This is a genomic window from Mycobacterium sp. 852014-52450_SCH5900713 (genome assembly GCF_001667075.1).
Lineage (GTDB): Bacteria > Actinomycetota > Actinomycetes > Mycobacteriales > Mycobacteriaceae > Mycobacterium.
The window spans coordinates 1-115,343 of the sequence record NZ_LZIL01000069.1; the positions used below are offsets into that span (position 1 = coordinate 1).

The window sequence follows — 115,343 nt, forward strand, 5'->3', positions numbered from 1 at the left end:
GGCACCAGGCAACTCAGCTCCGGGCGGGTGACCGTCGACGGCCACGACGTGCACGCCGAGCCGGCGTCCATGCGCACCCGCATTGGCATCGTCTCGTCCGAGGACCGCCTGCACCGCCAGCTCACCGTCGCCCAGGCCCTTAGATACGCCGCCGAAATTCGCCTGCCGCACGACATTTCACCCGAGCAACGCGACCGCGTGGTCAGCCAGGTTCTCGAGGAGCTCGAGCTGACACCATACGAATCCAGCCGGATCGGCAAGCTGTCGCCCCAGGTGCGCCGGTGCGCCGCGCTGGCGGTCGAGCTCATCGCCCGGCCGACACTGCTCGTCGTCGACGAGCCGAGCGCCGGTCTGGACGCGGAGCAGCAACGCCACGTGATGGCAATGCTGCGGCGCCAGGCCGACATCGGCTGCGTCGTCGTGGCGGCCGTGTCGTCGCAGACGTCGGTGACGAACCTCAACCTGTGCGACCAGGTGCTGGTTCTCACCTCAGCCGGGACGCCGGCCTTCCTGGGGCCGCCCCTGCAGATCGAGTCCGCGTTGGGCACCGCTGACTGGTCGGAGGTGCTCGAGCGGGTGAGCGCCGACCCCGAGGGGACCCACCGCGCCTTCCGCGACCGGCCCCCGGCATCGGCGTTGACGGCGCCGCCGGAGGTCACCGCCCCGTCGCCGCCCCCCGCCGAGCCCCGCATGGCGCGGCAGATCCGGCTGCTGGCCCGCCGCGATGCCCGGCTGATTTTCGCCGACCGTCTCTATCTCGTGCTCTTGGCGATCTTGCCGTTCGTGCTGGCGGGTTTGACCCTGCTGATACCGGGCGGTTCGGGGCTCGCCCGGCCCGGGCCGGGCAGCACTCACCCGCACGAGGCCATCGAGATCCTGGCCGCGCTCAACGTCGCCGCGGTGATCATCGGCACCGCGCTGAACATCCGGGTTGTGGCGCGCGAGCAGCGCATCTTCCGGCGCGAGCAGGCTCTCGGGCTGTCGACCGCGGCCTACCTGGCCGCCAAGATCCTGGTGTTCGGCCTGGCCGCGGCCGTCCTGACGGCCATCGTGTTCGCCATCGTCGTCGCCGACAGGGGCGGACCCGCGCGTGGCGCCGCTTTGCTGCACAACGCCACGGTCGAGCTGTATGCGAGCGTGGCGGTGACGGCCATCGTGTCCGCGCTGGTCGGGCTCGCGTTGTCGGCGCTGGGGACGTCGCTGCGTGAGGTGTTGCCCCTGCTGCTGCCGGTGGTCCTGGCGTCCGTGCTGTTCAACGGAAGCCTCGTTCAGCTGGTGAGCAAATGGGGCTTCCAGCAGGTCTCCTGGTTCGTCCCGGCCCAGTGGGGCTTCGCCGCGTCGGCGTCCACCGTTGACCTGCGCAGAGTCGACGCGCTGGCCGCCAACTCGCAGATGTGGACCCACTACAGCGGCTGGTGGGTGTTCGACATGACGATGCTGATGCTCTTCGGCGTCGCGGCCGCGGGCTTCGCCCTCTACCGGCTGAGGCCGGTCCTCCACGCGGCTCCTAAGCCGTCACATCGCGAACAACAGGAACTGAGTGACCTGACTCGGTGAGAAGTTGTTGTCGCTGACCAGCACCACCGACTGACGACCATCGGGCAGCTTCGGCCCCAGCGTGATGCCCTCGACATTATCGAGGGGGGACAGTGCGGGCGTGGCCGACAAGTCGACCGCCAAAGTCTTGCTCATCGGGGTCACGGCCGCGTCCTTCATCGATGGGGTGGCCAAAACGTCGGTCGCCGCGCCGATCTCGGCCCGGTAGATCCGCACGGTCGGCGGCATGGCGGAGGATCGTTCGATCATCAGAAACGTCGTGTCCGACAGCGCGACCAGGTCGGAGAGGCCGTTGACGTCCGCGGGCGGTGCGGGCGGCTCCATCGGGTAGGCGTACTGCGCGGTAGGCGCCCCGGAGGCGACGTCGAACTTGGTGACCCGGGTGAGTACGCGGTGGCCGTCGTCGCTGACCGGCCCGTCGTTGTATCCGGGGTCCTCCATCGCGGCGAACAGCGTTTGGCCGTCGGGCGTCAGCGCCAATCCCTCCAGCGCCTTGTTCCGGCGCGGGCCCGTGGGCTGCGCGGACATCGCCAAGTTGGCCGGCAGCGTGAACTGGCCGAGGTAGGCACCGTCGAGCCCGGCCGATCGAACCCACGGGTCGAGCAGCAACGGTCCCGCGGTGCGCCGCTCGCCTTCGGAGGACCAATACAGCCGTTGCCGGCCGGGATCGAAGGCGATGCCCTCGGGGTCGGGGGGAATAACGGGCGGCGTGGCGTCCGGCCTGAGCGGCGGGAACGGCTGGCCGGACCGGTCCAGCAGCGGGCGGGTGCCGGTGAAGGCGACGTTGTCGATTCCGCTGTCCGACAAGGACAATTGCACGCTGTAAAAGCGGGCCGGGTTCTTCTCGGAGCGATCGTCGCTGATGACGTAATACAGCTGACGGCCCGGGTCATAGCTGAGCGCCGACAGGCCGCCGATGACGGTGCCGTCGAAGGTGGCGTTGAACGGGACCCGAGACTGACCGAGGTAAGTGAGCATCGGACGCGGCGCGGGCGCCGGAGCGGGCGGGCGCGCGGGCGCGCATCCCCCCAGCAAGACGACGAGGCACACGAACGCCACCCGTAGACGGCACATACCGAGAACGTATCGCCGAGCGTGCACTCGGCGCGAGAATCAGGCCTCGACCTCGCCCTGGACGCACGCTCGGCGAAATCACCAATCGGCATCATGTCGTTATTCCCGCGGCGGGAACCGCAGGATACGGTCGGGTTATGGCGTCAGACACCGCAACCATTGCCGAGCAGCTGCGCAACGCCCTCGACGGGCGTTGGCGGGACACGAGAAACCAGCTGCGATCCACCATGAGCGAGGACCTGTTCCGGCCGCACTACACCCCGAACACGGTGATCGCGCGCACCAAGGTGGCCGAGCAGATGCGGATCATGGCCGCGTTCGGTGCCGCGGCCGACAACTTCCGCAAGGAGCATGGCGGCACCGGCGACATCGGCGCGGCGATCACGATGATCGAGATGCTCGCGATGTCGGACCTGTCGTTGATGGTGAAGGCCGGTGTCCAGTGGGGCCTATTCGGCGGCGCCGTGGAGAACCTGGGCACCGAGCGTCATCACGAGGCGTACGTGAAGAAGATCATCAGCCTCGAGTTGCGGGGCTGTTTCGCGATGACCGAGACCGGGCACGGCAGCGACGTCCAGTCGCTGGAGACCACTGCGACCTACGACCCCGAGACCGAAGAGTTCGTCATCGACTCCCCCACGCCGACGGCGCGCAAGGACTACATCGGCGGCGCGGCCGAAACAGCCACCATGGCAGCGGTATTCGCCCAACTGATCACGCACGAGGACGGCAAACCGCTGCACCACGGCGTGCACTGCCTGATGGTGCCGATCCGCGACGCGGACGGCAACGACCTGCCCGGGGTGACCACCTCGGACTGTGAATACAAGGGCGGCCTGCCCGGAGTCGACAACGGCCGCATCATGTTCGACCACGTACGCGTCCCGCGGGTGAACCTGTTGAACAAATACGGCGACGTGGCGCCGGACGGCACCTACAGCTCGCCGATCGAGAATCCGAACCGCCGATTCTTCACCATGCTGGGCACGTTGGTCCGCGGACGGATCACGGTGGGCGGCAGCGCGGGCGCCGCGGGTCGCGTCGCGCTGGACATCGCCACGCGATACGCGTTGCAGCGCAAGCAATTCAGCGCACCGGATGACGAGTCCGAGGTGCTGATCATGGACTATCTGGTGCATCAGCGCCGGTTGTTCCCTTTGATCGCAAAGTCATACGCGTTGCAGTTCGCCCAGAACGAGCTGGTCGGTAAATGCCACGACATCCAGACCGCGGACGCCGTCGACGCCGACGAGCAGCGCGAATTGGAGGCGCGCGCCGCCGGGCTGAAGGCGGCCAACACCTGGCATGCGTCCCGGGCGATTCAGGAGGCGCGGGAGGCTTGCGGTGGCGCGGGCTACATGGCCGAGAACCGGTTGATCGCGCTGCGCGGCGACACCGACGTCTTCACCACATTCGAGGGCGACAACCACGTGCTGACGCAATTGGTGGCCAAGGAGCTGCTGACCGCTTACGCCGACGACATCCGCAGCATGAGCCCGGTCGAATGGGTGCGGTTCGCCGCCAACACCGTCGGCGAGCGCGTCGTCAAACGCACTGCCGCCGAGACGATTATCCAAACCATCGTGGACTCCCGACAGGACAGCGAGGAAGAGGGCAGCCTTTTCAACCGCGGCACGCAGATCAAGATGTTCGAGGACCGGGAGGAATATCTGATCGCGTCCGTCGCTCGTCGGCTGCAGGCCAAATCCAAGGAGATGTCGGAGTTCGACGCCTTCAACGCGGTGCAGGATCACGTGTTGCACGCCGCTTCCGCGCACATCGACCGGGTGGTGCTCGAAGCGTTCGTCGCCGGCATCGATGCCTGCCCGCACGAGGAGGCCCGCGAACTCCTGGGCATCCTGTGTGATCTGTACGCGCTGTCGGTGATCGAGGACGACAAGGCCTGGTACATCGAGCATCGCTACCTGTCCACCGAGCGGGCCAAGGCCGTCACCCGGGGTATCAACGATCGGTGCCGCGCGCTGCGCCCGCACGCCGAAACGCTCGTCGACGGCTTCGGGATTCCGGAGCAACTGCGCTACGCCGAGATGCTGCACCCGGAAAACTTGGCGGACGCGATCACGAACTGACGGGCCACTTGATCGCGTTGTAACGCAACGCTATTGATTCGGGATTTTGCCGAGCGCCTTCAGCTTGCCGTCCGGGCCGATCTCGAACTTCACCGTGCCAACGCCGGTGGGACAGCACGGCTGATCGTTGCCCTTCAACCATTGGTACTGGACCGCGACGGCGTCATCGGATGGCGGCAGAACGGTGATGTACGGCTTGGGATTTGGGGTCGGTGTACCCAGCGGGGTGTTGTGATCGAAGAACAGCAGCTGCTGCCCGGTGGATTCACTGGCAATCGTCGGGATGATCTGCACCCAGTACAAGCGGCACTTCTTGGCATGTCCGCGAGCGATTTCCACCCAAGTCGTACCGGGGACGGTGATCGGAACCGAGGCGATGGCCCGCTGCACCGTGGCGGGTGTCGGTCCATCGGAATCCTTGCACTTATCGGCTGACACCGGCGGCGAACCGGCTTGCTTCCCGCCGCAACCGGAGGCCAGCAGGATCAGCAGGATCACAATCAGCCGACGCACTCGGTGAGCTTAGCGAAGGCTGTGAATGTCCCATTTGTTTGGTCGGAGACCCCGTTCTGACAGGTAAACCGCCCGGCCCCACCGGTAGCCTTGAGCGGAGTCGGCGGGTCGACGATGACCCACCCTGACCTCGGGGGATGCGGCTTTTCCAAGACATCACGCGGGCGCTTTCGCCGGTGAGAGGAAGCCGTAAAGCGGGGGAAACTCCGGATATCCGGTGCCGAAACATCCTCGTCGCACCATTCAACGTAAGCCCGTTGCGCTCAAAGGAGGAAGTGCGTGACCAGGGAGTCCATGGCGTCACAGCACGATGCCGTGAACACCATGTGCGCATACTGCGGCGTCGGCTGCGGGATGGTGTTGCAGGTCACAACCGATCCCGCGAGCGGTCGCCGTCACATCGCGAAGTCGATTGGAAACAAAGAACATCCAGCCAACTTCGGTCGGCTGTGCACCAAGGGTGCCACCACTTCCGACTTGCTCGGCGCGCCTGGGCGGATGGAATCCGCACACGTACGCACCGACCGCGGTGAGCCCGTCGAGCCCGTCGATATCGACCGGGCTATCGCCCAGTGCGCGAACCGGTTACGGGCGATCATCGACACGTACGGCCCGGATTCGTTCGCGATGTACGTGTCGGGCCAGATGTCCATCGAGGCGCAGTACCTGGCGAACAAGCTCACCAAGGGCTTCATCGGCACCAACCAGATCGAGTCGAACTCGCGGCTGTGCATGGCCAGCGCCGGTTCCGGCTACAAGCTCTCACTGGGTGCCGACGGACCACCCGGCTCTTACCAAGACTTCGAACACGCCGACGTCTTCTTCGTCATCGGCGCCAACATGGCCGACTGCCACCCCATCCTGTTCTTGCGGATGATGGACCGCGTCAAGGCCGGCGCAAAACTCATCGTCGTTGATCCGCGCCGCACCGCGACCGCCGACAAGGCCGACCTGTTCCTGCAGATCTCCCCCGGTTCCGATCTCGCACTGCTCAACGGGTTACTGCAGCAGATCATTGAAAACGGGCACACCGATCCCGACTTCATCGCCGAGTTCACCGAGGGGTGGGAGGCGATGCCCGGCTTCCTGGAGCAGTACACCCCCGACAAGGTCAGCGAGATCACCGGGATTCCCGAAGAACACATCCGCGCGGCGGCCCGGATGATCGGCGAGGCCGAGAATTTCGTGAGCTGCTGGACCATGGGCCTCAACCAGAGCACGCACGGCACCTGGAACACCAACGCACTGTGCAACCTGCACCTGGCCACCGGTGCGATCTGCAAACCCGGCAGCGGACCCTTCTCGCTCACCGGACAACCCAACGCGATGGGCGGCCGCGAAATGGGTTACATGGGGCCGGGACTGCCGGGGCAGCGCTCGGTCTTATCCGCGGAGGACCGCGCCTTCACCGAAGACCAGTGGGGTATCCCCCACGGAACACTCCGCACCGAGGTCGGCACCGGCACGATCGACATGTTCGCCCGGATGGCCAGCGGTGAAATCAAGTCGTGCTGGATCGTGTGCACCAATCCCGTTGCTTCCGTTGCTAATCGGAGGACCGTGCTGGCCGGTCTGGAGCGTGCCGAGTTGGTCATCACCCAGGACGCCTTTCTCGAAACGGAGACCAACGAATACGCCGATGTGCTGCTGCCGGCGGCCCTGTGGTCGGAGGCCGAGGGCGTGATGGTCAATTCCGAGCGCAACCTGACGCTGTTCCAGCCGGCCGTCACCGCACCGGGTGACGCGATGCCCGACTGGCAGATCATCGCCCGGATCGCCTGCGAGATGGGCTTTTCGGACGCTTTCAGCTACGGCTCCGCCGAAGAGATCTTCGAGGAGATCAAGCGATTCTCGAACCCGAAGACCGGCTACGATTTGCGCGGCGTCAGCTACGACCGGCTGCGTCAGGGCCCGCTGCAGTGGCCGTGCGCGCCCGAGAGCACGGGCGACCGCAGCCCCATTCGCTACCTCAACGACGGTGTCAGCCAGGCCCGGCTGGTCCGCGAGGATGGCAGCGCTCCCCGGTTGGCGTTCCCCACCGCGAACGGTCGTGCGGTGTTCTTCGCCCGCCCACACCTCCCGCCCGAGGAAATGCCGGACAACGACTACCCGTTCCTGCTGAACACCGGTCGCCTACCACACCAGTGGCACACGATGACCAAGACCGGCAAGGTCGCCAAGCTCAACAAGCTCAATCCCGGGCCGTTCGTGGAAATCCACCCGGACGACGCCGCCCTGCTGCAGATCACCGACGGCGACGCGATAGAAATCGCGTCCCGCCGCGGCCGCGCCGTGCTGCCCGCCGTGATCAGCGACCGGGTGCGCATCGGTAACTGCTTCGCCCCCTTCCATTGGAACGACGTGTTCGGCGAATACCTGGCGATCAACGCGGTCACCAACGACGCGGTGGACCCGATCTCGAACCAACCGGAATTCAAGGCGTGCGCGGTCACGTTGGCGAAAGTTTCCGTCGCCCCGGCAGATCCGAGCACCGATACACCAGAACTCGCTTCCACCGAGGTGCGGGAAATCAGCGCGTCACAGGTCGACGCCCTCGCCGACTTGCTCGGCGTCGCAACCAAACCCGCGCCGGCGTTCGACGAGCTCGGCCGCTCGTACCTTGCCGGGATGTTGACCGCACTTCGGTCGGATGCGGGCCGGCGCACCGCCGGGGTGCCGACCCTGCCGCAAAGCGCTCCGTTCGACCCCGGCACCCGGCTGTGGGTGGATGGCCTGCTCGCGGGCCTGTTCTCGCGCGAAGGAGCCACGCCGACGCCGGCGCCGGCGGTCAAGGAACCGACGATCCAGCCACCCGAGGCCAAGCCCGCCAAACGGGCACCCGTCGTGGTGCTGTGGGCATCGCAAACCGGGAACGCCGAAGAGCTCGCCGCCGATGTCGCCGCCCGACTGGGCAACGCCGACGTGCCGGTCTCGTTGCGCGCCATGGACGACTTCCCGGTGGGTGAACTGGCGACGACTCGGGAGTTGCTGCTGATCACCAGCACCACCGGTGACGGTGACCCACCGGACAATGGGGCTGGCTTCTGGCGCGCGCTGACAACCGACGGTGCAACGAAATTCACCGGCACCCGCTACGCCGTCCTCGCGCTCGGCGACTCCAACTACGACGACTTCTGCGGCCATGGCCGCAAACTCGACGAGCGTCTGGCTGAGTTGGGGGCGACCCGCATCGTCGACCGGGTCGACTGCGAACCGGACTACGACGACGCCGCGGGCAAGTGGCTGAGCGGTGTCCTGCAGGAGCTGTCGCGCGCCCCCGCGCCGGTGGGCCGGGATGGCGGTGCGGCGGCCACCGCCCCGATTGGCGCGCCGGTTCGACCGGCCAACGGGTCCGGAACGGTCGGGTACACCAAGAAACGCCCCCTGATCACCGGCATCGTCCGCAACACCGTGTTGAGTCAGCCGAAGTCGACAAAAGACGTGCGGCATTTGGTTTTCAGCCTGCCGGAAGAAACCGTGAGCTACGAGGCCGGTGACGCGCTCGGGGTGTGGCCCCGCAATAGCGACCGGTTGGTCGACGAGTGGCTCGCGGTTACCGGACTGGACGGGCAGACGCCCGTCGAGGTCGGCGAGCAGGGTCTGATGTCGCTGCGCTCCGCACTCACCGAGCGCATCGAGATCGCCCACATCAGCCGGGACCTGGTGCGGTTCGTGCAGGAGCGCACCGGCGACTCGACGCTCGCCGAGCTGCTGAAGCCCGAAAACAAGCGCGCACTGTCGGATTGGTCGTGGGGGCGCCAGTCCATCGACCTGCTGGCACAGCACCCGGTCTGGGCGTCGGCCCACGAGTGGCTGCGGGTGCTCAAACGCCTTCAGCCGCGGCTGTACTCGATCTCGTCGAGCCCCAAAGAATGCCCCGGGGAAGTTCACCTGACCGTCTCGCCGGTGCGTTACAACTTTCAGGGCATCCCGCGCCGTGGGGTGTGCTCGACCTACCTGGCCGACCGCTCACCCGGTGATCGCGTCGCCGTCTACCTGCAGCCGTCGAGCAACTTCCGGCCACCCAGCGAGTCGCACACGCCGATGATCATGATCGGTCCCGGCACCGGAATCGCGCCCTTCCGCGGGTTCCTGCAGGAGCGTCGCGCGCTCGGGCACACCGGACCCAACTGGCTGTTCTTCGGCGAGCAGCACGCCGCCACCGACTACTACTACCGCGACGAACTCGAAAAGATGCTTGCCGACGGGTTCCTCACCGAGTTGGACCTCGCGTTCTCGCGGGACCAGCAGCAGAAGGTCTACGTGCAGCATCTGATGCGCAAGCGTGGGGCCGAGCTGTGGCGCTGGCTGCAGGACGGCGCCCAGCTCTACGTCTGCGGTACCGCGGACCCCATGGCCAAGGACGTCGACCGTGCGCTCTGCGAAATCGCGGCCGAACACGGGAACCTCGATCCCGACGGGGCGAAGCAGTATGTCCGGTCGCTGAGCGCCGACAAGCGCTATCACCGCGACGTCTACTAAGCCTCCCGGGTTGCGCGACTCGTAATACGACGGAAACGTCGCGCGCCTGTCGCTGAAACAACCTCGCTGCAACATTCAGTCATTGGTTGCGTCGAGGAGGGACGTAGGCGTGGCTCTGGACTTTGACGGGCCCCTCAAGGACAACGTGCGGGCTGTCTGCCCGTTGCAGTGCCGGCTGAGGCGCGGCACCGTGGACGATGAGCAGCTCGACGACCGGGTCGACTGGGCCGGGCTGCCGATCAACTTGGACTTGGCCTTCTCGCCACAGCAGCGCGACAAGGTCTACACCCAGCACCTGATGCTCAAGCGCGGCACGCAACTTCGGCGAAGGTTGCAGGACAGGGGCCAGTGGTGCGCCTGCGAAGATTTCGTCGACGACGGAAGCGTCTAACTCCGGTAGTCATCGCGGATTCGCAATACATTTCACTTCAACAATTAAGTTCAACACGAGCGTAAAACTATTACCTGCGAAAGCAATTGCTGCCGGATAGGCTTGCTGCGTGGCTGATAATCCGTCCTCCTACCTGGTGCTGGCATCCCAGCGGAGCGGCAGCACACTGCTGGTCGAGTCGCTGCGCGCGACGGGGGTCGCCGGCGAACCACAGGAGTTCTTTCAGTACCTGCCGGCCACCAGCCAGGCGCCGCAGCCACGCGAGTGGTTCGCCGGCGTGGAGGACGAGTCGATCCTGCAACTGCTCGACCCGCTCGATGCCGGGACGCCGGACCTCGCGCCGCCCGAGATCTGGCGCGACTACATCCGCACGGTCGGCAGGACGCCGAACGGGATATGGGGCGGCAAGTTGATGTGGAACCAGACGCCGCTCTTGTTGAACCGCGCGAAGAATCTGCCGAATCGCAGCGGTGACGGGCTGCTGGCCGCGATCACCGACGTGGTGGGTGAAGAGCCGCTGTTCATCTATGTGTACCGCCCCGACGTGATTTCGCAGGCCGTGTCGTTCTGGCGGGCGGTGCAGACGCGGGTGTGGCGAGGACGACCCGACCCGACTCGCGATGCGCGCGCTACCTATCACGCCGGCGCGATCGCGCACGTCGTCACCATGCTGCGTGCCCAGAACGAGGGCTGGCGGAATTGGTTCGCCGAGGAAGACGTCAGGCCGATGGAGATTCCGTATCCGGTGTTGTGGCGCAACCTGACTCAGGTGGTGGCCGCCATCCTTGAGGGGTTGGGGCTCGACCCGCGGCTGGCGCCCGAGCCGGTCTTGGAACGTCAGGCCGACCAGCGCTCCGATGAGTGGGTGGATCGATACAGGGCCGACGCCGCGAAGCTCGGCCTCCCAACCTGACCCTGGGACTTGCTTGTGCCCGAAGAAGCCTTCGGCTCGATTGCGGCCCCGCCGGCGGGGTGAAACGGCCGCGGGTACTCAGCAAACGATGAGCTCAACCGGCGAAATTGTCGAATGTCCTATAGTGGGCGTTATGCAACAGGCCACCCAGCCGTGCCTTGTCCTTACGTGCCGCACCGCCGTGCACTGCTGTTGTCGTTGTTGTTGATTCTCTGACGCCGCAGAAACCCTCGCGTTTCCTCCAGGTTTGCGGGCCGCTCGCACAGGTAGCACCCAGTGGCCGCGTCTAAGCGTTAGTCAATCTCAGAAGGATCACCCCGCCGATGACCATATTGCCCATATGCACCCGCGTCGCGATCGAATTCGACATCGCCTGGTAGGCCGACGAAGCTTGAACCAACATGCCTGAGGAAGACAGATGAGCATCGCAGATAACGTCACACAACTTATTGGGAACACTCCGCTGGTCCGGCTGAACCGGGTCACCGACGGGGCGGCCGCCGACGTCGTAGCCAAGCTGGAGTTCTTCAACCCGGGAAACAGCGTCAAGGACCGCATCGGGGTCGCGATGATCGACGCGGCCGAGCAAGCGGGCCTGATCAAGCCCGACACGATCATCCTCGAACCGACGAGCGGTAACACCGGCATCGCCCTGGCGCTGGTGGCCGCCGCCCGTGGCTACCGCTGTGTGTTGGTCATGCCGGAGACCATGAGCATGGAGCGGCGGATGCTGCTGCGTGCCTTGGGCGCCGAGATCGTCCTGACGCCGGGCGCCGAGGGCATGCCGGGCGCCATCGCCAAAGCCGAGGAGCTGGCCAAGAGCGACCAACGGTATTGGGTGCCCCAACAGTTCGAAAACCCCGTGAATAGGGAGATCCACCGCAAGACCACCGCCGAAGAGGTGTGGCGCGACACCGATGGCAAGGTGGACATCTTCGTGGCCGGCGTGGGCACCGGCGGCACCATCACGGGGGTCGCCGAGGTCATCAAGGAACGCAAGCCGTCGGTGCAGTTCGTCGCCGTGGAGCCGGCAGCGTCGCCGGTGCTCTCGGGTGGACAGAAAGGTCCTCACCCCATCCAGGGTCTGGGCGCCGGATTCGTGCCCCCCGTGCTCGACATGGAGCTCGTCGACGAGGTCATCACCGTCGGCAACGAGGAGGCCATGGACGTGGCACGTCGGCTGGCACGAGAGGAAGGCTTGCTGGTCGGCATCTCGTCGGGTGCCGCGGTGGTCGGCGCCCTGCAGGTGGCCCGCCGACCGGAAAACGCCGGAAAGCTTGTCGTCGTCGTGCTACCTGATTTCGGCGAGCGGTATCTCAGCACGCCGTTGTTCGCCGACCTGGCGGGTTAACCATGCTCGACGCCGTACGCCGCGACATCCGGGCCGCCAGGGAGCGCGACCCCGCTGCCCCGACCACGCTGCAGGTGATCTTCGCCTACCCGGGTGTGCATGCCATCTGGGGCCACCGGATCAGCCACTGGCTGTGGAACCGCGGCGCCCGGCTGGCCGCGCGGATACTCAACGAGGTCACCCGCATCCTGACCGGGGTCGACATCCACCCCGGCGCCGTGCTCGGAGCGGGCCTCTTCATCGACCACGCCACCGGAGTGGTGATCGGCGAGACGGCCGAAGTCGGCGAGGACGTGACGATCTACCACGGCGTCACGCTCGGCGGCAGCGGACGGGACACCGGGAAGCGCCACCCGACCATCGGTGACCGGGTGACCATCGGCGCCGGCGCCAAGGTGCTCGGAGCGATCAAAATCGGCGATGACAGCCGGATCGGCGCCAACGCTGTCGTAGTCAAAGAGGTTCCGTCGAGCGCCGTGGTCATCGGGGTTCCCGGCCAGGTCATCAGTCGCCACGGCCGAAACAGCCCGGACGACTCGATGATGCCCGACCTCGTGGGCGTCAGCCTCCAGTCCCTCCTCACCCGGGTCGCCAAGCTCGAGGCTTCCAACGACGGGCAACAATCCGCAAGCGTCATCCGGCCACCCGAAGCCGGGGTGTGGCACGGCGAAGACTTTTCTATCTGAGGACCCAGTGAGCACTCTTGTGATCGCAGCGACGGCGCTGATCGCTGCGCTGGGGGCCGCCACTGCGGCAGGAGCGATGATCAATCGACGGTCCGGGGTACTTCGCGAGACGAGTCTCGGACCTACACAGGACGCGGCAGATCTCGGCTTGTCCGAGGCGGGTCCGACCGTCGTCCATTTCACCGCAGCATGGTGCGGTCCGTGCGCTTCGGTGCGTCGCGTGGTTCAGCAAGTGTGCGGCGATCTCCCCGACGTGACGCATCTCGAAATCGACATTGACGCCAATCCTGCCGCCGCCAAGCGACTTTCGGTGTTGTCACTGCCTACCACGTTCATCTTCGACGCCGACGGCCGGCAGCGGTACCGCACCGCGGGCGTCCCCAAGGCCACCGACCTGCGACAGGCACTGCAACCTCTGCTGGCTTGACCCGCGCGCCCGGCGCCGCGAATGCCGTTCAAGATGCGATCACCGCGATCGACGCTACGGTTGCCGTAAGGGACCGAGTCACGGACGGAGATTTGCGATGAGCGACCCGCACGCGCCGAAGATCCCGGCGGCGCTGTCCTCGCCGAGTCTGAACCGTGGAGTGGGCTTCACGCACGAGCAGCGGCGGCGGCTGGGCCTGACCGGGCGGCTCCCACCGGCGGTGCTCACGCTCGACGAGCAGGCCGACCGGGTGTGGCATCAATTGCAAAGCCTGGCAACGGATCTGGGCCGCAATTTGCTGTTGGAGCAGCTGCATTACCGCCACGAACTGCTCTACTACAAGGTGCTGGAGGATCATCTGCCGGAACTGATGCCGGTGGTCTACACGCCCACCGTCGGGGAGGCCATCCAACGGTTCTCCGACGAGTATCGCGGACAGCGCGGGCTTTTCCTGAGCATCGACGCCCCCGACGAGATCGAGCCCGCCTTCGCAACTTTCGGGCTGGAAGCGGGCGACGTCGACCTGATCGTGTGTACCGACGCCGAAGCGATCCTGGGCATCGGCGACTGGGGCGTGGGCGGCATCCAGATCGCGGTTGGCAAGCTGGCGCTGTATACCGCCGGGGCCGGCATCGATCCCCGCCGCTGCATCGCGGTTTCCCTCGACGTGGGCACCAATAACGAACAACTGCTTCAGGATCCGTTCTACTTGGGCAATCGTCACGCCCGCCGCCGCGGCGACGAATACGACGACTTCGTCAATCGCTACATCGAAACCGCTCACCGCCTGTTCCCGAAGGCGATCCTGCATTTCGAAGACTTCGGGCCCCTGAACGCACGGCGGATCCTGCACACGTACGGCGACAAGTACTGCGTGTTCAACGACGACGTCCAGGGAACGGGCGCGGTGGTCGTCGCGGCCGTGTACGGCGGATGCCACGTCACCGGCGTCCCGATGCGCGACCAGCGGGCCGTCGTCTTCGGGGCCGGCACCGCCGGGGTCGGGGTGGCCGATCAGATTCGCGACGCAATGGTGTCCGACGGCGCCACCATCGAGCAGGCCACCGCGCAGATCTGGCCGATCGACAAGCAGGGCCTGCTATTCGACGACATGGAGGACCTGCGAGATTTCCAGGTTCCCTACGCCAAGAACCGCGCCCAGCTCGGCTTGGAAGCCGCGGATCGGGTGGGATTGGTGGACACCATCAAGCTCGCCTCCCCCACCATCCTGCTCGGCTCCTCGGCCGTGTTCGGCGCCTTCACCGAGAAGGTCGTGCAGGCCATGACCGCATCGTGTGAGCGCCCGATGATCTTCCCGCTGTCCAACCCGACGTCGCGCATGGAAGCCATGCCGGCCGACGTGCTGCAGTGGTCCGACGGCAAGGCGCTGATCACCACCGGCACCCCCGTCGCGCCGATCGAATACGACGGCACCACCTACACCATCGGCCAGGCCAACAACGTGCTGGTGTTCCCCGGAATCGGACTGGGCATCATCGTCGCCGGGGCCCGGCTACTGACCAAGGAAATGCTGCAGGCCGCAGCGAAAGCCGTTGTGCAACAGGCTAGCCCGTCAAAGGCCGGCGATTCACTGCTCCCCGATGTCAGGGAATTGCGCGCCATCTCGACGTCGGTTGCCGAAGCCGTGTATCACGCCGCCGTCGCCGGCGGGGTGGCCACAGAAACGCACGCCGACCCACGGCAAGCCGTCCTCGACACCGTCTGGACGCCGGCCTACGACTAGCGCCTTTCGGATAGTTCGGCCCCGGGGTCATTCGGGTGCGGCGCCAGGGGCGTCACCGCATCGGTACGCCACACGCGCAGCGGCATCGAGGCCAGCACCTCCTCGAGCCGGTCCTGGTCCGCAGCGGCGAACAGACCGAGCGTGCGCCATTCACCCGGCCGCAGCGGCGGCCGCCACAAGCGCAGCAGATGCCCCTGCGCGGCGAGCTCGCGGGAATGCGCGGCCTCCCGGGCCCGAACCTCGTCGATTGCCTCCGGCGGGGTGCCGTCGGGGACATGCGTCGTCATCGTGACCAAGAACTCCACCGGCCCTCCTAATTGGTTGCGCTCACAGTAGATTCACGAAGGACGAGCACGCCAGCGCGATGGCGCGACGCGGCAACCAGACCACGCAAGGAGACCGCTATTGACCGCCGATCAGGCCTACCAGAAAGTCGCGATCGTCACCGGCGCCTCGCAGGGCATGGGGGCCGCCCTGGCCGAGGCCTACCGCGACCTCGGCTATGCCGTGGTGGCCAACTCGCGCTCGATCACCGCCGGCGATGACCCCGGCACGGCGGCCGTCGCCGGTGACGTCGCCGATCCCGCGACCGCCGACCGCATCGTGGCGACCGCGGTGGAGCGGTTCGGTCGAGTGGACACCCTGATCAATAACGCGGGCGTCTTCGTTCCCAAACCATTCACCGAGTACACGGCGGCGGACTACGCGTTCGTGACCGGGGTGAACCTCGCCGGCTTCTTCCACGTCACGCAGCGCGCCATCGCCCGGATGCTGACGCAAGGCGGGGGCGGCCACGTCGTCAACATGACCACGTCGCTGCTCGACCAGCCCAACTCCGCAGTGCCCGCGGGATTGACCGCCCTCACCAAGGGCGGCCTGGCGGCGGTGACCAAGTCGCTGGCCATCGAGTACGCGCATTGCGGGATCCGCGTCAACGCCATCTCCCCGGGCAACATCGCCACCCGATGCATGCCGACGACAACACGGCCGCGCTGGCCGCCATGCATCCGCTGGGCCGGATGGGCGCCATCGCCGACGTCATCGAGGGGATTCGGTACCTGGAGGGCGCCACCTTTGTGACCGGGGAGACCCTCCACATCGACGGCGGCCAGAGCGCCGGACACTGAGCCTCAACCTTGCTCCCCCGCCTGGACTCGAACCAGGAACCTATCGGTTAACAGCCGAACGCTCTGCCAATTGAGCTACAGGGGATCAACACGATCGCGGGACGACTCTAGCGTACTGGCATAACCGCACCCAACCGGACAGGACCGACTCGGTCTCGCCCCGGGGAGCGGATCGGGCGCGCACGCATAGGGGCGGGTGAGGCAGGATGGGAACGGTCGCTACTCGGGAGGAACGCTTTGATCCGGTATGTCGTGGTGCTGGGACTGGGTTACGTGCTGGGCTCGAAGGCCGGGCGTCGCCGATACGAGCAGATCGTCGGCACCTATCGCGCGCTGACCAGCAGCCCGGTCGCCAAGTCAGTAATCCAAGGGGGACGCCGCAAGATCGCGAATCGGATCTCCCCGGACGCCGGATTCGTGACCGTTGCCGAGATCGACGACCAAACGGCCATCTTGGAGCGCGGTGCCGAGCGACCGGCCGACGAGGCCCTCACATCGTCAGATCGTCGCCGCTAGCCTGCTCCAGCAGGCTGCGCCGGTAGGCCTCCATGGCTACCAGGTCACCGAATAACGCGTGGTACTCGTCGCCCTGTTCGATCGGCGACATGCGCTGCAGCTTGGACTTCACCTCGGCGATCTGCCGGCCCATCCACACTTCCTGCAGCCGGGCCAGCACGCCGGCGATGTAACGCACCAGCTTCTCGTCGTCGTCGACCTGGATGGCCTCCACCCCGAGCTCGCTGACCAGCCCGGCGGTGAGGTCTGAGCCGGCCCGTTGGCGCACCGCGTCGATCCACTGTCCCCCGGTGACGCCGCTCGACGTGCCACCCGCGGCCTCGATGGCGGCGCGCACGGCGGCGTAACCGGGATGGGTGAAGCTTTCGACGGGGAGCGTGTCGAATACCGGCCCGGCCAGCGCCGGATATTGCAACGCCGACTTGAGCGCCGCACGCTGCGGCCTGAGTGTCGGGTCACGAGGGTCGGGAAGTTTGGCGGTGGGGCGGCCCGGGGCCGCCGCACTGGGCTGCTGAGCGGCGCCGCGGGGGGCGTTGGGGCCGGAACGCGCCGGGGCCGGCGACTTCTTGGCCTGCGTGCGCACCCGGTCGATGACCTGCGCCACGTCGTCCCAGCCGACCCAGCCGGCGAGCTGGCGGGCGTACTCGTCGCGCAGCGTGGGGTCTTTGATCTGGCTCACCATCGGCACGCAGCGGCGCAGCGCCGCGACCCTGCCCTCCGCGCTGTCCAGGTCCATCTCGGCGATCGCCGTGCGAATCGCGAATTCGAACAAGGGGGTGCGCCGCGCCACCAGGTCGCGCAGCGCGCCGTCGCCGGACTTCAACCGCAAGTCGCAGGGATCCATGCCGTCCGGGGCCACCGCGACGAAGGATTGCCCCGCCAGATTCTGCTCGCCGCCGAAGGCCTTGAGCGCGGCAGCGCGCCCGGCCGCGTCACCGTCGAAGACGTAGATCAGCTCGCCGCGGAAGAAGCTGTCGTCCATCATCAGTCGGCGCAGCATCGATAGATGCTCGTCGCCGAATGCGGTGCCGCACGACGCCACGGCGGTGGTGACGCCGGCCAGATGCATCGCCATCACGTCGGTGTAGCCCTCGACGACGACCGCCTGGTGCCCCTTGGCGATGTCGCGTTTGGCCAGGTCGATGCCGAACATCACCGACGACTTCTTGTACAGCAGGGTCTCGGGGGTATTGATGTACTTGGCTTCCATCGGATCGTCGTCGAAGAGCCGGCGGGCGCCGAACCCGATCACCTCGCCGGCCGCGCTGCGGATGGGCCACAACAGTCGGCGGTGGAAGCGGTCGATCGGGCCGCGCCGCCCCTGCCGCGACAGGCCCGCCGCTTCCAGCTCCTTGAACTCGAAACCCTTGCGCACCAGATGTTTTGTCAATGAGTCCCACCCGGACGGCGCGAATCCGCAGCCGAATCGCCGGGCCGCCTCGGCGTCGAAATTCCGTTCCGTCAGGTACTGGCGGGCCGGCGCGGCCTCGTCGGATTCCAGCGCCGCCGCGTAGAACTCCGCCGCGGCCGCGTTGGCCGCGACCAGCCGGCTGCGGCTGCCGCGGTCGCGCTGCACGCTGGTCGCCGGGCCGGTGTAGCTGATGGTGTGGCCGATCCGGTCCGCGAGCAGTTCGACGGCCTCGACGAAGGTAACGTGTTCGATCTTCTGGATGAAGGCGTAGACGTCGCCACCCTCCCCGCAGCCGAAGCAGTGGAAGTGGCCGTGGTTGGGGCGAACGTGGAACGACGGCGACTTCTCGTCGTGAAACGGGCACAGGCCCTTGAGGGAATCGGCACCGGCGCGCCGCAATTGGACATAATCGCCGACGACTTCTTCGATGCGGACCCGCTCGCGGATGGCGGCGATATCGCGATCGGGAATCCGCCCCCGGCCCCGGGGCCGGGCGTCATCCTCCCCCGCGCGCGGGTGGTGCCCCCACGAACCTGCCGGGCTGGACATCGGCTCAGTCTAGAGCGCCGAGCCGGCCGGCTATCCGGTTCCGATGACGCCGCATGCCACCCGTTCCATCGCGTTGTCGGTGTCTTGGGCGCCGTGCAGCATCAAGGCAGTCTTGTTGCCGCCCAGCAGCTCGTCCCGGTTGAACGAATCCGTGGTGGTGACAAGGTAGGCCGAGCCGTCCGAACGCACCTCCAGCGACGTCAGGTCACCGCTCTCCGGCTTGCCGGTGTGTCCGGGCGCCTGGTAGTGGCCGCCGGCGGACAGGAAGTTTCCGGGCGGACCGCCGGTCGGGGCAACCGAGTTGGGCTCGCATTTGCCGATCTCGTGGACGTGCAGGCCGTGCAGGCCGGGTGACAGGATGCCGCCGGTCACCGTTTTGACGGTGACGGTCACGTATCCGCCGGTGAAGTCGAACGTAGCAGTGGCAGCCGACCGCCCGTCCGGCGTCTTCAGTTGCGCGGTGAGCGATTCGCCGTTGGGCGCGGGCGTCGTCGTCTCACCCGACGACGCCGGTGGGGCGCTCTTCACCGGCGGGGTGGTGCCGGGCTGGTTGCTCGCCTGTTGGGGTGAGCTGCATGCGGTCATGGCGACGACGGGAAGCCCCACCGCGAGGGTGGCGATACCGCTGAATTTGGTCATGTCGGGCAGCCTAGCCCGCGGTGACAACGGGACTGCCGTGGGATGACCTGCGGCCGAGCAGCGGCTAACCGGTGGCCTGGCGCGCGTCGATGCGTTCCAGCCGGCCCTCGGTATATGACGCGATCTGATCGACGATGACCCGTAGCCGGGCGCGGTCGTCGGCCGCGGTGGTGAACGCCGCGGCGAAGACCGGGTCGAGTGTCTGGGGTGCCCCGGCGTAGAGCCAACGCGCCACCCGGTGAATCCGTTCACGCTGCAGGCCCTGGGTGTTCAGATGCCTCGGATCGGACATGATGAATTGCAGCGCCAGGATTTTCAGCAGGGCGACCTCCGCGCGCACCAGGTCGGGCACCAGCAGGTCGGCCCGGTAGCGGACCAGCGGCCCGGGTCCGGCCGCGGCGCGGGTCGTGGCAATGGCGGCCGAGGCGAACCGGCCGACCAATTCGCTGGTGAGTCGCTTGAGCGCGACCGCCGCGGCCAGCGTCGCGTCGTACTTGCCGACGGCGGCGACCACCGGCAGCCCGGAAAGCCGCCGCGCGGCCGCCATGAAGTCGTCGGCGCTCACCCGGGAGAATTCGCTTTCACCCAGTTTCGCCAGGGCGGCCGCCTCGTCGTCGTCGGCGAGCACGCGCAGGTCGATGCGCTGGGAGACCACGCCGTCCTCGACGTCGTGTACCGAATAGGCGATATCGTCGGCCCAGTCCATCACCTGCGCTTCCAGGCACATCCGGCCCTCCGGCGCGCGCGCGCGAACCCAGGCCGCCTGCTCGCGGTCCTCGTCGTAGAACCCGAACTTCCTCCCCTGTTGACCCAGCCCTCTGCCGCGGTACCACGGATACTTGGTGACCGCGTCCAAGGAGGCGCGGGTCAGGTTGAGCCCAGCGCTATTGCCTTGCTCGTCAAGCACTTTGGGCTCGAGGCTGGTCAGGATGTGGAAGTTTTGCGCATTACCCTCGAAACCGCCGTAGTCGGCGGCGAACTCATCCAGGGCGCGCTCGCCGTTGTGGCCGTAGGGCGGGTGCCCGATGTCGTGGGCCAGACCGGCCAGCTCGACCAGGTCGAGGTCGCAACCCAAGCCGACCGCCATCCCCCGCCCGATCTGGGCGACCTCCAGCGAGTGCGTCAGCCGGGTGCGTGGTGTGTCGCCTTCGCGGGGCCCGACGACCTGGGTCTTATCGGCGAGCCGGCGCAGCGCGGCGCTGTGCAGCACCCGGGCCCGGTCTCGGGCGAAGTCGGTGCGGTGCTGACCTTCCGTACCCGGCAGACCGGCAGTCTTCGGCGCTTCGTGTACCCGCCGTTGACGGTCGAAGTCGTCGTAGGGGTCTTGCCGATTCATGTCCGCCTTCTTAGTCACCGCAGCACAGTCTGCCAGGGAACGCGGGACGGGGGACCGCTCCGCCGCACGGCTCTTTGCCCGCGTCGCCGCGGGGCTAGATTGACGTCATGCGCACTGCCCGGCTGCTAGGTGTCATCGCGACAATCCTCGCAATTGCTTTCAGCGGCGGGCTGCTCGTGGCACCCGGCGCCGGCGCGCAACCCCCGTTCCGGCTGGCGGATTACGTCACCGACAACGCGGGCGCCCTGTCGGAATCCGGTCGTGCGGCGGTCACCTCGGCGGTACGCAAGCTGTACACGGATCGCCACATCCGGCTGTGGGTGGTCTACGTCGACGACTTTTCCGACCAGAGCCCGGTGAACTGGGCGCAGCGCACGGTGCGTACCAGCGATCTGGGTGACTATGACGCCCTGCTCGCCGTCGCCACCGCCGGCCGTGCCTACGCCTTCCTGGTGCCGTCCACCGTCAAGAGCGTCAACGCTCGCCAGGTCGATGACTTGCGGCACAACAAGATCGAGCCCGCCTTGCACAACGGCGACTGGAGCGGCGCCGCGATCGCGGCGGCCAACGGGCTCAACACGTCACCGGGTTCGTCGGGCCGGGTGGCCCTGCTGGTCACGCTCGCGATCATTCTCGGCGCGGTGGCGGCCTTGCTGCTGGTCATGCGCTATCGCGGTCGGCGCCGGCGCGCGGCCGAATTGGCCGCGGCCCGACGGGTCGACCCCACCGACTCCCAAGCGCTGGCCGCCGTGCCGCTGCAGGCCCTCGACGACCTGTCGCGTGCACTCGTGGTGGACGTGGACAACGCCGTGCGAACCAGCTCCAACGAGCTCGACGTCGCGATCGCCGAGTTCGGCGAAGAGCGGACCCAACCCTTCACCCAAGCCCTGACCAACGCCAAAGCCGCTCTGGCCCAAGCGTTCACGGTACGACAGGAACTGGACGACAGCACACCGGAGACGCCCGACCAGCGCCGCGAGTTGCTCACCCGGGTCGTCCTTTCGGCGGCGCGCGCCGATCGGGAACTGGAGTCGCAGACCGGGGCGTTCGAGAACCTGCGCGATCTGGTGATCAACGCCCCGTCGCGGCTGGACGCGCTGACCCAGCAATACGTTGAGCTCACCACCCGGATAGCGCCCTCAGAGCAGCGGCTGGCCGAACTGCACGACCAATTCGACGCCACCGCACTGACTTCCGTGTCCGGAAATGTCTCGGCCGCCAAGGAGCGGCTGGCGTTCGCAGACCGCAACATCGGCACCGCCCGGGATTTGGCCGCCGAAGCCGTCAGCGGCCGGCAGGCCGGCTTGGTGGACGCGTTCCACGCCGCGGAGTCCGCGCTCGGGCAGGCGCGGGCGCTACTCGACTCGGTGGACAACGCGGCCACCGACATCCAGCACGCCATCGACCGGCTGCCGTCGGCCATGGCCGACATTCAGGTCGACATCAACCGGGCGGGCGATCTCCTGAAGCGAGCGGAGACGACCGCTCACACCGGCGATCTGCGCGCGGCGCGCGATGCGGCCACGCGGGCCGTCGACGGCGCGCGTGCCGGCGGCTCCACGGACCCGCTCGGCGCGTTCGCGCAGTTGGCCAAAGCGGATGCCGATCTCAACGGGCTGCTGGTCACCCTGGCGCAGGAGCAGGCCAGCGCCGAGCAGCTTAACCGGTCGTTGGAGCAGGCGTTGTTCACGGCCGAGTCGCGGGTACGCGCGGTCTCCGACTACATCGACACGCGTCGCGGCAGCATCGGCCCGGAGGCCCGCACCCGGCTGGCCGAAGCCACCCGGCACCTGCAAGCCGCGCGGGACAAGAGGGCGACGAATCCGAACGAGGCAATCTCCCACGCCAACGCGGCGTCGACGCTGGCCGCCCAGGCGCAGTCGTTGGCCAATGCCGATATGCAATCGATCCAGCGCGCCTACACGCGTCGCGGCGGCAGCGACATGGGGGCAATGCTGGGCGGCATCATCATCGGCGACCTGCTCAGTGGGGGTATGCGGGGCGGCTTCGGCGGCTGGAGTCCCACATCGTTCGGCGGGTCTTCGGGGGGATCGTCAGGGGGCGGCTTCATGGGCGGCGGCGGCCGATTCTGAGTCGCTCGCCCTAGCACGCGGCGGTCAACCGGCGGCCGGTGAATGCGGAATCACGCCTCCGCTGCGCGGTACGTCGAAGCGGGGTTCGGCTTCGCCTTCCCACCGCTGCCACTCGTTCCATTCTTTGGCGTCCGCGACCGCGGCCGGGGCGGGGACGTCAGTCGCCGGGTCGCCGGAATCGACGCTCACGTCCGGCTTCGGGGCCCAATGGTCGTAGTCATCCGGCGGAACGACCACACCCCAAACGAGTGGAACCGACAGGCCACCGAGCATCCCCGACTCACCCCGAACCGCCGACACCGAGTCATCTGGTAACGGCGGACCAAGAGGCAAAAGCATGTTGCCCCCTTCCACAGCCGACTTTCGGATGCTGTGGCCGAACCAATAACAGCAAGCAGGCACATCGTAAGCCAAACTTCAGACAAATACCCGAAAAACGTGGATTTGCTTCCGCAGGCATCCCGACGCCCGGGCCGGTGCGGGGCGAGGGGGCTCAGCGCTTGCGAACGGCGGTGGCCCCCCGCTCTCAACCCTTGGTCCGCGGCACCACCTTGGGCCGCGACTGCACCACGTGCGGGTTCTCCCCGCCGCGGCGGCCCCTCCGGTCGGTCTTGTCTTTGTCGGTGTCCCGCTCGTCCATCGCCATGGCCATGGCTGACGTGGAACCGGCGGGTGCGGACGACGCGGCGGACGATCCCCCCGTCGCGATCGGAGTCGGTAGTTGGGTGCCCAACGCCGGCACCGCGAGACTGGTCAGGACCGCCGGCACCGGCATCGACCCCTGCCAGGTCGGTGGCACCGTAATCGCTCCAACGAACCGCGCGGTGCCCAACCCGGCCGTGGCGACGCCCAGCCCACCCAGCGATTGCGGCGCGTGCAGGCCGCCGGTGGCGAGCGGGGTCTGCCCGGCCACGGTGGTGACACCGGCCATTGCGGGTGCCGCCGGCCCGACGTTGTGGGCCAGCACCATCATCGGGGACATCAGCGCGGTCGCGGGGTACATCCCGATCGGTGCCAGGGCGGTCATCGTCGTGACCGGCATGGACGAGAGTAACGACGTCACCGACGACAGGCCGGGGAAGAAGGCCCCGAGCACCGCCTGCAGCTGCGAAACAAAGCCGGCCCCCAGCGACGAGAACGCTCCGAAAGCCTGGGACACGAAGTCCAGCGGCGCCGTTACCAGCCCCGCCAGTCCACCCAGGGGTACCGGCGGGGCGCTGAACGCCGGCAGCGTCGCCGCCACCGTCTGCGCCCCGATGTGATAACCCACCATCGCGGCCACGTCCTGGGCCCACATCTCCATGTACTCGATTTCGGTCATCGCGATCGCCGGGGTGTTCTGACCCAAGAAGTTCGTGGCGATCAGCATCAGCAACCGGAGGCGATTCTCGATCACCTCCGGGGTGGGCACCGTCGCCATGAACGCCGCCTCATAGGCCCCCGCCGCCGCCGTCGCCTGGGCCGCCGCCAACTCGGCTTGCCCGGCGGCCGAGATCAGCCACTGCAGGTACGGCGTCGCCGCCGCCACCATCGCCACCGACGACGGGCCCATCCACGGGCCGGCGGCCACTCCCGTCACAACCGACTCGAACGACGCCGCCGCGGCCGCCAAGTCCGCCGCCAGCGCTTCCCAGGCCGAGGCCGCCGTCAACAGTGGTCCGGGGCCTGCGCCGCCATACATCAGGGCAGAGTTGATCTCGGGGGGGAACAGCATAAAAGCTGGAATCATCGCATCCCCAACCCACCGACTACCGAGTCAACGACACTTACACCCACACGAACCGACACCCACCCCCGGCGACTAGACACGTGAGCAACATTCGGATCGAGCCTAAGCCAATCGGCTATCCAAATGCGGTTTTTTACGAAACGTTTAATTACGTGGCGGCGGCGTGTCCATGCCGGTCAACAGGCAAGGTGGGACTACCGGGACCGGCGGTGCCAGCGCCGGTCAGCAACCCTTGAGCCGCGCCGCCAAGTAGTCGGCGACGGCGTTCATCGCGACGCGCTCCTGCGTCATGTCATCGCGACGGCGCACCGTGACGGCGTTGTCTTCGAGGGAGTCGAAATCCACCGTCACACAGAACGGCGTCCCCACCTCGTCCTGGCGCCGGTAGCGGCGCCCGATCGCGCCAGCGTCGTCGAAATCGATGTTCCAGCAGGTGCGCAGTTCGGCGGCCAGGTCGCGAGCCTTGGGACTCAGGTCGGCGTGCCGGGACAGCGGCAGCACCGCGGCCTTGACCGGGGCCAACCGCGGATCCAGCCGGAGCAACGTGCGCTTCTCCATCACGCCCTTGGCGTTGGGTGCCTGGTCCTCGGTGTAGGCGTCGATCAGAAACGCCATGAACGACCGCGTCAGCCCGGCCGCCGGTTCGATGACATACGGGATGTAGCGGGTATCGGTGCCCTGGTCGTAGTACGACAGGTCGGCGCCGGAATGTTTTGCGTGCGTTGACAAGTCGAAATCGGTCCGGTTGGCGACGCCCTCCAGTTCGCCCCACGGGTTGCCCGCGAAGCCGAACTTGTACTCGATGTCGACGGTCCGGTCGGAGTAGTGCGAAAGCTTCTCGGCGGGGTGCTCGTACAGCCGCAGATTCTCCGGGTCGATACCCAGGTCGAGATACCACTGCAGGCGGGTGTCGATCCAATACTGGTGCCATTCCTTCGCGGTCGACGGCTCCACGAAGAATTCCATTTCCATCTGCTCGAACTCGCGGGTTCGGAATATGAAGTTGCCGGGCGTGATCTCATTGCGAAAACTCTTGCCGATCTGGCCGATACCGAACGGCGGCTTCTTGCGCGCGGTGGTGACGATGTTGGCGAAGTTGACGAAGATGCCCTGCGCGGTCTCCGGACGCAGATAGTGCAAGCCCTCCTCGGTCTCGATCGGCCCGAGGTGGGTCTTGAGCATCATGTTGAACTCGCGCGGCTCCGTCCACTGGCCCTTGGTTCCGCAATCCGGGCAGACGATCTCGGTCATCGGCACCGAGTCGGGGTCGTCGATCCCCTTCTTCGCCGCGTAAGCCTCCTGCATGTGGTCCTGGCGATGCCGGTGATGACAGTTCAGGCACTCGACCAGTGGGTCGTGGAAGACCTCGACGTGGCCGGAGGCCACCCAGACCTGCCTCGGCAGGATGATCGACGAATCGATGCCCACGACGTCGTCGCGCCCGGTGACCACCGATCGCCACCACTGCCGCTTGATGTTCTCCTTGAGTTCCACTCCCAGCGGGCCGTAGTCCCACGCCGACCGGGTGCCGCCGTAGATCTCTCCCGAAGGAAAGACAAAGCCGCGCCGTTTGGCCAGGTTCACTACGGTGTCGATGACGGACGCCACGGGGTGGTGCACTCCCTTTCCGGGTTTGAACGGGCACGAACGGCGCTCGACCGCCGTGCGCAGAGCATTCGTCATCGTAACGATCGGCCCCGCGGTCTTTGACATGCGTCATCATGCATGTGACAGTGGAAGTCGACCGCCTCACGGCGCGCCCTCCCCGCTACCTGGCCCTTCTCGAGGTGATGACTCTCTCCATGGCGATGTCCCCATCCCCGCCTTCCTCGCTGCCGGCCGCCGCCGATGGTGACGTGGGACCGGCGATGAGCGTGGTTGCCCACGAGCACGGCGAAACCGGGTCCGCCGGACACCCGCCGGCCGATTACCCCGTCCCGCCGCCGCGCGAGATTCTCGACGCGGCCGGTGAGCTGCTGCGCGCGCTGGCCGCCCCGGTGCGGATCGCCATCGTGCTGCAGTTGCGTGAATCCCAGCGCTGCGTGCACGAGCTGGTCGACGCGCTCGGCGTGCCGCAGCCACTGGTCAGCCAGCACCTGAAGATCCTGAAGGCCGCCGGCGTCGTCGCCGGGGAGCGATCCGGCCGCGAGGTGCTGTACCGGCTTGCCGACCATCACCTGGCGCACATCGTGGTGGACGCGGTCGCCCACGCGAGCGAGGACACACAATGACACGCGCCGGCGACGATGCAGAACGAAGCGATGCTGAGGTGGGGCGCCAATGACAGGCGCGAGTATCCGATCGACCCGTCAGCGGGCGGCGATCTCCACGCTGATGGACACCCTCGACGACTTCCGCTCGGCGCAGGAGTTGCACGACGAGCTGCGCCGCCGCGGCGAGAACATCGGGCTGACCACCGTCTACCGGACGCTGCAGTCAATGGCGGCGGCGGGAATGGTGGACACGCTGCGCACCGACACCGGCGAGTCGGTCTACCGCAGGTGTTCCGAACACCACCATCACCATCTGGTCTGTCGCAGCTGCGGTTCCACCATCGAAGTCGGCGACCACGAGGTCGAACAGTGGGCGGCGCAAGTCGCCTCCAAACACGGCTACTCCGACGTCAGCCACACCATCGAGATCTTCGGCACGTGTTCACAGTGCGGGTCCTAGGCTGACCCGAGCCGGCCGAACGCGGCACGGTGGAAAAAAGTTCTGAAAAAAGTGTCCAACACGCGCGCCCCGCGTGCTCCTACCCATGAGTGGCCCACAGGCCGAGACAAGCAAGAACTCTAGGGAATTGAGAGCACCATGCGGCACCACGCATCACCCCATCTGCGGCCCGTACGCGACGTCGAGGCTCCGTCACTGCAATTTCGCACCATCCACGGCCACCGACGCGCCTTCCGGGTCGCCGGGTCGGGACCGGCTCTGTTGCTGATCCACGGCGTCGGCGACAAGTCCACGGCATGGGAGCCTGTGCACGCCAAACTTGCGCGACGGTTCACGGTCATCGCACCGGACCTGCTGGGCCACGGGGAATCGGACAAACCACGCGCCGACTACTCATTGGCGGCCTTCGCGAACGGCATGCGTGACCTGCTTGCCGCGCTTGACATTGACCGCGTCACCCTGGTCGGGCATTCGTTCGGTGGCGGTGTCGCAATGCAATTCGCCTATCAGTACCCGCAGCTGGTGGAGCGCATCGTGCTGGTCAGCAGCGGTGGCGTCGCCCAGGAAGTAAGCGTGGCCTTGCGATTGGCGGCGATGCCGTTGGGCAGCGAGGCCCTGGCCATGCTGCGCATGCCGGGCGTGATGCCGGCGGTCCGACTGTTCGGGCGGGCCATGGCTACCGTACTGGGCCCCACTAACCTCGGGCACGACGTCGCCGATGTGGTGAATCTGCTCGAAGGCTTCCGGGACCCGCGCGCATTGTCGGCGTTCGCACGCACCTTGCGGTCGGTGGTGGACAGGCGTGGCCAATTCGTCACAATGCTGGACCGAAGCTATCTCGCGCAACCCATTCCGGTGCAAGTGATCTGGGGTGAGCACGACTTGGTGATCCCGGTAGACCACGCCCGGATGGCCCACGATGCGGTGCCCGGGTCACGCTTAGAGATCTTCGAGAACTCCGGGCACATGCCGTTCAAGGACGACCCGGATCGCTTCGTCGAAGTCATCGAGCGCTTCGTCGAGTCGACCCGGCCGGCTCAGCACGACCAAGACCTCCTACGCTCGTTGCTGCAGACCCGCGTGCGCGAAAACGCCCGGGGATCGGTAGCCATCGCGGTGACCGAATCGGCGGTGTCCTAGCGCCCTAACCCGTCAATGCGCGACGTATCTCTATGCCGCTATCCAGCACCAACAGAACCAGGGTGCGCAGCGCGTCGTCGGTCAAGCCGCCGCCGGGAAAGTTGTAGCGCAGCATCACGTCGGCGGTCTTGGCCGCGCCTTTGCCCGAGTTGCGTTGCACGGCCTTCTCGTTGACCTTTTCGACCATCGTGACGCTGCCGAAATTGCTGGTGCGGGCCTGCTTGGCGACCTGATCACTGATCTTCTTGGTCAGCGGCAGGTCCCACGCCAAGACTTGGGTGAGCGACACCAGGTCGAGGTCGTCGGCGATGTTCACCACCCGCAACGACGCGATGGTCCCGGCATGGCGCACCGTCAGCGCCCCGTCGGACTCCTCCTCGACCGCAAGAACGACACCGAGTGCCGACGCCAGACGTTCCTGCAGTGACGGCATTGGATCCTCCCCGTGAGGACCCGTTGCGCCCGGCTCCGCCGCGCTTCCGGTCCCCACTATGCGCTCCCGAATCTTCTGTTGCGCGAAGCGTATTCCTCGCACGCCGCCCACAGGTCGCGGCGGTCGTAGTCGGGCCACAGCTTGTCCTGGAAGATGTACTCGGCGTAAGCGGCCTGCCACAGCATGAAGTTGCTGGACCGCTGCTCCCCCGAGGTCCTCAGGAAGAGGTCCACGTCGGGGATGTCGGGCCGTTGCAGGTGATGCGCCACCGTCGACTCCGTGACGCGTTCCGGGTTCAGCCTGCCGACGGCGGCTAAGCGCGCGATTTCCTTTGCAGCATCCGCGATTTCGGCGCGACCTCCGTAGTTGACGCAGTAGTTGACCGTGATGACGTCGTTGTCCTTCGTCATGTCCTCCGCAATCGCCAACTCATTGATCACGCTGCGCCACAGCCGTGGCCGCGAACCCACCCACCGGATTTTGACACCGATGGTCTTCAAGTTCACCCGGCGCATGCGGACCACGTCCCGGTTGAAGCCCATCAGGAAGCGGACCTCTTCGGGCGACCGCTTCCAGTTCTCGGTGGAAAACGCGTAAAGACTCAGCCACTTGACGCCGATTTCTATTGCCCCACAGACGACGTCAATGACTACCGCCTCGCCCGCCCGGTGACCATCGGTGCGGGTCAGTCCCTGCTCGGTGGCCCAGCGGCCATTGCCGTCCATGACGATGGCCACATGATTGGGCAATCGGTCCGCAGGAATACGCGGCGGGGTCGCTTTCGAGGTGTGCTGCGGCGGCCGGCTCGGGCCGCCGTCACGCGACGGCGGCAGCTCGGGGAAGACCACCGGCCATGTCGATTTGTCGGGGAAAACCGGGTAATCGTCGGGCGCCGGGGGCAGCTGCGGAAAGCCGGTCGACTTGAGCTTGCGCTCAGCTTTAGCCACAGTCCAACTGCTCCATCAGCGCTGCGCGCCGTTCGGCGATGGTGCGGTCGACGTGATACGGCCGTTCCACCAGTGGCAACGTCTTGAGCTGGCGTTCCAGATGCCATTGCAGGTGCGCGGCCACCAGTCCGCTGACGTAGCTGCGGTGCGATTGCGGGGCCTCTTCGGCGAACTCCCAATCGCCGTCGTGCAGCGCGGACATCAGATCCAGCACGCCCGGCGGCGGTGTAGTCGAACCGGCTGGACGGCAGTGCGTGCAGACGCTGCCCCCGGCGCCGACATGGAACGCGCGATGCGGCCCTGGTGTGGCGCACCGGGCGCACTCGGTCAGCGCCGGCGCCCACCCGGCGATGCCCATGGCGCGCAGCAGGTAGGCGTCCAGCAGCAGGTCCCGGGAGCGGCGGCCGTCGGCCACCGCCCGCAAGGCGCTGACCGTGAGCCGGTGCAGGGCCGGGGCGGGGGCCCGCTCCTCCCCGGCCAGGCGTTCGGCGGTTTCCAGCATCGCGCACCCGCAGGTGTAGCGGCCGTAATCGCTGACGATGTCGGTGGCGAACGCGTCGATCGAGACGACCTGGGTGACGATGTCGAGGTTGCGGCCGGGATGCAGTTGCGCGTCGATGTGCGCGAACGGTTCCAGCCTCGCGCCGAATTTGCTGCGGGTGCGACGAACGCCCTTCGCCACCGCCCGGACCAATCCGTGGTCGCGAGTGAGCAGCGTGACGATCCGGTCGGCTTCGCCGAGCTTGTGTTGGCGCAACACCACCGCCCGGTCTCGATACAGCCGCATCACCATAGTTTTGCACCCCGCCGCGACAATGCTGGTATCCGCGCCGGTTAGTCTCGTACCCCGTGATTGGCGCTTCCGAGTCAGGTCCTGGATCCATTTTCGGATCCGGTGGCCAGCGCCTGCCCACACTGACTGACCTGCTCTATCAGCTCGCCAACCGGTCCGTGACGTCGGTCACACTGGTGCGCCGGTCCCTGCACGCCATCCACGCGAGCCAGCCCACGCTGAACGCCTTCCGCGTGGTGCTCACCGAGTCGGCCCTGGCCGACGCGGCGGCGGCCGACCGGCGGCGGGCGGCCGGAGACACGGCGCCGTTGCTGGGCATCCCGATCGCGGTCAAGGACGACGTCGACGTTGCTGGAGTGCCGACCGCCTTCGGCACCGAGGGATACGTCCCACCCGCCACCCACGACGCCGAAGTGGTTCGCCGCCTGAAGGCCGCGGGAGCGGTGATCGTCGGCAAGACCAACACCTGCGAACTGGGCCAGTGGCCGTTCACCAGCGGACCCGGGTTCGGGCATACCCGCAACCCCTGGTCGCGCCGGCACACCCCGGGCGGCTCCTCGGGGGGCAGCGCGGCCGCGGTGGCCGCGGGACTCGTCACCGCGGCGATCGGCTCGGACGGCGCGGGCAGCGTCCGCATCCCCGCCGCGTGGACGCATCTGGTGGGCATCAAGCCGCAGCGCGGCCGCATCTCCACCTGGCCACTGCCCGAGGCGTTCAACGGCATCACGGTCAACGGTGTGCTGGCCCGCACGGTGGCCGATGCGGCGTTGGTGCTCGACGCGGCGTCGGGCAACGTCGAGGGCGACCGGCACAAGCCGCCCCCGATCACCGCCTCAGACTACGTCGGCATCGCGCCCGGCCCGCTGAACATCGCGCTGTCAACGCGGTTCCCGTACACCGGTTTTCGGTCCAAGCTGCATCCCGAGATCCTGGCGGCGACGCGATCCGTGGCCAGGCAGCTCGAGCTGCTCGGCCACACCGTGGTGCCGGGCAACCCCGACTACGGGCTGCGGCTGTCGTGGGATTTCCTTGCCCGGTCCACCGCCGGTCTGCGGGACTGGGAGGAGCGGCTGGGCGACGGGGTGATCCTCGACCCCCGCACGGTGTCCAACTTGCGTGTGGGCCATGTGCTGGGTCAGGCGATCCTGCGCACTGCGCGCCGGCACGAAACCGAGGCCCAGCGTCGGGTGGGTTCGATCTTCGACATCGTCGATGTCGTCGTGGCTCCGACCACCGCCCAGCCGCCGCCGCTGGCGCGCGCCTTCGACCGGTTGAGCGGCTTCGGCACCGATCGAGCGATGATCGCCGCCTGCCCACTGACCTTCCCGTGGAATGTGCTGGGCTGGCCGTCGATCAACGTGCCGGCGGGGTTCACCTCCGAGGGGCTGCCGATCGGAGTGCAGTTGATGGGGCCGCACAACAGCGAGGGCATGCTGATCTCGCTGGCCGCCGAACTGGAGGCCGTGTGCGGGTGGTCGACCAAGCAGCCGACGATGTGGTGGAACGCCGAAACGGGCACGCCGCCGGTGTCCGGGGCCTCGTCGCGGAAGTGAAACCCGTGCGGCGTATCACCGAAGTTGACTTCGATTGAGCGGCTTCGGGTTTGTCGATGCCCATACCGGGAATGGGCCCCCGGCACGGTGATCGGCGGCGACCGCGAGCGAGTCACGTCCTCTTCGGCGAATTCGGCTACCGGACAATCACTGCGGTGCACGCACACGGGTTGCGCGAGGTCGCGGAGGCGGTCGCATAGCCGGCAGCCACGTGGGTACACCGGAACAATGGACCAATCTGATGCCCCACTGTTAGATGCGCTGGTCGATTACCGGGAGAAGAACAGGTATGGGTTCACGCCGCCGGGCCACCGGCAGGGCCGCGGCACCGATGACCGGGTCCTGGCGGTCCTGGGCCGCGAGCCGTTTCACGACGACGTGCTGGCCAGCGGCGGGTTGGATGACCGCAGGACCAGCCACCAGTACCTCAAGCACGCCGAAGACCTGATGGCCGAGGCGGTGGGTGCCGACATCGCCTGGTTCTCCACCTGCGGCAGTTCCTTGTCGGTGAAAGCGGCGATGATGGCCGTGGCCGGCGGTGACGGCAGCCTGCTGGTCGGCCGGGACAGCCACAAGTCGATCGTCGCGGGCTTGATCTTCTCGGGCGTGCAACCCCGGTGGATCACCCCCCGCTGGGACGCCGAGCATCACTTCTCGCACCCCCCGTCGCCGCGGCAGGTGGAGGAGACCTGGGACAGGCACCCCGACGCCGCCGGTGCGCTCATCGTCAGCCCGAGCCCGTATGGCACCTGCGCCGACATCGCGGGGATCGCGGAGGTTTGCCACGCGCGCGGCAAGCCGTTGATCATCGACGAGGCGTGGGGGGCGCACCTGCCTTTCCACGAGAACCTGCCGACCTGGGCGATGGACGCCGGTGCGGACGTCTGCGTGGTCAGCGTCCACAAGATGGGCGCGGGTTTCGAACAGGGCTCCGTGTTCCACGTGCAGGGCGACCTGATCGATCAGGACCGCTTGTCGGCCTGCGCCGACCTGCTGATGACGACCAGTCCCAACGTCCTGGTGTATGCCGCCATGGACGGGTGGCGGCGCCAGATGGTGCAGCATGGCCACGAATTGCTCGGTGGTGCATTGGATCTCGCGGGCCAGCTGCGCCAGGACATCGAAGCCATCCCGGATGTGGAGGTGCTCGACGACGAATTGCTCGGCGTGCAGGCATCCCACGACCTGGACCGAATGCAAGTTCTGATGGACGTGTCCGCGACGGGCACCTCCGGTTATCAGGCTCATGACTGGCTGCGCGAGCACGCCCACGTCGACACGGGAATGAGCGATCACCGCCGCATCCTGGCGACCCTGTCCATGGCCGACGACAAAGACACCGCCGGCCGTCTCACCGAGGCACTGTGGGCGTGGCGCAAAGCCGCCGACGACTTCGACCCGCCACCACGCATCGACCTGCCGTCGCCCGAGCAGCTGCAGTTGGAAACGGTCTGCCTGCCGCGCGACGCGTTCTTCGGGCGCGTCGAAGCGGTAAGCACCGACCAAGCCGCGGGCCGCGTCGCAGCCGAGCAGTGCACGCCGTATCCACCGGGAATTCCCGCCGTCGTACCCGGCGAGCGCCTCAACGAGGCCGTGCTGGACTACCTGTGTTCCGGTGTGCGCGCGGGGATGAACGTTCCCGACGCGGCGGATCCGTCACTGCAGACAATCCGCGTGCTCGCCTAGCGCGGACGCGACATCACCCTATTGCCAACGGCTTTGACGCTGTCGGGCAGCACGCGGTTGGCGGCACCCATGGCCTTGACGAGCATCGATCCGGCGACGACCTTGTGATCACCGCGCATCAACGCCTCGAACCCTTGCCGGGCGACCTTGGCGGGATCGTCCTTGGGGCCCTTACCCATCAGGGACTCGACCATTTTGGCTCGGCCGAAGAAATTGGTGTCCGTCGGTCCGGGCATCAGCGCCGTGACAGTGATTGAGGTGTCGCGCAATTCATCCTGGAGCGCTTGGGCGAACGATTGGACGAACGACTTCGACGCGTTGTACACCGGCTGATACGAACCCGGCATCTGGGACGCGATGGACGAGGTGAACAACACCTTGCCGGCGTCACGATTGGCCATGTCGCGCAACACCAGCTTGGTCAGGTGAACCGTCGAGCGCACGTTGAGGTCAACGATGCTGAGGTCGTCGGCGAGTTCGCTCTTGAGGAACATCTCGCCGCGGCCGATGCCCGCGTTGAGGGCAGCGGCGCCCAGCACACGGTCGCCTTCGATCGTGCTCTGGTACAAGTGCTCCACCCCGTCAGGGGTGCGAAGGTCGACCTGAATCGGCTGAACGGCGGAGTCCCACCGGGAGAGTTTGTCCGGTACGTCTCTGATGGCGTCGTCTTCGGCCGCCACGACCAGATCGTAGCCGTGCCGGGCGAACTGCTTGGCCAGTTCGAGCCCAATACCGCTGGACGCGCCGGTCACTAAAGCCAACTGTGCTTGGGTCATACGCGACGGCTACCCGTCGCCGATGCCGCCAAACTTCAGAAGCCCAGCCGACCAAGCTGTTTGGGGTCGCTCTGCCAGTTCTTGGCGACCTTGACACGCAGGTCGAGGTAGACCTTGGTGCCGAGCAGTTTTTCGATCTGGCCGCGCGCCGCGGTGCCCACCTGCCGCAGTCGGGCGCCGCCTTTGCCGATGATGATCCCCTTCTGGCTGTCGCGCTCGACGAAGAGCAGCGCGTGCACGTCGATGAGGTCGTCGCGGTCCTCCCGGGGGTTGACCTCGTCGATGACCACCGCCAACGAATGCGGCAGCTCGTCGCGGATGCCCTCCAGGGCGGCCTCGCGGATGAGCTCCGCCATCAACACTTCCTCGGGCTCGTCGGTCAGCTCGCCATCGGGGTAGTACGCCGGGCCGGGGGGCAGCGCCGCGGCGAGCACGTCGATCAGCACGTCCACCTGCGCCCCCGTGGCCGCTGAGACCGGAACGATTTCCGCCGAGTCGCCGACCAGCTCGCTGACCGCGACCAGCTGCGCGGCCACCCGGTCCCTGGGCACCTTGTCGATCTTGGTGACGATGGCCACCAGTGCCGCCTTCGGTGCGTTCGAACGGATTTGGTCGACGATCCATCGGTCGCCCGGGCCGATCGCCTCGTCGGCCGGGATGCACAACCCGATCACGTCGACCTCGGCATAGGTATCACGGACCAGGTCGTTGAGCCGCTTGCCCAGCAGGGTGCGCGGCCGGTGCAGGCCCGGGGTGTCGACGAGGATGATCTGGAAGTCGTCCCGGTGCACGATGCCGCGAATGGTGTGCCGGGTGGTCTGCGGCCGCGTCGAGGTGATCGCCACCTTGGTGCCGACGAGAGCATTGGTCAGCGTCGACTTGCCGGTGTTCGGGCGGCCGACCAAACACACGAAGCCGGAATGGAATTCGCTCATTCGCCGACGTCCCGCCGCTCAGCCACGCTCTTCGGCCCGACGACCGGCGGAGCCGTTGGAATCTGGTTCGGCCGGGCTCAACAGGACGGTGCCGATCCGCACCCGCCCCCGGTGATCGGCCCCGCCCTCGGCTTGCAGCCGCAGGCCATGTGAGACCACCTCGGCCCCGGGCAGCGGAACCCGGCCCAGTTCCAGGGCGAGCAGGCCGCCGACGGTATCGACGTCGAGGTCATCGTCGAAGTCCACGTCGTAGAGCTCGCCGAGGTCCTCGATCGGCAACCGCGCCGAAACGCGGAAACGTCTGTCGCCCAAGTCTTCTACCGGTGCCGTCTCCGCCTGGTCGTACTCGTCGGCGATCTCGCCGACGATCTCCTCCAGCACGTCTTCGATGCTCACCAGTCCGGCTATCGCGCCGTACTCGTCGACGAGGAGCGCCATGTGGTTGCGATCGCGCTGCATTTCGCGCAGCAGCGTATCCAGCGGCTTGGAGTCAGGCACGAACACCGCCGGACGCATCACCTGCGCCACGGTAATGCCACGACCACCATCCCCCGACAGAAAGCTCTGCTGCACAAGGTCTTTGAGGTATACGACGCCGACGATGTCGTCCACATTCTCGCCGATCACCGGGATGCGGGAGTGCCCACTGCGCACCGCGAGGTTCAACGCTTGACTGGCAAGCTTGTCGCTTTCGATCCAGATCATCTCGGTGCGCGGCACCATCACCTCGCGGGCCGGGGTGTCGCCGAGCTCGAAGACCGACTCGATCATCCGGCGTTCGTCGGCGGCGACCACGCCGCGCTGCTGGGCCAGGTCCACGACTTCGCGAAGCTCGATCTCGGATGCGAACGGCCCGTTACGCAGGCCGCGGCCGGGTGTCAGCGCGTTACCCAGGACCACCAGCAACCGGCTGAGCGGCATCAACAACCACGAAATGAGCCGCAGCGGAACGGCCGTCGTCAACGAGATGGAATACGCGTGCTGGCGACCGAGGGTGCGCGGACCTACCCCGATGACGACGAAACTGATGACCACCATGGTCGCGGCGGCGCCGAACAAGCCCCAGCTCAGGCCGAAGTTGTCGTACAGGAACAGCACCAACAGCACCGTCGCCGTGATTTCGCAGGTGATGCGCAGCAGCACAACCAGGTTGATATAGCGCGGCCGCTCGTTCATCACCTCGGCCAGTGACACCGCGCCGGGACGCTCGTCGCGCACCAGCTCCTGGACCCGGGCCAGCGACACGGTGCTGATGGCGGCGTCGATCGCCGCGAAAAGCCCGCCGATAGCGATGAGCGCCATCGCGCCGAGCAGCCAAGAAAGACCGGTCAACTGCCGGAAGACCTCGACGTGGTGACGGGCTCCCCTACGTCGTCGTCGTCCCGTTTCCGACTGAGGGCCCAGGCGGTGAGGCACACCACTACCCCCAACACCCCGTAGCCCAGCGCCGAAGGCCACCACGGCTGGGCGGGCTGGGCGGGCTCCTCGTGCGGGCGAACCGCCAGCACCACCAGGAAGTTGCCGTCGTCGGTCGGCCCGGCGCCCGGCAGCGACTGGGTCTTGGTCAGCCTGATCTGGGCGCTGGCGCTGCTGGAGTCGTTGACCTGACCCCAGCCCAGGGTGGAGTCGTCGAGCAGGAAGATGGTGTCCCGGCTGCCCGCCGGCTGGCTATCGTCGAGGCCCACCACCGCCACCTGGGCGACCTCCACGGTCTGGCTGGCGGCCGGGACATTGACCAAGACGTTCTTGTACACCTTCGCCGGCTCCGGCGGCTTGTAGTCCGGCGGCGGCGGGCCGTTGAAGCCCTCCGGCGGTACCGAGCCCCCGCCGTAGAAGCTGCCCGACGCCACCCAGCCGTCGCCGACCGCGGCGAACGGGTACACGCCGACGGTCGCCGCATCGAGCACGATCCGGGCACCGGCCGGCACGTACGCCTCCCGGTAAGCGCCGCTGTAGAAGTAGCGGAACGTCATCGCCTGATTGAGCGGGTTGAACAGAGCCGGGCGGCGATAAGCGTCGTCATAGTCGACGTAATCCCAGTGGCGGGGGCGGATCAGCCGTTGATTGTCGATCTTGAGGACATCAACGTTTTCCCGGTGCGTGCTGACCACGTTCTGGACCCGCTGGTTGAAGTCCAGCTGCGTGGGCGGCTTCGGCGGGTCGGCGGGGTTGACCCGTGTTACCGGCGCGGCCTTGGCCGCCGCCACCGCCTGCGGCGGAACGTCCAGGCCCCTCGGCGGTGCCACCACCGGAACGTTTCTCGGTGCATCGGGGCCCGCCGCGTTGATCGTCGGGGCCGTGTTTGCGGGCGGCAGGTTCGGCGGGGTGAGCGGTGTGGCCTGCACCGGCACCGGGGCGGGCGGAACGTAAGGGGGAATCTCCGGAACCTGCACCGGGCTCGGCGACGGCTGAGCCCGCCGGGGCGGCGCGTCCTGGGAGCACACGTTGGAGGTGTGATACTGCGCCACCAGATACTGACACCAATTGCAGCTGGTCGGGTTCGACCCGCCGCCGGCGCATGGGGCCGCGTCTGCCACCCCGATCGTGTTGGCCACCAACGAGATCGGCGCGAAGGCGATGGCGGCCGCAGCCGCAGCCGCGATTCCGAGTGCTTTGCGTGGGCTCAATTGTCGAAATACCTTGACTTGTCCAGCAATTGGCGGTCGCGCTCCTGCTGGCGGTTCTGATGGTAGGCCTCGACTTGCTCGGCGACCCACTCTTCTAGCAACCGGTCCTGAAGGGTGAACATCTCTTTTTCCTCGTCCGGCTCGCCGTGGTCGTAGCCCAGCAGATGAAGCACGCCGTGAATTGTCAACAGCGCCAACTCGTGGCCGAGGCTGTGCCCCGCCGCATCCGCCTGCCCGGCCGCGAACTCCGGGCACAGCACGATGTCACCCAGCATCGACGGCCCCGGCTCCGGGGCGTCGGGCCGGCCACCCGGCTCGAGCTCGTCCATCGGGAAACTCATCACGTCCGTCGGCCCGGGCAGGTCCATCCACCGCATGTGCAGGTCGGCCATGGCGGCGGTGTCCAACAGCACCATGGACAGCTCGGCCGCCGGGTTGACGTCCATCTTGGCGATGACGAACCGTGCGACGCTGATCAACTCGGTTTCGGAGACGTCGATGCCCGACTCGTTGGACACTTCAATGCTCATGAGACGCCCATAAAACAATCACAGCCCTCATCACCGGCGCCCGCGAGAGACCGACGCGCGCCGAGCAGCCCGGTTCATCCCCAAGCCCGGCTCTTCGAACTTGGCGTAGGCGTCGACGATTTCGGAGACCAACCGGTGGCGCACCACGTCCACACTGGTCAGCTCAGCGATGTGGATGTCCTCGACGCTGTCCAGGATCTCGATCGCCGACCGCAGGCCCGACCTGGCGCCACCGGGCAGGTCCACCTGGGTGATGTCGCCGGTGATGACCATCTTCGATCCGAAGCCGAGCCGGGTCAGGAACATCTTCATCTGCTCGGCAGTGGTGTTCTGCGCCTCGTCGAGGACGATGAAGGCCGAATTCAATGTGCGGCCACGCATATACGCCAGCGGCGCGACCTCGATGACCCCGGCGGACATCAGCTTCGGGATCAGCTCGGGATCCATCATGTCGTACAGGGCGTCATACAGCGGCCGCAGATACGGGTCGATCTTCTCGCTCAGTGTGCCCGGCAAAAAGCCAAGGCGCTCACCGGCTTCCACCGCGGGCCGGGTCAGGATGATGCGGTTCACCTGCTTGGTCTGCAACGCGCTGACCGCCTTGGCCATCGCCAGGTACGTCTTGCCGGTGCCGGCCGGGCCGACCCCGAAAACGATGGTGTTGGCGTCGATCGCGTCGACGTAGCGCTTCTGGTTGAGCGTCTTGGGCCGGATCGTTTTGCCGCGCCGCGACAGGATGTCCAGGGTGAGCACTTCGGCCGGCGACTCGTTGTCGGTGCCGGCAAGCATGGCCACGCTGTGGCGGACCACCTCCGGCGTCAACGGCTGTCCGTTGGCGACGATCGCAACCAGTTCGGAAATGGCGCGCTCGGCCAGTGCGACGTCGGCCGGCTCGCCCGAGACGGTCACCGCATTGCCACGCACGTGCAGGTCGGCGCTGAGGCTGCGCTCCAGCGCGCGAAGGTTTTCGTCCGCCGAGCCCAACAAGCCGACGACCACGTCGGGCGGAACATCGATACTGCTGCGTACTTGGGCGTTGGCCTGGAGGCCTCCGGCTGCGTCAACAGCGCTGGTCTCGCGGGGCGTCACGTGGCTCTCGATGCCTGCTTTCTCGGCTTGTCGGTGGTTTGCTCGGCTGCCTAAGTCTACGCCGGGGCCCTAGATTGGTCAGCCTTCAGCCGCGTATTGGCGGGCGTCAGGTAGTCGCCGCGCGACGCGCCGATCCGCTCCTGCCCGCCCGGGACCAGCGACGACGCGGGGCGGTCGCCGGCGCCCTACAGGGTGGAGGCGTGGTCCCACCGCGGGGTGAGCACGCCGAGCGCCCCCAGCGCCACCGCCGCGGCGGTCGACGTGCGCAGCACCTGGGGTCCCAGCCGCACCGGCACCGCCCCCGCCTCGGTCAACGCGGCGATCTCGTCGGGCGCGATGCCACCTTCGGGCCCCACCACGAGCAGCAACGAAGTCGCGCGGGCGATATCGAGTTTGCTCAGCGGGTCGGTTGCCGACTCGTGCAACGCCAGCGCCGCGGCTCCGGCGGCCACGTCGTCGCGGATCCGCTGGGCCAATCCCGCGGTGGACAGCACGCCCTCGACGGGCGGGATGTACGCGCGTCGGGATTGCCGGGCCGCCGAACGCGCCACGGCGCGCCACCGGCGTAGGCCCTTGTCCACGCGGGCACCCTGCCAACTGGCCACACACCGGGCCGCCTGCCAGGCCAGGAACGCATCGGCGCCGGCTTCGGTGGCCAATTCGACGGCCAACTCCGAACGGTCCGATTTCGGCAGCGCCTGCACCACCGTGACCGGCGGCCGCGCGGCGGCAACGCCCCAGCGCTTCAGCACCCGGGCGCGCAATCCGTCGCGGCCGGCGTGCTCGACCTCGCAGTGCGCCAGGCCGCCGGCGCCGTCGCCGAGGACCAGTTGCTCGCCGGGTCGGATCCGCCGCACGGTGGCGGCGTGAAACCCCTCGTCGCCATCGACGACGGCAAGCGAGCCGATATCGGGCAGCGCGTCGACGTAGAAGAGGGTGGCGACCATGGGTTTCTCCTACGTCAGTTACCCGGAGTTCGTCCATAGACTCCACGCCCGGCGAGCTGAAACGTGGCGGCTAGCGCCCGGTGAACGTTTCGCGCAGCCGGCTGAACAGGCCGCCGCCGGCGTGCGTCGAGCGGACCTCGGGCACGTCACGGCTGCGCCGGGTCTTGAGCTCGCGCAGCAGTTCGGTGTCATGGTGGTCGAGCCGGCTGGGCACTACCACCTCAACGTGGACGTGCAGGTCGCCCCGGGTGCCCGACCGTAGGTGAGGCATCCCGTGGCCACGCAGTGTGATGACCGAATTCGGTTGCGTGCCAGGCGGAATGGTGACCTCGCTGATGCCGTCCAGAATCGCGTCGATGGTGACCGTGGCGCCCAGCGCCGCGTCGACCATGGGCACCGACACCGTGCAGTGCAGGTCGTCACCCTCGCGCACGAACACGTCGTGGGCCTGCTCGTGAACCTCGACGTACAGGTCGCCGGCCGGCCCTCCCCCGGGTCCAACCTCGCCTTGCGCGGCCAATCGCACCCGCATGCCGTCGCCGACCCCGGCGGGGATTTTGACACTGATCTCGCGGCGGGCACGGACCCGGCCGTCGCCCATGCACTGGTGGCACGGGTCGGGGATGACCGTTCCGACGCCGCGGCACGTGGGACACGGCCGAGAGGTCATCACCTGGCCCAGCAGCGACCGCTGCACCGTCTGCACCTCGCCGCGTCCGCCGCACGTGTCGCACGGGACCGGCACCGAGTCGCCGTTGGTGCCCTTGCCCTGGCAGCGGTCGCACAACACCGCGGTGTCCACGGTGACCTGCTTGGTCACGCCCGTCGCGCACTCTTCGAGGTCGAGCCGCATCCGCAGCAGCGAGTCGGAGCCCGGCCGCACCCGGCCGATGGGGCCGCGGGAGGTCGCGCCACCGCTGAAGCCGCCGCCGAAGAAGGCCTCGAACACGTCGCCGAGGCCCCCGAAACCGCCGCCGAAGCCGCCGCCCGCCGCGGCGGCGCCTTCCATCGGGTCGCCACCCAGGTCGACGATGCGGCGTTTCTCGGGGTCGCTCAGCACCTCGTAGGCGACGCTGATCTCCTTGAACTTCGCCTGCGCGCCCTCGTCCGGGTTGACGTCGGGATGCAGCTCGCGCGCCAACTTGCGGTACGCGCGCTTGATCTCCGCATCGCTGGCGTTTCTGCCCACCCCGAGCAACCCGTAATAGTCGCGTGCCACGCCTGACTCTCCTAAACCTGGTCCTTATCGCGCGCCTGCGCATGCCGCGGGTGCGCGTTCATCGAGCACCCAGGACTTCGCCGATATATAGGGCAACCGCGGCGACGCTGGCGATAGTTCCCGGATAGTCCATCCGGGTGGGCCCCAGCACACCCATTCCGCCGAAGACGGTGTCGGAGGTGCCGTAGGCGGTGGTCACCATCGAGGTGCCCGCCATTTGCTCGGCGGCAGTCTCATGGCCGATGCGCACCGTCACCTTACCGGCTTCCTGCTGGGCCGCCAGCAACCGCAGCACCACCACCTGCTCCTCCAGCGCTTCCAGGATGGAGCGCAGCGAGCCCCCGAAATCCGCGGCGTTGCGCGTCAGGTTGGCGGTCCCGCCCATCAGCAAGCGTTCTTCGGTGTGTTCCACCAACGACTCGAGCAACACCGTCGCCGAGCGGCCGACGGCGTCGCCCAGGCCGTCCGGGGCGCGGAGCTGTCCGGCCAGGTCCGCGACGGCGATCGAGGCCGCCGAGAGCTTCTTGCCGACCAACGCCTGTCCGAGCATCTCGCGGAGCTGGGACAGCTGGTGATCGTCGATGACGTCGCCGAGTTCGACGATGCGCTGATCCACGCGACCGGTGTCGGTGATGACCACCATCAGCAGGCGGGCCGGGGTCAGTGCGATCACTTCCAGATGACGCACGGTGGACGACGTCAGCGTCGGGTATTGGACCACCGCCACCTGACGGGTGAGCTGGGCCAGTAGGCGTACCGCCCGGCGCAGCACGTCGTCGAGGTCGACACCGGAGTCCAGAAAGCTCAGGATCGCGCTGCGCTCGGCCGAGGACAGCGGCTTGACGTCGTGGAGCCGGTCGACGAATTCTCGGTAGCCCTTCTCCGTGGGCACGCGTCCGGAGCTGGTGTGCGGCTGCGTGATGTAGCCCTCGGCCTCGAGCACCGCCATGTCGTTGCGGACGGTCGCGGACGAGACGCCCAAGTTATGACGCTCCACCAGACTCTTGGAACCGATGGGCTCCTTGGTGGCAACGAAATCGGCGACGATGGCACGCAGCACCTCGAAGCGACGATCGTCGGCACTTCCCACTCGTTGTCACCTCCCTGAGCCGCGCTGACCCGGGTCCATTTTACGGGTCGCAAGCCGTGCTAACCGTTACGGCGGCCGGTTGCCGGGGCCCGAGCGGCGGGCCCCGTGCGGCGGCCGTCGGAATGCGGTGGCGTCGAGGCTGGCGCCACGTCCTCCGGCTAGCCTGTCCAGCATGAACCGGTCGCGGCATAGGGCGTCGGGAGAGATCCGGCGATGATCTTCAAGGGCGTACGCGAAGGCAAGCCGTATCCCGAGCACGGGCTGTCCTACCGCGACTGGGCCCAGATTCCGCCGCAGCAGATCCGCCTCGACGAACTGGTCACCACGACCACGGTGCTCGCGCTGGACCGCCTGCTGTCGGAGGACTCCACCTTCTACGGCGACCTCTTCCCGCACGCGGTGCGGTGGAAGGGCGTCACTTATCTCGAGGACGGCCTGCACCGCGCGGTCCGCGCGGCGCTGCGCAACCGCACCGTGCTGCACGCGCGGGTGTTCGACATGGACCGGGCGCCGGGGCCGCCCGGCTAGGCCGGTCACATTTGCGCCGCGCCGGGTGTCGACTCAGTGAGGACGTTGGTTCACACCACAACTTGCTAGGAGGATCGCCATGTCCCGGTTGCCAGGGGTCTCAGACCGAGATGCCGGCCTGGGCGCCAAGATCGCCTTCTTCTTCACCAAGCGCAAGCTGGCGCAGATGACCGGCCTGGAGACGGCCGGGATGCTGGAACCGCTGCGGATGTATGCGCACATCCCCCGGTTGCTCAACGCCTACGGCAAGCTCGAGCAGGCCGAGTCGAAGCTGGACATCCTCAGCCCCCGCCACCGCGCGCTCGCGGAGCTCAAGTCGGCGACGACGGTGCGCTGCGAGTACTGCATCGACCTCGGTTCACAGATCGCCCGCCAGTGGGGCATCACCGACGAGGAACTGCTCGCCCTGGCGGACTATCGCAACGCCTCGTGCTTTTCCGACGTCGACAAGCTGATCCTCGAGTACGCGACCGCGATCAGCCGTACGCCCGTAGAGGTTAGCGATGAGCTTTTCGACGCGCTGCGCCGGCATTTCGACATCGCCCAACTCGTCGGGCTCACCCACGTCATCACGCTGGGCAACCTGCGCGCCCGCTTCAACCTGGCGCTCGGAATCGGCTCGTCCGGCTTCTCCGGAAACCGGGTCTGCGCCCTGCCCGAGGGCCGTGGGTGACCGTGGATGCGTCGGTGACGGCGCGTTTCGAAGCGGCGAGGCCCCAGCTGGGCGCCATCGCCTACCGCATGCTGGGCTCGATCGACGACGCCCAGGACGCCGTCCAGGAGGCGTGGCTCCGGCTGACCGGCACCGCCCGTGACGGCATCGCCAACCTGGACGCCTGGCTCACCACGGTGGTGGCCCGCATCTGTTTGAACATGCTCCGCGACCGCCGGACGCGCGACCTGAGCGTGGCGCTGCCGGACCCGATCGTGGAGGCCGAAGGCGAATTCGACCCCGAACACCGCGCGATGCTGGCCGACGCGGTCGGGCTGGCGTTGTTCGTGGTGTTGGACACCCTGCCGCCGGAGCAGCGCCTGGCGTTCGTGCTGCACGACGCCTTCGCCGTGCCGTTCGACCAGATCGCACCCATCGTCGGCCGGACGCCGGAGGCCACCCGCAAGCTGGCCAGCCGGGCGCGCCGACGCATCGCAGAGGCCGATCCGGACCCCGACGGCGACGCGGCCGCCCAGCGGGAGGCCGTCGACGCCTTCTTCGCGGCGGGCCGCAGCGGCGACTTCGACCGGCTGTTAGCCGTGCTGCATCCGAATGTGGTGCTGCGCGGCGACTTCGGCCACGGCACCCCCGGTTTCCGCGCCGAGGGTGCCGCCGCCGTGGCAAGGCTGGCCCGCGGCTACGCGGGCCCGGACCGCGAGGTACGCCCGGCGACCGTCAACGGCGCCGCCGGCGCGGTCATCTTCGTCGCCGGGCGGGCAACGGCCATCATGGGATTCGTGGTGCGCGGTGGCCTGGTCGTCTCGATAGATGTGCTGGCCGACCCCGCACGCGTCGCCAACTGCGCGCGGGGCGCAGATCACTGACCGGCGGCCTGCAGCAACTCCATCGCCGATGAGCGCGACAGCACCCAGCCGCCCTGGTTGACGAACGTGATGTTCTGGGTAACCGGCGACGCCAGCTTCGGACCGGAGACCGCGACGTCAGCGGTGGCCGAACCGGCCGCGGCCGGCTGGATGTTCGTGACGTTGAACGACAGGGGCAGGTCGCCGTTCTTGGCCGCCTTCTGCAGCTTCTTGTCGGCGACGTGCGCCTCGATGCCGCTGATGCCGCCTTGCACCAGGTTGCTCTTGCTGGAGAAGGAGACGCTCGGGTCGGCCAGGCTGTTCAGCACGCCGGTCAGCTGGTCGGCCGTCGGGACGTCGGCGGCGGCCGGGGCCGGCGCCGGATCCTGCGGAAGCGGCGCGCCCACCGCGGCCAGCCGCACCTGATCCACTGGCGCCGCGACCGAGGCCAGGCCTGCGGCCGCACCCCCGATGGCGGCGAAGGCTGCCACGCTGGTGGCGAGCAACTTAACGGTTTTCATGGTTCCCCCTTCGACGGGCACGAACTTTGACGGATCCACACATCTGGCGTGGTGTCAGCGCGCCTGCTACTCCTGTTGTTTCGCGACTCGGCACGGCTACGTTACGACCAGGCCATATGAAGAAAACATGCACAACCTGTGCGCAGGCTGTGTGGCCGCCCAGAATTCTAACCGCCTAGTTCGTCGCCGTCGCCGCCTGGATCAGCGCGATGGCGGCGTCGTGTTGCAGGATCCAGTTCCCGCCCTGATTGATGAAGACCAGGTGCTTTTCCACCGGCCCTGCGAACTTCGGACCCGTGATGGCCACGTCGGCCTGGGCCATGTTCGGACCGGCGGGCGCAATGTTGGTCACCGCGAACGTCTCAGGGAAGTTCCCGTTGCGGTAGGCCTTGCGCAGATCGTGATCGGCGACGTGCCCCTCGTTGGGGGCGATACCGTTTTCGACCAGGTTGTTCTTGGTCGTGTACGAAACGCCCGGATCGGTCGCCTGGGTGCACAGGTTCGACAACTGGTCGGCGGTCGGCAGGGCTCCCGGCGCCGGCGGCGGCGGGGGCGGATCCTGCGGAAGCGGCGCGCCGACGGCTGCCAGCTGCACCTGATCCATCGGTGCCGCGACGAAAGCGCCACCGGCGGCTCCCCCTACGACGGCGAACGCCGCCACGCCGGTGGCAAGAGTGGTCATGGTTTTCACGATCTTCACGGTTCCCCCTTCGATACGCACGAACCGTGGCGGGATCTCAGCGATCTTGTCCCCCAGCAGGTTCCGCGTCACCACGGTTTGGTTGGTGTAAGTGTGCCTTGTGTGACCGGCGATTGTGTCTCGGGCCGGTCACGTTACGGCGACGCTACGGCGGCGGCGCCTCCGCGTGTTATGAACGACGCTCGATCGATTCCTGCAGACTCTTGGGCCGGATGTCGGACCAGTTTTGCTCGACATACTCCAGGCACTCCGCGCGGCTTGCTTCGCCGAACACCACACGCCAGCCCGCCGGGGTGTCGGCGAAGCTCGGCCACAGGCTGTGCTGGTCCTCGCCATTGACGAGCACGAAGAATGTCCCGCTGTCGTCATCGAAGGGGTTGATGCTCATCGCGTCTCCTAGTCGTGTGCTTGGGCGGGCCCACTAAGCCCCCACTAGTTCCCAATACCCGGTCAGACAACAATCCCAGGCAGCTCAGGTTCGGAAATCCGGGGCCCTGCGTCAACCCGGACAGATTGGGCAGGAACAGCTTCGGCGTGACGTCCGCGACCGCCAGGTCATAGCCGATCGCTTCCTGCAGGCTGTCGGCGGTCAGCGGTCCGCCCAGGCCAAGCTCCAGCAAGTCCAGCACGTCCTGGCCGAACAACGACGTGAACCACAGCGGGTCGGCGCCGGAGCCGTCGATGACCAGGTCGAATCCGTGCACCGTCTCGAGGTTCTCGCTGCCCCGGTTGGTGGACAGGGTCAGCCGGATCTGACCATCCCGGCCCACCGCATGGGCCACCCGCCCACGCAAGTGGCGGATTCGGTCGTCGGCCAGCAGCGCCTCCTGCACGTTCGCCGAGAACACCCCGCGGTCGGTGCGGGCCAGCGCGTCGCGGCGTTCGGCCAGCGTCAGAGCGCTCCAGTCGGTCGGGTCGGAGAACAGCGAGTTCTCGAAGAAGCTCTCCCCGCGGGTGAACAGCGTCACTTGCGGAGAGATGACGGTGATGGTCGAAACCCGGTGCCGGAACAGTTCGTTGAGCATCGACGCGGCCGTCTCGCCACCGCCGATCACCGCCACCCGCTCGGCGCTGATCCGATCGTGGCCCGCGGCGCGATCCCAGAACTGGGCGATCGACAGCATGCGCGGATTGCCGGGCAGCAATGATTTCTCGGCCTGCCCCGGCCCCGTGATCATCAAAGCGTCGGCGTGCACGGTGGCCTCGTGGGTGTGCAGCGTCCACTGGTCGCCACTAACGGCCAGCCGTTCCACCTCACTGTGCACCACGTTGAGGCCGGTCTGCTCGGCCACCCAACCCAGGTATTGGCTCCACTTGCGATGAGTCGGCGCCGGTCGCCCGCGGTCGACCCATTCGGCGAAGGACGCCGTGGCGATCAGATAGGACTGCCAGCTGTAGCGGGTCATCCGTTCGTCGAGTTCGGCGTTGCGGCGGGGCACCAGCGCGGAGCGGTACGGGAACCCCACGTCCTTCTCCGGGCTGGTGCCCAGCCGGTGCGCCCCGTCGGTCCAACCGCCGCTGGCTTGCCAGTTGGCCGCGACGCCGATGCGTTCGACCGCGATCACCTCGGGGGCATCGACGCCCATCTCGCGCAGCACGGACGCCTTGGCCCCGACCGCAACCGCCTTGGCTCCCGCGCCCACGATCGCAAGCGTGCTCATGCCACCACCTCCCGCAGCGATTCGATCCAAAGACGTTGCAGCTCGGCCACGTCGGTGTCAGCCAGAATGTCCGGCAGCGTGCGCCACTGCGCGGCCAGCACGCGCTGTCCGTCGAACGTGAGCATGGCGGCCACAATGGTGAGCTCGTGGCGCACCGCCAGCTCCGGCTCCGGCTGCGGCGAAACCCCGGCGAGGAGCTCACGCTCGAGCGTCAGCAGCCGGGTCCCGCCGGCGGCATGGGCGGCACCGAGGTAGTTCAGCAACAACTGTGGGCCGGGCAACGGGGCGAGGCGTTCGGCGGTGTCGGCACGCAGATAACGCAGCAAGCCGTAATCCAGCCCGTCGCCGGGGATCGCCGCCAGCAGCTCCCCCACGTCTCGCGGATCGGCCGATGCCACCCGCACCGGGTAGATCGAGCTCAGCAGTCCGACGGTGTCGCCGGTGTCGATGGTGTGCGCGCCCGGCCCGTCGACGAGACCGTCTGCGCGGCCATGTGTTTCGAGCGCCAGCAGCGGCGGCGGCGTGGCCTGATTGCGCGACCGCCGCCACCGCGTCACCGTCGCCGCGGTGGCGGCGACCAGCAGGTGCGGCAACGGCACGCCCGAGTCCAGCAGTCGGCGCGTGGTATCCGCGTCGGCCGCGATCATGCGGACGTCCAGATCGCGGGCCCGGTCGCGACGCGGATCGACCCGTCGGGCGCCGAGTTCGGGATCGTCGCCGTCGGACTGGGCGGCCCAGAATTGCACGGTGTCCAGCCGGTGGGCGCGCTCGATGAGCGCGCCGGCCCAGCGTCGGTAGCTCGTATGCTCCCGGACCGGAGCCGGCGAGTGACCGGTGGCCAAAGCCTCTAAGGCGGCGTCCAATTCGCCGAGCACCACTCGCCACGACGCGGGATCCATCGCCAAGACATGGGCGGCCAGCAGCAGGACACTTTGCCCGGCCGGGGGGCGAAGCCACACCGCGGCCAGCAGCGCCCCCCGCTCCGGGTCGAGGCGATCGACGGCGCGTGCGACGTGATCGGGGACCGCGGCGTGCAGATCGGCGGCGACCTCTACTTCGATGAGGTGGATGTCGGCGGCCTGGGCCGGGACCAGGGTCATGGTCGCGCGGTCCAGGCGGGCGCGCAGCACCTCATGTCCGGCCACGATGCCGGCCAGCGCGGCGTCCAATTGTTCGCGGGTGACGTGGTCGGGCAGCCGGATGGCTTCGGTCTGCGCCAGCCGGCGCGGCTCCCCGTGTTCGTAGAGCCAGCGGCCGTTGGGCAGCACCGGCATGGGCTGGGCGCCATTCTCGACATCGCTTGTGGCGGAGATGGTTTCGGAATCGATGGCGTCGGCCAATTCGCGGACGTTCGCGCACTCGAGGATCAGCCTGGCGCGCAGGGCGATACCCCGCGCCCGCGCCGCCTGAACCACCGACAGGGCCATGATGCTGTCCAGACCCAGCTGCAGGAAATCCGCGGTGACGTCGATTCGCGGCTGATGCAGAAGTTCGGAAAGCAATTCCGCCAGTGCGGCTTCCGTGGCTGTTTCGGGTTCGGCTCCGGAAAACGCCTCGGCGGTGTCGAAGGCGCTCAGCGCGGCTTCGTCGAGCTTGCCGTTGGACGTCAGCGGAATTTCGTCGACCGTGACGATCCGCTGCGGAATCATGTAGCGCGGCAGACGGGAGCCGAGCATGCCGCGCAGTTCGCCCGTCGACGGCGGCCGGGGCGCCGCACCGGAAATCACCACGTAAGCGGTCAGCCGCGCTCCCGCCTTCGCGCGGCGCACCAGCACTCCGGCGTGCTGGACGGCGGGATGCGATTCGAGCGCTGCGGCGATCTCGCCGGGCTCGACGCGGTAGCCGCGGATCTTCACCTGCGCATCGGCGCGGCCGACATACTGCAGCGCCCCGTCGGAACCGCGCCGCACCAAATCGCCGGTGCGGTACATGCGTTCGCCGAGCGCGAATGGGTCGGCGACGAACCGCTGGCTGGTTTCCGCCGCGCGGCCGAGATAGCCGCGGGCCAGCTGGGCACCGGCCAGATAGAGCTCACCGGTGGCCCCGAACGGCACCAGACGCAGCGCCGAGTCCAGCACGTAGCCGCGGGTGTGCAGGGTCGGCCGCCCGATCGACGGCTCGTCGTGCTCGGTGATGGCGGCCACCACCGCCTCGACCGTGGTTTCGGTGGGGCCGTAGCAGTTGTAGGCCGCCATCCCGGTGCGTGCACACCCTTCGCGGATGAAGGTCCAGGCGGCCTTACCGAGCGCTTCTCCGCCCAGCGCCAGCACCGTCAGCGGAACCGCCGTCAGCAAACCGCACGCCGCGAGTTGGGCAAACATCGACGGAGTCGTGTCGATCATGTCGACGCCGTGCTCGGCGATGGCCGCGACCAGCGCCTCGGCGTCGGCCTGGGTGGGCTCGTCCACGACGTGCACACCGTGGCCGTCGAGCAGCGCGACCAACGGCTGCCAGGCGGCGTCGAATGCAAACGACCACGCGTGCGCGATGCGCAGCGGCCGGCCCAGCCGGGCGGCCGCCGGCCGCAACACGTTGTCCAGGTGATCGTCGGCGTAGGCAACCACCGCCGCGTGAGTTCCGATGACGCCCTTGGGTTCTCCGGTCGTGCCCGACGTGAAGACGACATACGCGGCCTGGCCGGGCGCCACCTCGACTGGGCGAAACTTCGTGGCGGAATGGTCACCAGCGACCAGCGACACCTCGTCGAGCACGATCGAGGCATTGGATTGACGCACGATCGATTCCACCCGTTCCGGGGGCGTTCCCGGCTCCATCGGCACGCAGACGCCGCCGGCCTTGAGCACCGCGAGCATCGCGACGACGTACTGCGGCCCCCGGGAAAGCCGGATGGCTACCGGGGTTTCGGGCCGCACCCCCCGCTCCGCCAGCCGGGCTGCCAGGCCGTCGGCCAGCGCGTCCAGTTCGCGGTAGCTGAGTTGGCCCCCCGCCCAGCTGATCGCGAGGTTTTCGGGGGTCCTCCCGGCGACCTCGTCGAATCGAGCGTGGATGCCGACCGCCGGGGCGGCGGGCGCGCCCGCGGGGCGCGGGGGAACCGCCTCGTCGTCGAAGAGGACACTGACCTGGCGCAGCGGGCGCTCCCAGTCCCGCAGCAGGCGCTCGGCGGTGCTGATCACCCGCCGCCCGAAGGCGGCGGCGGGGATGTCGCCGAGCGCCCCGTCGATCACTTCGACCAGCACCACGAGTTCGCCGCCCGCCATGTGGGCCGCGACGGTGATCGGGAAATGCGACAAGGTTTGCAGGGCGGACGGCCGGAATGTCGCACCCGCGGCGGTCAATTCGGTGCCGGCGGTCAGCCCGTCCAAGGGGAAGTTCTCGTAGACCAGTAGGGTGTCGAACAATTCGCCGACGCCGCCGAGCGCCCGCAGTTGGGCATGCCCGATGTGGCTGTGCTCACGCAGCAGGGCGGCGTTGCGCTGGACCGTGCGGCACTGCTCGCCCACCGTCGCGGCGGGGTCGAGCCGCACCCGCATGGGAACGGTGTTGATGAACAGACCGATCATGGTCTCGACGCCGGCGAGTTCGGGCGGCCGCCCGGACACCGTGACACCGAAAACCACATCGTGGGCGTCGGTCAGCCGGGACAACACCAGCGCCCATGCCATCTGCATCAGGGTGTTGACGGTGATACCACGGGCCCGGGTCTGCTCAACCAATCGCGCGGTGGCTTCGGCCGGCATCCGCAGTTCGGTGGTGCGGGGCAGCCCAGTTCGCCGGCCCTCCGTCGAGCCCAGCGCGGCCGACAGCAGGGTGGGTCCGGGAAGGCCCGCCAGGTGCCGGCGCCAGACCTGCTGGCTGGCTTCGGAATCGCGACTGGCCAGCCAGCCGATGTAGTCGCGGTACGGCCGGGGGCCGGCGGGCAACGCCGAGAGATCGCCACCGGCCCGGTACAGGATCATCATCTCGTTGACGAACACCGGCAACGACCAGCCGTCAATCACGATGTGGTGGGCGGTGAGCACCAAACGCCATCGCGCGCCAGGCAATTCGACGAGCAGGAAGCGGATGACCGGGCCGCGTTCCAGATCGAAGGGCCGGCGGCGTTCGTCGGCCTCCAGCGTCCGCACATCCTCGGGTGCGGCGGCGACGGTGCGCCATGGCAGGTCTACCCGGGATGGGACGATCTGCACCGGTCGCGCGATACCCCGGCTGAAGAAGCTGGCACGCAGGTTGGGGTGGCGCAACAACATCTTTGTCGCGCAATCACGTAACAGCGCGACATCAAGCGTGCCGGAGATGTCGGCGGCCATGCCGATCACGTACGGGTCGTCGGCATCGCCGTCGGTGAATTCGGCGAGGGCGGTCAGCGAATACAAGCCCTCTTGCAAAGGGCTCAGCGCCATCACGTCCTCGATGTCGGGCGCAACATCTTTGGTGGCCGTCATGGCGCTCCGTCCCGCGACGACGACCACAGCTGCGTCACGGCGGCAAGATCCTCGGCCGAAAGCCCGGACGCGCTCATGGGCTCGAACCGGGCGTCGGCGGGCTCGGCGCCGTTGGCCGCCAGAGCATCCACGGCGGCGGCCAGCTGTTGCACCGTCGGGTTCTCGAAGATCATCCGCGGGTTGACCGCCAGGCCGGCCGCCCGCGCCCGCGAGGCCAGCTGCACCGACAGGATGCTGTCGCCGCCCAGGGCGAAAAAGTCGTCGAAGCGGCCCACCTCGGACGTCGAGAGCAGTTCGGCGAACACCTTGGCCAGCGCCCGTTCGGTGTCGGTGCGCGACGGTTCAACGTGTCCGCTGGTGCTGACCGCCGGCGGCGGCAGCCCGGGCCGGTTCAGCTTGCCCGATTCGGTTTTGGGCAGCGCGTCGAGAACAGTCAACGACGAGGGCGTCATATAGCCGGGCAGCGTCGTTCCGATCGCGGCGCGCACCTGCGATGCGAACGCGGCCTTCTCGGTGTCATCGCCGATCGGCCGTTGTGGCACAACGTATCCGGCCAGCGAGGTGCCCCCGTGCACCTCCCAGGTGCGGGCCGCCGCGGCGGCGACGCCGTCGGCTTCCGCCAGCGCCGCCTCGACCTCGGCCAACTCCACCCGGAAGCCGCGCACCTGTACCTGGTGGTCGGACCGTCCGGCGAATTCCAGTCGCCCGTCCTCGGTCCAGCGGGCAAGGTCGCCGCTGCGGTAGAAGCGAGAACCGGGTTCGAGGGCATAGGGATTAGCCACGAACCGGGTGGCGGTCAATCCGGGCCGTTTCCAGTAGCCCCGGGCCAGTTGGTCGCCGGCATAGTACAGCTCGCCCACCACCCCGACCGGCACCGGCCGCAGGCCCTCGTCGAGCAGGTAGGCGTCCGATCCCGGGACCGGACTGCCCACCAAAGGATTCGGCAGCTCCAGTCGGCCGCGGGACACCGCACCGGAGGTCTCGGTGGAACCGATGTTGTTCAACAGCTCGGTGCCCGTGCCGGCGCACACCGACACCAGCCGCTGCAGCAGCGCGGTGCTCACCGGTTCTCCACCGCACACCAGCCGGGACAGGGCGCGCACCGCGTCGGGCCTGCTGTCGACCACGGCGGAGACAAGGCTGGGCACCGCGGTGACCTGGGCCACCGCGTGCCGGATCATCAACTCCCCGAGCGCTTCCGGGTCGCGGTGCTCGGCATCGTCGGCGAGGATCATGGTCGCCCCCGCCGCGAGCCCGGCCAGCATCTCCATGCCGCCCTCGAGAAACGTGATCGAGGCCTGTGCCAGTCGAATGTCGTCGGTTCTCGGTGGGTAGTGCCGTAGCTGCCAGTCCAGCCGGGCCGCCATGGACCGATGCGTGCCCAGGGCGCCTTTCGGCTTGCCCGTGGAACCGGACGTGAAGACCAGAAACATCGGGTCGTCGGGGTGCGGGAGGGGCAGTTCTCCCGGATCGGCTTCCCCGTTGTCCACCGCGGCGCGCACCTGCGGGTCGTCCAGCGAAATGACCGTGACGCCGGCAACTTCGGGCATGCTGCGGGCCGCGTCGGCCGTGGCGAGCACCACCGGTGGTTGCACGTCGTCGAGCATGAATTGCTTGCGCGCCGGCGGGTACGCGGGATCGATGGGGAAATAGCCACCGCCCGCCTTCATGATGGCCACCAGTGCCACCACCAGGTCGATGCTCCGCCGCGCCGACAGCCCCACCAACGAACCCGGTCCAACCCCCCGCGCTACCAGCAGCGCCGCAAGGTTGTCCGAACGACGATGCAGCGCAACGTAATCGATCCGCTCGTCACCGCAGCGCACCGCGACCCGGTCGGCGCCCCGGCTTCGGCTCGGCTGCAGCAGTTCTGGAATGATGCGCGGCCGGTCATGCGGCGGCCGCTCGCCCCGGCTCCAGAGCTCCAGCATCCGGAGCCGCTCGCCTGCGTCGGTCAGCTGCAGATCGCGCAAACTCTGGTCAGCATTGTCGGCAAACTCGGTGACCACGCGGGTCAGCCAGCCGGCCAACCGCTCGATGGTGGCTCGGCTGTACAGCTCGGTGCGGAAGATCAGGTTGCAGTTGTAGCCGACTCCCCCCGAACCGTCGGTGCCGAAGAAGTTGACACTGAGATCGGCGTGCGCCATGTCGAAGACGGGGTCCAGCGCGGTGCACACCGTGTCCTGGCCGCCGCCTTCGGCATCCTGCTCGATCACCCGCGCGGCGGGCAGGTGGTCGCGGACGTGCACGACGACCTGAAACAGCGGGTTTCGCGACAGCGAGCGCACCGGGCTGACGCTGTCGACAACCCGGTCGAACGGCAGGTCCTGGTGGGCGTAGGCGGCCAGCGCCGTCTCCCGGGCGCGGGTCAGCAGCTCACGCAGCGTCGGGTTGCCGGTCAGGTCGTTGCGCAGCACCAGGATGTTGACGAAAAACCCGATCAGCTGGTCCAATTCGGCCTCGGTGCGCCCGGCGACCGGGGTGCCCAGCGGGATGTCCCGGCCACCACCCGCCTTGTGCAGCACCACGGCGACCGCCGTTTGCAGCAGCATGAACTCGGTGATGCCCATCTCGCGCGACAACTCGGCGAGCTTGCCGCGGGTGGCCGCGTCGATGCGGAAGTCGACGGATCCGCCGGCACCGCTGGGCACCGGCTGGCGCGCGAAGTCCGGACGCAGCCCGGTGTCCTCCGGCAGCCCGGCCAACTGCCGGCTCCAGTACTCGCGTTGCTCGGCGGCGACGGCGGACTCCTGGCCGCCCGCATCACCGAGGAATGCCCCCTGCCACGCCGCGTAGTCGGCGTACTGCACCCGCAGTGGCGCCCAGGCCGGGGTTTCCCCGGCCCGCCGGGCCCGGTACGCGGTCATCACGTCCGCGAACAGCACCCCCGCCGACCAGTGGTCGGAGGCGATGTGGTGGACGACCAGCGACAGCACGTGTTCGGTGGGGTCATTGGCGGTGTGCAGCACCGCAACCCGAACCGGCAGCTCACGGTCCAGTTCGAAGCAGTGCCGGCGCTCGGCGTCCAGCTCCCGCTGCAGCCACGCGTCGTCGGGCCCGGTCGCCCGGCGCACGGCGACCTCCCCGGCCGGACCGACCACCTGGTAGGGCACCCCGTCCAACTCCACGTAGGAGGTGCGCAGGATCTCGTGCCGGGCGACGACGTCGCCGACGGCGGCGATCAGGGCGTCGATGTCCCATGGCCCGGTCAGCTTCGCGGCGAAGGGAATGTTGTTGACCCAGCTGGGCCCGTCGACGCGGTAGGCGAACCAGCTGCGCAGCTGTGAGGCCGATAGCGGCATCGGCTCGTCGTGGGCGGTCGCGATCAGCCTGGGCCGCGACTGTCTGCGTTCACCGGAACTCAGCTGGTCGACGCGTTCCGCCAGCAAGCCCACCGTCGCGAGCTCGAAGACGTCGCGGATGCCGATCTCCACCCCGCACTCCGAGCGGATCGCGGTCACCAGTTTGGTGGCCACCAGCGAGTGGCCGCCCAGGTCGAAGAATGAGTCGTCGACCCCCACCCGGTCGTGGCTGAGCAGCGCGGAAAACAGTGCGGCGATGCGGCGTTGAGTGGGGGTCGTCGGGTCGCGGTATGCGGCGGCCGCCGCGATCTGTGGTTGGGGCAGCGCGGCCCGGTCGATCTTGCCGTGCGCCGTGATCGGGATTTCGTCGAGCGCCACGTAGGCGGCCGGTGTCATGTAGTCCGGCAGCGCGGCGGCGACCCGGGCTCGGATGCGTTCGACCTCAACGGTTTCCGGGCCGCCACCCGAGGCCGGCGTGACGTATCCGACCAGGCTCTTGCCCAACCGGGGCAGGTCCATGGCCAGCACCACCGCCTGCCCGACGCTGGGGTCGACCGAGATGGCGGCGGCGATCTCGCCCAGCTCGATGCGGAAGCCGCGGATCTTCACCTGCTCGTCGGCGCGGCCGACGAACTCGATATCCCCGTCGGCGTTGCGGCGGGCCAGGTCGCCGGAGCGGTACAACCGGCCGCCCGGGGTGAACGGGTCGGCGACGAAACGTTCGGCCGTCAGCCCGGGCCGGCGGTGGTAGCCGTGCGCGACATGCGTTCCACCGATGTAGATCTCGCCGATCACGCCAACGGGAACCGGCCGCAACGCGTTGTCGAGCAGGTGTACCTGGGTGTTGATCTTGGGGCGGCCGATGGGCACCACCCGGGTGCCCTGGGCCCCTTCCACCGGGTAGCTGGTGCAGTTGACGACGGTCTCGGTCGGTCCGTAGAAGTTGTACAGCAGCGCGTCGAAGGTGGCGTGGAACTTGTCGGCGATCTCGCCCGGCAGGGCCTCCCCGCCGATCGGCACGCGCCGCAGCGTGCGCCACTGACTGACCCCGGGAAGCGACAGGAACAGCCCGAGCAGTGACGGCACGAAATGCATCGAGGTGATGCCCTCGCGGCTCAACAGATCCGTCAGGTAGCCGATGTCGCGCAGCCCGTCGGGCCGCGGAATCACCAGGCGGGCACCCATGGTCAACGTGCCGAAAATCTCGCCCATCGAGACGTCGAAGCTGGGCGACGCGACCTGCAGCAGCCGGTCGGTCTCGTCGACGCGGTACTCGTCACCGAACCAGACGAAGTATTCGGCGATCGGGGCGTGGGGAACCGGCACGCCCTTGGGCAGGCCGGTCGAGCCCGAGGTGTAGATCAAGTAGGCGGTGTTGTGCGGGCCCAGCGGCCGCACCAGCTCGGCGGGCGCGGTGACCGGGTATCGCGACAGCCCCGGAACCGCCTCGCGCAACACCAGTTTGGCGTCGGCGTCGCCCAGAATGAAGGCCAGCCGATCCTCGGGGTAGGTGGGATCCACCGGCAGGTAGACCGCTCCGGCCTTCAGCACTGCCAGCGCGGTGATGACCAGTTCGGGTGATCTGTCCAGCAACACCGCGACGCGGTCCTCGGTGCCGATGCCTTGCTCGATCAGCCAGTGTGCCAAGCGGTTCGACTCTTCGTCGATGTCCCGGTAGGTGTACTCACGCCCCTCATAGACCACGGCGACGGCATCGGGCGACAGCGCCGCTCGGCGGGTGACCAGTGCGGGCAGGGTGGCGGCCGGGGTCTCGAACTCGGCACCGGTCGAGGCCCAGCGCAACCACTCGGCATCGTCGCTGTCCATCAGCGCGCACGCCGACAGCGCCGCGTCGGGGTCCGCCAGTGCGTTGTCGAGCAGCACCGCGTAGTGCCGCAGCAGCTGGTCCACCAGTCGGTGATCCAGCACCTCAACCAGGTACTCGGCTTCGACCAGCCCGCCGTTCGCGCGATCCAGCTCGATCATGAAACTGAGTGGCAGCTGGTTGAAATGACCGCGTAGTTCCCCTCGTTCGCACCGCACCCCGGGCGGGCAGAACCCGGCGCCGTCGGGCTCGCGCTGCCCGAAGCTCACCCGGGTCATCCGGTCGGCGCCATGCCGGCGATCCGGATTGGACTCGCGCACCAGCCAGTCCAAGTCGGCACGCGAATGTGCGAACGCGCCAACCGCATTATCCCGGGTTTGGGCCAGTAGCTGCCGGAACGTCTGGTGCGGCTCCGGTCGCATCCGGATCACCACGGTATTGCCGTAGTAACCGATGGCCGACTCCGTCCCGACGCCGCGGTTGAGCACGGGCGCGGCGATCAGGAAGTCCGTTGACTGGGTGTAGCGATGCACCAGCGCGGCGAACGCGGCCATCAGCACCATGTACGGGGTGGCACCGGTCTCGCGCGCCAGCGCAGCGGCGCGACCGACGGTGGCCGCCGGCAACCGCGTCGTAGCACGTTGGGCCCGCCAGGTGCTTGGCACCACCGAACCGTTGGGGCCCGGAAGCTCGAGCGGCTCAGGCAGATTCGCCATCAGGGGCCGCCAGTATTCGAAGTCGGCGGCGTGATCCGCGGCTTCGTCCGGCGGAGGCGCCGTCATCGCGGGTTCGCCGCCGAATCCGACCGGATCGGTGTAAGCGCGAGTCAGGTCGGCGAAAAACGGTGTCCACGAAGCGTCGTCCCACGCGATGTGATGCGCGGTGACCAACAGCATCAGCTCGTCGGCGGACAAGCGGGCCGCGGTGACCCGCAGGGGCGAATCCTTTGCCAGGTCGAAGGGCCTGCGGAAGTCCCGCTGCGCCAGCACATCCAGCCGCAGCCGTCGAGCCTGATCGGTCAGTTCCGACAGGTCGTGTTCGGCCCACTCGGGCCGCAGCTCCTCGTGGATGACCGGATACGGGTCACCGTCCGGACCGGTGTCGTACGTCGTCTGCAGTACGGGGTGCCGCGCGGCCACGGCGTCGATCGCGCTCCGCAATCGGTCGATGTCGACCGTGCCGGTTAGGCGATAGGAGACGCAGACGTTGAGCAGCGCGCTGTCGGGGTCCACCGACTGCACGAACCACATCCGGTGCTGGCCGACGGACATCCGCGGCTCGTCGCAGGTGGCCACGGGTGCGGAGACGGCGGGCCTGGCCAGGCCACGTTCGGCCATCTTGCGGCGCAACAATTCCAGGCGTTCGTCGTCGAGACGGGCTCTGGCCCCGGTGGTGTCCGTCACGCTGGGAGTCCAACCTTTCTGGCTTCGCGATCGTCGAGTGTCGTGCCGTCCCGCGGGCCGGCGCGCAACGCATCGATCAATTCGCTGAGGGTGATCCCGCCGAGCATGCGAGCGACCGGGACCGAGCTTCCGACCGTCCGGCGCAGCCGCTTACGCAGATCGAGTGCGAGCAACGAGTCCACTCCCAGGTCGATGAGCGGTGCGCTCGGGTCGATCGATACCGAATCGTCCAGGTGCAATGTCGCGGCGAGTTCGGTGCGCACCACCTCGGCGAGCGGCTTGGCGGTAGGGGTGTCCGCTCCCCCGTCGCCGCCTCGCCGCGCACTGAACGGCATTGACATGCCCTGGCTTTCGAAGAACACCGCGAGCCGGTCGAGGTCGGCGTCGAAGACCAGTGGATCTGCGTCGTAGCGGCACAGGCCCGCCTCGATCGCCGGCTCCGGCGCCATCGCGACCAGGCCGGAGCGTTCGGTGCGGGTGATCTCGTCGCCCGTGACCACGCCGGCGGCCTGCCACAGCCCCCACCGGATCGCCATGCTGTCGCGGCCCGCGCCGCGCAACTGGGCGACCAGCACGTCGAGCATCCGGTTGGAGGCGGCGTAGGCCGCGTGGCCATAACCGCCCCACACGCCGAACACCGACGAGCAGGCCAGGATCCGGCAATCGGCCCGCAGCGGCCACGCCTCGGTCAGCAGCGCCAGACCGCGCACCTTCGCGGCGCATACCGCCGCCACGTCGGCGCCGGTCAGCTCGGAACGCGGCCGGGCCTCGGCGATGCCCGCCGTATGGATCAGCAATGACGCGCCGTTCCCCGCGTGCCGGGCGGCGACGGCCGCCAGGGCGGCCGGATCGGTGATATCGCACCGCGGGGCGCTCACCTCGGAGTCGTGGTTCGAGGTAAGCACGCGCAGCGCGCCTTCATCGATACCGTTGCGGCTCAACAGGGTGACGGTCCGTGCGCCGCGCTCGATGCAGTACCGCGCATACTGCAGGCCGATTGCTCCGCTGCCGCCGGTGATCACCACGTTGTCCAGCGCGTCGGCGCCCAGCGGCCGTTTGGTCGCCGAATCGCGGCATTCCCGGAAGGTCCGCACGTGGCGGCGCGGCGATTCGCTGCCCCGCAGCGCCACCTCCGCCGGCTCCCCGAGCAGCACCTCGACGGCGGCGCGGGCCGTGCCGGCACCGACGTCTCGGCCGGGCAGGTCGAGATGCCCGAAGGCCTGGTCGGTGAATTCGAAGCCGACGCTGCGGTGCATCGCGGCCAGCGCCGCCTGTGCCGGGAACGCGTCGGCGTCGTCCGGATCGATGGTTTCGGCGCGGGCGGTCAGCAGCCACACGGCCCGGCATCGCGGGCCGGTCAGGGCGGCGTAGTCGGGTAGACCTGCGTCCGGCCGCCCGGCGATCTGCTCGATCGCCGCGACGGCATCGAGCTCATGGAGATCCGGCGCGATGATCGCGAGGATCTCCGCGTCGTCCGGCGACACCGCCCGGCAATGGCCGTGCGCCGCAACGGCATCCATCAGTCGCCGGACTAATGCGCCGTCCGTGGAGTCGACGGCGACAATGGCGATGTCCGCCCCCGCCGCGCCCGGTCGCGTCTCGTGGCGCCAATCCTCAACCGCGACGGTGGGCGCCGGGCCCTCCCCCGTCCCGATCAGCGGTTCGGGCGCCGCCCACAGGTGCACCGCCCGCATCGGCGCGTTCGGGAATCCGCGCAACGGTGGCCGCACACCCCCGGGAATCGCGTTGGCCCATTGGCAGCCGGGATCGGCCGCCGCCACGCCGGCAATGTTCGCCGCCAGCGTGTCGGTGATGTCCCCTTCGCGATGCCCCGAGCCGACGGCCACGGTCGTCCGCTCGTCGACCAGGTCCGCGAGCGGGTACAGCAGCGCGGGATGCGCGGACAGCTCGACGAACGTCGTGGCCCCGAGCCTTCGGGCCGTCGCCACCGCCCGGTCGAAACGCACGGTGTTGCAAAGGTTGTCATACCAGTACCTGGAGAAGTCCACGTCGCCACGGACCTCCGCGCCGAAGGTCGAGCCGACGAATCGCACCGGACTGTCCCAGAACGCCGAGCGGGGGACCAGCTCGGCCAGCTGGTTGCGCAGCGGCCGCAGCACGCTGGTGTGGCCCGGATAGTCCACCGTCAGCTGGTGGGCGAAGACGCCGCGTTGCTGGGCGAGGCACACGGCGGCCGCCACGGCGTCATGGTCTCCGGACACCACGGTCGACGAGGGGCCGTTGACGGCCGAAACTTCAAGCCAGCCCGCCGTTTCACCGATCAGGGACTCGGCCTCGTCCACGCCGGCGCCAAGCACGGCCATGGCGTAGTGACCGGCCAATTGGCCGACGATCGTGGCGCGGGCTCCGACCAGCGCGACCGCGTCCGGCAGCGTTATCGTTCCGGCCACGTACGCCGCCGCGACCTCGCCGAGGCTGTGGCCGACGGCGATTGCGGGGAGCACGCCGTGGAATCGCCATTCGTGGGCCAGGCTGACCGCGTGGGTGAACTGCGCTCCCTGGATTTCGGTGCGCGACCATTTCTTGTCGAGTTCGCCGGTCAGGTAGGGCAACGGTGAAGGCAGCCCGGCGGCGCGGAACGCCTGGGCGCATCGGTCGGTCTCGGCCCGGTAAGCCGGAAGTCGTTGGTATGCCTCGGCGCCCATCGATTGCCATTGGTTGCCCTGGCCGGGGAACACGAAGGCGATGCACGGCGCAACGTTGCTGGAGGATCGGGTGACCAGCGGGTGCTCTTCACCGTCAACTAGCGCGGTCAGGCCGGAGACCAGCTCGCCGCGGTCGGCCGCCCGAACCACCGCGCGGTGCCGCCGCACCCGCCGAAGCCGCAGCAGGGTGGACGCCACGGCCGCGGTATCCGTGTCCGCGCCGGTCGCGCCCAGGTAGTCCAGGATCGCCCGGGCGTCCACGCCGATCAGATCTTCGTCGTGCGACGAGAGCAGCACCGGCACCCGGCCGTCGGGCAGTGGGGAGGTCAGCATCACGCGACCTCGGGGAGGGCGACGATCACGTGCGCGTTGGTCCCGGCGATGCCGAACGCCGATGTCGCCGCGATCCGTTGCCCGCCGGCCGCGGGCCAGGGGGTCAGCGTCTTCGCCAAGCGCAAACCCTGGCTTTCCCAGTCTATTTCCGGACTCGCCTGCGCGGCGTGCAGGGTCGGTGGGATGACCCCGTGCTCGGCGGCGACGATGACCTTCGCTAGCCCAAGTGCACCGCTGGCGGCCAGCGCGTGGCCGACATTGGATTTCACCGAGCCGAGCAACGCGCCGGCACCGGCCGCCGTCTCGCCGTAGGTTTGTGCCAGCGAGCGCAATTCGGTGCGGTCCCCTAGCCGCGTGCCCGTGCCGTGCCCCTCGACCATCCCGACCTCGTCGGGCCGGATCCCGGCCTGCGTCATGGCCCGCCGGAACAGGCGGACCTGCGCGTCGCCGCTGGGGGCGCTCAGCCCGGCGCTGCGGCCATCCTGGTTGACGGCGGTGGCGCGGACTTCGGCGACGACCTGGCGGCCCGCGCGCAGCGCGGCCGATTTGCGTTGCAGCACAAACATCGCCGCCCCTTCCGCCCACACCGTCCCGCTGGCCTGCGCACTGTAGGGGCGGCAGTGACCGTCGTCGGAAAGGGCGTGCTGCTTGGAGAATTCGACGAAGAACCCGGGCGAGCCCAGCACGTTCACCCCGCCGGCCAGCGCCAGGTCGCAGTCACCGCTCTGGATCGAGCGTACGGCGAGGTGAAACGCCGCCAGCGCGGACGCGCACGACGAGTCCACCGTCAGCGCCGGGCCGGCCAATCCCAATGTGTAGGAGACCCGCCCGGAGATCACGCTGAGCGCCGTCCCGGCGAGCAGGTGACCGCTGTGCTGGGAGAAGTTGGCCATCTGCGGCCCGTATCCGGTGGCCGAGGCGCCGACGAAGCACCCCACGTCGTGCCCGGCCAGGTCGTCGGGGTTGATGCCGCTGTTTTCCAGCGCGCGCCAGGACACCCGGAGCACGACGCGCTGCTGGGGGTCCATGGCGACGGCCTCGCGCGGCGAGATGCCGAAGAATTCCGGGTCGAACGTGGTTGCGCCGGAGAGGAATCCACCACGATCGTGGATCTCCTTGAAACCGCTGCGCCGCGATCCCGCGAGCAGTTCGCGGACCTGCCAACCTCGATCGGTGGGGAACGGCCCCAGCGCCTCACGGCCGTGGGACAACAGTTCCCAGTACTTGTCGGCGGTGTCGATGCCGCCGGGCGCTTCGACGGCCATGCCGACGATCGCGACCGGATCGGAGGCGCCGGTGAACCCGTTGTCAGACATCGGCATTCACCCGCCGCGCCACGGCATCGATGTGCTCGTCGAGATAGAAGTGCCCGCCGTCGTACAAGAACAACTCGAAGGCGCCGGTGGTGTGGTTCTCCCAGAGCCGCAATGCGGACGGATCGACGCGGTGGTCGTCGCACGCCCCCAGGACGCGGATGTCGGCGCGGATGCGGACGCCGGGAGCACACTCGTAGCGGTTGACCGCTTCGTAGTCGGCGCGCACCGCGGTGGTCAGCAGTTCGGCGAACTCCTCATCGGCGAGCAGTTCGGGGTCGGTGCCGCCGAGATCGGCGATGTCGGCGAGCAATCCGTCGTCGGTGGTGGGGAGCGCCGGCATGGCGGCAACGGCCGACGGCGCCGGGCCGGCCGAGACCCACAGGCGCCGCACGGCAACATCGTGGGATTCGGCGATCCTGGCGAACTCGAAAGCCACGACCGCACCCATGCTGTGGCCGAACAGCCGCAGCGGCGCCGCCCGGCTCCACGGCCCGGCGTCGAACAAACCCCGGGCCAGGTCGTGCACCGTGTCGGGGGCCGGGTGACTCAGCCGGTCCGCGCGCTGCGGGTACTGCACGATGTAGGTGTCGCCGCCCGCGGCCAGCGCGGTAGCCAGCACGCGATAGCTTGCCGCGGCCGCCCCCGCGTGCGGAAACACGACGGTCGCGCCGGTGCGCCGGCTCTGGTTGCTGCTGGGCACCCGCTTGATCCAGGATGCGAACTCGGTTGGCACACTCAGCACCCGGTCGGACGTCATCGGGTCCTCCCGGTTTCGCCGGCTTGCCCAGAAGCCGACAGGGCGTCGGCGTCCATGTGAATGACTTCCAGGTAGAGTTCGGCCACCTGATTCAGGCGCTCGCCGTCCTGCTCGCGGTCGGTAAGTAAACCGGCAAGTGCGGCAACGGTTCTGGTGGCGAAGATGTCGGCAACCATGATGTGGGGGGTGTCCAGCCAGGTCCGGATACGACCCACGGCCTGGGTGGCCAGCACGGAATCGCCGCCCAGGGCGAAGAAGTCGTCGTCGCGGCCGACCCGGCCCGCGCCGAGTAGATCCCCGAGTAGGGCGGCCAGGGCGGATTCCAGCGGGGTCGAGGGGGCGCGGTAGCGGGGCTGCTCGGACAGCGAAACCTTGGCGCCCAAGTCGCGGGCGACGGCACGACGGTCGATCTTGCCGGCGTCGGTGAACGGGATGCGCCCGACCAGCGTGACGTGACGCGGAACCATATGCGCCGGCACGAGTTCGCCCATCAGCTCCCGAATCCGCTCGGCCGTCAACCCGGCACCGCCGGAACTTTCCGGACAGACCGCGGCGGCCAGCACCTCCGAGCCACCCGATGCGGGGAGCAGCGCCGCGACCGCTATCGCCACCCTTGGCAGCCGTCGCAGCGCGGCCTCGATCTCGCCGAGTTCGACGCGATATCCGCTGATCTTGATCCGGTGATCGGCGCGGCCGACGAACTCGATCGTTCCGTCGGGCCAGTACCTGGCCAGGTCGCCGGTCCGGTACCACCTGCGTCCCGCGTGCTCGACGAAGCGCTCCGCGGTGAGGTCCGGACGCCCCCGATAGCCCCGGGCGATGCCACGACCGGAGACCCACAGTTCGCCGGCGACCCAGTCGGGGCAGTCGTCGCCCGCGTCGTTGACGACGCGGCAGTCGTTGTTCGTCAGCGGCACCCCGTAGGGCAGGGCGGTCCAGTCCGACGGCAGGGCGTCGGGATCGTCGACCTCGAAAATCGTGTTGTGAACCGGGGTTTCGGTCGCTCCCCCCAGACCGGCGAACCGCAAGCTGGGCGCCTCGGCCTTCAGGCGGCGCGCCACCTCCGGCCGCACCCAGTCCCCGCCGGTGGGGACGACCCGCACCGAGGATAGCCGTCCGTGTCCGACTTCGATCAGCATCTCCAGCCAGCCCGGCATGAAGTGCAACACGGTGACTTGGTGGGTGTCGATGAGCCGGGCCCAGGCGTCGGGGTCACGGCGCTGCGCTTCGTCGACCACCACGATCGACCCGCCGGTGCGCAAGGTGACGAAGATGTCCATCACCGAGATGTCGCCTTCGAGCGTGGATAGCGCCAGGCATCGATCCTCGGGACCGATCTCGAAGTGGCTCGCGATGAACTCCACGGTGTTCATCGCGGCGTCGTGCGTCACCTCGACGCCCTTGGGCTCGCCCGTCGATCCGGAGGTGAACAACACATAGGCGAGGTCGCCGGGATCGACTCTTGCCGAGGGAGTTTCGGTGACAACGGGCGGCTCTCGCAGCACGTCGGCGAGGATCAGCCCGGGCACCGGCAGTGCCAGCCGCTGCCCGCCGCAAACCAGGACCAAGCACACCTCGCCGGTTCCCAGGATGCGTTCCGCGCGGTCGCGCGGCTGGTCGGCGCCGATCGGCAGGTAAGCCGCGCCGACGCTCAGGATGCCCAACAGCGCCGGCACCTGCTCGGCGGTTTTGGGGCCCATCACCGCGACCGTGTTGCCCGCGCCGACGCCGGCCGCGCGCAACGCGGCGGCCACCGCGAGTGCCTGGTCGCGCAGCTGCCCGTAGCTGAGGTCACCGGAGCTGGCGAAGATCGCGGGCGCGTCGGGTCGCCGCTCGGCTTGCCGAAAGAACCCGTCGTGCAACGCTTCTCCGCTGGGCTCGGCGGTGCGGCCATTGACCGCGTCGCGCACCGCGCGCTGCGCGTCCGGCAGCGGCGACGGTCCCGGTGTGTCCCAGCCGTCGTCGGAGGAAGCCAGCCTGAGCAGTTCGTCGATGTGGTAGGCGAACATGGCGTCGATGACACCCGGGGCGAAGATGCTTTCGCGCACATCCCAATTCACCAATACGCCGCCGTCGAACTCGGTGACCTGAGCGTCGAGCAGCACCTGGGGACCCTGGGAGATGATCCACGCGGGTGTCCCGAATTGATCGGTGACCTCGGGGCTGAACAGTGCGCCGAGTCCCAGCGCGCTGGTGAAGACCACCGGCGCGAGCACCTGGGTGCCGCGGTGACGGCTGAGGTCCCGCAGCACCGACAGCCCGGGATAGGCGGAGTGGGCGGCGGCGGTCCGCATTGCCTCCTGCACCGCCTGCGCCCGCGCAGCCGCGGTCCGGGCGCCCGTGAGGTCGACGTCGAGCAGCAGCGAGGAGGTGAAGTCGCCGACCAGGGAGTCGACGTCGGGGTGCAGCGGCTGGCGCCCGAACAGCGGCACGTTCAGCAGGAAGCGCGAGGTGGTCGACCAGCGAGCCAAGGCGTTGGCGAAGGAGGCCGCCAGGGTCATCGCCGGGGTGACCCCGCGGGCCTGGGCGCGGGAGAACAGGGCGTCGCGGGTGTGCGGGTCCAGCCAGTGCCAGAGCCGGGTGCTCGTCCGCGAACTGCGGTCGCCGGTGGTGGGCAGCGCGGGCGGGTCCGGCAGCTGCGGGATGCGCCGCGCCCACCAATCGCGGGCGGCGTCGCGGGCAGGCTGCGGTCGCGCCTCTTGCGCCTGGATCGCGTGGCGGTACTGCCGGTAGGTGTACGTCAGCGCGGGCAGGTCGTGCCCGAGGTACAGGGCGGCCAGGTCGGCCATCAGGGTCCGGTAGCTCATCGCGTCGGCGGCCTGCATATCGAGATCGACGTGGAGGCGCGAACGTTCGCCCGGCAGTCGCGTCAGAGCCAGCTCGAACACCGCTCCATCGAGCTGCTGGTGCGATTTGGCGTCGCGGATGGCCGCGAGTCGCCGATCGGCTTCATCGCCGTCCAGGCGGCGCAGATCCTCGACGGCGACCGGGAAGTCGTCACCGGTTGCCGCGATCCGCTGCGTGCCGTCGGGCAGGAACCGCACCCGCAGCATCGGATGGCGCCGGGCCAGCGCCGTGGCCGCTTCGCGCAGGCGTTCCGGATCGATGGCGCCGCCGTCGAACTCGACATATAGGTGACCGGCCACCCCGCCGAGCTGTTGATGGTCCTGGCGGCCCACCCACATCGCGTGCTGCATCGGGGCCATCGGGAACGGCTCACCCGCGTCACCCGGCGGTGGCACGGGGTTGTGCTGCTCCGCGGGATCGGCCGGCGAGTCGGCGCTGACCAGCTCGGTCCACGCCTCGACCGTCGGAGTTTCGGCCAACGTGGCGAAGTCCACGGCGATGCCCTCACGTCGCCAGCGGCCCGCCAGCGTCATGATCCGGATGGAGTCCAGGCCCTGGCCGATGAGGTTGGTGCTGGGGTGAACGTCGTCGACGCCGACGCCGAGTAGTTCGGCCACCTGCGCCCGGACCTCTTCCGAGCGCGCCGAGGCACGCACCACAAACCCTCCCTGGATTAGCACAGGCTGCCCTAAGTATTTTTGGTTACCCTATCCTTACTCACAAATCGCCGCTACTACGCCCCCGATTTAAGGACCCATGACCGCGCAGACACCACCGTCCCTCGCTGGGGCCCTCGACGGGTTCGTGCCGTTCCCCGCCGATCGGGCCGCCGCCTATCGGGCGGCCGGCTACTGGGCGGGGCGCACGCTGGACACCATCCTGAGCGACGCGGCGCGGCGCTGGCCCGACCGAACGGCCGTGCTCGACGCCGCGGGTACGGGCCTGAGTTATGCCCAGCTCGACGCGCGCGCCCGCCGCGCCGCCGCAGGACTGCACGCGCTGGGCATCGCGCCAGGCGACCGGGTGCTGCTGCAACTGCCGAACGGTTGCCAGTTCGCGGTGGCGCTGTTCGGGCTGTTGCGCGCGGGCGCGATCCCGGTGATGTGCCTGCCCGGCCACCGGGCCGCCGAATTGGGACACTTCGCCGCCGTCAGCCGAGCGACCGGATTGGTGATCGCCGATGCGGCAAACGGTTTCGACTACCGCGCCATGGCGCGCGAACTCACCCACGACCACCCGACGCTCGAGCACGTCATCGTCGACGGCGACCCCGGCCCGTTCACGTCGTGGGCACAACTCTGTGATCGGGCCGTCACCGCACTACCACCACCGACGCGCGATCCGGGATCGCCTGCACTGCTGCTGGTTTCGGGCGGCACCACCGGGACCCCCAAACTCATCCCCCGCACCCACGACGATTACCTGTTCAACGCGACCGCCAGCGCCCAGGTGTGCGGGCTCACGGCCGACGACGTCTATCTGGTGCTGCTCTCGGCCGGTCACAACTTCCCGCTGGCCTGTCCCGGGCTGCTCGGCGCGATGACCGTGGGCGCCACCACCGTCTTCGGCACCGACCCCAGCCCGGAGGCCGCATTCGCCGCCATCGAGCGCCACGGCGTCACGGTCACCGCCCTGGTGCCTGCCCTGGCCAAACTGTGGGCGCAGGCCTGCGAATGGGAGCCGGTGACGCCGAAGTCCCTGCGGCTCTTGCAAGTTGGTGGCGCCAAGCTCGAGGCCGACGACGCCCGACTGATCCGCGCCGCGTTGACCCCGGGACTGCAGCAGGTATTCGGGATGGCGGAGGGCCTGCTGAACTTCACCCGCCCGGGCGATCCGCCCGAACTCACCGACCGCACCCAGGGGCGGCCGCTCTGCGCGGCCGACGAATTGCGCGTGGTCGACGCCGAAGGCGAACCCGTGGCGCCAGGCGAGGAAGGCGAGCTGCTGGTGCGAGGCCCGTACACGCTCAACGGCTACTACCGCGCCGAGCGCGACAATCAACGCTGCTTCGACCGCGACGGTTTTTTCCGAAGCGGGGACCTGATCCGGCTCCGGCACGACGGCTATCTAATGGTTACCGGGCGGGTCAAGGACGTGATCTGTCGAGGCGGTGAAACCATCTCCGCCGCCGACCTCGAGGAGCAGATGCTCAGCCACCCGTCGATCTTCTCCGCGGCAGCGGTTCCATCGCCGGACCCGTACCTTGGCGAAAAGATTTGCGCGGCGGTAGTTTTCACCGGTCCAGCGGTGACATTAGCGGAACTGAACGCCTACCTCGACCGGCGTGGGGTGGCCGCCCACGCCCGGCCCGACGCGCTGGTGCCGATGACCACCCTGCCCACCACACCGATCGGCAAGATCGACAAAAAGGCGATCGCTGCCCAGATCTCGGCTCAGCCAGGATGACGTCAGCCGATGTGCTTGGCCCGTAATGCTTCAAGGAGCCTGTCCATCACCGCGCCGGCATCCGCCCTCGCCTGGCGATGATCGTCTGCCCGGGCTATGTAGAGCGTTGCCTCGCGCAACGCCCCCATGACGGTCAGGGCCGTGGCCTCGACGGGTTGGGGTGGGATGCTGCCGGACTCGATAGCGTCGGTCAGCAGCGCCGTCACGAATCCGATGTTATATCGGTGCCCGATGTCGCTCCAGCGTTCCCAGCCAAGCACCGCCAGCGCCTCCAGCAAAACGATGCGCTGGACCTCCGGCTCGGCACACGCGTCCAACCACAGGCCCGCGCACAGCCGCATGATCTCGACCGGATCGGATTCCCCCGCGGCCGCGACGGCCTCCCCCATCCGGGCCGCCATCTCGCCCTCCACTTGCTCGAACACCGCCGCGAATAGCTCTGTCTTGTCGGCGAAGTGGTGGTACAACGCGCCGCGCGTCACCCCGGCGTCGCGCACAATCGTCTCCAGGGATGCCTCGGCGAATCCCAACGATGCGAACAGGGGCCGGGCGGCGCTGATCAACGCGCCACGCGTATCCGCGGCGCGCTCCGCCTGTGTGCGGCGTCCGTCCTGCGCCATGCACCCTCACCTTTCACACCCAGGTATGCATGTCATGCATACCGCATGAAGGTCGTGGGGTGCGATACCGCGGGAGGCTGCGCCGTTCAGAACACTCTGAGCTGACGGACGATCTCTAAGGCAGACGGGTCCCCTTCGGCCTGAACGCCGAGGCTTTCCCAGGGACCGCGTTGGGTTATCCATCGCACGAAGGCTTCCGAATTGGACGTGATACGCGCGGCCACATCACCCTGGGCGCCGAGGCGCAGGGTCCGGGCGCACAGCCCGTCGAGACGGATCTCGGCACCCACGCGTAAACCGTTGAGCAGGTGGGTGTTCTGCTGCGGCAGTGCAGCCTCGATCCAGTCCAGCGTGGGGGCAAGCCGTAGCTCGTCGACGGGCGGCGGATCTGACCGCAGCGGTCCATCCGGGGCAAACAAGTCGTACCGAAGATGGATGAAGGACTCGAAGACAAAAGTCGTGGGCACGACGGAGGCCGGATAAGTTCCGACGTCACCGATCGGTATCTCGATATCTTGGCCCTCGACAGCGGCGAGCAGCTCCAGCCCTCGCGAACTGACCGACTCATAGTCGGCCACGACCTCCGCCGGGGTCATGGAACGACGGGACGCGACGTACAGGTCCGCTGCGCGTTCGGCGGGCAGGCCGCCCGGGTCCGGCAGCGTCGACGGATCGACAGCCAACCAGTAGCTACACGCCATGTGCGACACCAGATCCTGGACCGACCAGCCAGCACACCCGCTGTCCTCCGCCCACGTCGAGTCAGGCATTTGCGTGCAAACCTTCAGAACGGTTGCGCGTTCTTCCGCTATCGCGTCGAGCGTGGCAGACATGACCCTATCCCCTTTCATACATACCGTATGTATGAACATACACCCTGTACGTAAGACGTCAAGCGGTCCTCCGGTCTGCGTTCGGGCGGCAGCGCCAACGGCTGCCGCGCCGCCCGGAGCGGTGCAACGCCGGGTTGGCGACATGCGACTTCACGCCCGAGCGTCACGCCAGCGTGGCGCCCGACCCAGGCCGTCACGCTGGCGTGACGCTCGGCGCTCGGGTTACGACGTTCTGAAAGGCGCCGCCCTGACGGCCAATCTCCCCGATCAGCAGGTCATTTCGCGCAACTCGGCCCCGTTCACGGCGAAAGCCGTTGGCGACAGCCAACACTGACGACCGTGCGGGCCCGTTCGCATTTCGCACGCCGGCTGATCGCGCGCAGAAAAATTCCTTGGCTGGTACTATTCCGCCGTAACCTCGCCTGAGATATGGTGATCGAGGCGTCGTTTCGTGGACCCTGGAGTTGCACGAATGGCATTGCCCAGATAGCGCTCGCTATCGGTGACACGTTGGGTCCGTGGCGTCCAGATAAAGGCTTGTTTGAGCAGTAGTCCGGAGTTAACCGCGCGCCGCATCAAACGAATCCGCGTGCCGGTTGGCTCTTGCACGGCAAGACGATGGCAATCGTGCGGGTCCTGTCAATCCCGTGCGGTTGTTTGGCCCGAGGGGGACCTTTATGCTTGCGCCGCGCGACGGTCAGCGAGTCAGCTATTCCCCCTGGTTGCCGGCATGCGCGGGGCCAATTCATGCCGGAGTGAGCCAAATCACTGATGCACATTCCACGCAGCTAGCGAGAAGGCACTTACCGGTCGCGCGAAATAAAACTCGCTCGGCAGGTCAAAGTCGTACAGCAACTCACGCGCGGGCGCGTTAAGGTCATCCGACTGGCGTCGCCAACTGACGAGGAAAGGTAGCGCATGTTCCTGGGCACGGTTGACGACTGGACAGCCGAGGGCACCGTCGTATCCTGGTATCCCACCGCGAACACTTACGCGCGCGCCGCAGAAGCGCAATACCATCCCGTCCCGGTGAGTTACCAGCAGTCGCAGCATCTGCGCTATTACCGACGCCAGGTCAGCCTCGGCCGCGATATTCCCCGATTGTGCATCGGAGCCTGGGAGATCAGCGGCGTGTGCGATATCGATGCGATGACGCAAGCGCTGAATAGCCACGTGCGGCGACACGATGCCTACCACGACCGGTTTGCCTTCACCGGCAATGACGAAATCCTCCGCTACGTCATTGCCGACCCGGAGAACATCACGCTTGCGCCAACGGATCTCGGAGAAATGGCTCCGCTTCAGATCCGCAAGCTCATCCTCGATACCCCCGATCCGCTGCAATGGGACTGCTTCAGCTTCGGAATTGTCCAGGGCGAGGACCGGTTCACCATCTACATCGCCGTCGATCACTTGCGCGCCGACGGTATGTCGGCCGGCGTGATCTTCCTGGACGTCCAGACGGCGTACTTCAGCGCGCTGCAGAACGGGCAGGCCGCGCTGGCGCCCGCAGCCAGTCATCGCGATTTCAGCGCGAAGCAGCGCGCCTACACCGCCAGCCTCGATGACGAGGCGCCCGAAATCCAGCGCTGGCGCGCCTTCCTCTCGGCGAACAACGGTGCACTGCCGAGGTTTCCACTGGAACTGGGTGAGCCGTCCGCGGATACGCCGGGAGCCATCGACGTGTTCGACCTGATCGATGACGACCAGGGCCGGCGTTTCGAGGCCGCGTGCCGTGCCGCGGGAGCGCGCTTCAGCGGTGGCGTGTTCGCGTGCGCCGCCCTGGCCGAGCATCGGTTAACCGGCGCGGCCACATATTTCGGACTAACCCCCTTTGACAACCGGCGAGATCCCGCCCACGCCACCGCGGTCGGCTGGTTGGCCAGCTTCGTCCCGTTGGCGATTCCGATCGCCGGTAAGTCATTCGACGAAGTGGTCAGCGCCGCCCAGGCGTCGTTCGACGCGAACACGGCCCTCGGCGCGGTGCCTTATTACCACCTGCTCGAGACACCGGCCGGCTCGGAGGGCCACTTCGAGGTTCCGGACCGACCGGTGCCGATGTTGTCCTACATCGACATTCGCAAGCTCCCGTTCGGTGACTACTTCGATGGTTTACGCGCCGGCATCTGGGGTGACAACCGGCTGTCGGAAACGGTGTGCATGTGGGTCAATCGCATGCACGACGGAACGCAACTGGTGGTCGCTTACCCGGGCACCGACATCGCTCGCGGATCGGTCCGGCGCTATGTCGAGACCATGCGCGCCGAGTTCACCCGGGTGTCCGACGCCGGGCTGCACAACAATGCCTGATGTATTTGCGTTCTCCTGCAACAGGTCTCGGTGTGAGCGGCCTGAAGACACATGCACCTCCTAACTCGCCGGTGACGAAGCTGGCGCTGCTGGACCAGGCCGCGTTCCTGCGGCTGCGGGCCACCGGTCAGGGCAGCACGGTGCAATGCACGTGGGTGTACGACCGCGACGTGAACATCGACGCGTTGCGCACCTTCAAAGACAATCTCGGTGCCGGTCTCCTCGGGCGGCGCATCGAGCGCTCACCGCTGCCTTTCGGGCGTCATCGCTGGGTACTCGACAACCATTCTCCAGAGATCGCGCTAGAGCCGCGACAACCGCGGTCGGCGATCGGCGCGTGGATCGAAAGACGTGCACAGGTACCCGTCGACCCCGAGTTCGGCCCGACTTTTCACATGGGCGTGCTGCCGCTGGATGACGGCGGTGCGGCCGTCACCCTGGTGTCATCACACTGCGTCGTCGATGGACTCGCGGCGATAACGGCGGTAACCGAGGCGGTGAATAAAGAGAGACGCAATCGCGGTTACCCGCAGCCGAATTCACGTAGCCGGCTGCGCGCCGTCTCCGAGGACCTGACCGATGCCATGCGTTCGCTGCCGGTGGTCATCCGCGCCGTGATCGCGACCCTGATGATTCTGCTCAAGGCCTCGTCCGGTCCCCGGCCTGCGCCCGGGGCGCGGCGGCCCGGCCCGCCCTCCCCGAATGCCGATGAGCAGACGGCACTCCCATCGGTGACGATCCAGACCGACGCCGCCGCATGGGAAGCCCGTGCGCGCAGTCTCAACGGAAGCAGCAACACACTCTTCGTCGCATTCGCGGCTCGGCTGGCGTGCCGGATCGGCAGGGTGCTTCCAGACGGGAACTCGGTGACGGTCGTGCTGCCGGTCAGCGACCGCACCGGCAACGACGACCGGGCCAACGCCCTGACCTCGATCACCCTTACCGTCGATGGAACAACGGTGGCCAACGACTTGAGTTGCGTCCGAGCCGATGTCAAGAGGGAGCTGACGTCGCTGCGCCAAGAGCCCAACGAAATGCTCGCGGGGTTACCGCTCGTCCCGTTCACACCACGCTGGCTCGTCCGCCACGCCGAAGGCATCGCGATGTCCGTCGGCCGGCTTCCGGTCGGCTGCTCGAACCTCGGAAGCCTCGATCCCGCCGTTGGCCGCATCGATGGTGCCGATGCAGCCGAGGTCTCCATCCGGCTGGCCGAGCAGGGCATCACCCGCCGCCGCATCGAGCAGACCCATGGCCAATTGTTCTGCAGCACTGGGACGATCAACGGCAGCCGGTTTCTCAACGTCATAGCGTGCCAGGACGGCGCCGGCAACACCGCAGCGCAAGCCGGCGAGCTCGCGTGCAGCGCCCTGGCTGACCTGCAGCTGGGGGCCACCACCGTCTACGAGGGCCAGATCTGATGGTGGGCCTGGACCTCAGAGCGACTCAAAGCCGGCGCCACCTCATGTACGCGGGTGTCGCCGCCGCGATTGCGGCCTGGGCGGCATCGGTGCTGTGGTTCGCGATCAAGATCGTTCCGCTCGACGTGTACTGGATGTCGTACTACGCGGCCGACTACACGCATGGCTTCGTGCGGCGCGGTCTTGCCGGCGAATTGGTGCGGCTCGCCCCGGGACACTACTTCTCCGCCACGCTGAGTCTGCGGTGGCTGTCGACGGCTGTCTATCTCGGCGGCCTGGCAACGGTCGCGGGTGTAGTGCTCTTCGGTCGCCCGCGGTCTGAGCGCCGATTGTTGGTGGCGATGCTGATTCCGTTGCTGCCCTTTGGAGTTCCGTTTGCGGCATACTCGGCCCGGCCGGATCTGTTCGGGGCAGCGGCGCTGGCGCTGTTCTCCTCAGCGTTGTTGCTGGCACGTTCCCGTGCCGTCGCGATGGCATGGTGCACGGCCTACGGTCTTGTGACTGCGGCGCTGACGCTCATGCACGAGGCGGTAGGGCTGCAGTTCGCATTGGGCGCCGTGCTGGCGATCATCGTCCTGGGCGGTGCGCTGACAGACGCCCGGGGCCTCGGCGTGCTCCTCGCGGTGGCGCCGGGAGCCGGCACGACGGCCGCGGTCGCGGCGTTCGGCCGTCACGACGTCGCCGCCCAATTGTGCGCGTCGGTCCCCCACCACTTGATGCCGAACCCGTTTGCGACGGTGACGTCGCCAACCACGTTGCTGCGCTATGTCATTGACGGGCAATCGCGGCAAACCGACTACCACGACTGGGTGTGCCGAAACGTGATGCCGAACTACGACAACGGAATCACGGATGCCATCCGTACCGTCGGCCACATCGGCATGGTCGGCCTCACCATGTCCCTGGTGTTCGGAGCCGCCGCCGTGGTGGTGACGATGTGGGGACTCAGCAGTGTTTCGGGCGTGCCGCTGGGTGCGTTCCTCGACGCGCTGCGGGGCCGGGTGGCCTGGGTCGTCGCCGGGTCGGTGTTGATCTCCCCGGTCTTCCTGACCGGCTACGACTGGACCCGCTGGCTGACGATCGTGGCGTTCGACGTCGGGATGGTGTTCGCCCTCTTCGCGGCGCGCAGGCCGGAGATCGAGCAGGCGCCGACTCCGAAAACGTTGCGGCTGTTCATTTTTCTCGTGATCGCGCTCGTGCTGATCCCGGTGGGCACGGTCCCCGGCTTCGGCGGCCCGCGGATGTTCTGACCGGCTCCACGGCCCGGCCGCAACCGCGCCACCCGAGAAATCGCCTCGAAACTGCCTCGAGACTGCCATTGACTAATGTCACCATTTGTTATTGACTGCGTGACATGGCGGACGGTGTTCCGGCCCGCGGGTCATTGCGGTCCCGTGGCGCGGCGGCGGTAAGTGCTTACACCCTGCGGCCGGTCACGGGCCTGATACCCCCCGAGCGGACCTGGGGGTTATGGCTGTCGCGCCAGATCGTCGCCCGGATCATGGGGACGTTCGGCCCCTCGCTGACGGGCACCCGCGTCGAACACGTCGACACGAAGCTGCCCGACGGGCGGCGCGTCAAGGGTGAATGGGTATACGGACCGCGCACGCCGACGAGCGAGGCGCCGCGGTCGTCCACCACCGGGGGAGCGATCTACTACGTGCACGGCAGCGGCTACGCGGTGTGCTCGCCGAAAACCCACCGGCGATTGACGTCCTGGCTCTCATCCTTGACCGGCTTGCCGGTGTTCAGCATCGATTATCGACTCGCGCCACGCCACCGCTTTCCCACCGCGGCCGACGACGCACGGGCGGGCTGGGATTGGCTGGTGCAATCGTGCGGTGTGCCGCCGAAACAAATTGTGGTCGCCGGTGATTCGGCCGGCGGACACCTGGCCGTCGACATGTTGCTGCAACCCGAGGTCGCCGCCGATCACCCGGCCGCGCTGGCGCTGTTCTCCCCGCTGTACGACGTCACCTTCGCGCTGTGCCTCGCCCGTGAACGGATGCGTCGCGATCCCGCGATCCGGGCGGCCGACGCGGCTCGCCTGGTCGGCATGTATCACGCTGGAGTCGACCCCGCCCACCAGCGGCTGACACTCAATGTGGCCGGCGGCCCGCCACTTCCGCCGACCCTCATCCAGGCCGGTGGAGCCGAGATGCTGCAAGACGACGCCCGTCAGCTCGCGGCCGACATCCAAGCCGCGGGCGGGCGATGCGAACTGCAGATCTGGCCGCACCAGGTGCACGTCTTTCAGGCACTGCCACGCGTGACGCCCGAAGCCGCCAAGGCCGTGGCCTACGTCGCGAGGTTCATCGCCCACGCGTTGCAGGATGCGCGCGCTGTGACCCAGGAGGTGCTCTGAGGGATGTTGGACAGATTGCTGGGGAGGTCGAAACCGAGCCGCGGCGCGTCGGCGGTGGTGACCGGCGCCGGAAGTGGCATCGGCGCGGCGTTCGCGGTCGAACTCGCCCGCCGCGGCGGCGCGGTCGTCTGCAGCGACATCGACGAAGCCGCCGCCCAGAGGACGGCCGACACGATCACCGAACTGGGCGCCAGGGCCACCGCCATCCGTTGCGACGTTTCGGAATTCGAGGATGTCCGGGCGCTGGCGGACCAATCGCAGGCCTGGTTTTCCGGGCCGCCAACGCTGGTGATCAACAACGCCGGTGTCGGCGCCGGCGGCGCGGCCATCGGCGATGCGCCGCTGGACGATTGGATGTGGACGCTGGGCATCAACCTGTGGGGGCCCATTCACGGCTGCCATGTGTTCACCCCGATCCTGCGGGGTCCGTCGCACGCTGCCCGCGGCATCATCAACGTCGCCTCGGCGGCCGCCTTCGGCGCGGCCCCGGGCATGGCCGCCTACAACGTCAGCAAGGCCGGAGTGCTGTCACTTTCGGAGACTTTGGCCGCCGAATTGGCCGGCACCGGGGTGAAAGTCACGGTGCTGTGCCCGACCTTCGTCAAGACCAACATCGTCGAGTCTGGCCGCATCAGCGAGGAATCCAGCCAGCTGGCGAACACATTGATGCGCTGGACCGGATTCTCCGCGGACAAGGTCGCGAGGATCTGCCTGGACGCGCACGACCGCGGCGAGCTGTACTGCATGCCGCAACTCGACGCCAAGATCGGCTGGAGCATCAAACGCATGGCCCCGCAGGCCTATACGCGTGCGGCCGGACTGGTGTCCCGAATCAACCTGCCCTGATCAAGCAAAGGAGCCCCGGTGGCCATCGACATGGAAGCTATGCTCGCCAAGATCAAGGATCGCCAGTGGGCGCTCGCCGACATCGATTGGGACGCGCCCGGCGCCGAAATGATCAGTGATGAACAGCGGCCACAGCTCAAGGCGTTCATGGCCGACCTATGCTGGATCGAGAACATTGGCGCCCGGGGCTTCGCTGCGCTAGCGAAGAAGGCACCCACACCGACCATTGCCGAGATCTACCGTTACTTCCACGCCGAGGAGCAGCGTCACGCCAACGCCGAACTGGCGCTGATGAAGCGTTGGGGCATGCTCGAGGACGGTGAGATTCCCGAGCCGAACGTGAACATCCGACTGGCGATCGACTGGCTGGACCGCTGGGCCGACGACATGCCGCTGTCTCTGCTGGGCACGGTCATTCCGATGCTCGAAGTCGCACTGGACGGCGCCCTGTTGAAATTCCTCCTCGACGAGGTGCACGACCCCATCTGCCACCAGGTCTTCGAGAAGATCAACAATGACGAATCACGCCACCTGGTTGTCGATTTCGAAGTCCTCGACATGATCGGGCACGCGAAGATACGACGGTTATTGATCGACTTCGTCGGTCACAATGCCACTCCGGGTCTCATCATCGGCGCGATCATGGGCGCACCGCTGATCAACAGGATCCGCAACGAGATCACGGCCATGGGTATGGAGCCGGAGCGGCTTTACAGAGCTGTGAAAAGATTCAAAGAGCTTGGCGATCGCGGCGAAAGTACCAGGCGGGTACCGACTTATCGTTTCCTGAGGCGTTACGCGGGAGTGGTCACAAATCCACGCCACCCGTACCACCTGCTGGCGAATTCGATGGTATGGCTTTCCGACCGATATCCGCGGCCCCTGCTTCCGTCGGTGCCGACTTGGGTTGGAGAACTCACCCACGAGCCGGCGGCGTGACCATGGCAGGCGACCACACCCACGCGGTGCTCATCATCGGAGCCGGCTTCACCGGGCTGGGAGCCGCGATCCGGTTGGCCGACGCCGGAGTAGACGACATCGTCATCCTGGAACGCGGCGACCGGGTTGGCGGAACCTGGCGCGACACAACCTATCCGGGTGCCAGCTGCGACGTCCCCTCGCTGCTGTATTCGTACTCGTTCGTCAAGAACCCGGCCTGGTCGCGTACGTACTCCCCCGCCCCGGAGATCTGCCGCCACCTCGAAGACATGGCGACCAGATTCGACATCCGCCGCCACATCCGATTCGGTCATGAGGTCAACGGCCTGAGCTTCGACGAAGCTAGCGGGGTTTGGACCGCAACCACCAAACGCCGCAAGCGGTTCCGCGCGCGCACCGTCGTGCTGGCATCCGGACCGCTGTCGGACGTCAGCTTCCCCGACATTCGCGGTCTGGACAGCTATCGCGGACACAAGATTCACAGCGCACGCTGGGACCACGACTACGATTTCACGGGCCAGCGGGTCGCCGTCATCGGCACCGGCGCCAGCGCGATCCAGATCGTCCCCGAACTGGTGAAGCGGGCCGGCTTCGTCAAGGTGTTCCAACGCACCCCTTGCTGGGTGCTGCCGCGCCTGGATGCCGCCACCCCGCCGGCGGTGCAGGCCCTGTTCACCAAAGTGCCCGCCGCCCAGCAGCTTGCGCGGCAGGCCTTGTTCTGGGGCCACGAGGCGAGCGCCACGGCCCTGGTGTGGGACACACCGCTGACCTCGCTGGCCGCGCGCCTGGGGCGGGCACACCTGCGCGCGCAGGTGAAGGACCCTTGGCTGCGACGCCAGCTGACGCCGGACTTCCGGCCGGGGTGCAAGCGCATGCTGGTCTCCAGCGACTACTACCCTGCCCTGCAGCGCGACAACTGCAAGCTCATTGATTGGCCGATCGCCACGATGAGCCCGGCCGGCATCCGCACCAGCGACGGCATCGAGCACCACCTCGATGCCATCGTCTTCGCCACCGGCTACGACGTCCATCTGACCGGGCCGCCGTTTGCGGTCACCGGGCTCGGCGGCCGGTCGCTGGCCGACGAATGGGCCGATGGCGCACAGGCTTACAAGAGCATCAACGTGCACGGGTACCCGAATCTGTTCGTTATGACCGGACCCAACTCCGGGCCGGGCCACAACTCCCTGCTGGTCTACATCGAGGGTCAGCTGGAGTACGCGGTGCGCGGCATCACCGCCATCCTCGACAACGATCTGCGCTATCTCGATGTGCGTGAAAAGGTCCAGCGCCGCCACAACGACAGCCTCCAGCGCCGCCTCGCCAAAACGACCTGGATGTCCGGCTGCCGCAGCTGGTACCTCACCAAGGACGGATACAACGGGTCAATGTACCCGGGTTTCGCGACGCAGTATCTTCGGCAGATGAGGGATTTCCGCTACGACGATTACCGAGCGGTGGCGTACCGCACCCGCGCGCTCGCCGCCGCGCCGGGCTGACGCATGGCACCGGACCGCCCGCCCCGCCGTTCTTCAAGCCCCGAACCCGGCACTATCGCCAGCGTGCTGCACAACGTGCGGCGCGCGCCCAAGCGCGTTCGGCGCCAATCGCGGGAGTACCGGCAATTGATCGAAACGGCTGTCTCGCAGCTTTTTGACGCGGCGGTCCGCCACCCCCAGGGCGGCCCCGCGTCCGGTGAGTACCGGATCGATGACCTGGCCCGGCTGGCCGGCACCACCACCCGCAACATCCGCGTCTATCGCGACCGCGGATTGCTCCCCCCGCCGTTGCGGGTCGGCCGCATCGCACTGTTCAACGACACCCACCTGACCCGGCTGCGGCTCATCACCTCGATGCTCGATCGCGGATACAACATCGCCCACGTTCGCGAAATGCTCAGCGCCTGGGAGCAGGGCAAGAATTTGGGCGACGTGCTGGGCCTGGAGACCGCCATCGCGGGCCCCTGGACCACCGAGAAGCCGGAGACCATGGCACTGGCCGAGGCGCAGCGACTCGTCGACGACCCGGACGCGTTCGAGCGCTTGGTAGCGCTGCACGTCATCCGGGTCGACGGAGCCCAAGCCACCGTCACCCGCCCTAAACTGATCGAGGCGTTCAACGAAATCCGTGGGTACGGCGTCAAATTGGAGAAGCTCGTCGACCTACACGAGCAGATCGTGCCCGAAATCGACAAGATCAGCGACATGCTGGTGCGCGCCGGAGCCGAGCACGTGCTGGACCGCATCAAGCCGGGCGAGCCGTTGCCGCCGGATGCCGAGATCGCCGAGCTGATCACGATGCTGGTGCGCTTCCGCACTCAAGCCGTGGCGACGGTCACCGCCACGCTTGCGTCGTCGATCGAGTCCAACATCGAGTCACTAGTGGGCCAGATACTCGCCGACTACCTCGAGTCCGGCTCGTCGGCGGAAACGGCGTCGGGCTAGGCCATGTTGGCTTGGCGAGACCCTCATCAGCGGAAAATCACCGTCAGTGCCCGCTCAGGGTCAGTGTCCCTTCGGTTTTCAGCACCTTGCTGGCGGTGATCCTCTCGATCTTGCGGGCCTCGCGCTCGAGGTAGCGCTGCTTGGATTCGTCGAACTTGTCGGAGGCCTGCTCGAGCTCCTTGACCAACACTGCGAGATCGTCGCGCATCCGCGCGGCCTCCCCGGTGAAGTCTTCGCGTTCGAAGATGCGCCACTTCCTGAGCACCGGCATTACCACCTCGTCAAGATGGATGCGCGGGTCGTAAACACCGCCGACGGCGATGATTACCGCCTTGCGCCGGAATTCGGGCACCGTGAATCCGGGCATCTTGAAGTTGCGCAGGATTCGGTGCACCGACTTCATCGCCTGGTTCGGGGCGATGTCCAGACCCGCCCCGCTGACGTCCCGGTAGAAGATCATGTGCAGGTTCTCGTCGTGCGAGACGCGGGCCATCAGCTGCTCCGCGATGGGGTCTTGGGATGCCTTGCCCGTGTTGCGGTGGGAGACCCGGGTGGCCAGCTCCTGAAAAGAGACGTACATGACCGAGTCGAACAAGCTCTCGGCAAACAGGTCACCCTGCTGATTCTGCCCCGGGCTGAAGCCGCGGGTCATTTGCTCGAGCCGCAGCTTCTCCAGTTCCACGGGGTCGACGGCGCGGGTGACCACCAGGTAGTCGCGCAACGCCGTGCTGTGCCGAGCCTCCTCGGCCGTCCACCTGTTGACCCACTGCCCCCAGGGGCCGTCCATGCTGAAGTTCATCGCAATCTCGCGGTGATACGACGGCAGATTGTCCTCTGTCAGCAGGTTCTGCACCATCGCCACCTGCGCGACATCGGGGAGCCGGCTGTGTCCAGGCTCCCAATCCTGACCGTCCAGCGCATAGAAGTTCTTGCCGTCCGACCACGGGACATAGTCGTGTGGATTCCACTCTTTGAACATCGACAGGTGGCGGTTCAGCAGGTCCTCGACCACCGGCTCGAGTTCATGTAATAGCTGCAGGTTGGTCAGGTCGTTGGACACGAAACCCTCCAGTTATGTGTGCCGTCAAGTAACGCACAATGTATCTGTGTCATGCGGTTACATGAAGATGACACGCCGGAAACCCGGCGAACTAGGGCCAAAGGTCCCTATGGCGGGGATGGGCCGTCCGCCGGAGGACTCCGACGGGGCACGAGTCAGTCGCGCGAGCGCTACCGGCGCGGAACCAGGTAGGGCGCGAGGGTGGACAGCTTTTCGCAGGTCTCTTCGAATTCCCGCTCCGGCGTGGACTCTTCGATGATGCCCGCCCCGGCCCGCAACCATGTCATGCCGTCGCGTTCGTAAGCCGCCCGCAATGTCAGCGCCGCGTCCAGGCCGCCGTCGGCCGAAAACATCACGACCGCACCGGAATACAGTCCGCGCGGTGCGTCGTCGAGGCGCAGGATCGCCTCCACGCCGGCCGCCTTCGGGATGCCAGACGCGGTGACCGCGGGGAAAAGCGCTTCCAGCGCGTCCATCCGGTCGTGCGACGGACTTAGCCGCCCGCTGACCGTGGAGCCGAGGTGCTGCACGCTCCCGCGTTCCCGGACCGTCATGAAGTCGGCGACAACCGCACTGCCGGGTTCGGCGATCTCGGCCATCTCCTGCAACGAGCTTCGCACCGAGATGGCGTGCTCGACAATCTCTTTGGAGTTCGATTCCAGGTCGTCGCGGGCCTGCCGGTCGCGGGCCACGCCGCGACCCAGCGCCCGCGTACCCGCCAGCGGCTCGGTCACCACGATGCCGTCGTCGTGCACGGCCGCGACCAGTTCGGGGCTGTAGCCGACGGCGCGGATTCCACCCAGCCGCAACAAGAACGACCGCACCGGGGTGTTGTGTCGACGACCCAGCCGGTAGGTGGACGGGAAGTCCAGCCGGAAAGGCACCGCTAGACAACGGGACAGGATCACCTTGTGGTAGCGGCCCGACGCAATCTCGCCGACGGCCGACGCCACCCGATCGCGGTACTTGGATGGGTCGGCCATGACGTCGACCGCGCGAGCCTGCCGCGCCTCGGGCACACCGTCACCCAGCAATCCGAGTACCGCGTCGCGATGCGCCGCGGTCGCGTCCCACAGCTGGACCGCATCCCGGTCCACCACGATGCGCGTGCGGGGCCAGAACACGCGAGCCAGCGGGGTTCGCGGCGCCAGCCGCTGCTGCAGCCCGTAGCGGTAGACGCCGAACTCGAAGGCGATCCAGCCGAAGAGCTGGTCGGTTTCCAGCAACAGCCTGTCGACGGCCTCGCCCAGCACGGGCCCGGGCCGCCCCGACCACTGCTGCCGCTGCACCACCCCGTCCCGGATGACCCGCACTTCGTCGCTGTCCAGCTCGACCATCGCGCGCACACCGCTGGCCAGCACCCATTGACCCCCGCGCTCGTAGAGCAGGTATTCCTCGCCGGTTTGTTCGGGTAGCAACGCGGCGAGCTCGGCGGCCAGGTCGGCCGGGTCTACGTGCACGGGAAGGGGAATCGGCGATGACGTGGAGCCGGCGGAACTCGTCTGAACGCTGGCCTCGGTCACGGTTAGTAAATGTAGCCTAACCTATGTAGGAGCGCGCAACCGCTCCCTGCAAGCCCCGGCAAATCCGGGCCGGTCCGCTAAAACTCCCTTCGAGTCAATGCGCCGGCGGTCCCGGGGCGGCGCGGGGCTCAGGACCCCGGCGGCCGGACCCGCAACAGTTTCCGCAGGTAATCGAAGCGGCCAAGCCGGTGTCGTCGGCGCCCGCATCCCCTGTGTGCACCTCGACACCCCAAAGACACCCCGAACGTTTCCCCACTGTTTACGTCGCGACCGAACATCGACCGGCCACGGCGACGCGACTTCTCCTAAGATCGAGTCGATCCGTGCAAACCCGCCAACGGGGCTTCAGTTGGGCGCGGTGGCTCGGGTGAGCTCCATCGCAGTAGGTAAAGGAGTGGCGCGTGAACTCCTATCCGGACGACTATTCGAGAGCAACATCATGTTCGTGATCCGGCTTGCAAACGGCGAAGAGGTCCAGGGCGGCGACAGTGACGAACTCGAAATCAACCAGGAAACCGGAGTGCTTACGGTTTCGCGCGTTGACGGTTTCGAGAAAATCACCACCCATTACTCACCAATGGCATGGCTGTCGGTGACACACCGCCAGAAGGGCGTCGGGGTCCGGCCGTCGGTTATTTCGTCGGCGCGTTGATACTTCACTGACCCCACAGCAAATACACAGCACTTTCCCACCAAATCCACGCCTGCCAAGCCGCCGGCGCGCCCCCGAAAGATCGCCGGCCACAGGCCTTTGAACAGGGATTTTCCTGCGCGCCGGCCAGCCGGCAGCGCTTCGACACGCTCGTACTACACCCTTTGCATTCGAGTGGCGGTTTGACACCGGCGGGGATAGGTTTTGCTCGGTCGTCGGGATGTTCGTGGTGGCTCCGCTTGCGGACGGTGCTTTCCCTGATCACCGCACTCATCGAGGGAGGCATCGAATGCTGCAAGAGTTCTGGCAGAACTTCACCCATAACCTGTTCAAGCCGCTCCTGCTGTTCTTCTACTTCGGATTCCTCATCCCGATCCTGAAAGTGCGCTTCGAATTTCCCTATGTGATCTACCAGGGCCTGACCATGTACTTGCTGCTGGCCATCGGCTGGCACGGCGGTGAAGAACTCGCCAAGATCAGCGCCGGCAGCATCGGGGTGATCGTGGGCTTCATGGTGTTGGGGTTCGTGCTCAATTTCGTGATCGGCGGCCTCGCCTACCTGCTGCTGAACTGGTTGACGTCGCTACGAAGAATCGACCGAGCGACGGTCGCGGGGTATTACGGATCCGACTCGGCGGGCACGTTCGCCACCTGCGTTGCCGTCCTGACGGCCATCGGCATGGCGTTCAACGCCTACATGCCGGTCATGTTGGCCGTCATGGAGATTCCGGGCTGCCTGGTGGCCCTGTACTTCGTGGCGCGGCTTCGCCACCGCGGCATGGACACGGCGGGAAACATGATGGACGAACCGGGCTACATCGCGCCGGTCAGGGTCGGAGTCGGGCCCGGCACCGCGGCCCAGCCCCCGCACGGCCAGAGCCTCGAGGCCGAACACGAGCGCGGGATCGAGGAGGAGCTCGAATTCTCCCTGGAAAAGCTCGACCATCCAGACTGGGAGCCCGACCAGAGCCCGCCTCGCACGTCGAGCAATCGGGCGCCGATCTTCTCGCGGGAGCTCTTCCAAGAGGTCTTCCTCAACCCCGGCCTCGTCCTGCTGATGGGAGGCATCATCATCGGCCTGGTCAGCGGGCTACAGGGGCAGAAGGTCGTCGCCGACGACGACAAGTTCTTCGTCATGGCGTTCCAGGGTGTGCTCTGTTTGTTCCTGCTCGAGATGGGCATGACGGCCTCCCGGAAGTTGAAGGATCTGCGAACGGCGGGCCCCGGTTTCATCCTCTTCGGCCTGCTGGCGCCGAACCTCTTTGCGCCGCTTGGCATCCTGGTTGCCCACATCTACGCCTCGCTCACCCACGTCGATTTCAAGCCGGGAACCTATGTGCTCTTCGCCGTGCTCTGCGGCGCGGCGTCCTATATCGCCGTCCCGGCGGTCCAGCGGCTGGCGATACCCGAGGCCAGCCCCACCCTGCCGTTGGCCGCATCACTCGGTTTGACGTTCTCCTACAACGTGACGATCGGGATCCCGCTTTACATCGAGGTCAATCGGCTGATCGGCCACTGGTTCTAGTTGCGCCCACCGGCGAATCGAGATGGGCGACAATTCCTTTGACCGGCCGGGCCGGACCTGAGTCGACACCCGATCCAGCTGGTTGTTAATTGTTCGTAAAGACGGGTTGAGTCGGCTCGCCGAAGCCCGTGGGTCTCCACTAAGTTCGTGGGCGCCGCGAGTCGCTTGCTGCCGCCCGCTGCGCCGGACTGCGTCGCCGGGAGGCGCCCATGCTCTACGAGTTGTGGCAGAACTTCGTCCACAATCTCTTCAAGCCACTGTTGCTGTTCTTCTATTTCGGGTTCCTCATCCCGATTCTCAAGGTGCGGTTCGAGTTTCCCTACGTGATCTACCAGGGCCTGACCATGTACCTCCTGGTGGCGATCGGCTGGCAGGGTGGTGAGGAGCTCGCCAAGGTAAAACCGGCCGACATCGACAACATCGCCGGGTTCGTAGCGCTGGGCTTCGCGCTGAATTTCGCGATAGGTGTACTCACCTACGTCCTGCTGCGCTACCTGACCAGGCTGCGGCGGGTCGACAGGGCGACGGTTGCGGGCTACTACGGATCGGACTCGGCCGGCACGTTCGCCACCTGCGTGGCCGTACTGACCAGCGTCGGGATCGCCTTCGACGCCTACATGCCGGTCCTCCTGGCGTTCATGGAGATTCCCGGCTGCCTGGTGGCGCTATACCTGGTGGCCCGACTCCGGCACCGCGGAATGGACGACTCCGGCTACCTGCCGGACGAACACGGCTACACCGCTGCCGCCAAGGTGGGGCCGGGCGCGGCCGCCCAAGCAGAAGGAGTGGACGAGCGAACCGAGCGCGGGATCGAGGAGGAGCTGGAGTTCTCACTGGAAAAGCGAGAACATCCCGAGTGGGACGGGGACACCCTGCAGCGCAAGAAGGCACCGCTGTTCTCGCGCGCGATTTTGCAGGAGGTCTTCCTCAACCCCGGACTGATCCTGCTCGTCGGCGGCATCGCCATCGGTTTCATCGGTGCGCTGCAGGGCCAGAAGGTTGTGCACGACCAGAACGAGCTGTTCGTCGCGGCGTTTCAGGGTGTGCTCTGCCTGTTCCTGCTCGAAATGGGAATGACGGCGTCCCGCAAGCTACGGGACCTCAAGTTGGCCGGCAGCGGGTTCATCATCTTCGGCTTGTTGGCGCCCAATGTCTTTGCGACGCTGGGCATCCTGGGCGCCTACTGCTACGCCAACCTCACCGATACACACTTTCAGCCGGGAACCTACGTGCTGTTCGCCGTGCTGTGCGGCTCGGCGTCCTACATCACGCTGCCCGCGGTGCAGCGGCTGGGAATCCCGGAGGCGAGCCCGACCTTGCCGCTGGCCGCCGCGCTGGGTCTGACATTCTCCTACACCGTCACCATCGGGATCCCGCTGTACATCGAAATCAATCACGCAGTCGCGCACTGGTTCCCGAGCAGCTGAGCACTACCCCAGGACGGTCCGCACCACGGCGTCGGCCAGCAGCCGACCGCGCGGCGTGAGGACGAACCGATCGCCGTCGGATATCAGCAACCCGTCGGCGACCGCGCCTTCGGCGCGTTCGAGTTCGGCGGGGCTCAGCACGTCACGCGGAAGACCCTGCCGCAGCCGGGTTTTCAATAGGACCTCTTCGGTGTGCAGCGCGTCGGCGTCCAGCCGCTCGAATCCTCCCACGGGTAGCCCGGGAGCGGCCAGCCTCTCCGCATAGGCGTTGGGGTGCTTGACATTCCACCACCGCGTGGCGCCGGCGTAGCCATGGGCTCCGGGTCCCGCACCCCACCACTGGCCACCGTCCCAATAGCCGAGGTTGTGTCGGCATTCGCCGCCGGGCCGCGACCAGTTGGACACTTCGTACCAGGTCATTCCGGCCTCGGACAACCGGGCATCGACCAGCTCGTAGCGGTGCGCGAGCACGTCGTCGTCCGGGGCCGCCAGCTCGCCACGCCGAACGCGTCGGGCCAGGGCGGTGCCCTCCTCCACGACCAGCGCGTACGCCGACACGTGATCGACGCCGGTCTCGATCGCCGTGTCGACCGAGCGCAGCAGATCGTCGTCGGACTCTCCCGGCGTCCCATAGATCAGATCGAGGCTGACGTGCTCGAAGCCCGCATCCAGCGCTTCGCGCGCGGCGGCGGCCGATCGGTTGGGGGTGTGAATGCGGTCGAGGACTCCCAGCACCCTGGGTGACACCGACTGCATGCCGAGCGACACCCGCGTGTAGCCGGCCGCGCGGATGGCGTCGAAGAAGTCCGGCCAGGCCGACTCGGGGTTGGCCTCCGTGGTGATCTCGGCGTCGGGCGCCAGCGCGAAATGCTCACGCACCATGTCCACCAGCGCCGCCACGCGCACGCCGCCCAGCAGTGACGGCGTACCTCCCCCGACGAACACCGTGTTCACGGTCGGCCCGGAAAGCCGCTCCGCAGCCAGCTCCAACTCGGTCCGCAGCGCCGCCAGCCAGGCGTCGGGGTTCACACCGCCCAACTCGGCGGGCGTGTAGGTGTTGAAATCGCAGTAGCCGCAACGCGTTATGCAGAACGGCACGTGAATGTACACCCCGAACGGCCGCCCGGGGACGGGCTGCAGTTCGGGCAGCTCGACCGTTTCCTCGCGAAGCGCCATGCCAAATGATCCCACGGTGCTCGCTGCCCGGCCGCGGCGTCGATCCCCGGCCCGCACTCGATGCCCGCGGCGTTTTCCTGGCTTTTCTCACCGGCGCGGCCAGCTTAATCCGAATTTCGCTCACCGTGAGCGGATATTTGACCTGGTTGTATGGCCCCCCGACGGGCATGGCACAATGGGCAACGTGACCGTCGCTCAGCCCAGCCTTCGCATTGCGCTCGTGGCGCGGCGTCACATTGATCTCAAGCGTGTTTGCAGCTGTTGCTGTCTTCCTTGATGTCGTAGACCCGCCCACCTGTACGTCCAGCTGGCATCGGATCTGCGCCGCCGATACCACCGGTGAGCTGCGCTTTCATGCCTGCGATGTCGAGAAGGAGACCTCCGAATGACCACAGCCCGTCCCGCGAAGGCCCGCAACGAGGGCCAGTGGGCGCTGGGAGACCGGGAACCCCTCAATCCCAACGAAGAGATGAAGCACGCCGGCGCCCCCCTCGAGGTGCGCGACCGCATCGAGAACGTCTACGCCCAGGCCGGGTTCGACAGCATCGACAAGAGTGACCTGCGCGGACGCTTCCGCTGGTGGGGGCTCTACACCCAGCGCGAACAGGGTTACGACGGCACCTTCACCGGCGACGAGAACGCCGACCTGCTCGAAGCCAAGTACTTCATGATGCGGGTGCGCTGCGACGGCGGTGCGCTCTCGGCCACCGCGCTGCGCACGGTCGGCCAGATCTCGACCGAGTTCGGCCGCGACACCGCCGACATCTCGGATCGGCAGAACGTGCAGATGCACTGGATCGAGGTCGAAAACGTCCCCGAAATCTGGCGGCGGCTCGCCGACGTCGGCCTGCAGACCGCCGAGGCGTGCGGCGACTGCCCGCGCGTCATCCTGGGTTCGCCGCTGGCCGGCGAGTCGCTCGATGAGGTGATCGACCCGACCTGGGCGATAGACGAGATCGTGCGTCGCTACATCGGCCAGCCGGACTTCGCCGACCTGCCGCGCAAGTACAAGACCGCGATCTCGGGGCTGCAGGACGTCGCGCACGAGATCAACGACATCGCCTTCATCGGCGTCAACCATCCCGAGCACGGGCCCGGCCTGGACCTGTGGGTCGGCGGCGGCCTGTCCACCAACCCGATGCTGGCCCAGCGGGTCGGCGCCTGGGTGCCGCTGGCCGAGGTGCCCGAGGTATGGGAGGCCGTGACGTCGATCTTCCGCGACTACGGCTACCGGCGACTGCGGTCCAAGGCCCGGCTGAAGTTCTTGATCAAGGACTGGGGTATCGAGAAGTTTCGGGAGGTCCTCGAAACCGAGTACCTCAAGCGGCCGCTGATCGACGGCCCCGCCCCCGAACCGCTCAAGCATCCCATCGACCACATCGGGGTGCAGCGGCTCAAGAACGGCCTCAACGCCGTCGGGGCGGCTCCGATCGCCGGACGCGTCTCGGGCACCATTCTCTCGGCCGTGGCCGACCTGATGGACCGGGCCGGCTCGGACCGGGTCCGGTTCACTCCGTACCAGAAGCTGGTCATCCTCGACGTAGCCGACGACAAACTCGATGACGTGCTCGCGGGCCTCGAGGCGCTCGGGTTGCAAACCAAACCGTCCCAGTGGCGCCGAAACCTGATGGCCTGCACCGGAATCGAATACTGCAAGTTGTCGTTCGCCGAAACCCGGGGCAAGGCCCAGGTCTTGGTGCCCGAGCTGGAACGCCGGCTCGAGGACATCAACTCCGTGCTCGACGTACCGGTCACGGTCAACATCAACGGCTGTCCGAATTCGTGTGCGCGAATTCAGGTGGCCGACATCGGCTTCAAGGGCCAGATGGTCGACGACGGTCACGGGGGCTCCGTCGAGGGTTTTCAGGTGCACCTGGGCGGCAGCCTCGGGCTGGACAGCGGATTCGGGCGAAAGCTGCGCCAGCACAAGGTCACCAGTGACGAGTTGGGCGACTATATCGACCGGGTGGTACGCAACTTCATCAAAAACCGCAGTGCGGGAGAACGTTTCGCGCAGTGGGCGATTCGGGCGGATGAGGACGATTTGAGATGAGTGAACGGGCAACGAAACGGACCGAAGCCGAACTGCGGGAGCTGGCGGCGCGCGGCGCCGCGCAGCTCGAGGGCGCCAGCGCGACAGAGGTGTTGCGGTGGACCGATGAGCATTTCGGCGGCATCAACGGCCCCCGCGGCTGGGCCACCTGCAACTACGTGTTGACCTCCAGCATGCAGGAGGCCGTGTTGATCGATCTGGCATCCAAGGTCCGGCCGGGTGTACCGGTGGTGTTCCTGGACACCGGCTACCACTTCGCCGAAACCATCGGGACCCGGGACGCGGTCGAGTCGGTCTACGACATCCACGTCCTCAACATCACCCCCGAGCAGACGGTGGCCGAGCAGGACCAGCTGCTGGGGAAAAACCTCTTCGAGCGTGACCCGGGCGAGTGCTGCCGGTTGCGCAAGGTCGTGCCGCTGCGCAGGGCCCTGAGCGGATACTCCGCCTGGGTGACCGGGTTACGCCGGAGCGAAGCGAAGACCCGTGCCAACACCCCGGTGATCGGCTTCGACGAGGGCTTCAAGCTGGTGAAGATCAACCCCTTGGCGACGTGGACCGACGAGGACATGCAGAGCTACATCGACGAGCACGGTGTGCTGGTCAATCCGCTTGTCTACGACGGGTATCCGTCGATCGGCTGCGAACCGTGCACGGCCAAGCCGCTCGCGGGTGCCGACCCGCGCAGCGGGCGCTGGCAGGGGCTGTCGAAAACCGAGTGCGGGCTGCACGCCTCGTAACGGGGAGCGGGCGTTACGCCGACGTCAGCGTGGCTTGATCCTCGCCGGCGCCGGCGGGACGGTCGTCCGTCGAGTTAACGGCGAGGGACGGGATTCGGGTCGCGCGCACGTAGACGGTGTCCCCCTCGCGTAGGGCCAGGGCCTCGGCGTCACCGCGGGTGATCTGGGCGGTGAACGCCCCACCGGTGGCGGCGCTGGTCAACTCCACCCGCACCTCGAAGCCGAGCACGACCACGCGGTCGACGGTGGCGCGCACCACCCCGATGGACTCCGCGGTGCCATCGCCGCCCGCGATGGCCATTTCGGGGTTGCGGCCCACCCGGATATCGTGCGGGCGAACCAGATTGCCGTTCAGAGTGGATACCGCACCGAGGAACGACATCACGAAGGCGCTCGCCGGTGCGTCGTAAACCTCGGTCGGCGATCCCACCTGTTCGATACGACCGTGGTTCAGTACGGCGATGCGGTCGGCAACGTCCAACGCCTCCGCCTGGTCGTGGGTGACCAGAACAGTGGTGACGTGCACCTCGTCATGAAGGCGACGCAACCACGCGCGCAGGTCCTCGCGCACCTTGGCGTCCAGCGCGCCGAACGGCTCGTCGAGCAACAGCACCTGCGGGTCGACCGCCAGCGCCCGCGCGAGCGCCATCCGCTGCCGTTGACCGCCGGAGAGCTGATTGGGATAACGGTTCTGAAATCCGCTCAGCCCCACCACTTCCAACAGGTTGTCGACCTTGGCCTTGACCTCCGCCTTGGGTCGCTTGCGGATCTTCAGGCCGTAGGCGACGTTGTCGCGGACGGTCAGGTGCTTGAACGCGGCGTAGTGCTGGAATACGAATCCGATGCCTCGCCGCTGCGGCGGCACCCGCGTGACGTCGTGACCGTTGATGGTGATCGTCCCGCTGTCGGGTTGATCGAGACCGGCGATCGCCCGCAACAGGGTCGACTTGCCGGAACCACTGGGCCCCAACAGTGCGGTCAGCGAGCCGGAGGGAACGACGAAGTCCACGTTGTCCAGGGCCACAAAGTCGCCGTAGCGCTTGTAGGCGTTGCGCACGACGATGGCTTGGTCGACGGACCGGCTGTGGTTGTCTGTCATATCCGAGTCTCCATGTCAGGCTACCTGGCCGCTCTCGCCCGGCGGATGTCCAGAATCACTTGGAAGATCAGGACCAACACCGCGACGCCCATCAACAGCGTCGACAGCGCGTAGGCGCCGTACTCGGCACCGCGGTTATACCGATCCGAGACCAGCAAGGTCAGGGTTTGGGACTTTCCCGGGAGGTTCGACGACACGATGATGACCGCACCGTATTCGCCGAGGGTGCGGGCGATGGTCAGCACGATGCCGTAGGTCAGACCCCACCGGATCGAGGGCAGGGTGATTCGCCAAAAAGTCTGCCACCAGCCCGATCCCAAGGTCGCGGCCGCCTCCTCCTGATCGGTCCCCAATTCGTGCAGGACCGGTTCCACCTCGCGCACAACGAAGGGCAGGGTGACGAAGATGCTGGCAAGGACGATGCCGGGCAACCCGAAGATGATCTTGAAGCCGAGGTCCTTCTCGACGAAGCCGAACGCGCCGGCCGATCCCCACAACAGGATCAGGGCAACGCCGACGATGACCGGCGACACCGCGAAAGGCAGGTCGATGACCGCCTGCAGCACGCCCTTGCCACGAAACCGGTTGCGGGCGAGCACCAGAGCGGTGGGAATGCCGAAAACCACGTTCAGCGGCACCACGATGGCAACCACCAGCAAGGTCAGGTTCAGCGCCGAGATCGCCGCGGGAGTGCTCACCCAGTCGAAGAACTGGCCGAAGCCTGGCCGAAACGTCCGCCACAAGATCAGGGCAACCGGAACGACCAGCAATACGAAAAGGTATGCGAGCCCGACGAATCGGATCAGGTATCGAACCCTGGGCGATGAGGTCACGCCGCCAACTCCTCACGCTTGGCCGCGCGTCCGCCCGCGATCCGCAGAATGAACAGCACCACAAACGAAATCGACAGCAAGACGATGGATATCGCGGCGGCACCGGTGCGGTCGTCGTTCTCGATCAGGGTGCGTATCCACTGCGATGACACTTCGGTCTTGCCCGGCACCGCGCCACCGATCAGGACCACCGACCCGAACTCGCCGATCGCTCGTGAGAAAGCCAGGCCCGCCCCGGACAGCAGGGACGGTGTCAACGACGGCAGCACGACAGAAGTGAAAACCTTTGCGCCGCTGGCACCCAGCGACGCGGCCGCCTCTTCGGTCTCCCGATCGATTTCCAGCAGCACCGGCTGCACGGCGCGTACCACGAACGGCAGCGTGACGAAGGCCAGCGCCACGGCCACGCCCCACGCCGTGTGCTGCAGATGCAGGCCCACCGGGCTGTTGTTGCCGTAGAGGGCCAGCATCACCAGGCTCGCGACGATGGTGGGTAGTGCGAAGGGCAGGTCGATGATCGCATCGACGAGCCGCTTGCCGACGAAGTCGTCCCGCACCAGCATCCAGGCGATGATCAGGCCGAACACCAGGTTCACCAGGGTGACCCCGGCGGATATGGTCAGGGTGACCCGGAACGACTCCAACGCGGCGTTTGACGTCACCGCCAACCGGAAGGCGTGCCACCCACCGCCCGCGGCCTGCCATGCGATGGCGGCCAGCGGCAGCAGCACGATCACCGAAAGCCACAGCGTCGCCACTCCCACCCGCAGAGAAGTGGTTCCCGACCGGCGACGCCCCGAATTCGCTTGGCGGTGCCCGGCGTCACCGGCCGGGTGACCGAGCTCGGGCCTGAGCGGGTCGGGCGTGATCGCGGTCGTCATCCGGTGGCCTGCGTGTAGATCTTGGTGATGCTGCCGGTGGTCTTGTCGAACAACTGCGGGTCCACCGCGCTCCAGCCACCGAGGTCGGCAATCGTCCACAGTTTCGCCGGCACCGGAAAACGATCGCGGAATTCGGCGGCGATGGCCGGATCGACCGGCCGAAAGCCGGCCTGCCCCCACACCTTCTGCGCCGTGGCCGTGTACTGGAAGTTCTTGAAGGCGACCGCGGCGTCCAGGTGCGGGCTGGTGGTTACCACCGCAACCGGATTGTCGATTTTGAAAGTCTGCGGCGGGTTGATGTGCTCAACCGGTTTGCCGGCGCGCTCGGTGGCAATCGCCTCGTTCTCGTAACTGATCAACACATCCCCGCTGCCCTGAACGAAGACATCGGTTGCCTCCCTCCCCGAACCGGGCCGCAACTTGACGTGTTCGTGCACCAGCTTGCTGATGAAGTCGACACCGGCCTGGGTGTTGCTGCCGCCTTCGCTCTTGACTGCGTACGGTGCGAGCAAATTCCACTTGGCCGACCCAGAGCTCAACGGACTGGGCGTGATGACCTCCACCCCCGGCCGCAGCAGGTCATCCCAGTCCTTGATGTTTTTGGGGTTGCCCTTGCGCACCACCAGGGTTACCACCGACCCGAACGGAATTCCCTTGGTGGCGTCCGTATTCCAATCTTTGGATACCTTGCCGGCCTTCACCAATCGGGTGATGTCCGGTTCGACCGAGAAGTTCACGATGTCGGCCGGCTTGCCGTCGACGACTCCGCGCGACTGGTCGCCGGAGGCGCCGTAGGAGGTGATCACCTGAATGCCCTTGCCCTCTTCGGCGGCGTTGAAGGCGGGGATGACCTTGCTCCAACCGGGTTCTGGGACCGAATAGGCCACCAGCGTGATGCTGGTGCGCGCGTTGCTCGGGCCGCCCCCGCCCACGACGTCACTGGCGCCGCCGCTACACCCCGAGATGACTGCGACGATGAGGGCGAGCGCACTCACCTTCCGCCAGCGCGAAGCGATGTCGTGGAGCATTCGGGCCTTCCAGTACGGGGACTTAGGTGATAGTGGTCCCGTTGCTGCGGAAAGGCGCCTAAACGACTGGGAGGCCTGACGAACCCCATACCAGACCGCACACGGGATTGGCGGTCAGCGACAACAGTGCACGAAGACATGGCGTTCCACGACACCGGATGTCACGTGCATGGCGGGAAGCCTAACAGGAATCGCCAGGCCCGCCACCGCTCGCGTCGCCGTGCGGGCACGCCGCGCGAAGTCGCGCCCTCAGTGGGTTAGCCACCACGCGACGATCACCAGCAACACGAGCGAGACCAGAATCAACGTCACGTGTGACCGAGGCATAGGCGTTACCCGGGCGCCTCACCGGCGTGGCGGGCACGGCGCATCAGGGCGATGCTTTTGCCGAGCAGGCCATCGAGCAGTCCCGCCGTGACCGCGGCCACCACCAGCACGACCGGCATCACCACCATGGCCTGGAGTACGAAAGCGAGCCCGGAAAGCCACAGCTCGTTGCCGTCCCACCAATTCAGGAAAGCGGTCACGGGGCTCACCCTATTCGGCCCTGCCGCCGAAAACCAATGTGCCAAGATCGGCCCATGTCCGCCCCGTCCCCATCCGCGGCAACGGCCTGCCTGGTCGCCGGCGGCGGCCCGGCGGGCATGGTGCTGGGCCTGCTACTGGCCCGCGCCGGTATAGACGTCACGGTGATGGAAAAGCACGCCGACTTCCTGCGTGACTTTCGCGGAGACACCGTGCACGCGAGCACGTTGCGACTGCTCGACGAACTGGGTTTGGGCTCACGATTCGCGGAAATCCCACACCGCCTCATCGACACCGTCCACATGGAGATACAGAACGCACCGCTCGGCCTCGACCTGACCCGCCTGCCGGGGGCGCACAAGCACATCGCGCTGGTGCCGCAGTGGGACTTCCTGGAGCTGGTGGCCGCCGCCGCCGAGGCGGAACCGAACTTCCGGCTGTTGCGCAGCACCGAGGTGATCGGCGTCGTCCGGGACGCCGACCGCGTCGTCGGTGTCACCTACCGGGACCCGGCCGGCGAACTCAAGGAGATGCGCGCCGAACTGACCGTGGCCTGCGACGGTCGCGCTTCGACGGTGCGTTCGTCGGTCGGCCTCACACCGCACAGCTTCGGCGCGCCCATGGACGTGTGGTGGTTCCGGTTGCCGCGGCACCCCGGCGATCCGCGGGGTCTGGCCGGCGTGTTGCGGGCCGGACACGCCGTCATCGTGATCGATCGCGGCGATTACTTCCAGATCGCCTACATCATCCCGAAGGGAACCGACGCCCGGCTGCGGTCGGAGGGCATCGAAGCGCTGCACCGGGCGCTGGTCGGCATGGTGCCCTGGCTCGGTCACCGGGTGCAGACGCTCACGTCTTTCGATGACGTGAAACTGCTTGACGTACAACTGAATCGGCTTCGCCGCTGGTATGCCGACGGCGTCCTGTTCATCGGTGACTCCGCGCACGCGATGTCGCCGGTCGGCGGGATCGGCATCAACCTGGCGGTGGCCGACGCGGTGGCGGCCGCGCGCATCCTGGCCGACGCGCTGCGCGCGGGACGGGTCCCCACCCGGCGCCTCGCCCGCGTCCAGGCGCGCCGCTGGTTTCCCACCGCGCTGCTGCAGACCGCGCAACGGTTGATCCATGCCAATGTGATCGCCGCGGCGGTAGGCGGAAACGCGCAGCGTGCGCCGCTGGGAGTGCGGCTGGTGGGCCGCTCCCCTGCGTTGCGGCGAGTACTCGGCTATCTCGTCGCGATCGGCCCGCTTCCGGAGCACGCCCCGAGGTTTGCCCGGCGTCGCGGGTGACCCGAAGTGGCGCCACGTCGGCGAAAGAATGGACGCCGGGCCGCTCAACAGATGATGATGTCGGGATGGTCCTGCACGCCCAGCCCGACGACCAGCCCGCCGACGCCATGCCCGAGGAGGCATTTCAAACGGACACGGCGGCCTTACCATCGCCCATCGACTTCAGCGCGCCGGCGCCGCTGGCTTCGACCGGGGCACTGCGGAACCCGTTCCCACCGATCGCGGACTACGCCTTCTTGTCCGACTGGGAGACGACCTGCCTGATCTCGCCGGCCGGCTCGGTCGAATGGATGTGCGTGCCGCGCCCGGACTCCCCCAGCGTCTTCGGCGCCATCCTGGACCGCAGCGCCGGCCATTTCCGGCTCGGCCCCTACGGCGTTTCGGTGCCCTCGGCCCGCCGCTACCTGCCCGGCAGCCTGATCATGGAGACGACGTGGCAGACCCACACCGGGTGGCTGATCGTGCGCGACGCGCTGGTGATGGGGCCGTGGCACGACATCGAACGGCGGTCCAGGACCCACCGCCGCACGCCGATGGACTGGGACGCCGAGCACATCCTGCTGCGCACGGTGCGCTGCGTGAGCGGCACCGTCGAGCTGATGATGAGCTGCGAACCCGCGTTCGACTATCACCGCGTGGGCTCCACCTGGGAATACTCGGCCAACGCGTACGGCGAGGCGATCGCGCGGGCCACCAAGCAGCCCGACGCCCACCCGACCCTGCGGCTCACCACCAACCTGCGGATCGGGCTGGAGGGCCGCGAAGCCCGCGCCCGCACCCGGATGAAGGAGGGCGACGACGTGTTCGTCGCCCTGAGCTGGACCAAGCACCCGGCGCCGCAAACGTACGAAGAGGCCGCCGACAAGATGTGGCAGACCACCGAGTGCTGGCGGCAATGGATCAACATCGGCAACTTCCCCGACCACCCATGGCGCGCCTACCTGCAGCGCAGCGCGCTCACGCTGAAGGGGTTGACGTACTCGCCCACCGGCGCCCTGCTGGCGGCCGCGACCACCTCACTGCCGGAAACGCCGCAAGGCGAACGCAACTGGGACTACCGCTACGCCTGGGTGCGCGACTCCACCTTCGCGTTGTGGGGCCTCTACACGCTCGGGCTGGACCGGGAGGCCGACGACTTCTTCGCGTTCATCGCCGACGTCTCCGGCGCCAACAGCAACGAACGCCACCCGCTGCAGGTGATGTACGGCGTGGGCGGCGAACGCAGCCTGGTGGAAGAAGAGCTGCACCACTTGTCCGGTTACGACCACGCCCGGCCGGTGCGCATCGGCAACGGCGCCTTCGACCAGGTCCAGCACGACATCTGGGGCTCCATCCTCGATTCGTTCTACCTGCACTGCAAGTCCCGTGAGCAGATCCCGGAGAGCTTGTGGCCGGTGCTCAAGAAGCAGGTGGAAGAGGCCATCAAGCACTGGCGGGAGCCCGACCGGGGCATCTGGGAGGTCCGGGGCGAACCGCAGCATTTCACCTCGTCGAAGGTGATGTGCTGGGTGGCGCTCGACCGCGGGGCGAAGCTGGCCGAGCGGCAGGGCGAGAAGAGCTATGCGCAGCAGTGGCGGGCCATCGCCGAAGAGATCAAGGACGACATCCTGCAACACGGGGTGGACTCCCGCGGCGTGTTCACCCAGCGCTACGGCACCGACGCGCTCGACGCCTCGCTGCTGCTCGTGGTACTCACGCGCTTTTTGCCCCCGGACGACCCCAGGGTGCGCAACACCGTGCTGGCCATCGCCGACGAACTCACCCAGGAAGGCCTGGTGCTGCGCTATCGCGTGGAGGAGACCGACGACGGGCTGTCCGGCGAGGAAGGCACGTTCACGATCTGCTCGTTCTGGTTGGTGTCGGCGCTGGTGGAGATCGGCGAGGTGGCGCGCGCCAAGCGGTTGTGTGAGCGGCTGCTGTCCTACGCCAGCCCGTTGCACCTCTACGCCGAGGAGATCGAGCCCCGGACGGGCCGGCACCTGGGTAACTTCCCGCAAGCGTTCACCCACCTGGCGCTGATCAACGCGGTGGTGCACGTGATCCGCGCCGAGGAGGAGGCCGACGGCTCCGGGATGTTCCAGCCCGCCAACGCACCGATGTAGTCGCGATCGCAAGCGCGGCGAAGCCGGGCGAAGCGGGTCGCCACGATCAGGACAAGCCCGGGTACCTCCCGCTTGCGGGGGACGGGTCGCACCACGGGATGTAGCCGCGTCAGCTCAGCGCGCTCACTTTGTCTCGCATGACTTGCGCAATGTCGAGGGCCCTGGCGTTCGTGTCACGCGGCGCTTCTTGCGACGCGCTCGATGAGTCGAAGAAGTCGACCTCGACTTCGATGAGGCAATTGTCCCGCACCCCAACGGCCCGCTCGGCGGGAAGGGATGGGGGCGAGAACGACGGCGGCGTGTTCCATTGCGTCGAAATGGTGGCCGCGACAACGGAAATGGCACTTTGCACCTGACTGATTTTCACTTCCAGCGGCAGGCTTCCGCCCGATAGGGGGACCGTCTTTCCATCGCAGTCTCGCCACTGCTTGGAGAACGTCGCGAACACGGCGTAGGCGTCGGCGGCCGTGGGCAGGCTGATGGCCGCCTCTTGCACCCTGGTCACCGCCGCGCCGGGCGCGACAGCGGGCCGCCACGTTGTGCGCGCGACGGCTCTCACGTTGGCGGACCGATAGGTGCCCGCCTGCATCATCACCGCGACCCCGAGGCAGCTTTCGGGCCCCAGTGACCGCTCACCGCCCAACATCTCGGGGCCCCCGACGAGCGGTGGGGCGCCGGGGTCGGGCTCCACGGGCTCCCTGACAACGCGGGATAGCGCGCTCTTGCCGAGAAGCACCCGCTCGAGGATTTGCCCGTCGAGGAATCGCGACGTGAGTTTCGCTGGTGGCCGCGCCGCGCCACCGACCGTGATGGAGCAACCGGTGGCCGAGATCAGGACGACCGAAAGCGCTGCGGCGCACCAACGTCGGCGCAGACCGCGGCGTCCACCGGACGGGGCGGCGACGAACGCAGAACGGAATACTTCACTGCCGCAAATGCTTTCCATGCGCTTCTCGGCTACCTCTCACTTCACCGAAGAGTTTAGGCTCGACGGCACGGCGAAACCGTCGCCGACGCGTGAGCACAGCTCAACCCCAGAGAAGTCCCAGGTTGGTGGCAGGTGCCGGTCAGCTCAGCCCGCTGACCTTGTCCATCATCGCGTGCGCGATGTCGATGGCGCTGCGGTGCACGTCGCCGGACCCCTCGTCCGACGAACGCGTCGAGTTGAAAAACGCCACTTCGACTTCGACGAGGCAGTTTCCCCGCACGCCGATGGCGCGCGCTTCGGGCCTGGGTCCGCTCGACGGCAAGCCCGGCAATTGGGTGTCGATCGAAATAGTCGCGGCCAGAACCGATTCGGAGAGCCGCACCTCGGAAATGGTGTCCGAGAAGACGATCGCGGGGCGGTCGGTGATGATGCTGGGGCGCCCGATGGTCACGGTAGTGCCCTCGCAGTCGCGCCACTGCTGTGCAAACTGTTGGAACAACGTGGCGGCCCCGGCGGCGCTGGACAGGGCGACGACACCCTCGGCGACGCTGATGACCTTCGCCGGTCCGCGCTGGTTCCACCACGTCTCCCGCGCCGCATTCTTGACGTCGCCGGATGGATAGGCGTCCTTCACCAGCATCGAGGTGACACCCACGCAGTTGGCGGGCGAGACCGCACCGAAGGCCGGCGGCAGCACCTCGGGACCGCCGAAGCGCGCCGGGAGTTCGTTTTTGCTTCCGAAGGACTGGCCCAGCAGCTTCGACAGCTCAGCGTCGTCGAGGAGCACCTGCTTGACGGGCTGCCCGGTGACCGGGTGGGGCTTCAGGTTCGGCGCGGGCCGCGCGGTGCCGTCGACGGTGCAGCCGGTGGCGAGCACCACAGCGGCCAGGCAGGACAGGACCATCCGGGCGGTTCTCATCAGCTGCTGCTCGAGACTTTTCGCAACATCACCTCGACGAGATCGATTGCCCGGCGGCCGGCCTGCACACGCGGGCCGTCGGCCACTTTGACGTCGGCGATGACCTCGCCCTTGACCCCCACGGCCCGTTCGTCCGGGCACGGCGGAGTGTGATGGTTGTCCCACGCGATGACGGTCGCCGACAGTACCGGCCCGTCGACGCGGGTGTCGGTGGCCTTCAAGTACAACTCGGTGTTGCTCGAGTCGTGGGTGTACATGGTCACCGTGGTGCCGTCGCAGCGTTGCCATTGCTCGACAAACGACGTGAAGAGCCGTTGCGCGTCGGCCGTGGATGCCAGCTTGATCGCCGCCGCCGTTGCGCCGGGCACCGCCACGCCGGAATCGTAATTCCAGTAGTCCTGCGTCGCGGCGGCACGCACGCGGCCAGGTTCGTAGACGATGCGCATCGCCGGCGCGACGACCCCGAGGCATTGGATCGGTGCGGCGCCATCGCTATCACGGATCCCGTTGGCCAGCAGGTCAATATCGCCCACCTGGGCCGGGCGATGCGGCGGCAGCTCGTTCCCGACGGCTGCGTTGACCTCCGGGCCGTCCGGCAGGACTTGCTCGAGCGGTAAGGTGGCGCCGCCGAGATGACCGGCGCGCGTGGGTGTGCCGTTGACGGTCGTGACGCATCCCGTGCTCAGCAGGCCGATACCCACCAGGACAACCGCTCGCATCGGCACTGCTACTTCTTGCCCTTGTCGCCGGCGGCGTCGGTGGACAGCGCCGCGACGAAGGCCTCCTGCGGCACGTCCACCCGCCCGATGGTCTTCATCCGCTTCTTGCCCTCCTTCTGCTTTTCCAGCAGTTTGCGTTTGCGGGTGATGTCTCCGCCGTAGCACTTCGATAGCACGTCCTTGCGGATCGCCCGGATATTCTCGCGTGCAATGATTTTCGACCCGATGGCCGCCTGCACCGGAACCTCGAACTGCTGACGCGGGATCAGCTCTTTCAGCTTGGTCGTCATCTTGTTCCCATAGGCGGACGCCGAATCCTTGTGGACGATCGCACTGAAAGCGTCGACGGCTTCGCCCTGCAACAGGATGTCGACCTTCACCAGTTGCCCCTCCTGCTCGCCGGCCTCCTCGTAGTCCAGGCTGGCGTAGCCCCGGGTGCGCGACTTCAGCAAGTCGAAGAAGTCGAAGATGATCTCGCCGAGCGGCATCGTGTAGCGCAACTCGACCCGCTCGGGCGACAGGTAATCCATGCCGCCCAACTCGCCGCGGCGCGACTGGCACAGCTCCATGATGGTGCCGATGAACTCGCTGGGCGCGATGATGGTCGTCTTGACGACCGGTTCGTAGACCGTGCGCACCTTGCCCTCGGGCCAGTCCGACGGGTTGGTCACCACGATCTCGGTGTCGTCCTCTTTGACGACCCGGTAGACGACGTTGGGTGACGTCGAGATCAGGTCCAGGTCGAACTCGCGCTCCAGGCGTTCGCGGGTGATCTCCATGTGCAGCAGGCCGAGGAACCCGCACCGGAACCCGAAGCCCAACGCCACCGACGTCTCCGGCTCGTAGGTCAGGGCCGCGTCGTTGAGCTGCAGCTTGTCCAGGGCGTCGCGCAGAACCGGGTAATCGGAGCCGTCCACGGGATACAGGCCCGAGTAGACCATCGGCTTGGGTTCGCGATATCCCGTCAGCGCCTCGGTGGCGCCGTGCCGGGCCGTCGTCACCGTGTCGCCGACCTTGGACTGGCGGACGTCCTTCACACCCGTGATCAGGTAGCCGACCTCGCCCACCCCCAAACCCACGCTGGGCTTCGGTTCGGGCGACACGATGCCCACCTCGAGCAGCTCATGGGTGGCGCCGGTGGACATCATCAGGATGCGCTCGCGCGGGACGATCTTGCCGTCCATCACCCGGACGTAGGTCACCACGCCGCGGTAGATGTCGTAGACGGAGTCGAAGATCATCGCGCGGGTGGGCGCGTCGGCGTCCCCTTGCGGATGCGGCACCTCGCGCACGACGTGATCGAGCAGGTCGGCGACACCCTCACCCGTCTTGCCGGAAACCCGCAGCACGTCGCCGGGCTCGCAGCCGATGATGTGGGCGATCTCCCCCGCGTAGCGGTCCGGATCGGCGGCCGGCAGGTCGATCTTGTTGAGCACCGGGATGATGTGCAGGTCGCGGTCCAGCGCCAGGTACAGGTTCGCCAGCGTCTGCGCCTCGATGCCCTGGGCCGCGTCGACCAGCAGCACCGCGCCCTCGCACGCCTCCAGCGCGCGCGACACCTCGTAGGTGAAGTCGACGTGCCCCGGGGTGTCGATCAGGTGCAAGACGTACTCTTCGTCACCGACCTTCCAGGGCAGCCGGACGTTCTGCGCCTTGATGGTGATTCCGCGCTCGCGCTCGATGTCCATGCGGTCCAGGTACTGCGCGCGCATCGATCGCTCGTCGACGACGCCGGTGAGCTGGAGCATCCGGTCCGCGAGCGTGGACTTGCCGTGATCGATGTGGGCGATGATGCAGAAGTTCCGAATCTGCGCCGGCGCGGTGAAGGTCTTGTCGGCGAAACTGCTGATGGGAATCTCCTGGTCTGGACACGCTTGGGGGCGCTTGAGCGCCGGCTCATTGGTATGTCCAGGGTATCTAGGCGGGGTGCCCGAGACCTACTTGGACACAATCGCACCCGCGCGACGCGCGTCTATGCTGCGAATATGGCGTCGGCCCGCAAATCCCAGTGGAAGACGTTCCAGCGGTTCGCGGAAAACCTGGTCTTCGATCGGGCCCCGCGGCTGGCCCGGCACGTGCAGAACTCGCAGACCGTGCTGCGCGAATTGCAGCACGCCGTGAAGATCACCGCGAACGTCATCGCCGCCGCCGCGCCGCAACCGCCCGCGGTCACCGCGGGCCGCCCGGTGACCAGCACGAGCTTCCCGACCGCGAAGCGCGCGCGCAAGCTGATCTACGCGCCCGACCTCGACGGCCGGGCCGATCCCGGCGAGATCGTCTGGACATGGGTGGTTTACGAGGACGACCCGACCCGGGGTAAGGACCGGCCCGTGCTCGTGGTCGGTCGTGACCGCCGCGTCTTACTCGGGTTGATGGTGTCCAGCCAGGAACGCCACGCCGAGGACCGGGACTGGATCGGAATCGGTTCCGGCGCTTGGGATTACGAAGGCAGGCCGAGCTGGGTTCGGCTGGACCGGGTGCTCGATGTCCCGGAGGAGAGCATTCGTCGCGAGGGCGCGATCCTGGACCGCGAGATCTTCGAAGTGGTGGCCGAGCGGCTGCGCGCGGACTACTCCTGGAGCTAGTCGCCCAGCGTGTAACCACTGCGAAAAACCGGCCGCATTTTCGCGCTGAACGCACGCTCGGCGACGACGCACGCCGTGGGGTGGGGGCAGGAGCCGCAATCAGCCCTGCGTGATGTAGGACTGCAGCTGCTGCTGTTCGGCCTCGAGCTCTTCCATCCGGGTCTTCACCACGTCGCCGATGCTCACGATGCCGATCAGCTTCTTGCCGTCCAACACGGGCACATGGCGCACCCGATTCTTGGTCATCAGCACACTCAGGGAGTCGACGGTGTCGGCTTTCGTGCAGGTGGCGACGGTGGTGGTCATGATCTTCGAGATCGGGCGCGACAGCACGCTGGCGCCATGGGTGTGCAGCTCGCGCACCACGTCGCGCTCGGAGACAATGCCGACGACGCCCTCGTCGCCGACGACGACCATGGCGCCGATGTTCTGCTCGGCGAGGCCGGCGAGCAGCTCTTTCACCGTCGCCTCGGGGTTGATGGTCACCACCGCCGCGCCCTTGTTCCGCAAGACGTCTGCAATCCGCATCAAAGGCCTCCAGCCGGTTGTGATCCGCTTCACACCAGGCTACGGCTAACTCGTGCGGCGCAAAAGCCACGACGAGAACCGGTAGCCGATCCGTGTCCATACCCTGACGTCGCCGTTCGAAACCAGGACGCTCGATCGCTCGTATCGCCCGATTGGGCCACTGCGGAGGGCCGCGGCTTGCAAGATGGGGCCATGATCGAGATCACGCTGCTGGGAACCGGGAGCCCGATCCCCGACCCGAACCGGGCCGGCCCGTCGACTCTGGTGCGGGCCGGCGGGCAGGTATTTCTGGTGGACTGCGGGCGTGGGGTGTTGCAGCGTGCGGCGGCCGTGGGCGTGGGCGCCGCCGGATTGTCGGCGCTGCTGATCACGCATCTGCACAGCGACCACATCGGAGATCTCGGCGACCTCCTCATCACTCGCTGGATCAGCACCTTCGAACCGGACCCGGCGCCGCTGCCGATCATCGGACCGCCCGGGACCGCGGAGACGGTCGAGGCGACGCTGCACGCGTTCCGCCACGACATCGAGTACCGGCTCGCGCATCACGCCGACCTGAACGCCCCACCGTCGGTCGAGGTCCACGAGTGCACCGAGGGGGCGGTGTGGGACCGCGACGGCGTGTCGATCCGGGTGGCACCGACCGATCACCGACCGGTGGCGCCGACCATCGGGTTCCGCATCGACTACGGCACGGCGTCGGTGGTGCTCGCCGGGGACACGGTGCCCTGCGCCGGCCTCGACCAGCTGGCGGCCGGCGCCGGCGCTTTGGTTCACACCGTGATCCGCAAGGACATCGTCGGAAACATCCCGCAACAGCGGCTGCAGGACATCTGTGACTACCACTCGTCAGTCGAGGAGGCGGCGGCAACCGCGGCCCGCGCGGGGGTGGGCACCCTCGTCATGACGCACTACGTGCCCGCGCTGGTGCCGGGCCAGGAAGAGCAGTGGCGGGCCCTGGCGGCGTCGGAGTTCGACGGGCGGATCGAGCTCGGCGACGACCTGCATCGCGTCGAAATCAACGCACCGTAACGGTCACTCTCCAATGCCGTTGCGGCGCAACGGCAGCAGCGACCCCGCCAGCACCAGCCAGCACAGCGCCAGCACCCTGGCAACCGGCAGGATCACGCCCAGGTCCGGCCAGACCAACACCGCCGTCGCCGCTTCGGCAAGGGCGGCGATTCCCAGGCCGGCCCAGGCCACCGGGCTCGGCAGCAAACCGCGGCTCAGGGCGGGACCCGCGATCCCGGCGACCAGCAGGCCCAGGGCCACGATGTGCCCCGGGCCACCGACCAGAAACACCAACAGGTACAGCGCGCGGACCAACGCCGCGTCCGCGGCGACTTCGGGCAGCGACAGCGGCCAGGCCAGCAAGCCGCACAGCCCCAGCGCGCCGGCGGCCACGACGCCTCCCGTGAACGCGATCGACGCTCCCGGCCCGGCAGCGCCGAGCCGGCGCAGCCGGACGTTGACCGTCGCCGCGTAGAGCGCCAACGGGACCGACGACGCAAACGTCGCCACGGCGATGACGCGCACGGCGACCGGCTCCGCACGGACGTAAGCCGCCACCGCGGCCGCCGGGCCGTACGGCAACGGCATCACACCGCCCAGGGCGACCCCGACCGCGATCCCACCGAAGAGCACCGCGACACACAGCACGGACAGCAGCAGCAACCAGGGGCCACCGCGGTGAGGCGCAGTGTCGTCCATGGCGTGAACGCTATGCCCGCGCCGGCTAGGCCAGCCGGGTGACCTCCACGACGACGTCGAGGTCGGTCGCACCCTCACCGGAGTAAATGCCTTTCAGGGGCGGGACGTCGGTGTAGTCGCGGCCGGCGCCCACGCCGACGTATTGCTCGGAGATCTCGGTTCCGTTGGTGGGGTCGTAACTCCACCAGGCGCCCGTCCACGCCTGAATCCACGCGTGGCTGCGCCCGTCCACGGTGTCCCCGACGACGGCGTCGCGTTTGGGATGCAGGTATCCCGACACGTAGTACGCGGGAATCCCCATGGCCCGCAACAACATCAGCGACAAGTGTACGAAGTCCTGGCAGACGCCCCTGCCCGCGTTCAACGCGTCCAGCCCCGACGAGTGCACGCTGGTGGTTCCCGGGAGATAGTCCAGCTCGCCGCGCACCCAGTCGCTGGCGGCGGCGACTGCCTCGGCGGGCTGGTGCGACTTGGCGATCTTCCTGGCCACGGACGCAACCTTCTTGCTCGCCGGGGTGTGCCCGGTGGGGCGAAGCAGTTCGTCGAACCGGTCGATCACCGCCTCGGACTTGAGGTCATCCCAGCCGACGTCGGTCACCGGCGGTTCCGGCTGCTCGGTTTCGACCACCGACGACGACGTCACCGTGAGGTCGGTGTGCGGCGCGTGCAGATCGAATGCCGTTACGGCGGTGCCCCAATAGTCGATGTAGCGATAGGACCGGGTCGCGGGGATCGTCTCGACGCGATTGAGGATGACGTTTTGCCTGGTGTTCGACCGCGGGGTCAACCGCGCTTCGTTGTAGGACGCGGTCACCGCCGACTGGTAGGCATACCCGGTGGTGTGCACCACCCGCAGCCGCCACATCAGCCGTCCCCTTTCCTGCTGACCAGCCGGCCGCGATCCCCGGCATCCGACCACGCCACCCACGGCGTGACGTGAAAGTACTGCACCGACAACGCTTCTCCGACATCGTGGCAGGTTCGCTGCAGGCCCGCCAGGCGCGTCTCCAGGGACTCCAGCAGTACACCGGGTTGCACGAATTCGAGTTCACTTCGGGCCTGCCCGAGCAGCCGCTGCGCCTCCCCGGTGGCCCCGATCCGGCTTTGTCGAGAGTGCAGCAGTTCGTCGAGGTTGTGTTCGGCGAGCCGCAGCGAATAGAACACCGAACGCGGGAACAACCGGTCCAGCAGCATGAATTCGACCACCCGCCCGGCGTCCAGCACGCCGCGGTAGGTGCGCAGGTAGGTGTCATGGGCGCCCGCCGAACGCAACAGCGTCACCCACGCCGGGGATGAAGCGCTGTCCCCCACCCGTGAAAGCAACAGCCGCACCGTCATGTCCACCCGCTCGATCGCGCGGCCCAGCACCATGAAGCGGTACCCGTCGTCGCGCGACAGCGTCGAGTCGGCCAGGCCAGCGAACATCGCCGCCCGGCCCTCGATGTAGGACAGGAATTCATGGGGCCCAAGGCGTTTGGCGGCACGCTCGCGTTCGGGCAGGGCATGGTAGGTGGTGTTGAGGCACTCCCAGATCTCGCTGGACGTCACCTCCCGCGCCGACTTGGCGTTCTCGCGCGCCGCCGTGATGGCGTCGACGATCGAACTACCGCCCGAAGCGTTGGTGCTGAAGGCCACCAGGTCGGTCAGCGACCAGACGTCTAGGTCGTGGTGCGGGGGGTCGATGCCGAGCACCCGCAGCAGCAGCCGGGACGCCTGGTCCGGGTCGACGCTGGACTCCTCGAGCAGTTGATGCAGCACCACGTCGAGGATGCGGGCGGTGTCGTCGGCCCGTTCGACATAGCGACCGATCCAGAACAGTGCCTCCGCGTTACGGGCCAGCATCAGCGCTTCGCCCGCCGCTCTTGCTGCTGAAGCTGCTGTTCCTGGGGCGATTCCGTGGGTTGCGTCTGGGTCTGCGCGAAACGCTGCGCGCCATCCAGCACCGGGTCGGACATCGACTCCGGCAGCGAGCGCACGACTTCCGCCGCGCCGAGCTCATGGTCACCGCCCGAGGTCCGCGACGCCAGCACCCAGGTGTCCTTCGACCCGCCGCCCTGGCTCGAGTTCACCACCCGCGAGCCCTCGACCAGGGCCACCCGGGTCAGCCCGCCGGGCAACACCCAGACGTCGTTGCCGTCGTTGACCGCGAACGGCCGCAGGTCGACATACCGGGGCGCCAGTGTGTTCCCGATCTGCGTCGGCACGGTCGACAGTTCCATCATCGGCTGGGCGATCCAGCTGCGCGGGTCGTCGCGAACCTTCTTGGCGACGGTGGCCAACTCCTTCTCGGAGGCTTCCGGCCCGAACACGATGCCGTAACCCCCGGACCCCTCGACCGGCTTGAGGACCAATTCGTCGATCCGGTCCAGCACCTCTTCGCGTTCGTCGTCGAGCCAGCACCGGTACGTCTCGACGTTGGCCAGCAGCGGCTTCTCCCCCAGGTAGTACTCGATCATCGTCGGCACATAGGTGTAAACGAGCTTGTCGTCGCCCACACCGTTGCCGATGGCGCTGGAGACGACGACGTTGCCGGCACGGGCCGCGTTGACCAGGCCGGCCACCCCGAGGACCGAGTCGGCGCGGAACTGGAGCGGGTCCAAGAAGGCGTCGTCGATGCGCCGGTAGATGACGTCGACCTGCACCTCCCCGTCCGTGGTGCGCATGTAGACCTGGTTGTCGCGGCAGAACAGGTCGCGACCCTCGACCAGCTCGACCCCCATCTGACGGGCCAGCAGCGAGTGCTCGAAGTAGGCCGAGTTGTACACCCCGGGAGTGAGCACCACCACGGTCGGGTCGGCCTCGTTGGTGGCCGCGGAATTGCGCAAGGCGCGCAGCAGGTGCGACGCGTAGTCGTCGACCGCACGCACCCGGTGGGTGGCGAACAGATTCGGGAAAACCCGCGCCATGGTCCGCCGGTTCTCCATGACATACGACACCCCGGAGGGCGAGCGCAGGTTGTCCTCGAGGACCCGGAAGTTGCCCTTCTCGTCGCGGATCAGGTCGATGCCCGCCACGTGGATGCGGACGCCGTTGGGCGGGACGATGCCCACCGCCTCGCGGTGGAAATGCTCGCAGGAAGTGATCAGGCGGCGCGGGATGATGTCGTCGTTCAGGATCTCCTGATCGCCGTAGATGTCGTCGAGATACATCTCGAGTGCCTTGACGCGCTGGATGATGCCGCGCTCCAACCGGCTCCACTCGGCGGCCGAGATGACCCGCGGAACCAGGTCGAGCGGAAAAGGCCGCTCCTGACCTGACAGCGAGAACGTGATGCCCTGGTCGATGAACGCCCGGCCCAGCGCTTCGGCGCGGGCCTTCAGGTCCGAGGCGTCCGACGGCGCGAGCTCGGCGTAGATGCCCTTATACGGGCCGCGAACGGTGCCGTGGGCATCGAACATCTCGTCAAATGCCATCGAATAGACGTCTGAGGACGTGTTGTAGCCGCCGAAAATGCGCTCGGCACGCGCGGCGCGTAACCCCCGCCCGGTTTCCTCGAGCTGGCTCGGAAGACTCACTTTTCAGATGCTGCCTCAAATTGGCGTTATGGCAGGCCACGGGTTCCCGTTTTGGGAGAAAACGTAACCGACTGATAACCTGGGCAGTCGCTGTGGTGATATCCGGCGCCCCCAACAAACGTCGAAGCGGAGAAGGATCTAAAGCGTGGCCAACATCAAGTCGCAGCAGAAGCGCAATCGCACCAACGAGCGCGCTCGACTGCGCAACAAGTCCGTGAAGTCTTCGCTTCGCACCGCGGTCCGCGCGTTCCGTGAGGCCGCCCACGCCGGCGACAAGGAGAAGGCCTCGGAGTTGCTGGCCGCGACCACCCGCAAGCTGGACAAAGCGGCCAGCAAGGGCGTGATCCACAAGAATCAGGCGGCCAACAAGAAGTCCGCCCTGGCGCGCGCTCTCAACAAGATCTGACCCGCCCGCTCATCGGTTCCGGTTCGCGGCCAGCTCGGCCACCTTCCTGACCGCCGATTCCAGCGCATAGTCGGCGTCCGCCACGGCTCCTTTGACATTGGCGTTGAGTGCCGCCACCACCTTCATCGCGGCCGCGACACTGTCGCGCGACCAATACCGCGCCTGCTTCTGGGCCTTCTGCACCCGCCACGGCGGCATTCCCAGCTGCGACGCCAGCCGGTAGGGATCGCCTGACAACGGCCCGACCCGACCGATCGTGTGGATCGCTTCGGCCAGCGCGTCGGCCAGCACCACCAGCGGCTCCCCGCGCATCATCGCCCACCGCAGCGCTTCGGCCGCTCCCGCGACGTCGCCGGCCACCGCCTTGTCCGCGATGTCGAACCCCTTCACCTCGGCTTTGCCGCTGTGATAGCGGCGGACCGCGGCGGCATTCACGACCCCGCCCGTGTCGGCAACCAGCTGCGAACAGGCGGCCGCCAGCTCCCGCACGTCGGAGCCGACCGCGTCCAGCATGGCGGTCACGGTCTCCTCGTCGACCTTGACGCGCAGCGCACGAAACTCCTTGCGGACGAAGTCGATTCGTTCGCTGGCCTTGGTGATCCGCGCGCACGGATGCACGACGGCGCCCAGTGACTGCAACTCGGTGGCCAGCGCCTTGGCCCGCCCGCCGCCCGAATGCACGACCACCAGCATCGTGCCCAGCGGGACGTCGGCCGCGGCCGAGGCGATCACCGCGGCCGCCTCCTTGCCCGCTTCGCCTGCGGACTCCAGCACGACGATGCGCTCGTCACCGAACAGTGACGGACTCAGCAGCTCGGCCAGCTCGTAGGTACTGACGTCACCTGCCCGCATTCGGCTGACCGGAACGTCGTCGATCCCGGTCCGCTGGCGCGCCGCCCGCAATACGTCGGCCACCGCCCGCTCGACCAGCAGCTCCTCGTCTCCCAGGACCAGGTGTAACGGCGAAACCTCTGTCACCCCACGATGGTGTCACGAGGGACCGACTACGCCGCCCCGGGATCCACCACCTTCGACAGCCACCAAGCCAGCGCGCAGAGGGCAGCCGTCAACCCGCCCAGGCCGAGCGCGGCGCCAAACCAGCGCCGGCCGCGCAGCCTCGTGACCGCCACGACGATCAGCGCGGTCACCCCGGCGACCAGCACCACTCCCGGCACCCCGGTCGGAACGGGCAGCGTCGCACCGGGCGCGCCCGCCGACCATTGCGCCACCCGCACCACCCACCACAGTTCGGGGCCGGTGAAACGGACCAACACGTGTGCGCCGGGCGGCCACACCACGCTCAGCACCGCCGCCGCGCTGCCGAGCACGGTGATCGGCGCGATGACCGGCGCCGCCGCGAGGTTGGCGCCCACTGCCACCAGGCTGACCCGCCCGGAGATGCCCGCCACCAGCGGAGCGGTCACGACATGTGCGGCCGCGGCGATCGCCAGGGCGTCGGCCAGCGGCTTGGGGCAGCCTCTTTCCGCCAGGCGCCGCGACCAGGACGGCGCGATCAACACCAACGCCGCCGTCGCGATCGCCGACAGCGCGAAGCCCACGTCGACGGCCAGCTGCGGGGCCAGCGCCAGCAAGACCAGCACCGCGGCGCAGAGCGCCGGGATGGCTTGCCGCCGCCGCGAGGAAAGCAACCCCGCCAGCCCGATGGCGCCCATCACGGCCGCCCGCAACACGCTCGCCGTCGGTTCCACGACGATGACGAACGCGACCAGCGTCACGGCGGCGAGGACGACGGCCGCCCGTGGACCGATCAGGCGCGCCGAGAACAGCACGGCCGCACACACGATGGTCACGTTGGCGCCCGACACCGCCATCAGGTGCGTCATCCCTGCCGCGCGAAAGTCCCGGTCGGTCTCGGCGGGAACCGCCGAGGTGTCGCCCAGCACCAGGGCAGGCAGCATCGCCGCCTGGTCGCCGGGCAGCGCGCCGCGAACCGCCGCGACGAATCGGCCCCGCACCGTGTGCGCCGCCCGGTGCACGGCGCCGGCGGTGCCCAGGGTCGGGCGGCCCGACGCGTTGAGCACAGCGACGGTGAGGTCGCGGCGGGTCGGGCGGCTGATCCTCGCGGTGAACCGCATTGGTCGGCCCACCATCAGCCCGTCGGCTTCCGGTTCGAAATCCGATGCGCGCGCGAAGACGACCACGCGCCCCGAGATCTGCGCGTCGGGCAGGCGCTGCAGCTTGGCGCGAAACATGAGCCGGCCGCGACCCAACGACACCGGGCTCTCCGTGGGAGTGACTGTCACCGGGACGGCCGTCCCGAACGCCGCCGTGATCGGGTGGCGATCGACAGCTTCGGCGCGCAGCGCGACCGCAAACCCGAAGCCCGCGCCGGTGACGCCGACCGCGACCAGGCCGGCGCTGACGGCCCGGTGCCTCCCGGATTCGCCCCGCCGGCGCGCCGCGCGCCACACCAGGGCGCCGGCGGCGGCAACCAATAACAGACAGACCCCCGCGATCGCCCGGCCGATCGGCCACCAGATCCCGGCGGCGGTCACCGCCCAGCAGGTGAGCGCGGCCGGCACCAGGCGCGCGTCAACGCGTGCCACGCCCGATTCGGCGTGACCGCATTCCCGCACCGGTGTTCAGACACGGACCAGGGCGCGCAACTTCTCCAGCCGCGCGGGCCCGATGCCGTCGACGTCGGCGAGCTGGTCGACGCTGGTGAATTTGCCGTTGGCCTGCCGCCAGGCCACGATCGCGGCGGCTGTGACCGGCCCGACGCCGGGCAGGGCGTCCAAGTCCTCCACGGTCGCGCTGTTGAGGTCGAGCACTTCACCCGCCTTCGGCTTCCCCGGCCCCGCTCCGGTCCGCGGTGGCGGTGGCTTGGACGTCGATGTGGAACCGGAGGCGACCGAGCTTCCCAACGCCGCCGGCCGCCCGGGGACGGGCGGAAGGCCGACGACGATCTGCTCGCCGTCGCCGAGCGGACGCGCCATGTTCAGCCCGACGGTGTCCGCCCCGTTCACCGCCCCGCCCGCGGCCTGCAGCGCGTCGGCGACCCGCGCCCCAGGCGCCAGGGTGACCAGTCCCGGGCTGTGCACCAGGCCCACCACGCTCACCACCACTGGCCGGTCGGGGCCGGCGCCGGGGGCCGCCGACGACTTGTGGCCCGCCGTCGACGCCTTCTCGACCGGCGGCAGTTTGGCCGACATCACCGGCGCCGGCCGGTCGCGCAGCAGCGTGAACACCGTGACCAGAACGGCCAGCGCGGCCACGATCGCCAACCCGATGGCACCCGCACGCCCCGGGTCGGCGCGCAGCCTGGCCACCCAGCCCCGATCCGCGGACACATCCGGCAGCCACCGCGGCAGCAGCGAATTCTGGTCCTCGTCCACCGCCTGATCGGGCGACGTCGACGCGGCGCCGTCGGGCTCGGCGTCCGGTTGGGCACCGAGTCGCCGCTGCAGACGCTCGGCGGGAAGTTCTGTTCGCATGCGCCGACCGTAGGTGCGCCGACCGCCAGATCGGCCCCCACCCGGCGACGCCGCGACCCCGGCTGTGGATTAAACCGAGGCTGTGCACAACCGCTGTACGGGATGGGTCAAGATGGACCGGAGAACGCATCGCCAGGACCGGGCATCCATCCGACGCTGGTAACCATGTTCAGCCCCAGACGACAGGAGGTCGCCGTGCAACTGGCGCTCACACCGGAGGAAGCCGCGTTCCGCGACGAGCTCCGCACCATCTACACCACCAAGATTCCCGAAGAGCTGCGCGAGCGGGTGCGCCGGGGCGCGGCGGAGGTGAAGCACGACGACATCGTCACCAGCCACAAGATCCTGCACGAGCACGGTTTGGCGGTACCGAACTGGCCGGTCGAATGGGGCGGCAAGGACTGGACGGCCACCCAGCACCAGATCTGGGCCGACGAGATGCAGCTGGCGTGCGTCCCGGAGCCGCTGAACTTCAACACCAAGATGGTGGGCCCGGTGATCGCCGAATTCGGTTCGGAGGAGGTCAAACAACGCTTCCTGCCGCCGACGGCCAGCCTCGACATCTGGTGGTGTCAGGGATTCTCCGAGCCCGAGGCCGGTTCGGATCTGGCGTCGTTGCGCACCACCGCGGTGCGGGACGGCGACAGCTACGTCGTCAACGGGCAGAAGACCTGGACCACGCTCGGCCAGTACGCGGACTGGATCTTCTGCCTGGTGCGCACCGACCCGCAGGCGCCCAAGCGGCAGGCGGGCATCTCGTTTCTGCTGTTCGACATGAAGACCCCCGGCATCACGCTGCGGCCCATCAAGACGATCGACGGCGGTCACGAGGTCAACGAGATCTTTTTCGAAGACGTCCGGGTACCCGCCAACCAGCTTGTGGGAGAAGAGAATAAGGGCTGGACATACGCCAAGTTCCTGTTGGGCAACGAACGCACCGGCATCGCCGGTGTCGGCCGGACCAAGGTGCGCCTCGCCGAGGTGAAGAAACACGCGGCGGCCACCGGGGTGCTGCAGGATCCCCTGTTCGCGGCGCGCCTGGCCGAGGCCGAAAACGAATTGCTGGCATTGGAACTCACGCAGTCGCGGGTGGTCACGGACTCCGCGAACGGCCAGCCCAATCCGGCTTCGTCGGTGCTCAAATTGCGCGGCAGCCAATTGCAGCAGATCGCCACCGAGCTGCTGGTCGAGGTGGCCGGGCCCGATGCCCTGCCGGCCGACGGCGAAGGCATCGCGTCTCCGGACTGGGCGCAACACAGTGCGCCGCACTACCTCAATTACCGCAAGACGTCGATCTACGGCGGCAGCAACGAGGTGCAGCGCAACATCATCGCGTCCACCATTCTGGGATTGTGAGGCAGCCATGGACTTTCAGTTGACCGACGAGCAGACCCTGCTGCGCGACACGACCCGCGACCTGCTCTCACGCAGCTACGACCCGGAAAGCCGCAACAAGGTGATCGGCTCCGATCTGGGCTGGAGCCGCGAAGTATGGAGTCAGCTCGCCGACACCGGGATCCTCGGCCTCGGGTTCGACCCCGAGGAGGCGGGCCAGATCGAGATCATGGTCGTGCTCGTCGAGGCGGGGCGCCGGCTGGCTCCCGAACCGATCCTGCACGCCGCGCTGGCACCGGGTGCGCT

The 115,343-nt window shown here is 67.7% G+C and carries 93 protein-coding genes, 1 tRNA gene and 2 pseudogenes (1 of these 96 running past the window's edge); 42 read left to right on the forward strand and 54 right to left on the reverse strand.

Going from position 1 to position 115,343, the window contains the following annotated elements:
• Positions 1-1,557 (forward strand): ABC transporter permease (locus A5773_RS20650; protein ID WP_156744909.1); only part of this gene is annotated, 1,557 nt, incomplete at its 5' end.
• Here the strand turns inward: A5773_RS20650 and A5773_RS20655 are convergent.
• The gene (locus A5773_RS20655) at positions 1,516-2,631 is read right to left on the reverse strand and encodes an esterase-like activity of phytase family protein (RefSeq protein ID WP_082948324.1); all 1,116 of its coding nucleotides are present in this window, start codon (positions 2,629-2,631) and stop codon (positions 1,516-1,518) included. The genes A5773_RS20650 and A5773_RS20655 overlap by 42 nt on opposite strands.
• 137 nt (positions 2,632-2,768) lie before the next feature.
• Between A5773_RS20655 and A5773_RS20660 the strand changes: the two genes are divergently transcribed.
• A complete protein-coding gene (locus tag A5773_RS20660; protein WP_066945340.1) occupies positions 2,769-4,721 on the forward strand; it encodes an acyl-CoA dehydrogenase in 1,953 nt (650 codons plus the stop codon).
• Between the two features lie 30 nt (positions 4,722-4,751).
• Here the strand turns inward: A5773_RS20660 and A5773_RS20665 are convergent, their stop codons facing one another.
• The gene (locus A5773_RS20665; protein WP_067261576.1) at positions 4,752-5,219 is read right to left on the reverse strand and encodes an LppP/LprE family lipoprotein; all 468 of its coding nucleotides are present in this window, start codon (positions 5,217-5,219) and stop codon (positions 4,752-4,754) included.
• A 309-nt stretch (positions 5,220-5,528) separates the two neighbouring features.
• Between A5773_RS20665 and A5773_RS20670 the strand changes: the two genes are divergently transcribed.
• The 7 genes from A5773_RS20670 to A5773_RS20700 all read left to right on the forward strand — a co-directional run bounded on the left by A5773_RS20670 (position 5,529) and on the right by A5773_RS20700 (position 15,228).
• A complete protein-coding gene (locus tag A5773_RS20670; protein WP_066945337.1) occupies positions 5,529-9,716 on the forward strand; it encodes a bifunctional nitrate reductase/sulfite reductase flavoprotein subunit alpha in 4,188 nt (1,395 codons plus the stop codon).
• 109 nt (positions 9,717-9,825) lie between these two features.
• Positions 9,826-10,107, forward strand: a complete 282-nt coding sequence (locus A5773_RS20675; protein WP_156659104.1) for a hypothetical protein — start codon at positions 9,826-9,828, stop codon at positions 10,105-10,107.
• Between the two features lie 109 nt (positions 10,108-10,216).
• Positions 10,217-11,020, forward strand: a complete 804-nt coding sequence (locus A5773_RS20680) for a Stf0 family sulfotransferase (protein WP_066945334.1) — start codon at positions 10,217-10,219, stop codon at positions 11,018-11,020.
• Between the two features lie 418 nt (positions 11,021-11,438).
• On the forward strand, positions 11,439-12,371 hold the full coding sequence (gene cysK / locus A5773_RS20685) for a cysteine synthase A (RefSeq protein WP_066945330.1): 933 nt from the start codon (positions 11,439-11,441) through the stop codon (positions 12,369-12,371).
• A 2-nt stretch (positions 12,372-12,373) separates the two neighbouring features.
• Complete coding sequence (gene cysE / locus A5773_RS20690) at positions 12,374-13,057, forward strand: serine O-acetyltransferase (protein ID WP_066945327.1); 684 nt, start codon at positions 12,374-12,376, stop codon at positions 13,055-13,057.
• 7 nt (positions 13,058-13,064) lie between these two features.
• Positions 13,065-13,484, forward strand: coding sequence for a thioredoxin family protein (locus A5773_RS20695; RefSeq protein WP_066945324.1), 420 nt, complete (start codon positions 13,065-13,067; stop codon positions 13,482-13,484).
• A 97-nt stretch (positions 13,485-13,581) separates the two neighbouring features.
• A complete protein-coding gene (locus tag A5773_RS20700; RefSeq protein ID WP_067261557.1) occupies positions 13,582-15,228 on the forward strand; it encodes an NAD-dependent malic enzyme in 1,647 nt (548 codons plus the stop codon).
• 23 nt (positions 15,229-15,251) lie between these two features.
• On the opposite strand, the pseudogene A5773_RS20705 reads toward A5773_RS20700, so the two are convergent.
• Positions 15,252-15,533: pseudogene (locus tag A5773_RS20705) on the reverse strand (muconolactone Delta-isomerase family protein); the annotation flags it as partial.
• A gap of 100 nt (positions 15,534-15,633) precedes the next feature.
• On the opposite strand from A5773_RS20705, the gene A5773_RS20710 reads away from it, so the two are divergent.
• On the forward strand, positions 15,634-16,308 hold the full coding sequence (locus tag A5773_RS20710; protein ID WP_369817382.1) for an SDR family NAD(P)-dependent oxidoreductase: 675 nt from the start codon (positions 15,634-15,636) through the stop codon (positions 16,306-16,308).
• 59 nt (positions 16,309-16,367) lie between these two features.
• Here A5773_RS20710 and A5773_RS20715 read toward each other — a convergent pair.
• Positions 16,368-16,440 (reverse strand) — tRNA-Asn (locus A5773_RS20715).
• A 152-nt stretch (positions 16,441-16,592) separates the two neighbouring features.
• Between A5773_RS20715 and A5773_RS20720 the strand changes: the two genes are divergently transcribed.
• Entirely contained in the window at positions 16,593-16,871 is a 279-nt protein-coding gene (locus tag A5773_RS20720; protein WP_066945315.1) for a hypothetical protein, read from the forward strand.
• Here the strand turns inward: A5773_RS20720 and dnaG are convergent.
• The 3 genes from dnaG to A5773_RS20735 all read right to left on the reverse strand — a co-directional run bounded on the left by dnaG (position 16,846) and on the right by A5773_RS20735 (position 20,806).
• Positions 16,846-18,831, reverse strand: a complete 1,986-nt coding sequence (dnaG, locus tag A5773_RS20725) for a DNA primase (RefSeq protein WP_066945312.1) — start codon at positions 18,829-18,831, stop codon at positions 16,846-16,848. The two genes, A5773_RS20720 and dnaG, sit on opposite strands and share 26 nt — an antisense overlap.
• 30 nt (positions 18,832-18,861) lie before the next feature.
• Positions 18,862-19,470, reverse strand: coding sequence for a superoxide dismutase family protein (locus tag A5773_RS20730; protein WP_082948325.1), 609 nt, complete (start codon positions 19,468-19,470; stop codon positions 18,862-18,864).
• Positions 19,471-19,534: 64 nt separating this feature from the next.
• On the reverse strand, positions 19,535-20,806 hold the full coding sequence (locus tag A5773_RS20735) for a deoxyguanosinetriphosphate triphosphohydrolase (RefSeq protein ID WP_066945309.1): 1,272 nt from the start codon (positions 20,804-20,806) through the stop codon (positions 19,535-19,537).
• A gap of 107 nt (positions 20,807-20,913) precedes the next feature.
• On the opposite strand from A5773_RS20735, the gene A5773_RS20740 reads away from it, so the two are divergent.
• Entirely contained in the window at positions 20,914-22,899 is a 1,986-nt protein-coding gene (locus A5773_RS20740) for a YgcG family protein (protein ID WP_066945306.1), read from the forward strand.
• Between the two features lie 24 nt (positions 22,900-22,923).
• Here the strand turns inward: A5773_RS20740 and A5773_RS20745 are convergent, their stop codons facing one another.
• The 3 genes from A5773_RS20745 to A5773_RS20755 all read right to left on the reverse strand — a co-directional run bounded on the left by A5773_RS20745 (position 22,924) and on the right by A5773_RS20755 (position 26,248).
• Complete coding sequence (locus tag A5773_RS20745; RefSeq protein ID WP_066945302.1) at positions 22,924-23,172, reverse strand: hypothetical protein; 249 nt, start codon at positions 23,170-23,172, stop codon at positions 22,924-22,926.
• A 253-nt stretch (positions 23,173-23,425) separates the two neighbouring features.
• Complete coding sequence (locus A5773_RS20750) at positions 23,426-24,628, reverse strand: PPE family protein (protein ID WP_066945299.1); 1,203 nt, start codon at positions 24,626-24,628, stop codon at positions 23,426-23,428.
• Between the two features lie 222 nt (positions 24,629-24,850).
• Complete coding sequence (locus A5773_RS20755; RefSeq protein WP_066945352.1) at positions 24,851-26,248, reverse strand: glycine--tRNA ligase; 1,398 nt, start codon at positions 26,246-26,248, stop codon at positions 24,851-24,853.
• Positions 26,249-26,430: 182 nt separating this feature from the next.
• On the opposite strand from A5773_RS20755, the gene A5773_RS20760 reads away from it, so the two are divergent.
• The 3 genes from A5773_RS20760 (at position 26,431) to A5773_RS20770 (ending at position 28,441) form a co-directional block, all read left to right on the forward strand.
• Positions 26,431-26,859 carry a metalloregulator ArsR/SmtB family transcription factor gene (locus A5773_RS20760; protein WP_067261569.1) on the forward strand — a complete coding sequence of 143 codons (429 nt, stop codon included), beginning with the start codon at positions 26,431-26,433 and terminating at the stop codon, positions 26,857-26,859.
• 49 nt (positions 26,860-26,908) lie between these two features.
• Positions 26,909-27,301 carry a Fur family transcriptional regulator gene (locus A5773_RS20765; protein WP_066945296.1) on the forward strand — a complete coding sequence of 131 codons (393 nt, stop codon included), beginning with the start codon at positions 26,909-26,911 and terminating at the stop codon, positions 27,299-27,301.
• Between the two features lie 138 nt (positions 27,302-27,439).
• Positions 27,440-28,441, forward strand: coding sequence for an alpha/beta fold hydrolase (locus A5773_RS20770; RefSeq protein ID WP_066945292.1), 1,002 nt, complete (start codon positions 27,440-27,442; stop codon positions 28,439-28,441).
• Between the two features lie 4 nt (positions 28,442-28,445).
• Here A5773_RS20770 and A5773_RS20775 read toward each other — a convergent pair whose 3' ends face one another.
• Genes A5773_RS20775 through recO form a run of 3 tightly spaced genes read right to left on the reverse strand, consistent with a single transcriptional unit; the run spans position 28,446 to position 30,608 of the window.
• The gene (locus tag A5773_RS20775; RefSeq protein WP_066945289.1) at positions 28,446-28,874 is read right to left on the reverse strand and encodes a hypothetical protein; all 429 of its coding nucleotides are present in this window, start codon (positions 28,872-28,874) and stop codon (positions 28,446-28,448) included.
• Between the two features lie 56 nt (positions 28,875-28,930).
• Positions 28,931-29,821, reverse strand: coding sequence for a decaprenyl diphosphate synthase (locus A5773_RS20780; protein WP_066945286.1), 891 nt, complete (start codon positions 29,819-29,821; stop codon positions 28,931-28,933).
• Positions 29,814-30,608 (reverse strand): DNA repair protein RecO, encoded by a 795-nt coding sequence (gene recO / locus A5773_RS20785; RefSeq protein WP_066945346.1) that lies wholly within the window; start codon positions 30,606-30,608, stop codon positions 29,814-29,816. The genes A5773_RS20780 and recO overlap by 8 nt, the downstream gene beginning before the upstream one ends.
• A gap of 62 nt (positions 30,609-30,670) precedes the next feature.
• On the opposite strand from recO, the gene A5773_RS20790 reads away from it, so the two are divergent.
• Entirely contained in the window at positions 30,671-32,167 is a 1,497-nt protein-coding gene (locus A5773_RS20790) for an amidase (RefSeq protein ID WP_066945284.1), read from the forward strand.
• A 228-nt stretch (positions 32,168-32,395) separates the two neighbouring features.
• Positions 32,396-33,853, forward strand: coding sequence for an aminotransferase class I/II-fold pyridoxal phosphate-dependent enzyme (locus A5773_RS20795; protein WP_066945281.1), 1,458 nt, complete (start codon positions 32,396-32,398; stop codon positions 33,851-33,853).
• Here A5773_RS20795 and A5773_RS20800 read toward each other — a convergent pair.
• The 9 genes from A5773_RS20800 to hrcA form a co-directional block, all read right to left on the reverse strand.
• On the reverse strand, positions 33,850-34,629 hold the full coding sequence (locus A5773_RS20800; RefSeq protein WP_066945278.1) for an SDR family oxidoreductase: 780 nt from the start codon (positions 34,627-34,629) through the stop codon (positions 33,850-33,852). The genes A5773_RS20795 and A5773_RS20800 overlap by 4 nt on opposite strands.
• Positions 34,630-34,664: 35 nt before the next feature.
• Positions 34,665-35,564 carry a GTPase Era gene (gene era, locus A5773_RS20805; RefSeq protein WP_066945275.1) on the reverse strand — a complete coding sequence of 300 codons (900 nt, stop codon included), beginning with the start codon at positions 35,562-35,564 and terminating at the stop codon, positions 34,665-34,667.
• A gap of 18 nt (positions 35,565-35,582) precedes the next feature.
• On the reverse strand, positions 35,583-36,896 hold the full coding sequence (locus A5773_RS20810; protein WP_066945272.1) for a hemolysin family protein: 1,314 nt from the start codon (positions 36,894-36,896) through the stop codon (positions 35,583-35,585).
• On the reverse strand, positions 36,893-38,191 hold the full coding sequence (locus tag A5773_RS20815; protein WP_082948326.1) for a hypothetical protein: 1,299 nt from the start codon (positions 38,189-38,191) through the stop codon (positions 36,893-36,895). The genes A5773_RS20810 and A5773_RS20815 overlap by 4 nt, the downstream gene beginning before the upstream one ends.
• On the reverse strand, positions 38,188-38,721 hold the full coding sequence (gene ybeY / locus A5773_RS20820) for an rRNA maturation RNase YbeY (RefSeq protein WP_067261545.1): 534 nt from the start codon (positions 38,719-38,721) through the stop codon (positions 38,188-38,190). Before ybeY ends, A5773_RS20815 begins: the two co-directional genes overlap by 4 nt.
• Positions 38,722-38,751: 30 nt before the next feature.
• Positions 38,752-39,810 carry a PhoH family protein gene (locus A5773_RS20825; RefSeq protein WP_066954027.1) on the reverse strand — a complete coding sequence of 353 codons (1,059 nt, stop codon included), beginning with the start codon at positions 39,808-39,810 and terminating at the stop codon, positions 38,752-38,754.
• Positions 39,811-39,995: 185 nt separating this feature from the next.
• Complete coding sequence (locus A5773_RS20830; protein WP_066954030.1) at positions 39,996-40,757, reverse strand: 16S rRNA (uracil(1498)-N(3))-methyltransferase; 762 nt, start codon at positions 40,755-40,757, stop codon at positions 39,996-39,998.
• 70 nt (positions 40,758-40,827) lie between these two features.
• A complete protein-coding gene (gene dnaJ, locus A5773_RS20835) occupies positions 40,828-41,976 on the reverse strand; it encodes a molecular chaperone DnaJ (protein WP_066954031.1) in 1,149 nt (382 codons plus the stop codon).
• Between the two features lie 58 nt (positions 41,977-42,034).
• Entirely contained in the window at positions 42,035-43,066 is a 1,032-nt protein-coding gene (gene hrcA / locus A5773_RS20840) for a heat-inducible transcriptional repressor HrcA (RefSeq protein WP_066954034.1), read from the reverse strand.
• 213 nt (positions 43,067-43,279) lie between these two features.
• Here hrcA and A5773_RS20845 point away from each other — a divergent pair, with 213 nt between their 5' ends.
• From A5773_RS20845 to A5773_RS20855, 3 genes are all read left to right on the forward strand, one after another.
• Positions 43,280-43,594, forward strand: a complete 315-nt coding sequence (locus A5773_RS20845; protein ID WP_066954038.1) for a type II toxin-antitoxin system VapB family antitoxin — start codon at positions 43,280-43,282, stop codon at positions 43,592-43,594.
• 79 nt (positions 43,595-43,673) lie between these two features.
• Positions 43,674-44,267, forward strand: coding sequence for a carboxymuconolactone decarboxylase family protein (locus A5773_RS20850; protein ID WP_067792365.1), 594 nt, complete (start codon positions 43,674-43,676; stop codon positions 44,265-44,267).
• Positions 44,264-45,130, forward strand: coding sequence for a sigma-70 family RNA polymerase sigma factor (locus A5773_RS20855; protein ID WP_067261542.1), 867 nt, complete (start codon positions 44,264-44,266; stop codon positions 45,128-45,130). Before A5773_RS20850 ends, A5773_RS20855 begins: the two co-directional genes overlap by 4 nt.
• On the opposite strand, the gene A5773_RS20860 is transcribed toward A5773_RS20855, so the two are convergent.
• The 10 genes from A5773_RS20860 to A5773_RS20905 form a co-directional block, all read right to left on the reverse strand.
• Positions 45,124-45,630, reverse strand: a complete 507-nt coding sequence (locus tag A5773_RS20860; protein ID WP_066954056.1) for a hypothetical protein — start codon at positions 45,628-45,630, stop codon at positions 45,124-45,126. The two genes, A5773_RS20855 and A5773_RS20860, sit on opposite strands and share 7 nt — an antisense overlap.
• Before the next feature lie 175 nt (positions 45,631-45,805).
• The gene (locus tag A5773_RS20865; protein ID WP_369817384.1) at positions 45,806-46,312 is read right to left on the reverse strand and encodes a hypothetical protein; all 507 of its coding nucleotides are present in this window, start codon (positions 46,310-46,312) and stop codon (positions 45,806-45,808) included.
• Positions 46,313-46,499: 187 nt separating this feature from the next.
• A complete protein-coding gene (locus tag A5773_RS20870) occupies positions 46,500-46,718 on the reverse strand; it encodes an MbtH family protein (RefSeq protein WP_067261539.1) in 219 nt (72 codons plus the stop codon).
• Positions 46,696-47,991, reverse strand: coding sequence for an NADPH-dependent L-lysine N(6)-monooxygenase MbtG (gene mbtG, locus A5773_RS20875; protein ID WP_067792368.1), 1,296 nt, complete (start codon positions 47,989-47,991; stop codon positions 46,696-46,698). Before mbtG ends, A5773_RS20870 begins: the two co-directional genes overlap by 23 nt.
• On the reverse strand, positions 47,988-52,394 hold the full coding sequence (locus tag A5773_RS20880) for a non-ribosomal peptide synthetase (RefSeq protein ID WP_067792437.1): 4,407 nt from the start codon (positions 52,392-52,394) through the stop codon (positions 47,988-47,990). Before A5773_RS20880 ends, mbtG begins: the two co-directional genes overlap by 4 nt.
• Positions 52,391-58,924, reverse strand: a complete 6,534-nt coding sequence (locus A5773_RS20885; RefSeq protein ID WP_067792370.1) for a non-ribosomal peptide synthetase — start codon at positions 58,922-58,924, stop codon at positions 52,391-52,393. The genes A5773_RS20880 and A5773_RS20885 overlap by 4 nt, the downstream gene beginning before the upstream one ends.
• Positions 58,921-61,926 carry a mycobactin polyketide synthase MbtD gene (gene mbtD, locus A5773_RS20890; RefSeq protein ID WP_156744911.1) on the reverse strand — a complete coding sequence of 1,002 codons (3,006 nt, stop codon included), beginning with the start codon at positions 61,924-61,926 and terminating at the stop codon, positions 58,921-58,923. Before mbtD ends, A5773_RS20885 begins: the two co-directional genes overlap by 4 nt.
• Complete coding sequence (locus A5773_RS20895; RefSeq protein WP_197505368.1) at positions 61,923-63,239, reverse strand: polyketide synthase; 1,317 nt, start codon at positions 63,237-63,239, stop codon at positions 61,923-61,925. The genes mbtD and A5773_RS20895 overlap by 4 nt, the downstream gene beginning before the upstream one ends.
• Positions 63,232-63,996, reverse strand: a complete 765-nt coding sequence (locus tag A5773_RS20900) for a thioesterase II family protein (RefSeq protein WP_066952864.1) — start codon at positions 63,994-63,996, stop codon at positions 63,232-63,234. Before A5773_RS20900 ends, A5773_RS20895 begins: the two co-directional genes overlap by 8 nt.
• The gene (locus tag A5773_RS20905) at positions 63,993-67,502 is read right to left on the reverse strand and encodes a non-ribosomal peptide synthetase (protein WP_066952862.1); all 3,510 of its coding nucleotides are present in this window, start codon (positions 67,500-67,502) and stop codon (positions 63,993-63,995) included. The genes A5773_RS20900 and A5773_RS20905 overlap by 4 nt, the downstream gene beginning before the upstream one ends.
• A gap of 97 nt (positions 67,503-67,599) precedes the next feature.
• Here A5773_RS20905 and A5773_RS20910 point away from each other — a divergent pair, with 97 nt between their 5' ends.
• Entirely contained in the window at positions 67,600-69,249 is a 1,650-nt protein-coding gene (locus tag A5773_RS20910; protein WP_066952860.1) for a (2,3-dihydroxybenzoyl)adenylate synthase, read from the forward strand.
• Positions 69,250-69,251: 2 nt separating this feature from the next.
• Here the strand turns inward: A5773_RS20910 and A5773_RS20915 are convergent, their stop codons facing one another.
• Both A5773_RS20915 and A5773_RS20920 read right to left on the reverse strand, forming a co-directional pair.
• On the reverse strand, positions 69,252-69,869 hold the full coding sequence (locus A5773_RS20915) for a TetR/AcrR family transcriptional regulator (protein ID WP_066952858.1): 618 nt from the start codon (positions 69,867-69,869) through the stop codon (positions 69,252-69,254).
• An 86-nt stretch (positions 69,870-69,955) separates the two neighbouring features.
• The gene (locus A5773_RS20920) at positions 69,956-70,702 is read right to left on the reverse strand and encodes a maleylpyruvate isomerase family mycothiol-dependent enzyme (RefSeq protein ID WP_082948333.1); all 747 of its coding nucleotides are present in this window, start codon (positions 70,700-70,702) and stop codon (positions 69,956-69,958) included.
• A gap of 918 nt (positions 70,703-71,620) precedes the next feature.
• On the opposite strand from A5773_RS20920, the gene A5773_RS20925 reads away from it, so the two are divergent.
• The 8 genes from A5773_RS20925 to A5773_RS20960 all read left to right on the forward strand — a co-directional run bounded on the left by A5773_RS20925 (position 71,621) and on the right by A5773_RS20960 (position 81,024).
• Positions 71,621-73,012 carry a condensation domain-containing protein gene (locus A5773_RS20925; protein WP_066952856.1) on the forward strand — a complete coding sequence of 464 codons (1,392 nt, stop codon included), beginning with the start codon at positions 71,621-71,623 and terminating at the stop codon, positions 73,010-73,012.
• A 71-nt stretch (positions 73,013-73,083) separates the two neighbouring features.
• Positions 73,084-74,430 (forward strand): hypothetical protein, encoded by a 1,347-nt coding sequence (locus A5773_RS20930; protein WP_067261650.1) that lies wholly within the window; start codon positions 73,084-73,086, stop codon positions 74,428-74,430.
• Complete coding sequence (locus tag A5773_RS20935; RefSeq protein ID WP_067792374.1) at positions 74,430-75,680, forward strand: hypothetical protein; 1,251 nt, start codon at positions 74,430-74,432, stop codon at positions 75,678-75,680. The genes A5773_RS20930 and A5773_RS20935 overlap by 1 nt, the downstream gene beginning before the upstream one ends.
• A 104-nt stretch (positions 75,681-75,784) precedes the next feature.
• Complete coding sequence (locus tag A5773_RS20940; protein ID WP_082948327.1) at positions 75,785-76,795, forward strand: alpha/beta hydrolase; 1,011 nt, start codon at positions 75,785-75,787, stop codon at positions 76,793-76,795.
• Between the two features lie 3 nt (positions 76,796-76,798).
• A complete protein-coding gene (locus tag A5773_RS20945) occupies positions 76,799-77,641 on the forward strand; it encodes an SDR family NAD(P)-dependent oxidoreductase (RefSeq protein WP_067261645.1) in 843 nt (280 codons plus the stop codon).
• 18 nt (positions 77,642-77,659) lie between these two features.
• A complete protein-coding gene (locus A5773_RS20950; RefSeq protein WP_067261644.1) occupies positions 77,660-78,580 on the forward strand; it encodes a reductase in 921 nt (306 codons plus the stop codon).
• Positions 78,577-80,079, forward strand: a complete 1,503-nt coding sequence (locus A5773_RS20955; RefSeq protein WP_066952846.1) for an NAD(P)/FAD-dependent oxidoreductase — start codon at positions 78,577-78,579, stop codon at positions 80,077-80,079. Before A5773_RS20950 ends, A5773_RS20955 begins: the two co-directional genes overlap by 4 nt.
• Before the next feature lie 3 nt (positions 80,080-80,082).
• A complete protein-coding gene (locus A5773_RS20960) occupies positions 80,083-81,024 on the forward strand; it encodes a MerR family transcriptional regulator (protein ID WP_066952845.1) in 942 nt (313 codons plus the stop codon).
• A 43-nt stretch (positions 81,025-81,067) separates the two neighbouring features.
• Here A5773_RS20960 and A5773_RS20965 read toward each other — a convergent pair whose 3' ends face one another.
• Both A5773_RS20965 and A5773_RS20970 read right to left on the reverse strand, forming a co-directional pair.
• Entirely contained in the window at positions 81,068-82,084 is a 1,017-nt protein-coding gene (locus tag A5773_RS20965) for an acyl-ACP desaturase (RefSeq protein ID WP_066952843.1), read from the reverse strand.
• A gap of 170 nt (positions 82,085-82,254) precedes the next feature.
• Positions 82,255-83,607, reverse strand: coding sequence for a salicylate synthase (locus tag A5773_RS20970; protein WP_067792376.1), 1,353 nt, complete (start codon positions 83,605-83,607; stop codon positions 82,255-82,257).
• Between the two features lie 439 nt (positions 83,608-84,046).
• On the opposite strand from A5773_RS20970, the gene A5773_RS20975 reads away from it, so the two are divergent.
• From A5773_RS20975 to A5773_RS20985, 3 genes are all read left to right on the forward strand, one after another.
• Positions 84,047-84,259, forward strand: a complete 213-nt coding sequence (locus tag A5773_RS20975) for a hypothetical protein (RefSeq protein ID WP_066952839.1) — start codon at positions 84,047-84,049, stop codon at positions 84,257-84,259.
• 289 nt (positions 84,260-84,548) lie between these two features.
• Entirely contained in the window at positions 84,549-85,784 is a 1,236-nt protein-coding gene (locus tag A5773_RS20980; RefSeq protein WP_067792378.1) for a sodium-dependent bicarbonate transport family permease, read from the forward strand.
• A 209-nt stretch (positions 85,785-85,993) separates the two neighbouring features.
• On the forward strand, positions 85,994-87,211 hold the full coding sequence (locus A5773_RS20985) for a sodium-dependent bicarbonate transport family permease (RefSeq protein WP_066952835.1): 1,218 nt from the start codon (positions 85,994-85,996) through the stop codon (positions 87,209-87,211).
• Between the two features lie 3 nt (positions 87,212-87,214).
• Here A5773_RS20985 and hemW read toward each other — a convergent pair whose 3' ends face one another.
• Entirely contained in the window at positions 87,215-88,387 is a 1,173-nt protein-coding gene (gene hemW, locus A5773_RS20990; RefSeq protein WP_067261642.1) for a radical SAM family heme chaperone HemW, read from the reverse strand.
• A gap of 175 nt (positions 88,388-88,562) precedes the next feature.
• Between hemW and A5773_RS26790 the strand changes: the two genes are divergently transcribed.
• The 3 genes from A5773_RS26790 (at position 88,563) to A5773_RS21000 (ending at position 91,180) form a co-directional block, all read left to right on the forward strand.
• A complete protein-coding gene (locus A5773_RS26790; RefSeq protein ID WP_369817383.1) occupies positions 88,563-88,664 on the forward strand; it encodes an Ms4527A family Cys-rich leader peptide in 102 nt (33 codons plus the stop codon).
• A gap of 108 nt (positions 88,665-88,772) precedes the next feature.
• Entirely contained in the window at positions 88,773-90,440 is a 1,668-nt protein-coding gene (locus A5773_RS20995) for a nitrite/sulfite reductase (RefSeq protein WP_067792380.1), read from the forward strand.
• Entirely contained in the window at positions 90,437-91,180 is a 744-nt protein-coding gene (locus A5773_RS21000; RefSeq protein ID WP_066952829.1) for a phosphoadenylyl-sulfate reductase, read from the forward strand. The genes A5773_RS20995 and A5773_RS21000 overlap by 4 nt, the downstream gene beginning before the upstream one ends.
• A 13-nt stretch (positions 91,181-91,193) precedes the next feature.
• On the opposite strand, the gene A5773_RS21005 is transcribed toward A5773_RS21000, so the two are convergent.
• The 5 genes from A5773_RS21005 to A5773_RS21025 all read right to left on the reverse strand — a co-directional run bounded on the left by A5773_RS21005 (position 91,194) and on the right by A5773_RS21025 (position 95,548).
• Positions 91,194-92,279 carry a sulfate/molybdate ABC transporter ATP-binding protein gene (locus A5773_RS21005; RefSeq protein ID WP_067261637.1) on the reverse strand — a complete coding sequence of 362 codons (1,086 nt, stop codon included), beginning with the start codon at positions 92,277-92,279 and terminating at the stop codon, positions 91,194-91,196.
• 20 nt (positions 92,280-92,299) lie between these two features.
• Positions 92,300-93,112, reverse strand: a complete 813-nt coding sequence (gene cysW / locus A5773_RS21010) for a sulfate ABC transporter permease subunit CysW (RefSeq protein WP_066952825.1) — start codon at positions 93,110-93,112, stop codon at positions 92,300-92,302.
• Complete coding sequence (gene cysT, locus A5773_RS21015; RefSeq protein WP_067792382.1) at positions 93,109-93,993, reverse strand: sulfate ABC transporter permease subunit CysT; 885 nt, start codon at positions 93,991-93,993, stop codon at positions 93,109-93,111. The genes cysW and cysT overlap by 4 nt, the downstream gene beginning before the upstream one ends.
• Positions 93,990-95,021 carry a sulfate ABC transporter substrate-binding protein gene (locus A5773_RS21020; protein WP_067792385.1) on the reverse strand — a complete coding sequence of 344 codons (1,032 nt, stop codon included), beginning with the start codon at positions 95,019-95,021 and terminating at the stop codon, positions 93,990-93,992. The genes cysT and A5773_RS21020 overlap by 4 nt, the downstream gene beginning before the upstream one ends.
• 332 nt (positions 95,022-95,353) lie before the next feature.
• Positions 95,354-95,548, reverse strand: a complete 195-nt coding sequence (locus A5773_RS21025) for a hypothetical protein (RefSeq protein ID WP_066952819.1) — start codon at positions 95,546-95,548, stop codon at positions 95,354-95,356.
• Between the two features lie 54 nt (positions 95,549-95,602).
• On the opposite strand from A5773_RS21025, the gene A5773_RS21030 reads away from it, so the two are divergent.
• On the forward strand, positions 95,603-96,835 hold the full coding sequence (locus tag A5773_RS21030) for an FAD-dependent oxidoreductase (protein ID WP_066952813.1): 1,233 nt from the start codon (positions 95,603-95,605) through the stop codon (positions 96,833-96,835).
• A gap of 65 nt (positions 96,836-96,900) precedes the next feature.
• Positions 96,901-98,937: a glycoside hydrolase family 15 protein gene (locus A5773_RS21035; RefSeq protein ID WP_066952811.1), complete on the forward strand. Its 2,037-nt coding sequence runs from the start codon at positions 96,901-96,903 to the stop codon at positions 98,935-98,937.
• Between the two features lie 109 nt (positions 98,938-99,046).
• On the opposite strand, the gene A5773_RS21040 is transcribed toward A5773_RS21035, so the two are convergent.
• The 4 genes and pseudogenes from A5773_RS21040 to lepA all read right to left on the reverse strand — a co-directional run bounded on the left by A5773_RS21040 (position 99,047) and on the right by lepA (position 103,460).
• Positions 99,047-99,883: a sensor domain-containing protein gene (locus tag A5773_RS21040; protein WP_082948328.1), complete on the reverse strand. Its 837-nt coding sequence runs from the start codon at positions 99,881-99,883 to the stop codon at positions 99,047-99,049.
• Between the two features lie 121 nt (positions 99,884-100,004).
• Positions 100,005-100,784, reverse strand: coding sequence for a sensor domain-containing protein (locus A5773_RS21045; protein WP_066952809.1), 780 nt, complete (start codon positions 100,782-100,784; stop codon positions 100,005-100,007).
• Complete coding sequence (locus A5773_RS21050) at positions 100,784-101,503, reverse strand: sensor domain-containing protein (protein WP_066952886.1); 720 nt, start codon at positions 101,501-101,503, stop codon at positions 100,784-100,786. The genes A5773_RS21045 and A5773_RS21050 overlap by 1 nt, the downstream gene beginning before the upstream one ends.
• An 8-nt stretch (positions 101,504-101,511) precedes the next feature.
• Positions 101,512-103,460, reverse strand: a pseudogene (gene lepA, locus A5773_RS21055) (translation elongation factor 4).
• 28 nt (positions 103,461-103,488) lie between these two features.
• Between lepA and A5773_RS21060 the strand changes: the two are divergent.
• Complete coding sequence (locus tag A5773_RS21060; protein WP_066952805.1) at positions 103,489-104,088, forward strand: type II toxin-antitoxin system PemK/MazF family toxin; 600 nt, start codon at positions 103,489-103,491, stop codon at positions 104,086-104,088.
• Positions 104,089-104,187: 99 nt separating this feature from the next.
• On the opposite strand, the gene A5773_RS21065 is transcribed toward A5773_RS21060, so the two are convergent.
• On the reverse strand, positions 104,188-104,616 hold the full coding sequence (locus tag A5773_RS21065; protein WP_066952803.1) for a CBS domain-containing protein: 429 nt from the start codon (positions 104,614-104,616) through the stop codon (positions 104,188-104,190).
• 192 nt (positions 104,617-104,808) lie between these two features.
• Here A5773_RS21065 and A5773_RS21070 point away from each other — a divergent pair, with 192 nt between their 5' ends.
• Positions 104,809-105,648 (forward strand): ribonuclease Z, encoded by an 840-nt coding sequence (locus tag A5773_RS21070; RefSeq protein ID WP_066952884.1) that lies wholly within the window; start codon positions 104,809-104,811, stop codon positions 105,646-105,648.
• 3 nt (positions 105,649-105,651) lie between these two features.
• Here the strand turns inward: A5773_RS21070 and A5773_RS21075 are convergent, their stop codons facing one another.
• Genes A5773_RS21075 through A5773_RS21090 form a run of 4 tightly spaced genes read right to left on the reverse strand, consistent with a single transcriptional unit; the run spans position 105,652 to position 109,841 of the window.
• A complete protein-coding gene (locus tag A5773_RS21075; protein WP_066952801.1) occupies positions 105,652-106,326 on the reverse strand; it encodes a hypothetical protein in 675 nt (224 codons plus the stop codon).
• Between the two features lie 25 nt (positions 106,327-106,351).
• Complete coding sequence (locus A5773_RS21080) at positions 106,352-107,191, reverse strand: transglutaminase family protein (protein WP_067792388.1); 840 nt, start codon at positions 107,189-107,191, stop codon at positions 106,352-106,354.
• Complete coding sequence (locus A5773_RS21085; protein WP_066952797.1) at positions 107,191-108,168, reverse strand: alpha-E domain-containing protein; 978 nt, start codon at positions 108,166-108,168, stop codon at positions 107,191-107,193. Before A5773_RS21085 ends, A5773_RS21080 begins: the two co-directional genes overlap by 1 nt.
• On the reverse strand, positions 108,168-109,841 hold the full coding sequence (locus tag A5773_RS21090) for a circularly permuted type 2 ATP-grasp protein (protein WP_066952795.1): 1,674 nt from the start codon (positions 109,839-109,841) through the stop codon (positions 108,168-108,170). Before A5773_RS21090 ends, A5773_RS21085 begins: the two co-directional genes overlap by 1 nt.
• A gap of 145 nt (positions 109,842-109,986) precedes the next feature.
• Between A5773_RS21090 and rpsT the strand changes: the two genes are divergently transcribed.
• Positions 109,987-110,247: a 30S ribosomal protein S20 gene (gene rpsT, locus A5773_RS21095; RefSeq protein WP_066952793.1), complete on the forward strand. Its 261-nt coding sequence runs from the start codon at positions 109,987-109,989 to the stop codon at positions 110,245-110,247.
• Positions 110,248-110,256: 9 nt separating this feature from the next.
• Here rpsT and holA read toward each other — a convergent pair whose 3' ends face one another.
• The 3 genes from holA to A5773_RS21110 are packed head-to-tail and all read right to left on the reverse strand — an operon-like array spanning position 110,257 to position 113,702.
• Positions 110,257-111,225, reverse strand: a complete 969-nt coding sequence (gene holA / locus A5773_RS21100) for a DNA polymerase III subunit delta (RefSeq protein ID WP_067261623.1) — start codon at positions 111,223-111,225, stop codon at positions 110,257-110,259.
• A 26-nt stretch (positions 111,226-111,251) separates the two neighbouring features.
• Complete coding sequence (locus A5773_RS21105) at positions 111,252-112,814, reverse strand: ComEC/Rec2 family competence protein (RefSeq protein ID WP_067792440.1); 1,563 nt, start codon at positions 112,812-112,814, stop codon at positions 111,252-111,254.
• A gap of 36 nt (positions 112,815-112,850) precedes the next feature.
• Positions 112,851-113,702 carry a ComEA family DNA-binding protein gene (locus tag A5773_RS21110; RefSeq protein ID WP_067792391.1) on the reverse strand — a complete coding sequence of 284 codons (852 nt, stop codon included), beginning with the start codon at positions 113,700-113,702 and terminating at the stop codon, positions 112,851-112,853.
• A 195-nt stretch (positions 113,703-113,897) separates the two neighbouring features.
• Between A5773_RS21110 and A5773_RS21115 the strand changes: the two genes are divergently transcribed.
• Both A5773_RS21115 and A5773_RS21120 read left to right on the forward strand, forming a co-directional pair.
• Positions 113,898-115,058 carry an acyl-CoA dehydrogenase family protein gene (locus A5773_RS21115; RefSeq protein ID WP_066952881.1) on the forward strand — a complete coding sequence of 387 codons (1,161 nt, stop codon included), beginning with the start codon at positions 113,898-113,900 and terminating at the stop codon, positions 115,056-115,058.
• Between the two features lie 7 nt (positions 115,059-115,065).
• A protein-coding gene (locus A5773_RS21120) for an acyl-CoA dehydrogenase family protein (protein ID WP_067792397.1) crosses the window boundary here: on the forward strand, positions 115,066-115,343 show its beginning. It continues 829 nt past the right edge of the window; only the first 278 of its 1,107 coding nucleotides appear in the window; the start codon lies at positions 115,066-115,068; the stop codon falls past the right edge of the window.

What these genes read in the sequence shown, in the direction of transcription:
- A5773_RS21030 (WP_066952813.1), top strand. Translation starts at nt 95,603, where the DNA reads ATGTCCGCCCCGTCCCCATCCGCGGCAACGGCCTGCCTGGTCGCCGGC.
- A5773_RS20895 (WP_197505368.1), bottom strand. Translation starts at nt 63,239, where the DNA reads ATGTCTGACAACGGGTTCACCGGCGCCTCCGATCCGGTCGCGATCGTC.
- A5773_RS21035 (WP_066952811.1), top strand. Translation starts at nt 96,901, where the DNA reads ATGGTCCTGCACGCCCAGCCCGACGACCAGCCCGCCGACGCCATGCCC.
- cysE (WP_066945327.1), top strand. Translation starts at nt 12,374, where the DNA reads ATGCTCGACGCCGTACGCCGCGACATCCGGGCCGCCAGGGAGCGCGAC.
- A5773_RS20915 (WP_066952858.1), bottom strand. Translation starts at nt 69,869, where the DNA reads ATGGCGCAGGACGGACGCCGCACACAGGCGGAGCGCGCCGCGGATACG.
- A5773_RS21070 (WP_066952884.1), top strand. Translation starts at nt 104,809, where the DNA reads ATGATCGAGATCACGCTGCTGGGAACCGGGAGCCCGATCCCCGACCCG.
- A5773_RS20700 (WP_067261557.1), top strand. Translation starts at nt 13,582, where the DNA reads ATGAGCGACCCGCACGCGCCGAAGATCCCGGCGGCGCTGTCCTCGCCG.
- A5773_RS20985 (WP_066952835.1), top strand. Translation starts at nt 85,994, where the DNA reads ATGCTCTACGAGTTGTGGCAGAACTTCGTCCACAATCTCTTCAAGCCA.
- A5773_RS20975 (WP_066952839.1), top strand. Translation starts at nt 84,047, where the DNA reads ATGTTCGTGATCCGGCTTGCAAACGGCGAAGAGGTCCAGGGCGGCGAC.
- A5773_RS20900 (WP_066952864.1), bottom strand. Translation starts at nt 63,996, where the DNA reads ATGACGTCCGACCGGGTGCTGAGTGTGCCAACCGAGTTCGCATCCTGG.
- A5773_RS20920 (WP_082948333.1), bottom strand. Translation starts at nt 70,702, where the DNA reads ATGTCTGCCACGCTCGACGCGATAGCGGAAGAACGCGCAACCGTTCTG.
- A5773_RS20660 (WP_066945340.1), top strand. Translation starts at nt 2,769, where the DNA reads ATGGCGTCAGACACCGCAACCATTGCCGAGCAGCTGCGCAACGCCCTC.
- A5773_RS20925 (WP_066952856.1), top strand. Translation starts at nt 71,621, where the DNA reads ATGTTCCTGGGCACGGTTGACGACTGGACAGCCGAGGGCACCGTCGTA.
- A5773_RS20765 (WP_066945296.1), top strand. Translation starts at nt 26,909, where the DNA reads ATGACAGGCGCGAGTATCCGATCGACCCGTCAGCGGGCGGCGATCTCC.
- A5773_RS20980 (WP_067792378.1), top strand. Translation starts at nt 84,549, where the DNA reads ATGCTGCAAGAGTTCTGGCAGAACTTCACCCATAACCTGTTCAAGCCG.
- A5773_RS20655 (WP_082948324.1), bottom strand. Translation starts at nt 2,631, where the DNA reads ATGTGCCGTCTACGGGTGGCGTTCGTGTGCCTCGTCGTCTTGCTGGGG.
- A5773_RS20945 (WP_067261645.1), top strand. Translation starts at nt 76,799, where the DNA reads ATGTTGGACAGATTGCTGGGGAGGTCGAAACCGAGCCGCGGCGCGTCG.
- dnaG (WP_066945312.1), bottom strand. Translation starts at nt 18,831, where the DNA reads ATGTCCAGCCCGGCAGGTTCGTGGGGGCACCACCCGCGCGCGGGGGAG.
- A5773_RS20770 (WP_066945292.1), top strand. Translation starts at nt 27,440, where the DNA reads ATGCGGCACCACGCATCACCCCATCTGCGGCCCGTACGCGACGTCGAG.
- A5773_RS20670 (WP_066945337.1), top strand. Translation starts at nt 5,529, where the DNA reads ATGGCGTCACAGCACGATGCCGTGAACACCATGTGCGCATACTGCGGC.
- era (WP_066945275.1), bottom strand. Translation starts at nt 35,564, where the DNA reads ATGAGCGAATTCCATTCCGGCTTCGTGTGTTTGGTCGGCCGCCCGAAC.
- A5773_RS21110 (WP_067792391.1), bottom strand. Translation starts at nt 113,702, where the DNA reads ATGCGAACAGAACTTCCCGCCGAGCGTCTGCAGCGGCGACTCGGTGCC.
- A5773_RS21065 (WP_066952803.1), bottom strand. Translation starts at nt 104,616, where the DNA reads ATGCGGATTGCAGACGTCTTGCGGAACAAGGGCGCGGCGGTGGTGACC.
- A5773_RS26790 (WP_369817383.1), top strand. Translation starts at nt 88,563, where the DNA reads ATGGGCAACGTGACCGTCGCTCAGCCCAGCCTTCGCATTGCGCTCGTG.
- A5773_RS21020 (WP_067792385.1), bottom strand. Translation starts at nt 95,021, where the DNA reads ATGCTCCACGACATCGCTTCGCGCTGGCGGAAGGTGAGTGCGCTCGCC.
- A5773_RS20830 (WP_066954030.1), bottom strand. Translation starts at nt 40,757, where the DNA reads ATGGTCGCCACCCTCTTCTACGTCGACGCGCTGCCCGATATCGGCTCG.
- A5773_RS20995 (WP_067792380.1), top strand. Translation starts at nt 88,773, where the DNA reads ATGACCACAGCCCGTCCCGCGAAGGCCCGCAACGAGGGCCAGTGGGCG.
- A5773_RS20960 (WP_066952845.1), top strand. Translation starts at nt 80,083, where the DNA reads ATGGCACCGGACCGCCCGCCCCGCCGTTCTTCAAGCCCCGAACCCGGC.
- A5773_RS20860 (WP_066954056.1), bottom strand. Translation starts at nt 45,630, where the DNA reads ATGAAAACCGTTAAGTTGCTCGCCACCAGCGTGGCAGCCTTCGCCGCC.
- A5773_RS20800 (WP_066945278.1), bottom strand. Translation starts at nt 34,629, where the DNA reads ATGACCCAAGCACAGTTGGCTTTAGTGACCGGCGCGTCCAGCGGTATT.
- A5773_RS21085 (WP_066952797.1), bottom strand. Translation starts at nt 108,168, where the DNA reads ATGCTGGCCCGTAACGCGGAGGCACTGTTCTGGATCGGTCGCTATGTC.
- ybeY (WP_067261545.1), bottom strand. Translation starts at nt 38,721, where the DNA reads ATGAGCATTGAAGTGTCCAACGAGTCGGGCATCGACGTCTCCGAAACC.
- A5773_RS20850 (WP_067792365.1), top strand. Translation starts at nt 43,674, where the DNA reads ATGTCCCGGTTGCCAGGGGTCTCAGACCGAGATGCCGGCCTGGGCGCC.
- A5773_RS21050 (WP_066952886.1), bottom strand. Translation starts at nt 101,503, where the DNA reads ATGCGAGCGGTTGTCCTGGTGGGTATCGGCCTGCTGAGCACGGGATGC.
- A5773_RS21045 (WP_066952809.1), bottom strand. Translation starts at nt 100,784, where the DNA reads ATGAGAACCGCCCGGATGGTCCTGTCCTGCCTGGCCGCTGTGGTGCTC.
- recO (WP_066945346.1), bottom strand. Translation starts at nt 30,608, where the DNA reads ATGCGGCTGTATCGAGACCGGGCGGTGGTGTTGCGCCAACACAAGCTC.
- mbtG (WP_067792368.1), bottom strand. Translation starts at nt 47,991, where the DNA reads ATGAGCACGCTTGCGATCGTGGGCGCGGGAGCCAAGGCGGTTGCGGTC.
- A5773_RS20870 (WP_067261539.1), bottom strand. Translation starts at nt 46,718, where the DNA reads ATGAGCATCAACCCCTTCGATGACGACAGCGGGACATTCTTCGTGCTC.
- A5773_RS20750 (WP_066945299.1), bottom strand. Translation starts at nt 24,628, where the DNA reads ATGATTCCAGCTTTTATGCTGTTCCCCCCCGAGATCAACTCTGCCCTG.
- A5773_RS21075 (WP_066952801.1), bottom strand. Translation starts at nt 106,326, where the DNA reads ATGGACGACACTGCGCCTCACCGCGGTGGCCCCTGGTTGCTGCTGCTG.
- A5773_RS20880 (WP_067792437.1), bottom strand. Translation starts at nt 52,394, where the DNA reads ATGACGGCCACCAAAGATGTTGCGCCCGACATCGAGGACGTGATGGCG.
- A5773_RS20740 (WP_066945306.1), top strand. Translation starts at nt 20,914, where the DNA reads ATGCGCACTGCCCGGCTGCTAGGTGTCATCGCGACAATCCTCGCAATT.
- cysK (WP_066945330.1), top strand. Translation starts at nt 11,439, where the DNA reads ATGAGCATCGCAGATAACGTCACACAACTTATTGGGAACACTCCGCTG.
- A5773_RS20865 (WP_369817384.1), bottom strand. Translation starts at nt 46,312, where the DNA reads ATGACCACTCTTGCCACCGGCGTGGCGGCGTTCGCCGTCGTAGGGGGA.
- A5773_RS21060 (WP_066952805.1), top strand. Translation starts at nt 103,489, where the DNA reads ATGGCGTCGGCCCGCAAATCCCAGTGGAAGACGTTCCAGCGGTTCGCG.
- A5773_RS21080 (WP_067792388.1), bottom strand. Translation starts at nt 107,191, where the DNA reads ATGTGGCGGCTGCGGGTGGTGCACACCACCGGGTATGCCTACCAGTCG.
- A5773_RS20795 (WP_066945281.1), top strand. Translation starts at nt 32,396, where the DNA reads ATGGACCAATCTGATGCCCCACTGTTAGATGCGCTGGTCGATTACCGG.
- A5773_RS20935 (WP_067792374.1), top strand. Translation starts at nt 74,430, where the DNA reads ATGGTGGGCCTGGACCTCAGAGCGACTCAAAGCCGGCGCCACCTCATG.
- A5773_RS20845 (WP_066954038.1), top strand. Translation starts at nt 43,280, where the DNA reads ATGATCTTCAAGGGCGTACGCGAAGGCAAGCCGTATCCCGAGCACGGG.
- A5773_RS20775 (WP_066945289.1), bottom strand. Translation starts at nt 28,874, where the DNA reads ATGCCGTCACTGCAGGAACGTCTGGCGTCGGCACTCGGTGTCGTTCTT.
- A5773_RS20910 (WP_066952860.1), top strand. Translation starts at nt 67,600, where the DNA reads ATGACCGCGCAGACACCACCGTCCCTCGCTGGGGCCCTCGACGGGTTC.
- A5773_RS20735 (WP_066945309.1), bottom strand. Translation starts at nt 20,806, where the DNA reads ATGAATCGGCAAGACCCCTACGACGACTTCGACCGTCAACGGCGGGTA.
- A5773_RS20760 (WP_067261569.1), top strand. Translation starts at nt 26,431, where the DNA reads ATGGCGATGTCCCCATCCCCGCCTTCCTCGCTGCCGGCCGCCGCCGAT.
- A5773_RS20745 (WP_066945302.1), bottom strand. Translation starts at nt 23,172, where the DNA reads ATGCTCGGTGGCCTGTCGGTTCCACTCGTTTGGGGTGTGGTCGTTCCG.
- hemW (WP_067261642.1), bottom strand. Translation starts at nt 88,387, where the DNA reads ATGGCGCTTCGCGAGGAAACGGTCGAGCTGCCCGAACTGCAGCCCGTC.
- A5773_RS21005 (WP_067261637.1), bottom strand. Translation starts at nt 92,279, where the DNA reads ATGACAGACAACCACAGCCGGTCCGTCGACCAAGCCATCGTCGTGCGC.
- A5773_RS21040 (WP_082948328.1), bottom strand. Translation starts at nt 99,883, where the DNA reads ATGGAAAGCATTTGCGGCAGTGAAGTATTCCGTTCTGCGTTCGTCGCC.
- cysT (WP_067792382.1), bottom strand. Translation starts at nt 93,993, where the DNA reads ATGACGACCGCGATCACGCCCGACCCGCTCAGGCCCGAGCTCGGTCAC.
- A5773_RS21000 (WP_066952829.1), top strand. Translation starts at nt 90,437, where the DNA reads ATGAGTGAACGGGCAACGAAACGGACCGAAGCCGAACTGCGGGAGCTG.
- A5773_RS20730 (WP_082948325.1), bottom strand. Translation starts at nt 19,470, where the DNA reads ATGACCAAATTCAGCGGTATCGCCACCCTCGCGGTGGGGCTTCCCGTC.
- A5773_RS20940 (WP_082948327.1), top strand. Translation starts at nt 75,785, where the DNA reads ATGGCGGACGGTGTTCCGGCCCGCGGGTCATTGCGGTCCCGTGGCGCG.